General features: G+C 71.7%; 93 protein-coding genes and 2 tRNA genes. 46 read left to right on the plus strand and 49 right to left on the minus strand.

The window, feature by feature from the left end; translation table 11 throughout:
- Both ACE3UN_RS15605 and rpoH read left to right on the plus strand, forming a co-directional pair.
- Positions 1-1,158: class II fumarate hydratase (locus ACE3UN_RS15605; RefSeq protein ID WP_374675899.1), on the plus strand; the 1,158-nt coding region annotated here is incomplete at its 5' end.
- A 130-nt stretch (positions 1,159-1,288) separates the two neighbouring features.
- Positions 1,289-2,215, plus strand: coding sequence for an RNA polymerase sigma factor RpoH (rpoH, locus tag ACE3UN_RS15610; protein WP_374675900.1), 927 nt, complete (start codon positions 1,289-1,291; stop codon positions 2,213-2,215).
- A gap of 28 nt (positions 2,216-2,243) precedes the next feature.
- Here rpoH and ACE3UN_RS15615 read toward each other — a convergent pair whose 3' ends face one another.
- Genes ACE3UN_RS15615 through ACE3UN_RS15635 form a run of 5 tightly spaced genes read right to left on the minus strand, consistent with a single transcriptional unit; the run spans position 2,244 to position 6,424 of the window.
- Entirely contained in the window at positions 2,244-2,873 is a 630-nt protein-coding gene (locus ACE3UN_RS15615) for an SCO family protein (protein ID WP_374675901.1), read from the minus strand.
- A gap of 26 nt (positions 2,874-2,899) precedes the next feature.
- Positions 2,900-3,817 carry a heme o synthase gene (gene cyoE / locus ACE3UN_RS15620; protein WP_374675902.1) on the minus strand — a complete coding sequence of 306 codons (918 nt, stop codon included), beginning with the start codon at positions 3,815-3,817 and terminating at the stop codon, positions 2,900-2,902.
- A complete protein-coding gene (locus ACE3UN_RS15625) occupies positions 3,814-4,962 on the minus strand; it encodes a heme A synthase (RefSeq protein ID WP_374675903.1) in 1,149 nt (382 codons plus the stop codon). The genes cyoE and ACE3UN_RS15625 overlap by 4 nt, the downstream gene beginning before the upstream one ends.
- A 6-nt stretch (positions 4,963-4,968) precedes the next feature.
- The gene (locus ACE3UN_RS15630) at positions 4,969-5,691 is read right to left on the minus strand and encodes an SCO family protein (protein ID WP_374675904.1); all 723 of its coding nucleotides are present in this window, start codon (positions 5,689-5,691) and stop codon (positions 4,969-4,971) included.
- Positions 5,630-6,424: an SURF1 family protein gene (locus tag ACE3UN_RS15635; RefSeq protein ID WP_374675905.1), complete on the minus strand. Its 795-nt coding sequence runs from the start codon at positions 6,422-6,424 to the stop codon at positions 5,630-5,632. The genes ACE3UN_RS15630 and ACE3UN_RS15635 overlap by 62 nt, the downstream gene beginning before the upstream one ends.
- A gap of 24 nt (positions 6,425-6,448) precedes the next feature.
- Between ACE3UN_RS15635 and ACE3UN_RS15640 the strand changes: the two genes are divergently transcribed.
- A complete protein-coding gene (locus ACE3UN_RS15640; protein WP_374675906.1) occupies positions 6,449-6,688 on the plus strand; it encodes a twin transmembrane helix small protein in 240 nt (79 codons plus the stop codon).
- Between the two features lie 91 nt (positions 6,689-6,779).
- On the opposite strand, the gene ACE3UN_RS15645 is transcribed toward ACE3UN_RS15640, so the two are convergent.
- The 7 genes from ACE3UN_RS15645 to ACE3UN_RS15675 all read right to left on the minus strand — a co-directional run bounded on the left by ACE3UN_RS15645 (position 6,780) and on the right by ACE3UN_RS15675 (position 12,637).
- Positions 6,780-7,664, minus strand: coding sequence for a cytochrome c oxidase subunit 3 (locus ACE3UN_RS15645; RefSeq protein ID WP_374675907.1), 885 nt, complete (start codon positions 7,662-7,664; stop codon positions 6,780-6,782).
- Between the two features lie 51 nt (positions 7,665-7,715).
- A complete protein-coding gene (locus ACE3UN_RS15650; protein ID WP_374675908.1) occupies positions 7,716-7,979 on the minus strand; it encodes a DUF2970 domain-containing protein in 264 nt (87 codons plus the stop codon).
- On the minus strand, positions 7,976-8,551 hold the full coding sequence (locus ACE3UN_RS15655) for a cytochrome c oxidase assembly protein (protein ID WP_374675909.1): 576 nt from the start codon (positions 8,549-8,551) through the stop codon (positions 7,976-7,978). The genes ACE3UN_RS15650 and ACE3UN_RS15655 overlap by 4 nt, the downstream gene beginning before the upstream one ends.
- A 23-nt stretch (positions 8,552-8,574) precedes the next feature.
- A complete protein-coding gene (locus ACE3UN_RS15660) occupies positions 8,575-8,694 on the minus strand; it encodes a cytochrome oxidase small assembly protein (protein WP_374675910.1) in 120 nt (39 codons plus the stop codon).
- 29 nt (positions 8,695-8,723) lie between these two features.
- Positions 8,724-10,355: a cytochrome c oxidase subunit I gene (ctaD, locus tag ACE3UN_RS15665; protein WP_374675911.1), complete on the minus strand. Its 1,632-nt coding sequence runs from the start codon at positions 10,353-10,355 to the stop codon at positions 8,724-8,726.
- Between the two features lie 43 nt (positions 10,356-10,398).
- Entirely contained in the window at positions 10,399-11,571 is a 1,173-nt protein-coding gene (gene coxB / locus ACE3UN_RS15670; RefSeq protein ID WP_374675912.1) for a cytochrome c oxidase subunit II, read from the minus strand.
- Positions 11,572-11,686: 115 nt separating this feature from the next.
- The gene (locus tag ACE3UN_RS15675; RefSeq protein WP_374675913.1) at positions 11,687-12,637 is read right to left on the minus strand and encodes a biotin synthase; all 951 of its coding nucleotides are present in this window, start codon (positions 12,635-12,637) and stop codon (positions 11,687-11,689) included.
- Positions 12,638-12,879: 242 nt separating this feature from the next.
- Here ACE3UN_RS15675 and ACE3UN_RS15680 point away from each other — a divergent pair, with 242 nt between their 5' ends.
- Positions 12,880-13,428: a ComF family protein gene (locus tag ACE3UN_RS15680; RefSeq protein WP_374675914.1), complete on the plus strand. Its 549-nt coding sequence runs from the start codon at positions 12,880-12,882 to the stop codon at positions 13,426-13,428.
- A 31-nt stretch (positions 13,429-13,459) separates the two neighbouring features.
- Positions 13,460-13,924: a tRNA (cytidine(34)-2'-O)-methyltransferase gene (locus ACE3UN_RS15685; protein WP_374675915.1), complete on the plus strand. Its 465-nt coding sequence runs from the start codon at positions 13,460-13,462 to the stop codon at positions 13,922-13,924.
- Positions 13,925-13,974: 50 nt separating this feature from the next.
- Here ACE3UN_RS15685 and ACE3UN_RS15690 read toward each other — a convergent pair whose 3' ends face one another.
- The 4 genes from ACE3UN_RS15690 to ACE3UN_RS15705 form a co-directional block, all read right to left on the minus strand.
- Entirely contained in the window at positions 13,975-14,955 is a 981-nt protein-coding gene (locus tag ACE3UN_RS15690) for an NAD(P)H-dependent glycerol-3-phosphate dehydrogenase (protein ID WP_374675916.1), read from the minus strand.
- 22 nt (positions 14,956-14,977) lie between these two features.
- A complete protein-coding gene (secB, locus tag ACE3UN_RS15695; RefSeq protein ID WP_374675917.1) occupies positions 14,978-15,442 on the minus strand; it encodes a protein-export chaperone SecB in 465 nt (154 codons plus the stop codon).
- Positions 15,443-15,572: 130 nt separating this feature from the next.
- A complete protein-coding gene (gene grxC, locus ACE3UN_RS15700; RefSeq protein WP_374675918.1) occupies positions 15,573-15,830 on the minus strand; it encodes a glutaredoxin 3 in 258 nt (85 codons plus the stop codon).
- 93 nt (positions 15,831-15,923) lie between these two features.
- Entirely contained in the window at positions 15,924-16,343 is a 420-nt protein-coding gene (locus ACE3UN_RS15705; RefSeq protein WP_374675987.1) for a rhodanese-like domain-containing protein, read from the minus strand.
- Positions 16,344-16,458: 115 nt separating this feature from the next.
- Here ACE3UN_RS15705 and gpmA point away from each other — a divergent pair, with 115 nt between their 5' ends.
- Positions 16,459-17,202, plus strand: coding sequence for a 2,3-diphosphoglycerate-dependent phosphoglycerate mutase (gene gpmA / locus ACE3UN_RS15710; protein WP_374675919.1), 744 nt, complete (start codon positions 16,459-16,461; stop codon positions 17,200-17,202).
- 6 nt (positions 17,203-17,208) lie between these two features.
- Here the strand turns inward: gpmA and ACE3UN_RS15715 are convergent, their stop codons facing one another.
- Genes ACE3UN_RS15715 through ACE3UN_RS15740 form a run of 6 tightly spaced genes read right to left on the minus strand, consistent with a single transcriptional unit; the run spans position 17,209 to position 21,754 of the window.
- On the minus strand, positions 17,209-17,958 hold the full coding sequence (locus ACE3UN_RS15715) for a lysophospholipid acyltransferase family protein (protein ID WP_374675920.1): 750 nt from the start codon (positions 17,956-17,958) through the stop codon (positions 17,209-17,211).
- On the minus strand, positions 17,958-19,286 hold the full coding sequence (locus tag ACE3UN_RS15720) for a dihydroorotase (RefSeq protein WP_374675921.1): 1,329 nt from the start codon (positions 19,284-19,286) through the stop codon (positions 17,958-17,960). The genes ACE3UN_RS15715 and ACE3UN_RS15720 overlap by 1 nt, the downstream gene beginning before the upstream one ends.
- 8 nt (positions 19,287-19,294) lie before the next feature.
- Entirely contained in the window at positions 19,295-20,257 is a 963-nt protein-coding gene (locus tag ACE3UN_RS15725; protein ID WP_374675922.1) for an aspartate carbamoyltransferase catalytic subunit, read from the minus strand.
- 5 nt (positions 20,258-20,262) lie between these two features.
- Positions 20,263-20,760 (minus strand): bifunctional pyr operon transcriptional regulator/uracil phosphoribosyltransferase PyrR, encoded by a 498-nt coding sequence (gene pyrR, locus ACE3UN_RS15730; protein WP_374675923.1) that lies wholly within the window; start codon positions 20,758-20,760, stop codon positions 20,263-20,265.
- Positions 20,757-21,167: a Holliday junction resolvase RuvX gene (ruvX, locus tag ACE3UN_RS15735; RefSeq protein ID WP_374675924.1), complete on the minus strand. Its 411-nt coding sequence runs from the start codon at positions 21,165-21,167 to the stop codon at positions 20,757-20,759. The genes pyrR and ruvX overlap by 4 nt, the downstream gene beginning before the upstream one ends.
- Positions 21,164-21,754: a YqgE/AlgH family protein gene (locus ACE3UN_RS15740; RefSeq protein ID WP_374675925.1), complete on the minus strand. Its 591-nt coding sequence runs from the start codon at positions 21,752-21,754 to the stop codon at positions 21,164-21,166. The genes ruvX and ACE3UN_RS15740 overlap by 4 nt, the downstream gene beginning before the upstream one ends.
- A gap of 109 nt (positions 21,755-21,863) precedes the next feature.
- Here ACE3UN_RS15740 and ACE3UN_RS15745 point away from each other — a divergent pair, with 109 nt between their 5' ends.
- Positions 21,864-23,378, plus strand: a complete 1,515-nt coding sequence (locus ACE3UN_RS15745) for a deoxyribodipyrimidine photo-lyase (protein WP_374675926.1) — start codon at positions 21,864-21,866, stop codon at positions 23,376-23,378.
- A gap of 38 nt (positions 23,379-23,416) precedes the next feature.
- On the opposite strand, the gene ACE3UN_RS15750 is transcribed toward ACE3UN_RS15745, so the two are convergent.
- The 8 genes from ACE3UN_RS15750 to ACE3UN_RS15785 all read right to left on the minus strand — a co-directional run bounded on the left by ACE3UN_RS15750 (position 23,417) and on the right by ACE3UN_RS15785 (position 36,018).
- Complete coding sequence (locus tag ACE3UN_RS15750) at positions 23,417-24,379, minus strand: alpha/beta hydrolase (RefSeq protein ID WP_374675927.1); 963 nt, start codon at positions 24,377-24,379, stop codon at positions 23,417-23,419.
- Between the two features lie 33 nt (positions 24,380-24,412).
- Positions 24,413-25,450, minus strand: coding sequence for a GGDEF domain-containing protein (locus ACE3UN_RS15755; RefSeq protein ID WP_374675928.1), 1,038 nt, complete (start codon positions 25,448-25,450; stop codon positions 24,413-24,415).
- A gap of 24 nt (positions 25,451-25,474) precedes the next feature.
- Positions 25,475-31,828: an Hpt domain-containing protein gene (locus ACE3UN_RS15760; protein WP_374675929.1), complete on the minus strand. Its 6,354-nt coding sequence runs from the start codon at positions 31,826-31,828 to the stop codon at positions 25,475-25,477.
- Positions 31,829-31,893: 65 nt separating this feature from the next.
- Entirely contained in the window at positions 31,894-34,131 is a 2,238-nt protein-coding gene (locus ACE3UN_RS15765) for a methyl-accepting chemotaxis protein (RefSeq protein WP_374675988.1), read from the minus strand.
- A gap of 299 nt (positions 34,132-34,430) precedes the next feature.
- Complete coding sequence (locus ACE3UN_RS15770; RefSeq protein ID WP_374675930.1) at positions 34,431-34,958, minus strand: chemotaxis protein CheW; 528 nt, start codon at positions 34,956-34,958, stop codon at positions 34,431-34,433.
- Positions 34,958-35,323: a response regulator transcription factor gene (locus tag ACE3UN_RS15775; protein ID WP_374675931.1), complete on the minus strand. Its 366-nt coding sequence runs from the start codon at positions 35,321-35,323 to the stop codon at positions 34,958-34,960. Before ACE3UN_RS15775 ends, ACE3UN_RS15770 begins: the two co-directional genes overlap by 1 nt.
- Positions 35,324-35,384: 61 nt before the next feature.
- Positions 35,385-35,792 (minus strand): PleD family two-component system response regulator, encoded by a 408-nt coding sequence (locus ACE3UN_RS15780; RefSeq protein WP_374675932.1) that lies wholly within the window; start codon positions 35,790-35,792, stop codon positions 35,385-35,387.
- Between the two features lie 73 nt (positions 35,793-35,865).
- On the minus strand, positions 35,866-36,018 hold the full coding sequence (locus ACE3UN_RS15785; RefSeq protein ID WP_374675989.1) for a rubredoxin: 153 nt from the start codon (positions 36,016-36,018) through the stop codon (positions 35,866-35,868).
- A 187-nt stretch (positions 36,019-36,205) separates the two neighbouring features.
- On the opposite strand from ACE3UN_RS15785, the gene ACE3UN_RS15790 reads away from it, so the two are divergent.
- From ACE3UN_RS15790 to ACE3UN_RS15870, 17 genes are all read left to right on the plus strand, one after another.
- Positions 36,206-37,201 (plus strand): hydroxymethylpyrimidine/phosphomethylpyrimidine kinase, encoded by a 996-nt coding sequence (locus ACE3UN_RS15790; RefSeq protein ID WP_374675933.1) that lies wholly within the window; start codon positions 36,206-36,208, stop codon positions 37,199-37,201.
- A complete protein-coding gene (hemL, locus tag ACE3UN_RS15795; protein WP_374675934.1) occupies positions 37,128-38,513 on the plus strand; it encodes a glutamate-1-semialdehyde 2,1-aminomutase in 1,386 nt (461 codons plus the stop codon). Before ACE3UN_RS15790 ends, hemL begins: the two co-directional genes overlap by 74 nt.
- 74 nt (positions 38,514-38,587) lie before the next feature.
- Complete coding sequence (gene mpl, locus ACE3UN_RS15800; protein ID WP_374675935.1) at positions 38,588-39,940, plus strand: UDP-N-acetylmuramate:L-alanyl-gamma-D-glutamyl-meso-diaminopimelate ligase; 1,353 nt, start codon at positions 38,588-38,590, stop codon at positions 39,938-39,940.
- The gene (locus tag ACE3UN_RS15805) at positions 39,937-40,521 is read left to right on the plus strand and encodes a YqiA/YcfP family alpha/beta fold hydrolase (protein WP_374675936.1); all 585 of its coding nucleotides are present in this window, start codon (positions 39,937-39,939) and stop codon (positions 40,519-40,521) included. Before mpl ends, ACE3UN_RS15805 begins: the two co-directional genes overlap by 4 nt.
- Complete coding sequence (fabG, locus tag ACE3UN_RS15810; protein WP_374675937.1) at positions 40,518-41,276, plus strand: 3-oxoacyl-ACP reductase FabG; 759 nt, start codon at positions 40,518-40,520, stop codon at positions 41,274-41,276. Before ACE3UN_RS15805 ends, fabG begins: the two co-directional genes overlap by 4 nt.
- Before the next feature lie 2 nt (positions 41,277-41,278).
- Positions 41,279-42,397: a PLP-dependent cysteine synthase family protein gene (locus ACE3UN_RS15815; RefSeq protein ID WP_374675938.1), complete on the plus strand. Its 1,119-nt coding sequence runs from the start codon at positions 41,279-41,281 to the stop codon at positions 42,395-42,397.
- Positions 42,397-44,442, plus strand: a complete 2,046-nt coding sequence (locus ACE3UN_RS15820) for a ribonuclease catalytic domain-containing protein (protein ID WP_374675990.1) — start codon at positions 42,397-42,399, stop codon at positions 44,440-44,442. Before ACE3UN_RS15815 ends, ACE3UN_RS15820 begins: the two co-directional genes overlap by 1 nt.
- 9 nt (positions 44,443-44,451) lie before the next feature.
- Positions 44,452-45,345: an energy transducer TonB gene (locus tag ACE3UN_RS15825; protein ID WP_374675939.1), complete on the plus strand. Its 894-nt coding sequence runs from the start codon at positions 44,452-44,454 to the stop codon at positions 45,343-45,345.
- Positions 45,332-46,228 carry a shikimate dehydrogenase gene (gene aroE, locus ACE3UN_RS15830; RefSeq protein WP_374675940.1) on the plus strand — a complete coding sequence of 299 codons (897 nt, stop codon included), beginning with the start codon at positions 45,332-45,334 and terminating at the stop codon, positions 46,226-46,228. The genes ACE3UN_RS15825 and aroE overlap by 14 nt, the downstream gene beginning before the upstream one ends.
- Positions 46,225-47,016, plus strand: coding sequence for a transglycosylase domain-containing protein (locus ACE3UN_RS15835; RefSeq protein ID WP_374675941.1), 792 nt, complete (start codon positions 46,225-46,227; stop codon positions 47,014-47,016). Before aroE ends, ACE3UN_RS15835 begins: the two co-directional genes overlap by 4 nt.
- An 11-nt stretch (positions 47,017-47,027) precedes the next feature.
- Positions 47,028-47,627 carry a hypothetical protein gene (locus ACE3UN_RS15840; protein WP_374675942.1) on the plus strand — a complete coding sequence of 200 codons (600 nt, stop codon included), beginning with the start codon at positions 47,028-47,030 and terminating at the stop codon, positions 47,625-47,627.
- A complete protein-coding gene (locus ACE3UN_RS15845; RefSeq protein ID WP_374675943.1) occupies positions 47,624-48,178 on the plus strand; it encodes a TlpA disulfide reductase family protein in 555 nt (184 codons plus the stop codon). The genes ACE3UN_RS15840 and ACE3UN_RS15845 overlap by 4 nt, the downstream gene beginning before the upstream one ends.
- 271 nt (positions 48,179-48,449) lie before the next feature.
- A complete protein-coding gene (gene accB, locus ACE3UN_RS15850; RefSeq protein WP_374675944.1) occupies positions 48,450-48,914 on the plus strand; it encodes an acetyl-CoA carboxylase biotin carboxyl carrier protein in 465 nt (154 codons plus the stop codon).
- A 151-nt stretch (positions 48,915-49,065) separates the two neighbouring features.
- The gene (gene accC, locus ACE3UN_RS15855; RefSeq protein ID WP_374675945.1) at positions 49,066-50,415 is read left to right on the plus strand and encodes an acetyl-CoA carboxylase biotin carboxylase subunit; all 1,350 of its coding nucleotides are present in this window, start codon (positions 49,066-49,068) and stop codon (positions 50,413-50,415) included.
- Between the two features lie 20 nt (positions 50,416-50,435).
- A complete protein-coding gene (gene prmA / locus ACE3UN_RS15860) occupies positions 50,436-51,338 on the plus strand; it encodes a 50S ribosomal protein L11 methyltransferase (protein WP_374675946.1) in 903 nt (300 codons plus the stop codon).
- Between the two features lie 50 nt (positions 51,339-51,388).
- Positions 51,389-52,744 carry a zinc-ribbon and DUF3426 domain-containing protein gene (locus ACE3UN_RS15865; protein WP_374675947.1) on the plus strand — a complete coding sequence of 452 codons (1,356 nt, stop codon included), beginning with the start codon at positions 51,389-51,391 and terminating at the stop codon, positions 52,742-52,744.
- Positions 52,745-52,794: 50 nt separating this feature from the next.
- Positions 52,795-53,703 (plus strand): carbohydrate kinase family protein, encoded by a 909-nt coding sequence (locus ACE3UN_RS15870; protein WP_374675948.1) that lies wholly within the window; start codon positions 52,795-52,797, stop codon positions 53,701-53,703.
- On the opposite strand, the gene ACE3UN_RS15875 is transcribed toward ACE3UN_RS15870, so the two are convergent.
- The 9 genes from ACE3UN_RS15875 to ACE3UN_RS15915 all read right to left on the minus strand — a co-directional run bounded on the left by ACE3UN_RS15875 (position 53,700) and on the right by ACE3UN_RS15915 (position 64,537).
- Positions 53,700-53,960 carry a DUF167 domain-containing protein gene (locus ACE3UN_RS15875; protein WP_374675949.1) on the minus strand — a complete coding sequence of 87 codons (261 nt, stop codon included), beginning with the start codon at positions 53,958-53,960 and terminating at the stop codon, positions 53,700-53,702. The genes ACE3UN_RS15870 and ACE3UN_RS15875 overlap by 4 nt on opposite strands.
- A 169-nt stretch (positions 53,961-54,129) precedes the next feature.
- The gene (locus ACE3UN_RS15880; protein WP_374675950.1) at positions 54,130-54,678 is read right to left on the minus strand and encodes a hypothetical protein; all 549 of its coding nucleotides are present in this window, start codon (positions 54,676-54,678) and stop codon (positions 54,130-54,132) included.
- Between the two features lie 237 nt (positions 54,679-54,915).
- On the minus strand, positions 54,916-56,145 hold the full coding sequence (locus tag ACE3UN_RS15885) for a ribonucleotide-diphosphate reductase subunit beta (RefSeq protein ID WP_374675951.1): 1,230 nt from the start codon (positions 56,143-56,145) through the stop codon (positions 54,916-54,918).
- A 179-nt stretch (positions 56,146-56,324) separates the two neighbouring features.
- Positions 56,325-59,264, minus strand: coding sequence for a ribonucleoside-diphosphate reductase subunit alpha (locus ACE3UN_RS15890; RefSeq protein WP_374675952.1), 2,940 nt, complete (start codon positions 59,262-59,264; stop codon positions 56,325-56,327).
- A gap of 249 nt (positions 59,265-59,513) precedes the next feature.
- Positions 59,514-60,083: a 1,6-anhydro-N-acetylmuramyl-L-alanine amidase AmpD gene (gene ampD, locus ACE3UN_RS15895; RefSeq protein WP_374675953.1), complete on the minus strand. Its 570-nt coding sequence runs from the start codon at positions 60,081-60,083 to the stop codon at positions 59,514-59,516.
- Positions 60,080-61,561 carry a sigma-54-dependent transcriptional regulator gene (locus ACE3UN_RS15900; protein WP_374675954.1) on the minus strand — a complete coding sequence of 494 codons (1,482 nt, stop codon included), beginning with the start codon at positions 61,559-61,561 and terminating at the stop codon, positions 60,080-60,082. Before ACE3UN_RS15900 ends, ampD begins: the two co-directional genes overlap by 4 nt.
- A gap of 48 nt (positions 61,562-61,609) precedes the next feature.
- Positions 61,610-63,475, minus strand: coding sequence for a PAS domain-containing sensor histidine kinase (locus ACE3UN_RS15905; protein WP_374675955.1), 1,866 nt, complete (start codon positions 63,473-63,475; stop codon positions 61,610-61,612).
- Between the two features lie 8 nt (positions 63,476-63,483).
- Positions 63,484-63,714, minus strand: coding sequence for a PP0621 family protein (locus ACE3UN_RS15910; RefSeq protein WP_374675956.1), 231 nt, complete (start codon positions 63,712-63,714; stop codon positions 63,484-63,486).
- A gap of 13 nt (positions 63,715-63,727) precedes the next feature.
- On the minus strand, positions 63,728-64,537 hold the full coding sequence (locus tag ACE3UN_RS15915) for an inner membrane protein YpjD (RefSeq protein ID WP_374675957.1): 810 nt from the start codon (positions 64,535-64,537) through the stop codon (positions 63,728-63,730).
- Between the two features lie 73 nt (positions 64,538-64,610).
- Between ACE3UN_RS15915 and ffh the strand changes: the two genes are divergently transcribed.
- Together ffh and ACE3UN_RS15925 are read left to right on the plus strand one after the other, a co-directional pair.
- Positions 64,611-66,011 carry a signal recognition particle protein gene (ffh, locus tag ACE3UN_RS15920; RefSeq protein ID WP_374675958.1) on the plus strand — a complete coding sequence of 467 codons (1,401 nt, stop codon included), beginning with the start codon at positions 64,611-64,613 and terminating at the stop codon, positions 66,009-66,011.
- Between the two features lie 33 nt (positions 66,012-66,044).
- Positions 66,045-66,794, plus strand: a complete 750-nt coding sequence (locus ACE3UN_RS15925; protein WP_374675959.1) for a DUF2726 domain-containing protein — start codon at positions 66,045-66,047, stop codon at positions 66,792-66,794.
- Between the two features lie 15 nt (positions 66,795-66,809).
- Here the strand turns inward: ACE3UN_RS15925 and ftsY are convergent, their stop codons facing one another.
- A complete protein-coding gene (gene ftsY / locus ACE3UN_RS15930) occupies positions 66,810-68,084 on the minus strand; it encodes a signal recognition particle-docking protein FtsY (protein ID WP_374675960.1) in 1,275 nt (424 codons plus the stop codon).
- A 79-nt stretch (positions 68,085-68,163) separates the two neighbouring features.
- On the opposite strand from ftsY, the gene ACE3UN_RS15935 reads away from it, so the two are divergent.
- Positions 68,164-68,240: transfer RNA gene (locus tag ACE3UN_RS15935), tRNA-Met, on the plus strand.
- A 64-nt stretch (positions 68,241-68,304) separates the two neighbouring features.
- On the opposite strand, the gene ACE3UN_RS15940 is transcribed toward ACE3UN_RS15935, so the two are convergent.
- Entirely contained in the window at positions 68,305-69,213 is a 909-nt protein-coding gene (locus ACE3UN_RS15940; protein WP_374675961.1) for a hypothetical protein, read from the minus strand.
- A 101-nt stretch (positions 69,214-69,314) separates the two neighbouring features.
- Entirely contained in the window at positions 69,315-70,061 is a 747-nt protein-coding gene (locus tag ACE3UN_RS15945; protein ID WP_374675962.1) for a siderophore-interacting protein, read from the minus strand.
- Between the two features lie 237 nt (positions 70,062-70,298).
- On the opposite strand from ACE3UN_RS15945, the gene ACE3UN_RS15950 reads away from it, so the two are divergent.
- Together ACE3UN_RS15950 and miaB are read left to right on the plus strand one after the other, a co-directional pair.
- Positions 70,299-70,706, plus strand: a complete 408-nt coding sequence (locus ACE3UN_RS15950; protein ID WP_374675963.1) for a hypothetical protein — start codon at positions 70,299-70,301, stop codon at positions 70,704-70,706.
- 31 nt (positions 70,707-70,737) lie between these two features.
- Positions 70,738-72,087: a tRNA (N6-isopentenyl adenosine(37)-C2)-methylthiotransferase MiaB gene (miaB, locus tag ACE3UN_RS15955; RefSeq protein WP_374675964.1), complete on the plus strand. Its 1,350-nt coding sequence runs from the start codon at positions 70,738-70,740 to the stop codon at positions 72,085-72,087.
- Between the two features lie 19 nt (positions 72,088-72,106).
- Here miaB and ACE3UN_RS15960 read toward each other — a convergent pair whose 3' ends face one another.
- Positions 72,107-72,385 carry a hypothetical protein gene (locus ACE3UN_RS15960; RefSeq protein ID WP_374675965.1) on the minus strand — a complete coding sequence of 93 codons (279 nt, stop codon included), beginning with the start codon at positions 72,383-72,385 and terminating at the stop codon, positions 72,107-72,109.
- Positions 72,386-72,501: 116 nt separating this feature from the next.
- On the opposite strand from ACE3UN_RS15960, the gene hemA reads away from it, so the two are divergent.
- The 6 genes from hemA to ACE3UN_RS15990 all read left to right on the plus strand — a co-directional run bounded on the left by hemA (position 72,502) and on the right by ACE3UN_RS15990 (position 77,588).
- A complete protein-coding gene (gene hemA, locus ACE3UN_RS15965) occupies positions 72,502-73,818 on the plus strand; it encodes a glutamyl-tRNA reductase (protein WP_374675966.1) in 1,317 nt (438 codons plus the stop codon).
- 104 nt (positions 73,819-73,922) lie between these two features.
- Positions 73,923-75,011 (plus strand): peptide chain release factor 1, encoded by a 1,089-nt coding sequence (prfA, locus tag ACE3UN_RS15970; RefSeq protein ID WP_374675967.1) that lies wholly within the window; start codon positions 73,923-73,925, stop codon positions 75,009-75,011.
- Positions 75,008-75,841: a peptide chain release factor N(5)-glutamine methyltransferase gene (gene prmC / locus ACE3UN_RS15975; protein WP_374675968.1), complete on the plus strand. Its 834-nt coding sequence runs from the start codon at positions 75,008-75,010 to the stop codon at positions 75,839-75,841. Before prfA ends, prmC begins: the two co-directional genes overlap by 4 nt.
- Positions 75,842-75,985: 144 nt before the next feature.
- Positions 75,986-76,582, plus strand: a complete 597-nt coding sequence (locus tag ACE3UN_RS15980) for a hypothetical protein (protein WP_374675969.1) — start codon at positions 75,986-75,988, stop codon at positions 76,580-76,582.
- 108 nt (positions 76,583-76,690) lie between these two features.
- Entirely contained in the window at positions 76,691-77,002 is a 312-nt protein-coding gene (grxD, locus tag ACE3UN_RS15985) for a Grx4 family monothiol glutaredoxin (protein ID WP_374675970.1), read from the plus strand.
- A gap of 7 nt (positions 77,003-77,009) precedes the next feature.
- The gene (locus ACE3UN_RS15990; RefSeq protein WP_374675971.1) at positions 77,010-77,588 is read left to right on the plus strand and encodes a UbiX family flavin prenyltransferase; all 579 of its coding nucleotides are present in this window, start codon (positions 77,010-77,012) and stop codon (positions 77,586-77,588) included.
- Between the two features lie 12 nt (positions 77,589-77,600).
- Here the strand turns inward: ACE3UN_RS15990 and ACE3UN_RS15995 are convergent, their stop codons facing one another.
- On the minus strand, positions 77,601-78,257 hold the full coding sequence (locus ACE3UN_RS15995; RefSeq protein ID WP_374675972.1) for a lytic transglycosylase domain-containing protein: 657 nt from the start codon (positions 78,255-78,257) through the stop codon (positions 77,601-77,603).
- Entirely contained in the window at positions 78,254-79,999 is a 1,746-nt protein-coding gene (locus tag ACE3UN_RS16000; RefSeq protein ID WP_374675973.1) for a proline--tRNA ligase, read from the minus strand. The genes ACE3UN_RS15995 and ACE3UN_RS16000 overlap by 4 nt, the downstream gene beginning before the upstream one ends.
- Positions 80,000-80,101: 102 nt before the next feature.
- Here ACE3UN_RS16000 and ACE3UN_RS16005 point away from each other — a divergent pair, with 102 nt between their 5' ends.
- Positions 80,102-80,716, plus strand: coding sequence for an RNA pyrophosphohydrolase (locus ACE3UN_RS16005; RefSeq protein WP_374675974.1), 615 nt, complete (start codon positions 80,102-80,104; stop codon positions 80,714-80,716).
- A gap of 31 nt (positions 80,717-80,747) precedes the next feature.
- Here the strand turns inward: ACE3UN_RS16005 and proB are convergent, their stop codons facing one another.
- From proB to rplU, 4 genes are all read right to left on the minus strand, one after another.
- Positions 80,748-81,875 (minus strand): glutamate 5-kinase, encoded by a 1,128-nt coding sequence (proB, locus tag ACE3UN_RS16010; protein WP_374675975.1) that lies wholly within the window; start codon positions 81,873-81,875, stop codon positions 80,748-80,750.
- Positions 81,872-82,984, minus strand: a complete 1,113-nt coding sequence (gene cgtA / locus ACE3UN_RS16015; protein ID WP_374675976.1) for an Obg family GTPase CgtA — start codon at positions 82,982-82,984, stop codon at positions 81,872-81,874. Before cgtA ends, proB begins: the two co-directional genes overlap by 4 nt.
- 125 nt (positions 82,985-83,109) lie before the next feature.
- Entirely contained in the window at positions 83,110-83,373 is a 264-nt protein-coding gene (gene rpmA, locus ACE3UN_RS16020) for a 50S ribosomal protein L27 (RefSeq protein ID WP_374675977.1), read from the minus strand.
- Positions 83,374-83,403: 30 nt separating this feature from the next.
- Positions 83,404-83,715, minus strand: coding sequence for a 50S ribosomal protein L21 (gene rplU, locus ACE3UN_RS16025; RefSeq protein ID WP_374675978.1), 312 nt, complete (start codon positions 83,713-83,715; stop codon positions 83,404-83,406).
- A 187-nt stretch (positions 83,716-83,902) separates the two neighbouring features.
- On the opposite strand from rplU, the gene ispB reads away from it, so the two are divergent.
- The 10 genes from ispB to ACE3UN_RS16075 all read left to right on the plus strand — a co-directional run.
- Positions 83,903-84,892 carry an octaprenyl diphosphate synthase gene (gene ispB / locus ACE3UN_RS16030; protein ID WP_374675979.1) on the plus strand — a complete coding sequence of 330 codons (990 nt, stop codon included), beginning with the start codon at positions 83,903-83,905 and terminating at the stop codon, positions 84,890-84,892.
- A 22-nt stretch (positions 84,893-84,914) separates the two neighbouring features.
- Positions 84,915-84,991 (plus strand) — tRNA-Pro (locus ACE3UN_RS16035).
- A 239-nt stretch (positions 84,992-85,230) separates the two neighbouring features.
- Positions 85,231-86,949, plus strand: coding sequence for a type IV-A pilus assembly ATPase PilB (gene pilB / locus ACE3UN_RS16040; protein WP_374675980.1), 1,719 nt, complete (start codon positions 85,231-85,233; stop codon positions 86,947-86,949).
- Positions 86,950-87,027: 78 nt separating this feature from the next.
- A complete protein-coding gene (locus tag ACE3UN_RS16045; protein ID WP_374675981.1) occupies positions 87,028-88,248 on the plus strand; it encodes a type II secretion system F family protein in 1,221 nt (406 codons plus the stop codon).
- 1 nt (position 88,249) lies between these two features.
- Positions 88,250-89,185, plus strand: a complete 936-nt coding sequence (locus ACE3UN_RS16050) for an A24 family peptidase (RefSeq protein ID WP_374675982.1) — start codon at positions 88,250-88,252, stop codon at positions 89,183-89,185.
- Positions 89,182-89,805, plus strand: coding sequence for a dephospho-CoA kinase (gene coaE / locus ACE3UN_RS16055; protein ID WP_374675983.1), 624 nt, complete (start codon positions 89,182-89,184; stop codon positions 89,803-89,805). Before ACE3UN_RS16050 ends, coaE begins: the two co-directional genes overlap by 4 nt.
- Positions 89,806-89,841: 36 nt before the next feature.
- Positions 89,842-90,597, plus strand: coding sequence for a cell division protein ZapD (zapD, locus tag ACE3UN_RS16060; RefSeq protein WP_374675984.1), 756 nt, complete (start codon positions 89,842-89,844; stop codon positions 90,595-90,597).
- Positions 90,588-90,812 (plus strand): DNA gyrase inhibitor YacG, encoded by a 225-nt coding sequence (locus tag ACE3UN_RS16065; protein ID WP_374675985.1) that lies wholly within the window; start codon positions 90,588-90,590, stop codon positions 90,810-90,812. The genes zapD and ACE3UN_RS16065 overlap by 10 nt, the downstream gene beginning before the upstream one ends.
- 233 nt (positions 90,813-91,045) lie before the next feature.
- Positions 91,046-91,336: a co-chaperone GroES gene (groES, locus tag ACE3UN_RS16070; protein WP_324153026.1), complete on the plus strand. Its 291-nt coding sequence runs from the start codon at positions 91,046-91,048 to the stop codon at positions 91,334-91,336.
- Between the two features lie 50 nt (positions 91,337-91,386).
- Positions 91,387-91,716: TCP-1/cpn60 chaperonin family protein (locus ACE3UN_RS16075; protein ID WP_374675986.1), on the plus strand; the 330-nt coding region annotated here is incomplete at its 3' end.

The raw sequence follows: 91,716 nt of genomic DNA on the forward strand, positions 1-91,716 counted from the left end.
GCCGCCGCCGCGGTGCTGGCGGGCCGGCACCTCGACCAGTTTCCGCTGTCCGTCTGGCAGACCGGCTCGGGCACCCAGACGAACATGAACGTCAACGAGGTGCTGGCCAACCGGGCGTCCGAGCACCTCGGCGGCGGCCGGGGCAGTGACCGGCGCGTGCACCCGAACGACCACGTCAACCGTGGCCAGTCGTCCAACGACATCTTCCCCACCGCCATGCACGTGGCCGCGGCCACGGTGCTGGCGCGCGACCTGTGGCCGGCCCTGCAGGCGCTGCAGGCGACGCTGGAGGCCAAGGCCGCGGAGTTCGCGGGCCTGGTGAAGATCGGCCGCACCCACCTGCAGGACGCCACGCCGGTCACGCTGGGCCAGGAGATCTCCGGCTGGGCGGCGCAGCTGCGGCTGGCGGGCGAGGCCCTCCAGGCCACCGAGCCGGCGCTGCGGGCGCTGGCGGTGGGCGGCACCGCCGTGGGCACGGGCCTGAACACCCACCCGGCGTTCGCCACCCACGTGGCCGAGCGGCTGTCGGCCGACACGGGCCTGGGCTTCACGCCCGCGGCGAACCGCTTCGCGGCCCTGGCCGGCCACGAGCCGCTGGTGGCGGCCCACGGGGCGCTGAAGGCCCTGGCCACGGCCCTGATGAAAATCGCCAACGACGTGCGCTGGCTGGCGTCCGGCCCGCGCAGCGGCCTGGGCGAGATCCGCATTCCCGAGAACGAGCCGGGCAGCTCCATCATGCCCGGCAAGGTGAACCCCACCCAGTGTGAAGCGCTCACCATGCTGTGCGCCCAGGTGATGGGCAACGACGTGGCGCTGGGCATCGGCGCGGCCAGCGGCAACTTCGAGCTGAACGTGTTCAAGCCGCTGATCGCGCAGGCCTTCCTGCAGAGCGTGCGCCTGCTGGCCGACGGCATGGCCAGCTTCGACGCGCACTGCGCCCGCGGCATCGAGCCCGACCGGGCGCGCCTGGACGAGCTGCTGCGGCGCTCACTGATGCTGGTGACGGCCCTGAACCCGCACATCGGCTACGACCGGGCCGCGGCCATCGCCAAGCACGCCCACGCCCACGGCCTGTCGCTGCGGGAGGCGGCGCTGGCGGTGGGTGGGCTCAGTGGCGAGCAGTTCGATGCCTGGGTGCGGCCGGAAGACATGGTTTAGAAGCGCTCACTCACTTCCAGGGCAGCGTGTCAAGGCCCGCCCGGGCGGTTCCGCGAGCGCCTTAGCACTCACCACGTCAGAGTGCTAATATGAACGGAACCCCAGGCCCGCTGCCGGATCACACGCCACGATGAACACTGCCACCTCCGCCACCCAGACCCTGGCCTTGCGCGACCCGTGGGCACTCGTTCCCCCGGTCGGCAACCTGGACGCCTACATCAGCGCGGTCAACCGCATTCCCCTGCTCACGGCGGAGGAAGAAGGCGACTTCGCCCGGCGCCTGCGCGAGCAGGGCGACCTGGAAGCCGCCGGCCGGCTGGTGCTGTCGCACCTGCGGCTGGTGGTGTCGGTCTCGCGCCAGTACCTGGGCTACGGCCTGCCGCACGGCGACCTCATCCAGGAAGGCAACATCGGCCTGATGAAGGCGGTCAAGCGCTTCGATCCGACCCAGGGCGTGCGCCTGGTCAGCTACGCGATGCACTGGATCAAGGCCGAGATCCACGAGTACATCCTGCGCAACTGGCGCCTGGTGAAGGTGGCCACCACCAAGGCGCAGCGCAAGCTGTTCTTCAACCTGCGTTCCATGAAGCAGGGCCTGAAGGGCCATGCCGAGGACGGCGACACCCACCGCGGCACGCTGAGCGCCGCCGAGATCGACGTGGTGGCGCGCGAGCTGAACGTGAAGCCGTCCGAGGTGGTGGAGATGGAAACCCGCCTGGCCGGCGGCGACGTGGCGCTCGAGCCGCAGACCGACGACGGCGAGGAGAGCTTCGCGCCCATCGCCTACCTGGCCGACGAGACGCAGGAACCCACCCGCGTGCTGGAGGCCCGGGGCCGCGACGCGCTGTCCAGCGATGGCGTGTCCCACGCGCTCGACCAGCTCGACGCCCGCAGCCGCCGCATCGTGGAAGAGCGCTGGCTGAAGGTGAACGACGACGGCAGCGGCGGCATGACGCTGCACCAGCTGGCCGCCGAGTACGGCGTGAGCGCCGAACGCATCCGGCAGATCGAGGCGGCCGCGCTCAAGAAGATGCGCAAGTCGCTGGAACCGGCCTGACGGCCGGCCCGCGCCGGCGCCGGCAGGATCAGGCGCCGCCCAGCAGCGCCTTCACGTCGTGCGCCAGGGCCTCGGGCCCGCTGCCGTAGCGCTCGACCAGCCTCACCCGCCCCTGCGGGTCGAAGACGAACGCATTGGCCGTGTGGTCGATGGTGTAGCTGCCTTCGGTCTGCCCCGGCACCTTGGCGTAGAACACCTTGAAGTCGCGGGCAATGGCCTTGGTCTCGTCCAGGCTGCCGCGCAGGGCGACGAAATCCGACCCGAAGTTGGCGACGTAGGCCTTGAGTACCTCGGGGGTGTCGCGCTCCGGGTCCACCGTGACGAACACGCCGACCAGCTTGCTGCCCTCGGCACCCAGCATCTGCTTGGCCGCGGCCACCTCGGCCAGCGTGGTGGGGCAGACGTCCGGGCACTGGGTGTAGCCGAAGAAGACCACCGCCACCTTGCCCTTGAAATCGGCCAGCGTGCGCGGCTGGCCGCTGGCATCCGTCAGGTTGAGTGTCTGCGCATAGGTGGCCCCGGTGATGTCGATGCCCTTGAAGGCCACGGGCTCGGGGCGGCTGCAGCCCACGCCCCCGAGGGCGGCGGCCAGGGCCAGGGCGGCGGCCGCATGCAGCCCGGCACGACGGGACACCGGGAGACGGAAGGGGCGGGGCATGGGGGTCACGGCAGTGGGCCGCCGGCTCAGGCCAGCAGCGGGCTCAGGTAGTGGTCCAGCAGCAGCGCCGCGAACAGCAGCGACAAGTGCCAGATGGAAAAGCGGAAGGTCTGGCGGGCCAGCGCATCGGAGTAGGCGCGCCAGAGCCGGAACGCATAGGCGATGAACATCGCGCCGAGCACCACGGCGCTGGCCAGGTAGATCCATCCGCTCATGCCATACACGAAGGGCAGCAAGGTGCCGGCGAACAGCACCAGGGTGTACAGGAACACGTGCAGCCGCGTGAACTCCGCCCCGTGCGTCACCGGCAGCATGGGCAGGCCGGCGCGCGCGTAGTCCTCCGCGCGGTACAGCGCCAGCGCCCAGAAGTGCGGCGGTGTCCACAGGAAGATGATCAGGCACAGCAGCCAGGCCTCCGGGCCGGCATCGCCCCGCACGGCCGCCCAGCCGAGCACCGGCGGCATGGCGCCCGAGGCACCGCCGATCACGATGTTCTGCGGGGTCAGCGGCTTGAGCACCACCGTGTAGACGATGGCATAGCCCACGAAGGTGGCCAGCGTCAGCGCCATGGTGAGCGGATTGACCCACCACCAGAGGATGGCGCAGCCCGTGCCGCACAGGACGGCCGAGAAGGTGAGCGTGTGCCGGTTCGCCAGCTCGCCCTGGGCGGTGGGCCGCCAGGCGGTGCGCTTCATGCGCCGGTCGATCTGCTGCTCGATCAGGCAGTTGAACGCCGCGGCGGCACTCGCCACCAGCCAGATGCCCGCCGTGCCGGCCACGAGGATGCGCCAGTCGGGCCAGCCGGGCGAGGCGAGCAGCATGCCGATCACCGCGCAGAAGACGATGAGCTGCACGACGCGCGGCTTCGTCAGCGCGTAGTACTGCGACCAGCGGGACGGGGGACGGTGGGCAGTCACGGCAGGGGTGGCGAGCGGCGGGGTCATTGTGGCGCGGGATGGGGCATGCGCACCGGCGAGGGCGCAGGGGAAGCGGTCGAAGTCGTCGGCAGCGTGGCGCGTGCGGCCAGCGCCACGACGCACCACACCAGGCCGGCGGCCCCGGCCGTGTGCAGCAGCGCCGCAGCCAGCGGCCAGTGGAGCACGACGTTGGCCGCCCCGGTGGCCACCTGCAGCGCCAGCAGGCCGGCCAGCACGCCGGCCGGCCGGCCATGGCCCGCGCGCCACACGGCCGTGGCCAGGGCCAGCAGCGCCGCGGCCGCGGCCACCGCCACCAGCCGGTGCGTCCAATGGATGGCCACCAGCGCCTCGGCGGGCAGGAAGCCGCCCTCGCCCGAGCGGCCCAGGTGCCGGAGCAGCGTGAAGCCGTGGCCGAAGTCCATGCCGGCCGGCCACCACTGGCCATTGCAGCTGGGAAAGCCCCGGCAGGCCAGCACGGCGTAGTTCGTGCTGACCCAGCCGCCCAGGGCCACCTGCAGCACCAGCAGCCCCGCGGCCAGGGCCAGCAGCCCGCGCGCTCCGCCGCCCAGGGCCAGGGGCCGCGCGCGGTAGCGCTCCACCTGCACCACGAGCAGGGCCAGCAGGGCCAGGCCGCCCAGCAGGTGCGCCGTGACGATGGCGGGGTACAGCTTGAGCGTGACGGTGTACTTGCCGAACAGGCCCTGCACCAGCACCCACGCCAGGGTGGCCGCCAGCCAGGCCCACGCGAAGGGCAGGTCGCGCCGCACACGCCAGCCCCAGGCAGCCAGCAGCAGGATGAGTGCGCCCACGGTCATCGCCAGGTAGCGGTGGATCATCTCGATCCAGGCCTTGCGGGCGGTGACCGGCCCGGTGGGCTGCGCGGATTCCGCGGCCGCGATCTGCGCCTGCGCGGCAAAGGGGCTGGCCTCGCCGTAGCAGCCTGGCCAGTCCGGACAGCCCAGGCCGGAATCGGTGAGCCGCGTGAAGGCGCCGAAGACCACCAGGTCGAAGGTGAGGAACAGGGTGAGTGCCGTCAGCGCGAGCCGCCGGGCCCGGCTGCCCTCATGCCGGTGGCGCCACCACCACAGGGCCAGCGGCAGCAGCGCCAGCCCCGCCGCCAGCCCCAGCAGGCGCAGCGCGGGCGACAGGTCGACCAGCGGCGTGGTGTCCATGCGGGCTCAATGCTCGCGGCCCGGCCGGTCCCAGAAGGCCGACGCGCGCAGCAGGCGCTCGACGTCGCGGTGGAAGCGCTTGGGCTCCAGCGCGGCGGGGGCACGCATCATCCACTGGCCCATGGGGTCCACCAGGAACAGATGGTCCTCGAGGGCCCGGCCGTCGTCCGCGGCCAGCCAGGCCTGCACCGCCTCGCGCGGCGCGCGCAGCACGGTGGCCGGGGCCTCGCCCGTGGTGAGCGCGGTGGCGATGGGCGCGCGCAGCGGCGCGTCGTCGGTGACGAGCCACACGCGGTCGATGCGCTGGCGTTCACGGCCGGTCATCTCGCGCAGCTGGCGTTGCTCGTACAGGCGCGCCTCGCAGCGGCGGTCGCAGTCGCCCCCGGCCACCACCACCAGCAGCCATTGGCCCTTCAGCGAGGCCGGCGCGACGGCCTGGCCGGCCAGGTCGCGCAGCGCCATGTCCGCCGGCAGGACGCGCGGCGGGTCGATCAGCGTCGCGTAGTTGCTGCGCCCGGCCGGCCGCACCACGTAGTAGGTGAAGTACGAGACGATGACGGGTGCCGCGCAGGCCAGCAGCACCAGCAGCGCAGTGAGCCGGCCGCGCGAACGCGGCGCCGCCGGCAGCACGGGCGTCGGCCCGGTGTGCACCGTGAGCGCCACGGGATCAGCCGCGGGACCGCCCGGCACGCGCGCGGCGCCAGGGTCGAAGGAGTTGGAACCAGACATAGAGTCCTGCCGTGAGGGCCGAGAGGCCGAACCACTGGGCCGCATAACCGTAGTGCTTGTGCACGTCCACCGCCGGAGGGGGCCAGTCGCGCCGCAGCCCGTCGCCCGCATTGCCCGCATGGGGCAGTTCCACCACGGACAGCGGGCGCAGTGCCAGCCCGGTGTCGCGCTGGAACGCCGGGCGGTCGAGATTCTGCCGGATCGCCCCGGCTGCGTCCTCGCCCAGCGAGGTCAACCGGGAGGGCCAGGGGGCGATGCGCGCCTGCACCTGCACCGGCCCCTCCGTGGTGCGGTAGGGCGCGATGCGGCTCCGGTCGGCCATGTCGCGCGGCAGCCAGCCGCGCTGCACGATGACGGCGCTGCCATCGGGCAGCCGCAGGGGAGTGAGCACGAAGAAGCCGGGGCGGCCGTCCATCTGGCGGTTGTCGAGGTACACCGTGTGGGCGGCCGACCACTGGCCGCTCAAGGTGATGCGGCGGTGGTGGACGGCCGCCGCCAGGGCCTCGTCCGTGGGCAGGTCGCCGGCCGCGAGCGCGGGCGCCGACGCCTGCGCATCCCGCCCCGCCTGCAGCGCCTGCTTCTGGGCGGCCCGGTCGAGTTGCCACACGCCCAGCCGCGCCGTGAGCAACGTGAGCGCCACCGCCGCGAGCACCACGACGGCACGCCGGCCGCGGGCCGCGGGGGGCGCGGCCAATGCCGCGGCGCTGGGAGGGGCCGTGGGAGGCAGGGTCATGGACGGGTGGAATAATCGGCCGCGATGAAGTTCATCATCATCCTCGCCCTGTTCGGCATCGTCGCCGCGCTGGCCAGCGCCGGCCTGTTCATGCTGCGCAAGGGCCGCCCCGATGCCGGCGGTGCCGACAGCGACGGCCGCGACCGCCGCATGGCCCGCGCGCTGGCCTGGCGGGTGGGGCTGTCGGTGGGCCTGTTCCTGCTCATCCTGCTGGCCTACGCGGCCGGGTGGATCGAGCCGTCGGGCCTGCCGGTGGGCCGCTGAGCCGCACCGGCCCGCCTCGAAGCAAAGACGCCGCCCGGTCGGGCGGCGCATGCGGTGGCTGGTGGCCGGGCGCCGCCCGGCCCGCCAGGCCTCACATCCAGTAGACGACGATGTACAGGCCGAGCCAGACCACGTCCACGAAGTGCCAGTACCAGGCCGCGCCTTCGAAGCCGAAGTGGCGCTGGGGCGTGAAGTGGCCCTTGGACAGGCGCAGCGTGATGAACAGCAGCATCAGCATGCCCACGAACACGTGGAAGCCGTGGAAGCCGGTGAGCATGAAGAAGGTGGAGCCGTAGATGCCGGAGTTGAGCTTGAGGTTCAGGTCACGGTAGGCATGCATGTACTCGTAGGCCTGGAAGCCCAGGAACACCACGCCCAGCAGCACGGTCAGCCACATCCAGAAGATCGTCTTGCTGCGGTTGCCGGCGATCAGCGCATGGTGGGCGACCGTGAGCGTCACCCCCGAGGTGAGCAGGATGGCCGTGTTGATCGTCGGGATGGGCCAGGGGCCCATGGTGGTGAAAGGCTCCACCGTGCCGGCGGGCGCGGCCGTGGCTCCCGCCACGCTGCTCGGCCACAGCGCCTTGAAGTCCGGCCACAGCAGCTGGTTCTCCAGGCTGCCCAGGGCGGGCACGGAGTGCACGCGGGCCCAGTACAGCGCGCCGAAGAAGGCCGCGAAGAACATCACCTCCGAGAAGATGAACCAGCTCATGCTCCAGCGGTAGGACACGTCGATGCGCTGGGAGTACTGGCCCCCTTCGCTCTCGCGGATGGCGTCGCCGAACCACTGGTAGAGCGTGAAGAGCCAGACCACCAGGCCCAGCAGCAGGGACCATTTGCCCCAGTCGGCGCCGTTGATCCACTGGCCTGCGCCCAGGATGACGAAGAACAGGCCCAGCGCGGCCATGGCCGGATGGCGCGATGGGGCCGGAACGAAGTAGTAGGGCGTCGCCCCGTGGTTGCTCGCTGCGGACATGCGTCTTTACTCCAAAGGAACCGTTGGAACCGTGTCTTGTTGTCTCGATACTCAGGCCGCGGCCACGCCGCTGCCCACCACCCAGCGCACCAGCAGCACCAACGCCAGCACGAACAGCGCCGCCCCCACCACCCCGGCCACGATGACGTGCACGGGGTTCAGCTGGCTCACGTCCTGCTCGTACCCCCGCCCCTTGCGGATGCCGAGGAACGACCAGGCCACCGCGCGCAGCGTGCCCAGGAAGGAGCCCTTGCGCTGCACCGCCTCGCGCAGGCCGCCGTCATCGGGCGGGGGCGTGCCGGGAGCGCCGCTCACGAGCGCGCTCCGGGCGGCGTCGGCACCTTGCCGCCCACCTCGAAGAAGGTGTACGACAGCGTGATGGTGGTCACGTCCCTGGGCAGCTTCGGGTCGATGTAGAACACCACCGGCCACTGCTTCGCCTCGCCCGGCTGCAGCAGGTACTCGTTGAAGCAGAAGCACTCGAGCTTGTTGAAGTGCGGCGCGGCCTGGTGGGGCGCGTAGCTGGGCACGGCTTGCGCGGCCATCGCATGCGGCTGCCGGTTGCGGAATTCGTACATCACCGTGGCCAGTTCGCCGGGGTGCAACTCCACCGACGCGACCGCGGGCTTGAAATCCCAGGGGCCGCGGGCGTTGGCGTCGAACTCCACCGTGACCCGGCGCGAGGTGTCCACCTGCGTGTTGGCGGGACGCTCGCGCCGGCCGCCCTGTTCCGCGAGGCTGAGCACGTTGATGCCCAGCGCATCGCAGATGTGGCGGTACAGCGGCACGAGCGCATAACCGAAGGCGAACATCGCCGCCGTCACCACCAGCAGCTTGACGACCATCTGCCGGTCGTCGCGCCGCGAGGGGAGCCACTTGCGCACCATGGATGTCGTCGTCGCAGGGCGCCTCAAGGCCCCATCAGCGCGATCTTCGCGATGAAGCCCAGCGCGAACACCAGCGCCACCGAGGCCAGGATCCAGCCCAGGCGGCGGTTGGCCCGCCGTTGTGCGTCGTGCAGCTGTGCCATGGTGGCGCCTTGCCGTGAGCCGTGAGCCGTCAGCCGAGGATGCGGGTCGCGGACGCGTCCAGCTTCGGCGGCGTCTCGAAGGTGTGGAACGGCGCCGGCGACGGCACCTCCCACTCCAGGCCCTCGGCGCCCTCCCAGGGCTTGGCCGGCGCCTTCTCACCCTTGCCGCGCATCATGGGCAGCACGACGAAGAGGAAGAAGTACACCTGCATCAGGCCGAAGCCGAACGCGCCGATCGATGCGAGGGCGTTGAAGTCGGCGAACTGCATGGGGTAGTCGGCATAACGACGCGGCATGCCGGCCAGCCCCAGGAAGTGCATGGGGAAGAACGTGACGTTGAAGAAGATCAGCGAGCCCCAGAAGTGGATCTTGCCGCGCGTCTCGGAGTACATGACGCCCGTCCACTTGGGACCCCAGTAGTAGACGCCGGCGAACAGCGCGAACAGCGAGCCGGCCACCAGCACGTAGTGGAAGTGCGCGACCACGTAGTAGGTGTCCTGCAGCTGCTGGTCCACCGGCGCCATGGACAGGATCAGGCCGGTGAAGCCGCCCATCGAGAACACGAAGATGAAGCCCACCGCCCAGAGCATTGGCGTCTCGAAGGTCATGGAGCCGCGCCACATCGTGGCCACCCAGTTGAAGATCTTCACGCCCGTGGGCACGGCGATCAGCATGGTGGCGTACATGAAGAACAGCTGGCCGGTCACCGGCATGCCGGTCGTGTACATGTGGTGGGCCCACACGATGAACGACAGGATGGCGATGGAGGCCGTGGCGTACACCATGGAGGTGTAGCCGAACAGCCGCTTGCGCGCGAAGGCCGGGATGATGGCGCTCACGATCCCGAACGCGGGCAGGATCATGATGTAGACCTCGGGGTGGCCGAAGAACCAGAAGATGTGCTGGTACATCACCGGGTCGCCACCACCGGCGGGGTTGAAGAAGCTGGTGCCGAAGTGGCGGTCCGTCAGCGTCATCGTGATGGCGCCGGCCAGCACCGGCATCACGGCGATCAGCAGGTAGGCGGTGATCAGCCAGGTCCAGGCGAACAGCGGCATCTTCATGAGCGTCATGCCCGGCGCGCGCATGTTCAGGATGGTCACGATGATGTTGATCGAGCCCATGATCGACGACGCGCCGAGGATGTGCATCGCGAAGATGCCGGCGTCCATCGACGGGCCCATCTGCAGCGTGAGCGGGGCGTACAGCGTCCAGCCGGCCGCAGGGGCGCCACCGGGCATGAAGAAGCTCGCCACCAGCATGAGCGCCGCGGGGATCATCAGCCAGAAGCTGAAGTTGTTCATCCGCGCGAAGGCCATGTCGGACGCGCCGATCTGCAGCGGGATCATCCAGTTCGCGAAGCCCACGAACGCCGGCATGATCGCCCCGAACACCATGATCAGCCCGTGCATGGTGGTGAACGAGTTGAACAGCTCGGGGTTGAAGAACTGCAGGCCCGGCTGGAACAGCTCCAGGCGGATGCCCAGGGCGAGCACGCCGCCGATCATCAGCATGGTGAAGCTGAACAGCAGGTACAGCGTGCCGATGTCCTTGTGGTTGGTGGCGAACACCCAGCGCCGCCAGCCGGTGGGGGCATGGTGGTCGTGGTGGTCGTGGGCGTCGTGCGCGTGGCCGCCGTGGTGGTCGAGAACAGCACTCATGAGGGTTCCTTGATACCTGGATGCGTCAGGAGGTCAGCGGCCTTCAGGGGCGCGCGGCCTGCACTTCGGCGGGCTGCACGACCTGGCCGGTCTTGTTGCCCCAGTGGTTCTTGGTGTAGGTGACGACCGCGGCGATCTCGGTGTCGTTGAGCTGCTTCCAGGGCGGCATGGCACCGTTGGCGGCGCCGTTCAGCACGATCTTGATCTGCGCCAGCTTGTCCTCGGACAGCACCACGGGCGAGCCGTCCAGCGGCTTGATCGGGCCGGCACCCTTGCCGTCGGGGCGGTGGCAGACCGCGCAGTTGGCGGCATAGACCTTCTCACCGCGCGCGATGAGGTCGGCCTGCGCCCACACCTTGCTCGGGTCGTCGGCCTTGGCGGCGATCTTCTTCTGCTCGGCGGCCACCCAGGCGGCGTAGTCGGCCTTGGACAGCACCTTCACATGGATGGGCATGTAGGCGTGTTCCTTGCCGCACAGCTCCGCGCACTGGCCATAGAAGTCGCCGGTCTTCTCGGCACGGAACCAGTTGTCGCGCACGAAGCCCGGGATCGCGTCCTGCTTCACGGCGAAGGCGGGCACCATCCAGGCATGGATGACGTCGGCCGCGGTGGTGATGATGCGCACCTTGGTGTCCACGGGCACCACCAGCGGGTTGTCCACCTTGAGCAGGTAGTCGTCGCCCTGCGGCGTGCCGGCGTTGGACAGCTCGCGATGGCCGAGGTCGAGCGTGGACAGGAACGAGATGCCGGCGCCCTCGCCCTTGAGGTAGTCGTAGCCCCACTTCCACTGGTAGCCGGTGACCTTGATGGTCAGGTCGGCGTTGGTGGTGTCCTTCTGGGCCACCACGGTCTTGGTGGCCGCGAAGCCCATCGCGGTGACGATGAGGAAGGGCACGATCGTCCAGGCGATCTCCACCGCCACGCTCTCGTGGAAGTTGGCGGACTTGGCGCCCACCGACTTGCGGTGCTTCAGGATGGAATAGAACATCACCCCGAACACGGCCACGAAGATGACCAGGCACACGATGAGCAGGCCGTTGTGCAGCGTCTGCACGTCGCTCGCGATGCGGGTGACCGGCGGATGCAGGTCGATCTGGTTGACGGCCGGACCTCCCGGCAGGTCGTTGACGGCCAGGGCCGCCGTCGACGCCAGGCCCGCTGCGAGCGCGACCGCGCCTGCGGCGACGCGCTGGCAGAGCTGTGTTGTCATCTTCATCGTCGTCGTCACTTCCGTTCCAAACCCAGACTTCGTCGGCGAAAGCGTGGCGACCGGCAAGAGCGCCTAGCGCGCCCTCCCAGACCACGCTTTGATCCAGATTAACCGAACGATTCTAGCCGGCCTGCTTTTTGGGACCGGCGTTGCGGAGCATCAATTTCATCTCATCGAGAGCGATTTGTGTCTCCGCCTGAACCCGAGGTCCGGCGTCGGCGGCACGGAAGGCGTGGCCATAGACCAGCTCGATGTCCAGCGTGATCAGCCCGTCGACGGCGCGCTGCCCGAGCGCATGGCACAGCCGGCTGCGCCAGCGCGGCGTGCGCAGCCCGGCGAAGCGCCGAGGCGAGAAGTTGGCGCCGAGTCCGTGCAACTCGGTCACCAGGGCCTCGGGCGATCGGTAGGTCAGGCGCAGTGTCTCCTGGTCCATCACCGGCTCGGCCCAGCCGTGGGCCACCAGCATGTCGCCCAGGTCGTGCATGTCGACGAAGGGCGCGTGCGGCGTCCCCCAGCCGGCCTCGTCGTACACCTCGCGCAGCAGCGACAGGCTGCCCGGGCCGAGGGTGGAGAACATCAGGAAGCCGTCGGGTGCGGTGGCCCGGTGCCAGGCCTGCATCAGCGGCTCCGGGTCGGGGGCGAAGTGCAGGCGCATGTTCGACCACAGCAGGCCGGCGCCCAGGCCGGCGGTGGCGTCCACCGCCACCGCCGCCACCTCCGCCTCGCCAGGACGCCACAGCCGACGCCACCAGGGCGCCGGCGGCGCCGCCTCCGCACCGGGCCCGGCGGGACACACCGCCAGCACACGGGCCGCGGGGTAGGCCTGCGCGAGAGACGGCGCGCTCGCACCGGCGCGGCCCGACCAGTCCAGCACGAGGGCCGGCTCGCGCTTGATCCACGTCAAGCGCTCCGCCATGCGGCGAGCCGCTTCGGCGTGCAGCCACGGCGGCTCGGGCGCCGCGTCCAGCCGCTGGCGGGCCCGGGCCGATGCACGCGCATCCACGCGGGAGGCCGACGCCGAGGCGCCCCCCGCATCGTCGGCCGGCGTGGAAGGCGGGACAGGCGCGTGCATACGGCTCAGTATATTGAGCGCCCATGCCGCCCCGCGCCCTGCCCTGGCCCCGTCCCACTGCCGCGCAGGGGCGGCGCCCGCTGGGGCTGCGCTGGCCGGGCCGGTGTGGCGTCTGCCTCGCGTGGTGCCCGGGCGGGGGTCTCTGTGGCGCCTGCCTGCAGGCGTACGCGCCCGCCGTTCCGCGCTGCACCCTCTGCGCCGCGCGCGTGCCGGCGGGGCTGCGGCACTGCGGCCGATGCATCGTGCAGGCGCCGGTGCAGGGGCATGCCGTGGCGGCGTTCGACTATGCGTTCCCCTGGGACCGTGCCATCGCGGCACTCAAGTTCCGCGACGGCCTGGGCTGGGCCGGGGTGCTGGCCCGCACCCTCACCGACGCGGTGGCCGACGCGGCGCGCGCCGGAAACATCGCCCCGGCGGACCTGGTGACGGCGGTGCCGCTGTCCGACCAGCGGCTGCGCGAGCGGGGCTACAACCAGGCCTGGGAGATCGCCCGCCGCGTTGCCCGGTGGCACGGCCTGCCCGCGCGCCATGACCTGCTGCGGCGTCTGCGTGACTCGCCGCCCCAGGCGTCGCTGGACCGCGCCGCGCGCGCGGCCAACCTGCGCGGGGCGTTCATGCCCGGCGGCCCGGAGGCGCGCACCGCCGTGCGCGGCCGTGTCGTCGCGCTGGTCGACGATGTGCTCACCACTGGCGCCACCGCCGGCGCGGCGGCGCAGGCGCTGCACGAGGCGGGTGCGGTTGCGGTGCACGTCTGGGTGCTCGCCCGCACCCCCGCCCCGGCCGACGCCTGAGGCGGCACACCACGTGCGGGACAATGCCGGCATGTTCCGCATCGTCCTGGTCCACCCGGAGATCCCGCCCAACACCGGCAACGTGATCCGGCTGGCGGCCAACACCGGCTGCGAGCTGCACCTGGTGGAGCCGCTGGGTTTCTCCATGGACGACAAGCTGCTGCGACGGGCGGGCCTCGACTACCACGAGTTCGCCGAGGTGCAGCGGCATGCCGACTGGGATCGATTCATCGCCCAGGTGCAGCCGCCCCGGTGCTTCGCATTCACGACCCGAGCCACGGCACGCCACACGGACGTGGCCTGGCAGCCGGGCGACGCGTTGGTGTTCGGCAGCGAATCGGCGGGCCTGCCCGAGGCACTGCGCAGCCGGTTCGCCCCCGACCACCGCGTGCGCCTGCCCATGCGCGACGGCCAGCGCAGCCTCAACCTGAGCAACGCGGTGGCGGTCGCCGTGTTCGAGGGCTGGCGCCAGCTCGGCTTCGCAGGCGCGGCCTGAGGCACCGCCAGCGACGAGCCCTCGCCGCCGGCCCGGCCGGCCCCGAGGGCTCACGCCTCGGGCCGCGGGTCGCGCTGCAGCAGCTGGCCCACGGCCTCGCGCGGGCCCACGCCGCCGCGCACCACCGCGTGCACGGCTTCAGCCACGGGCATGTCGACCTGCAGCTCGCGCGCGCGCTGCACCACGGTGGCCAGGCTGTAGGCGCCCTCGGCCACATGGCCGAGGTGCGACAGGGCATCGGCCGTGCTGTGGCCGGCCGCCAGCTGCAGGCCCAGCCGCCTGTTGCGAGAGAGATCACCGGTGGCGGTGAGCACCAGGTCGCCCAGGCCGGCCAGGCCCATGAACGTTTCCACCTGCGCGCCCATGCGCACGCCCAGGCGGGTCATCTCGGCCAGGCCGCGGGTGATGAGCGCGGCGCGTGCATTCAGGCCCAGGCCGAGGCCGTCGGAGATGCCGGTGGCGATGGCCAGCACGTTCTTGACCGCACCGCCGATCTCCACGCCCACCGGGTCGGCCGAGGTGTAGATGCGCAGCGCGCCGTGGTGGAAGGCCTCCAGCAGCGCCGTGCTCAGCGCCGCGTCGAAGCTGGCGGCCACCAGCGCCGTGGGCAGCCCGGCGGCCACCTCCTGCGCGAAGCTCGGGCCGGACAGCACGGCCGCCGGCACGCCGGGCAGCACCTGGCCGGCCACCTCATGGCCCAGCAGGCCGGTGCCGGCCTCGAAGCCCTTGCACAGCCAGGCCACGCGGCCCACCGGCGCCAGGCGCTGCAAGGTGCCGCGCAGCCCGGCCATGGGCGTGGCCACGATGGTCAGGCCCTGCGCACCGTGGCGCGCCGCGGCGTCGAAATCCGCCGTGACGGCGAGGCCCTCCGGCCAGGGGGCCTCCGGCAGGTAGCGCACGTTGCGCCGGTCGGCCGCCATCTGCGCCACCTGGCCGGCGTCGCGGGCCCACAGCAGCACGTCGTGCCGCCGGGCCGCGGCGATGGCCAGCGCGGTGCCCCAGGCACCGGCCCCGAGGAACGCGAGCTTCATGCGCGGCGCGGGTGCCCCGGCATCAGTTGAGGGTCTGCTCGCCGCCCTCGGCAGCGGCCTGCGCCTGCTGCTGGGCCTCGAACATGGCCTGGAAGTTCACCTCGGCCAGGAGGATGGGCGGGAAGCCGGCGCGCGTGCAGATGTCGGACACGATGGCCCGCAGGTAGGGGTAGACCATCTGCGGGCAGACCACGCCGAGGATGCCCTGCACCTGGTCGGCCGGCAGGTTGCGGATCTCGAAGATGCCGGCCTGCTTGGCCTCGATCAGGAACAGGGTGCGCTCGCCGACCTTGGTGGTCACGGTCGCCGTCACCGACACCTCGAACAGGCCGTCGGCCACCGACTCGGCCTGCATGCCCAGCTGGATGTCCACCTGCGGCTGCTGCTGTTCGAGCAGGATCTGCGGCGAGTTGGGCTGCTCGAGCGACATGTCCTTCAGGTACATGCGCTGCAGCTGGAACACGGGGGTCTGGTCTTGCTCGGCCATGGGGGGCTTTCTGAAGGAGGAAATCGGTCGACGAGAAACGACACAGCCCGCAACCGTTGGAGGGTGCGGGCTGCGGCGGGCGATTATGGCGCAGCGACGGGGCCCGCCCGGCGCGCGTGAAGCGGGTGCCTCAGGCGCCCAGCAGCGGCATCAGGCCGCCGCGCTGGTCGAGCGCGATGAGGTCGTCGCAGCCACCCACGTGGGTGTCGCCGATGAAGATCTGCGGCACGGTGCGGCGGCCGGTGAGCTCGACCATGCGGCCACGCGCGGCCGGGTCCATGTCGACGCGCACCTCCTCGATCTGGCTCACCCCGCGTTGCGCCAGCAGCTGCTTGGCGCGGATGCAGTAAGGGCAGACCTGGGTCGTGTACATCACCACCTTGTTCATCGCGCGTCGTTCTCCGGTGCAGTTCGAGGTGTGCCTCGCGGGGCAGGGACGGCCATTGTCCGCCCGAGGCCAAGACCCCGTCGCGCGCGCAGGTCAGCCCGCCGCGCCGCCCTCGACGGGCAGGTTCGCCTCGCGCCAGGCGCGCAGACCGCCCGCCAACGGCACGGCCTTCTCGTGGCCCGCCTTGCGCAGCTGGGCGGCCGCACGGGCCGCACGGGCCCCCGAGGCACACACCACCACCACCGGCAGGGCCTTGTTGGTGGGCAGGCCCCTGGCACCGTCCAGCTGTCCCAGCGGGATATGGCGCGCGCCCGGCACATGGCCGGCGGCGTACTCGGCGGCCTCGCACACATCCACCACCACCGCCTTCTCGCGGTTGATCAGGCGCACCGCCTCGGCCGGCGTGACACCCTGGGCGCCGGCGGCCCCGCGGGAGATCACCGGCCACAGCAGCAGGCTGCCCGAGACCAGGGCCATGACGGCGGGAAGCCAGTTGTCGATGAGAAAGCTCAGCACGGCGAGGGGCGCGGTCGAGGCGGTTGCAAAAGGGGCGCGATTATAGAATTCCCGGCTTTGCCCGGCGGCCCCGCCCGCCGCGCCCTTCCACCGCAACCCGCTGCCACGCACCATGTACAAGCTCGTGCTGATCCGCCACGGCGAATCGACCTGGAACCTGGAGAACCGTTTCACCGGCTGGACCGACGTCGAGCTCACCGACACGGGCGTGGCGCAGGCCCGCGCGGCGGGCGCCCTGCTGAAGGCCGAGGGATTCGATTTCGACGTGGCCTACACCTCGGTGCTCAAGCGGGCCATCTGGACGCTGTGGCACTGCCTGGACACCATGGACCGCACCTGGCTGCCGGTGGTGAAGGACTGGCGCCTGAACGAGCGCCACTACGGCGGCCTGCAGGGCCTGAACAAGGCCGACATGGCCAAGCAGTACGGCGACGCGCAGGTGCTGGTCTGGCGCCGCAGCTACGACACGCCGCCGCCCCCGCTGGGCGCCGACGACCCGCGTGGCCAGCGCCAGGACCTGCGCTATGCCAGGCTGGACCCGGCGCAGGTGCCGCTCACCGAGTGCCTGAAGGACACCGTGGCGCGCGTGCTGCCCTGCTGGAACGAGGTGCTCGCACCGGCCATCCGCAGCGGCCAGCGCATCGTCATCGCCGCGCACGGCAACTCCATCCGCGCGCTGGTGAAGTACCTGGACGGCATCAGCGACCAGGACATCGTGGGGCTGAACATCCCGAACGGCATTCCGCTGGTGTACGAGCTGGACGCCGACCTCAAGCCCATCAAGAGCTACTACCTGGGTGACGCGGAGGCCGCGGCAAAGGCCGCCGCCGCGGTGGCCAGCCAGGGCAAGGCCTGACGGGAGTCAGCCGCGGTCGAGCGCCTGCTGCAGCTGCTGCCGCAGGTGCTCGGCCAGCGCCCGGCGGTCCGCATGGGTGCTGCCTTCGGGCGGCAGGAACTGCAGGTCCACCGCCAGCCCCCGCGCGGTGACGACACGCCAGATGCTGGCCACCAGCGTCATCTGCCCGATGTAGGGCGCCGCCGTGCTGAAGCGCAGGCCCGGCTCGTGGTAGCGCAGGGCCACCGGCTGCACGGGCACCTCGGCCGCGATGGCGGCCTGCAGCAGGTTGCCGTGCATGGGCAGCCCCTGCGCGCCCGCGCCCGTGGGGCCCTCGGGTAACACGGCCACCGTCTCGCCGCGCTGCAGCGCGGCCGCCACCTCGTGCACCACCCGCACCGCGTCGCGCTTGCGCTCGCGCTCGATGAACAGCGTGCCCACCGCGCGGATCAGCCAGCCCAGCACCGGCCAGCGCAGCACGTCGGCCTTGGACACGAAGCGCGCATGGCCGCAGGCGGCGTGGATCACCGCGATGTCCAGCCAGGACACGTGGTTGGCCACGATCAGCACGGCCCCGGGCCGCGGCACGCCGTGCACCGTCAGGCGGATGCCGGCCAGGCGCAGCACCTTCGCGCTCCACCACTGCACCCGCGGCGCCCGCTCGCGCGGGGCGAGCCGCTCGAAGCGCAGGGCGACGATCAGCATGCCATGGCCCAGGTGCAGCAGGCCGCGCACCAGGCGCCACAGCCCCCGCAGCGCGCCCACCCCGGCGCGCATCACGCCTGGCTGGGCCGCGCCTGGTAGGCCACCGTGCCCGCCACCACCGTGGCGCGCACCCGGCCCGGCAGGGCCATGCCCGTCGAGCTGAAGTCGAAGGGCGTGTGCCTGCCCTGGCTGACCAGCTCGCCGGGCTGCACGGACCAGGTGGCGTCCGGATCGAACACGCACACGTCGGCCACGCCCCCGTCCACCAGCCGGCCGGCGCTGCCGGCCAGCGAGCCCAGCGCGTCACCCAGCACGGCCACCGGGGCGCTGGTCACGCGGGCGAGCGCGGCGCTGAGCGGCAGGCCCGTTTCCGCGCCCCACTTCAGCGCCAGGCTGAGCAGCAGTTCCAGGCCGGTGGCGCCCGGCTCGGCTTCGCCGAACGGCAGGGTCTTGGCGTCCGCGTCCACCGGCGTGTGGTCGGACACGAGCGCGTCCAGCGTGCCGTCGGCCAGGCCCGCGCGCAGCGCATCGCGGTCGGCCGCCTGGCGCAGCGGCGGGTTCAGGCGCATGGCGCTGTTGAAGTAGCCGATGTCCACGTCGGTGAGATGCAGCGAGTTGATGCTCACGTCCGCCGTCACCTTCAGGCCCTCGGCCTTGGCGCGGCGCACCAGCTCGACGCCGGCCGCGCTGGACAGGCGGCACAGGTGAACCCGGGCCCCGGTGGAGCGCATCAGCTCGAAGATGGTGTGCAGGGCCACCGTCTCGGCGGCCACCGGCACGCCGGACAGGCCCAGGCGCGTGGCCACGGCCCCGCTGGCCGCGACACCCTGGCCCAGCCAGCCGTCCTGCGGCCGCAGCCACACGGTGTAGCCGTAGGTGGCGGCGTACTGCAGCGCGCGCGACAGCACCAGCGTGTCGCGGATGGGCACCTCGGCCTGCGAGAAGCCGACGCAGCCGCTTTCGGTGAGCTCGGCCATCTCGGTGAGCACCTCGCCGCGCAGGCCGCGGGTCAGCGCCCCCAGCGGGAACAGCCGGCACAGGCTCAGCTTGCGCGCGCGGAACTTGAGCATGTCCACCAGGCCCGGCTCGTCCAGCGTGGGGTCGGTGTCGGGCGGGCAGACCAGGCTGGTCACGCCGCCCGCGGCCGCCGCGTTCAGCTCGGACTCCAGCATGCCCTCGTGTTCATGGCCCGGCTCACGCAGGCGCGCGGCCAGGTCCACCAGGCCCGGAGCGACGATGCAGCCGGAGGCGTCGATGGTGCGGGCCGGGTCGAAATCGGCCGGCGCCCGGCCGGTGGCGTAGATGCCGGTGATGCGGCCCGCCGCGATGGTGACGTCCGCCGGCTCGTCACGGCCGGAGGCAGGATCGACGACGCGTCCGTTGGTGATGAGGATCTTCATGGGGGGGCTCAGGCTTCATTTCCGGCGATGATGGACATCACCGCCATGCGCACGGCGATGCCGAAGGTCACCTGCGGCAGGATCACGCTGTGGCGACCGTCCGCCACGGAAGAGTCGATCTCCACCCCGCGGTTGATGGGGCCCGGGTGCATGACGATGGCGTCGGGCTTGGCCAGCGACAGCTTCTCGTCGGTCAGGCCGTAGCTCTTGAAGAACTCGCCCGCGCTGGGCAGCATCGCGCCGCTCATGCGCTCGTTCTGCAGCCGCAGCATGATGATCACGTCGGCACCGCGGATGCCCTCGGCCATGTCGTGGCAGACCCGCACGCCCATCTGGGCCAGGTCGCCGGGCACCAGCGTCTTGGGGCCCACGGCGCGGATGTCCGGCACCCCGAGCGTCGCCAGGGCGTGGATGTCCGAGCGGGCCACACGCGAGTGCACGATGTCGCCCACGATCGCCACCGACAGGTGGGTGAAATCGCGCTTGAAGTGCCGGATGGTGTACATGTCCAGCAGGCCCTGCGTGGGGTGCGCGTGGCGTCCGTCGCCGGCATTGACCACGTGCACGTGGGGCGCGCAGTGCTGGGCGATCAGGTAGGGCGCGCCGGACTCGCTGTGCCGCACCACGAACATGTCGGCATGCATGGCCGACAGGTTGGCGATGGTGTCCAGCAGGCTCTCGCCCTTGGAGGCGCTGGACTTGGCGATGTCCAGGTTGAGCACGTCCGCGGACAGTCGCTTGGCGGCGATCTCGAAGGTGGTGCGCGTGCGCGTGGAGTTCTCGAAGAACAGGTTGAACACGCTCTTGCCGCGCAGCAGCGGCACCTTCTTCACCTCGCGGTCGTTCACCGAGAGGAAGGTGCCGGCGGTGTCCAGGATGTGCGTGAGCACGGCCCGGGGCAGGCCCTCGATGGACAGCAGGTGGATGAGCTCGCCGTGGCGGTTGAGCTGAGGATTGCGACGCGAGAGCATCAGCGTTAGTCCTGGAGGGAGAAGGTGAAGCGGCCGCTGTCCTCGCGGGCCAGCGACAGGCGCTGCGACGCCGGCAGCGTCACACGGGCGGCGGCATAGGCGGCGGCCACCGGCAGCTCCCGGCCGCCGCGGTCCACCAGCACGGCCAGCTGCACGCTGGCGGGCCGGCCGAAATCGAACAGCTCGTTGAGCACCGCGCGGATGGTGCGCCCGGTGTAGAGCACGTCGTCGACCAGCACGATGTGCCGGCCGTCGATGGCGAAGGGCAGGTGCGTGGCGTCGGTCCCGCTGGCCAGGCCGCGCTCGCCGAAGTCGTCGCGGTGCAGGGTGCTGGAGATCACGCCGTGCGTGCCGGGCAGGCCCAGGTCGGCCTGCAGGCGCTCGGCCAGCCACGCGCCGCCGGACCAGATGCCGACCAGGGAGCTCTCGGGCCGGAGCAGCGCGCGCACGCCCTCGCGCAGCTCGGCGTACAGGGCTTCGGCATCGAGCGGCAGGGTGGTCATGGGGAACTCTCGCGGAAGTACTGTTCGAGGATGATGGCCGCCGCCGCGGCGTCGGCATCGCGCGCGCCGGCCGCCAGGGCCTCGGTGGTGGTGTAGCGCTCGTCCACCTCGTGCACCGGCAGGTGGAACCGGCCGTGCAGCTGGCGGGCGAAGCGGCGCGCGCGGTGGGTATTGTCGTGCGGCGCGCCATCGGGGTGGAACGGCACGCCCACCACCAGCGCGTCGGGCTGCCACTCCGCCAGCAGGGCGGCGATGGCAGCGAAGCGCGCCTCGCCCTCGGCGGCCACGGTCTTCAGTGGCCGCGCCTGGCCCAGCAGGCGCGTGCCGGTGGCCACGCCCACGCGGCGAAGCCCGAAATCGAAGGCAAGAAGGGTGTCGGGCGGGAGGCGCGGGGCCGGGCGGCTCACGCGTGCCCCGCCTCTTGGCTGAGCATGCGGGGATCGATGCCCAGCAGCGCCAGCGCCCGGTCGTAGCGCTCGGCCACCGGGGTGTCGAAGATGATCTCCGGCCGCGCGTCCACGGTGAGCCAGCCGTTGCGGCCGATCTCGTCCTCCAGCTGGCCGGCGCCCCAGCCGCTGTAGCCCAGGGTGACCAGCACGCGGCGCGGCCCCTGGCCGTGGGCGATCGCCTCCAGCACGTCCTTGCTGGTGGTCATCTCCAGGCCGCCCGGCACCTGCAGCGTCGAGTTGAAGGCCGGGCTGTCGTTGGCCTGCGGCTCGTGCAGCACGAAGCCGCGCTCGGTCTGGACCGGGCCGCCGAAGTACACCGGCTGGCGCGCGAGGTCGTCCACCGGCGCCTGCAGCTCCACCTTCTCGAACAGGTTGGCCAGGGTGATGTCGGTGGGCTTGTTGATCACCAGGCCCAGCGCACCCTTGTCGCTGTGCTCGCACAGGTACACCACCGCACCGGCGAAGGTCTCGTCCGCCATGCCGGGCATGGCGATGAGGAACTGGTTGGTGAGGTTGATGCCCGGCTCCGCCGGCGTGCTGGCCATGCGGGCGATTCTATTTCAGGGGTGTCTTGACCCTGCTGGCCTGCGCCCGGCTGCCCCCTCGGCGCACGGGGCCTGCAGGCGCCGGCCTTCTCGGCGACACTGCCCGCCGATGCACGCGACGCCCGCCTCCCACGCCCCTGCGCCCCGTCTCGACCATGCCCTGGTGTGGTTCCGCCGCGACCTGCGGGTGGACGACCACGCCGCGCTGTATGCCGCCTGCCGCGGCGCGCACCGCGTGCATGCCGTGTTCGTCCTCGACACCGACATCCTGGCCGCCCTGCCCCGCACCGACCGGCGGGTGGAGTTCCTGCGCGACAGCCTGGTGGACCTGGACGACCAGCTGCATGCGCTGGGCCGCTCGCATGGGGTGGCGGACGTCCGCCTCATCGTGCGCCACGGCAGCGCGCGCGACGAGCTGCCGCGCCTGGCCGCGCAGCTGGGCGTGCAGGCCGTGTATGCCGCCCATGACGACGAGCCCGATGCCCTGGCGCGCGACGCGGCGGTGCGGGGCCGCCTGGCCGACATCGGCTGCCTGCTGCACACCGTCAAGGACCACGTGGTGTTCGAGCGGGACGAGGTGATGACGGCCACCGGCTCGCCCTACAGCGTGTTCACGCCCTACAAGAACGCCTGGCTGCGCAAGGCCAACGAGTTCTACCTGCGCGCCTGGCCGGTGGCCCGCCACGCGGGCAGCCTGGCGCCCTGGCCGGCGGCGGCGGGTGAGCCGGGGGTGCCCGCGCTGGCGCAGATCGGCTTCGAGCCAACCGACCTGCGCCGCCTGCGCCTGCCCACCGGCAGCAGCGGCGCCCATGAGCTGCTCGACGACTTCCTGGACCGCATCGACGACTACGACCGCGCGCGCGAGTTCCCGGCCGTCAAGGGGCCCAGCTACCTCGGGCCGCACCTGCGCTTCGGCACGGTGTCCGTGCGGCGCCTGGCCCGCGAGGCCTGGCAGCGCACCCAGGCGGGCTCGCGCGGCGCCGAGGTGTGGCTGTCCGAGCTGATCTGGCGCGACTTCTACCACCAGATCCTGCACCACCATCCGCGCGTGGTGGGACACGCCTTCCGGCCGGAATACGACGCCCTGCACTGGGAGCACGGCCGGCACGCCGAAGAGCGCTTCGAGGCCTGGTGCGAGGGCCGCACGGGCTACCCGCTGGTGGACGCGGGCATGCGCCAGCTGGTGCAGACCGGCTACATGCACAACCGCCTGCGCATGGTGACGGCGAGCTTCCTGGTCAAGGACCTGGGGCTGGACTGGCGCCGCGGCGAGGCCTGGTTCGCGCGCTGGCTGAACGACTACGACCTGGCGTCCAACAACGGGGGCTGGCAATGGGCCGCGTCCACCGGCTGCGACGCCCAGCCCTACTTCCGCATCTTCAACCCGGTGTCACAGAGCGAGAAGTTCGACCCCGAGGGCCGCTTCATCTTGCGCTATGTGCCGGAGCTGGCTGGCCTGGTCGGCCCGGCCCTGCATGCGCCGTGGAAGGCCCGCCCGCTGGAGCTCGAGGCCGCCGGCCTGCAGCTTGGCCGAGACTACCCGGCGCCCATCGTCGACCACGAGGCGGCCCGCCAGCGCACCCTGGAGCGTTTCGCGGCCGCGCGCGCAGGCAGCGGGCGCTGAGCCGGGCGGCGCCGCCCCGGGGCCGACTGGCTGGCTGGCTAGAGCCAGCCGAGCTTCTTCAGGCCGGCGAGCATGCCAGCGAGCGTGGTGTCGAAGTCCTCGCCTTCGCGGCGCTTGGCATTGAAGAAGCCATGGCCGCGGCCAGGGAAGGCCTGCACCGTCACCTCGCCGGCGCCCAGCTGGCGCGCGCGGTCGCGGAACTCGCCCGCCTGCGCAAAGGGCACCACCTTGTCGGCCGTGCCGTGGAAGATCCACGTCGGCGGCAGGCTCGCGTCCATCAGCAGCGTGGGCGACATGGCGCGGCGCTGCTCCACCGGCACCGGCCTGTCGTAGCGCTCCAGGTTGAGCGGCGCGTTCATGACGAACAGCGCCTGCGGGCGCGGGCTGACGCCGAGGTCGTCCGACGGGTCGTCGAGCGGGCCGACCGGGCTGTTCCGGGGCACCGGCACCGCCGTCATCAGCGCCAGGTGCCCACCGCTGGAGCCACCCCCGGCCGCGATGCGCTGCGGATCGCAGCCGATCTGCGCGGCCCGGGACTTGACGAAGCGCAGCGCCGAGCGCGCGTCCTGCACCGCCGGCACCGGCAGCACTTCCGACTCGCTCATCAGGCGGTACTGGGCGCTGATGCCGATCACCCCGTGCTCGGCCAGCGCGCGGGCGTAGGCCATGAACTGCTTGGGGTCGCCGTTGCGCCAGGCGCCGCCGTGGAAGAACACGACGCAAGGCCGCGGGCCCGGGAAACGGGCCGCCGCGGGGCGGGCCACCTGCAGGCGCAGGCGCTGCGCCCCCACTGTCTTGTACAGCAGGACGTCGGCATGGGCCAGGGCCGGGTCCACCGGCCGGGCCGCCGCGGCGGGCGCGGCCGGAGACGGGGCCGGAGCGGGCGGCGCCGCCGCCGGCGCGGCGGCGGCCACCTGGGCGCTGGCGCCGGCACCGCCCAGCAGGGCGGCCAGCCAGCGCTTCCAGCCTCGGCGGCGCGGGGGGGGAAGGGGCGTGGGCATGGGGCGCATTGTGGGCCCCGGCAGGCGCCGGCCTCAGAACAGGTCGATGTCGCCGGCCTTGTGCTCGTCCTCGAGCCGGCCCTCGCGCACCAGCGCGGCGTGGCAGCGCACCTGGTCGCGCCCGTGGTTCTTGGCCCAGTAGACGGCACGGTCGGCGCGTTCCACGGCGGCGCTGGGTGTGTCACCGTGGCGCACGTCGGTGAAGCCCACGCTGACGGTGATGCGATCGACCTGCGGGAACGCGTAGCCGCGCACGGCCTCGCGGAACCGCTCGAGCGCGGCCTGGGCATCGTCCTCGCCGGTGCAGCGCAGCAGCACCACGAACTCCTCGCCGCCGAAGCGGTAGAGCTGGTCGTAGAAGCGGAAGCAACTGCGCATGATGCGCGACAGCAGCAGGAGCACCTCGTCGCCGATGAGGTGGCCGAACCGGTCGTTGACCTGCTTGAAGTGGTCGATGTCCACCACGCCCAGCCAGAAGCCGGCGGGCCCGCCCTGGCGGCGGTCGTTCGCCTGCGTGCCCAGCGGCAGGGGGACCGCGGCGGCAGAGGCCTTGTAGAAGGTCTCGTCGAAGCTCTTGCGGTTGAGCAGGCCGGTGAGGGTGTCGCGCTCGCTGTAGTCGAGCAGGCCCTGCACGTTGCGGTAGATGCGCAGCACCCCGCCCAGCAGGCGGCGCACCGCCTCGTCCAGCGGCGCGCCGGTGCTGACCTCGACCACGCCCGCCACGCCGGTGTCGGACGGCAGCGGCAACAGCAGGGTGGTCTGGCCGTTGCTGCGGTCCACGGTCTCGATGTCGGTGGCGCTGCGCAGGCAGCGCAGGCGCTCGGGGAACTGCTCGAGCACCGGCAGCGCACGCGGGTCGGCCCAGGAGGAATCCGCCCGCGCGGCCACGTCGTCGGCCCCCAGCGTGGCTCGCGTCAGCCAGCGTTCGTCCCCCGGGTCGCCGACGACACGGTGGACGGCGACGCTGCCGCGCTGCACGAGGTCACGGATGGAGGTGACCAGCGACACGTCGAGCGTGTCGCGGTCACGCAGACCGGTCAGGTCCGCCAGCTGGTCGACGATCTGGGACATGGGATGGGTACCGCCTCGGCCGCCTCAGGCCGGGACGGCCGGGTAGGCGTACGAGCGTACCAGCGCCAGCAGCGCTTCCTCGTCGTAAGGCTTGCCGAGATAGTGGTCCACGCCCAACTCCTGCGCGTGCTCACGGTGCTTCTGCGCGATGCGCGAGGTGATCATGACCACCGGCAGGTCGTGCAGGCGGGCATCGCCGCGCACGTTGCGCACCAGGTCGAAGCCGTCCATGCGGGGCATCTCGATGTCGCTGAGCATGACGGCCGGCCGCTCGTCGGCCAGCTTCTCCAGCGCATCCAGGCCGTCGCGCGCCAGCGTGACGCGGTAGCCCTCACGCTGCAGCAGGCGCTGGGTGACCCGGCGCACGGTGAGCGAGTCGTCCACCACCAGCACCAGGGGCGCCCGGTTCTCCTCGCGCGGCACGGCGGCCTCGGTGACCGGCGCGACCAGGTCCGCGGCCGGCTCGGGCGTGCGTTCGCCCGCCGCCTGGCCCGCCTGCCACTGCAGCAGGCGCTGCCGCGCGTCGGCCCCGTACACCGTGGCCAGCGCCACCGGGTTGTAGATGAGCACGGTCTCGCCGTTGGCCAGCAGCGACATGCCGGCCAGCCCGGGCAGGCGGGCGAGCTGCGGGCCCAGGTTCTTGACCACCACTTCCTGGTTGCCGACGATCTGGCTGACGTGCAGCGCCACGCGCTGGTCCGCACTGCGGGCGATGACGATGCTGGCCGTGCGGCCTTCCGTCGTGCCCCGCACGCCATGCTGCAGCAGGCTGCCCAGCCAGAAGAACGGCAGGTCCTGATCGCCATGCCGCAGCAGGCCGCTGCGGTAGGCGGCTTCGACCTCGTCCACCGGCACCCGGCGCACGGTTTCCACCAGCGTGGCGGGCACGGCCACCTGCAACTCGCCGCAGGCCAGCGCCACCACCTGGGTGACGGCGGTGGTCAGCGGCAGCAGCAGCTGGAAGGCGGTGCCGCGGCCGGTCGCGCTGGCGGTTTCGATGCGGCCGCCGAGCGAGGTGACCTCAGCGCGCACGACGTCCATGCCCACGCCCCGGCCCGCGAGCTCGGTGACCTGGTCGGCGGTCGAGAAGCCCGGCTGGAAGATCAGGCCGGCGAGCTCGGCCTCGGTGGGCCGCGCGTCGGGCGAGAGCACGCCCAGCTGGCGGGCACGGTCCGCGATGCGCGCCAGGTTCAGGCCGGCACCGTCGTCGCGCACGTCGATGCGCACTTCGTTGCCCGCCTGCTGCAGCACGATCTCGATCTGGCCCGCCGCGTCCTTGCCCACCGCCTGGCGCAGGGCCGGCGACTCGATGCCGTGCACCACCGCATTGCGCAGCAGGTGCTCGAAGGCCGGCGCCATGCGGTCGAGCACGCTGCGGTCGAGTTCGATGGCGCCGCCCACGAGGTTCAGGCGCACCTGCTTGCCCGATTCCTTGGCAGCCTGGCGCACCACGCGGTAGAGGCGGTCGGACAGGGTGTCGAACTGCACCATGCGCGCGCGCAGCAGGTCGTCCTGCAGTTCGCGCGTGAGCCGCGCCTGCACGGCCAGCTGGTCCTCGGTGCTCTGCAGCGTCTGCTGGATGCCGCGCTGCACCGTGCCCACGTCGCCCACGGACTCGGCCAGCATGCGGGTGAGCTCCTGCACGCGGGTGAAGCGGTCCATCTCGAGCGGGTCGAAGGCCTGGTGCGCCTGGCGCGCCGCCTCCATCCGGGAGGCCATCTGCGTCTCGGCCTGGAGCTCCAGGTCACGCAACTGCCGACGCAGGCGGTCCAGGTTGTCCGTCAGCTCCTTCAGCGCGCCCTGCAGCTGGGTCATGTCGGTCTCGATGCGGGCGCGGGCAATGCCCACCTCGCCCGCATGCGTGACCAGGCGTTCCAGCAGCGGTGCGCGCACGCGCACGATGGCGCTGCCGGCCTCGGCGGCGGAGGTGCCTGCCAGGGCGGCGGCCTCCGCGGGCACCGGGCGGACGAACCGTGCCCAGTCGATGCCCGTCGGCGCCGCAGGCGTGCCCGCGGCGTCGGCCTGGGCGGGCGCCCCGGCCGACGCCGGCGAGGGCGTCGGCGCTGCGGGTGCCGCGAAGGGCTCCAGCAGCCCTGCCGCCGGCAGCATCGCCGGTGCGTCGACGGCCACCACGGACACCGTGGGCAGGGCCTCGGTCAGCGTGGGCACCGCCGGTGCGGCCACCGCGGCCGGGCCGGCGTCGCGCCCCTCCGTGGCAGCGGGCGCCGCGGTGTCGGCCACCAGGGGGCCGGCCTGCAGGCGTTCGAACTCCTCGGCCAGCGCGTCCACGCCGTTGAACAGCTGCGCCAGCACGGCTGCATCCGCCCCGCCCTGGGCGCGCACGACGCCGATGGCCGTCTCCAGCCGGTGGGCGATCTCGCCCAGGCGCATGGCGCCCGCGAGCCGGGCACTGCCCTTGAGCGTGTGCAGCACCCGCATCGCCGACACCGCAGGCTGCTCCTGGGCAGGATGGGCCTCCCACTCGCGCACGGCCTCGGCCAGCGCGGGCAGCAGCTCCCGCCCTTCGTCCATGAAGATCGCGATCAGCTCTTCGTCGATCGCGTCCTCGGTGTCGAGGTCCTCGCGGATGTCGCCCCAGACGGCATCGCGGGCAGCCGGTGCGGCGGCCAGCGGGCGCTCTTCGGCCGGTGCGGCCGGCTCGTCCAGCGCGGTGAAGCGCACCGCACCCAGCGGCGCCTGCCGGGTGGCGTGGGTCTCTCCGGTGTCCTCGGCTGCCTCGACCGCGGGGGCGTTCACGGCCAGGTCTTCTTCAGCCGGCACCGGAGCGGGCTCGTCCGCCTGCGTCTCGGCGGCCGGCAGCCCGTCGACCATCGGCTCGGGTGTCGGCTGCGAGATCGTCCCAGCGGTCGGCTCGGGTGCCGTCTCCGAGATCGGCTCAGCGGTCGGCTCCGGCATCGACTCCACCGGCTCGGCGGCCAGGGCCGCGTCGGCTGGCAGCTCGCTGCACTCGGGCAGGGGCAGGGGCTCGTCGGCCTGGTCCGGCGACGCCAGCTCGGGCAGGTCGACCGGCTCGGCCACGTCGGCCTCCAGCGGGGCCAGTTCGGACCGGCCGGCGGCCAGGGCCTCCTGGGCCTCGTGCGCCTCGTGGGCGTCCAGCCGCGCCAGCAGCTCGGGGGCCACGGGCTTGAGGAAGCCGGCAGCGAACTGGTGCAGCAGGCGCCGGATCTCTTCGGCCACATCGGCGAACAGCTGCACCTCGGCGGCGTGGGCCATGCCACGGGCGGCCGAGCGCTCGAGCCCGTGTTCCAGGCGCCGGGCCAGGTTCGACAGGTCGCTGTAGCCCACGGCGGCGGAGTTCCCGGCCAGCGAGTGGGCCAGTGCGATGGCGGCCTCGCTCACCGGGCGCGGCAGCTCATGCTGCCACTCGGCGATCTCCACGCCGAGACGGCGGGACTGCTCGTCCGCCTCGTTCAGGAAGATGTTGAACAGCGCGATCTGGATGCGCAGCGGGCCGACCACCTTGTAGCGCTCGGCGTGGTCCGGCTCCGGCTCGGCCGCGTCGGCCGCCGGCTCCGCGGCTGCCATCGGCGCGGTCGTCGGCGCGTCGGCCGCAACCGGCTCCTGGGGCCAGGACAGGTCCAGCTCGAGGTCCACCGTCGCCGGGCCGTCGCCGCGGGACGAGGCCAGGGCGTCGAACAGCGGCACCTCGGCGGTCGAGGCCCATTCCACGGCCGCGGGCGAGGGCGCCGCCGTGGCCGGCGGCAGGCGGAAGGTGGTGGGCTCGTCGGCCGGCAGTTCAAACGCGTCGGCGCCGAGCAGCGGCGCGGGCGCCGGCGGCTCCGGCTCGGGCGCCAGGTCCATGGGCAGCGTCTCGGCGGCCGATGCGACGGCGTCTGCGGCCGGCGCGGCCGGGGCCGGGGCCGGCACCGGCGCGGGGGCTGGCGTCGGGGCCGGGGCCGGGGCCGTGGCCACGGGCTGGCGCAGGCGCAGCGCATGGGCTTCGGCCACGAGTGCGCGGCCGTGGTCGGGCAGTTCGCCACGGCCTTCGGCAAGCGACTCCACCCACTGCGCGAAGCTGTCCAGTGCACGGCCGCTGAAGTCGCGCAGCGCCGTGTCCGCCTCTGCCTGGGCTTCCGCCAGGCGGGTGTTGTAGAGCTGCTCGCAGGCCCAGGCCGCCTCGCCGTAGTCGCGCAGGCCCACCATGCGGGAGCTGCCCTTGAGCGTGTGGAAGGCGCGGCGCACCGTCGTCAGCGCCTCCAGATCCTGGGGATGGTTCTCCAGGTCCTGCAGGGCCGCCCGTGCCGTCTCGACCACCTCGCGCGCCTCTTCGAAGAAGATCTCGCGCATGTCGTCCGGCTCGTCGTCCAACGGCATGGGCCGGCTGCGCGGCGATTCCGGCGGCGGCGTCATTTCCTGGCGGGCCACGAACTCGCCCAGCGAACTGGCGATGCCCGCGCGCGCGGCGTCGCGCTCGGCGTCGTTGGTGGCGCTGGTCAGGGCGTCCCGCGCCTGGGCCGCCTTCTCGGCCAGCTGCGGGGCATCGGCCGCCACGGCGTGGTGGGTGAGGCTGTCCAGCGTGCGGGAGAGGTCGGCGTCGGACAGGCGCTCGTCGGTGGCGGAGTCGGCCAGCGTCTGCACCTGCTCGATGAGCTCGGTCTCGGCCGTGGGCAGCGTCGGCTCGGCAGCGCGGGCATGGCCCATCACGGCGGCGAAGCGCCCGGTGGCCGCATCGAAGCGGAACAGCGACTTCGCCAGCTGCGGCTGCACGCCCAGCATGTCGATCATGAACGACAGCGCGCCGACGTTGTCGACCAGCTGCAAGGCCATTTCGCTGGCGTCGGCCGGGGCGGCCATGACCGCCTCGATGTCCTCGCGCATGCGCTGCACGGCGTGCGAGGCCTGGTCCAGGCCCAGCACCGACAGCACGCCGCGCATGGACGCCAGCGCGCCGGGCACCGCGCCCAGCGCCTCGCGGTCGTCCGGATGGCGGCTGAAGCGGTCCAGGCGCTGCTCCACCTCGGCCAGCGAGGCGCGCAGCTCCTGCACGACGCTGCCCATGGTCTGGCGGTCGGACACCTCGCGGTACAGCGCCTCCATCCAGGGCTCGACCGGCGGCTGCTCGCCCCCGGTGTGCACGGTGGACAGCCGGTCGGCCAGGCGCTGCACGCGCTCCTGCATGGCGTCGCCGGCCAGGTCCACGTCGTCGAGGGACGCGTCCACGCACAGCAGCGCCGTGGCCACCTCCATCGCCATCGCCGGCGAGGGCGCGCTGCCGCGCTGCGTGGCCGCCAGCAGGGCCTCGGCCAGGCCGTCGCCCCGGGGATAGAGCTGCCGCACGGACTCGGCGACCAGCGCGCCCTGCTCGGGCACGGCAGCGCCCAGGGCGGCGTCGCCCGCGACCAGCGCGGACCAGCTCTCCTTCAGCGCCGCCACGCGGCGGCGCGCCAGCGGCAGCAGGGCCGGGTCGAAGCGGCCCAGCGGGCTGCGGGTGTAGTCCACGGGCTCGGCATCACCGAGCCGCATGCCGGCGCGCACCTGGGCCAGCCGCGGAGCCACTTCGCCGGCCATGGGGCGTGCCTGGGCGCAGAAGAACCGCAGGTCACGCAGCAGGCGCGCCGGGCCGTCGGTGGCGCCGCGTTCCACCGCGCGCAGCTGCGCCAGCAGCCGGGAGACGAGCCGCTTGGTGTAGAGGTCGGGCTTGAGCGCGCCCACCGCCTGCCCCTCGAAGAAGGCAGAGGCCAGCTGCCACAGCGCCGCGGCCCGGCCCTCGGCCGTCTCGGACAGGCCGGCGAACAGGTCGCTCATGCGCTGCAACGAGGCGCTGTCGTGGTGGCGCAGCACCTTGAGCATCGCGCTCTCGATGGCGGCATGCACCTGGGGATCGGGCTCCAGCGGGGCGAAGCCCGAATCCCAGGTGGGCACCGGTTCGGCCTGCTCGGTGGCTTCCCACAGGTCGGCCGGGTGGATGCGCTCGGCCTTGGCGATGGCCAGCACCGCCTGGTACTGCGGGAACAGCGTGAGGGGCGATTCCGGTTGGCCGGCGAGCGCACGGCGCAGGTAATCCAGCAGGGCGAAGGACGCCTGCTCGACCGCCTGCACGGCGGCCTCGTCGAAGGGCGCGGCGCGGTCGGCCAGGCGGGCCACCGCCTGCTCGCTGGCCGCCAGCACCCGCGCGGCCGCGGGCAGGCCGATCATGTGCAACGCGCCCGCACCCTGGTGGATGAGGGTGCGCGCCTGCAGCACGGCGGTCGGCACGACGGCCTCGCCATCCGGCTCCACGGCGCCGCGCTGCTCGAGCTCGCGCAGGTGGCGGCGCAGCGCCTTGTGCGCCTGGTCGAGGGTGCGGCGCAGCTCGTCCTGCACCCACGCCAGCGCGCTCAGGTCGCCGGCCAGGGGTTGATCACGGTTGGAATCCATGGGCGGTCGCTGATGGAGCGTCGTCTCGTCGACGACAGGGGCGGCGGGCGGCGGGCGGCCGGGCGTCAGGCGATCTTGAACCGTTCAACCGACTGGCGCAGCTCGTCGGCGGTGCGGGACAGCTCGTGCACCATCTGCGCCGTGGAGCGCGTGCCCTCGCCGGTCTGCTCGGTCACCGCGAAGATGTGCTGGATGTTGGCGGCCACCACGTTGGCGGATTCGGCCTCGCGGCGCGCTTCCTGCGAGATGTCCTCGATCAGGCCGGACAGCTCGCGCGTCACGCGGTCGATGTCCACCAGCGCCGAGCCGGCGGCGTCGGACAGCTTCGCCCCCTGCACCACGCCCTGGGTGGACTGCTCCATGGCCGCCACCGCATCCTGGGTGTCGGTCTGAATGGTCTTCACCAGCGCCGCGATCTGGCGCGTCGCGTCGGCGGAGCGTTCGGCCAGCCGCTGCACTTCCTCGGCCACCACCGAGAAGCCGCGACCGGCTTCGCCGGCCGAGGCGGCCTGGATGGCGGCGTTCAGCGCCAGTACGTTCGTCTGCTCGGTAATGTCCGAGATCAGCTCGGTGATTTCGCCGATCTCCTGCGAGGACTCGCCCAGCCGCTTGATGCGCTTGGACGTTTCCTGGATCTGCTCGCGGATGGCGTTCATGCCGCCGATGGAATCCTGCACCGCCTGGCGGCCGTTGGCCGTCACCTGCAGCGACTGGCGCGCCACCTCGGCCGACTGCTGGGCCTGGGCGGACACCTGGTTGATTCGGCTGGCCATCTGCAGCACCGACTCGCCGGTCTCGCGGATCTCGCGCAGCTGCTCGGTGGATGCGGCCAGCAGCTCGGTGGAGGTGGCCTCCACCTGCTGCGTGGTCTGCGTCACCCGGGCCGCCGTGCCCTGCACCTGGGCCACCAGGTTGCGCAGCTCTTCCACGGTGTAGTTCACCGAGTCGGCGATGGCGCCGGTGATGTCCTCGGTCACGGTGGCCTGCTGCGTCAGGTCGCCCTCGGCCACCGTCTGCAGTTCGTTCATCAGCCGCAGAATGGCCGCCTGGTTGGCGTCGTTGACGCGCTTGGCCTCGCGCTCCTGCTCCTCGGCCTGCTGGGCGCGCAGCGCCTGGTTGGCCACGTACAGGCGCAGCAGCCCCGAGCCGCCCAGCGCCGCGGTGATGACGGACAGCGCCATGACCACGATGTGCCAGCCGGCCAGGCCGCCCTGGGACTCGAGGCCCGTCTGCACGGCCTCCAGGCCCTTGCGCAGCGGTTCGGAGTCGCCCACGATGGCCGCCTGCGCCTCACGGGCGGAGACCAGGCCCTGCAGGTTGCCCAGGATGGCGCTGGCCTGCGTGCGGGTCTGCTCGTACTGGGTGATCAGCTGTTCGAGGCTCTCGCGCGTCTGCGGGTCCTTCGTGCCCGGCAGGCGCAGCTCGGGGTTGCCCTTGAGCAGGCCGTCGGCGATCTCGCGGAAGGAGTTGAGGTCCTTGCCGAGCAGGAACACCGCCTCGGGGCTCACGCCCTCGAGCGTCAGGAACTCGTTGGCGCTCTTGCCGATGCGCTGCGTCAGCATCACCAGCTGGCCCACCGCGGACAGCTCGGACGCCGAGGCGCCGGCCTGCAGCTTCAGCGAGTTCACCGTCTCGGCGATCTCCAGCAGGTCCGACGACTGGCGGTTGATCAGGCGCAGCGCCTGGCCGACCTGGGTCAGCGTCTTCTGCTGGTCCAGCACGGTCTTGCCGTTCTTCTCGGCGCGTTCCAGCAGCGGCAGCAGCGGGGCCAGCGATTCCTGCACCTCGGCCGGTGCACGATCGACCTGGTCATTGCCCTCGGCCAGGCCGCGCAGGTTGCGGGCGAGCACCTCGCCGCTTTCCTTCAGCTCGGGGAAGGCCACGGGGCTGCCGATCAGGGCCTGCGACACCGACTTGGCGAGGCGCTGCGACTGCATCAGCGCCTGGCCGGTGGCGGCCAGCTGGCCGGCCTGCTTGTCCGCCGCATTCAGCGCCAGGGCGCCGATGAGCACGAACAGCGTGGCGCCGCCGCCCACCATGCCGAACAGCAGGCGCTGCTGCTGCGCGGCGCTGCGCTTGCCGATGAGCGGCAGGGAGGCGGGCACCGCCGCAGCCGCCTCGGCCGCAGGCGCCGACGCCGGCTCCGCCGGGGCCGCGGGCGCGCTGGGGGCAGCCACCGCTGCAGCGGCAATGCCGGCCGGCGCCACCGCCGCCAGGGCTTCGCCCAGCGCGGCCTGGTGGGTGTCGGCACTGAACACGTCCACCGGCGGGTCCTGCGGCGGCAGCGTGGAGGGACCGGACATCGGCGGCGTGTAGCCGGCCGACACGGCGGCGGCCAGCGGCATCTCGTCGAGCGGGATGGACATGCTGTCGAAGGCGTCGGCCACCGGCGTGCTGGCCTGGTTGGCCAGCCGCTCGTCGATCTCGCTCAACAGCAGATCGACCTCGCGGTCACCGGACGACGGGGTCACGGCCAGGCCGGCGCCCTGCAAGTCGGCGCCCTCGCCGGCGGAGCTCTTCGGGGAATCGTTCAGATTCATCATGTCCTCTCACAGGCCGCACGGCCAGGCGCGGCGACGGCTCTCAGGCAAAGGGATGGCGGTCACGCCGCCACGTCCAGAAACAGGGGGTCGAGCGCCAGCGCGGCCAGGTCGAGCGCCTGCCACTCGCGGCCGGTGGCATCGCGCCAGCGGTCGCCGGCGAAGCCGGGCCGGGGCGCGGCATCGCCGGGCAGCGGCTCGAGCTGCTCGGCATCACGCAGGCCGGCAAGGCGGTCGACGAGCAGGGCCGCGTTCACGCGCAGCGACGGATTCAGCATGACCAGCTGCGCGCCCTGCCGCGGCGCCGCCACGGGAACGGGCGGACGCAGGTGCAGGAAGGCCGCCAGGTCGACGACCGTGTGCAGCTGGCCGCGCAGGTTGGCCACCCCGGCCATCCAGGGCTTGGCGTGCGGCACCGCAGCCACCTGGCGGGCCGGATGGATCTCGCCTGCCTGGGCCAGCGGCAGCAGCAGGCCGATGCCTGCGCACTCCACGGCCAGCCAGCCCGCCGCCCGCGGGCGTTCGCGCGCCGCCTGCAGCCGGTTGGCCAGCCGCAGCTGAAGCTCGCGCAGGGCGTCCTTGTTCGACATCAGCCCAGGGCCTTGATCTTGGCCAGCAGTTCGTTCGCGTCCACCGGCTTGACGACGTAGTCACGCGCACCCTGGCGCATGCCCCAGACCTTGTCGGTCTCCTGGTTCTTGCTGGTGCACATGATGACCGGCACGCCGGTGAAGCGCGGGTCGCGCGTGATGGCGCGGGTCAGCTGGAAGCCGTTGGTGCCGGGCATGACCACGTCCATCAGGATCAGGTCGGGCTTGGCCTCGGACAGGCGCCGCATGGCCTCCTCGCCGTTCTCGGCGGTGCGCACCGAGTAGCCCTGCTTCGACAGCATGTCGGACAGCAGGTGGAGTTCGGTCTTGGAGTCGTCGACGAGCAGGATGTTCTGGATCGGCATGGAAAGCTCCGGCATCACCGGCAGGCGGGTGCGAAGGCGGGCATCGGGCGGCGTCGGGCCATCAGGCGGCGACGGAACGGAAGTGCGCCACCACGCGCAGGAGTTGGTCCTTGGTGAAGGGCTTGGTGAGGTAGTCGTCGGAGCCGACCATCCGGCCGCGCGCCTTGTCGAACACGCCGTCCTTGGAGGACAGCATCACCACCGGGACCTGCGCGAAGCGCGGGTTGCGCTTGATGATGGCGCAGGTCTGGTAGCCGTCCAGCCGCGGCATCAGGATGTCGCAGAAGATGATGTCCGGCTCGTGGTCGTTGACCTTGGCCAGGGCGTCGAAGCCGTCCTCGGCAAGCACCACCTCATAGCCGCCCTGGCGGAGAAAGATCTCCGCGCTGCGGCGAATCGTGTTGCTGTCGTCGATCACCAGAACCCTGGTCGTCGACGCCGGGTGTTCCGTCAGTGTGTCGGCCACCATGCGCCCCCAAACGATGCGTGTTGTGCATGCCCGTTGACAGGCATGCCGTGAAGGACAGCGAAGACGACCCGCGTCAGAGCTGGACCATCTCGAAGTCTTCCTTGCGGGCTCCGCACTCCGGGCAGGTCCAGTTCATCGGCACGTCGTCCCAACGGGTGCCCGGCGCGATACCGTGTTCGGCGTCCCCGGTGGCCTCGTCGTAAATCCATCCGCAGATGAGGCACATCCAGGTCCTGTAATCGCTCACGTTATCTATGCCAGGTCACTACAATCGCGATGGATTGTAGCCACGGCCTCTCGGCAAAAGCCAAAGGTTAATCGGCACATACGCCACAAAGCTCAGACATCCCTGAACTTCCCGCTCCAAGTGCGCGCAATATGCCGCGAAATTCTCCGGCGGGCGGTTTCCACACATGACCAGCACACCTCCACACGACCCGGGCAGCGACGCTGCGACACCGGAGCAGGACGCGGCCGCACCGGCCTGCGTCATGAGCTTCAATGCCAGCGACCCCAGTGGCGCCGGCGGCCTGTCGGCCGACATCGCCACCATCGCCGCGATGGGCGCGCATGCGCTGCCGGTGATCACCAGCATCCTCATGCGCGACACCGCCGAGATCTTCGACCAGCACCTCATCGAAGGTGACGCGATCGTCGAGCAGGCCCGGTACGTATTGGAGGACGTGACCCTGGCCGGTTTCAAGGTCGGATTCCTCGGCTCCGCCGAAAACGTGTCCGCGGTGGCGGAGATCCTCTCCGACTACGCCGAAGTGCCGCTGGTGTCCTACCTGCCGTCGCTGGGCTGGCTCGAGGAAGACGACGCGCAGAGCTACCTCGACGCCTTCCGCGAGCTCATCCTGCCGGCCACCGAGGTGCTGGTGGGCAACCACAAGACGCTCACCGACTTCCTGCTGCCCGACTGGGACTCCGACCGGCCGGCGTCCCCGCGCGAGCTCGCCGTGGCCGCGGCCGAGCACGGCACGCGCTTCGTGCTGGTCACCGGCGTGATGCTGCCGCCCAAGGGCAGCACCGGCCAGTTCATCGACAACGTCCTGGCGTCGGCGCAAGGCGCCCTCACCGGCGAGAAGTTCGAGCTGTTCGACGTCGGCTTCGTCGGCGCGGGAGACACCCTGTCGGCCGCGCTGGCCGCGCTGCTGGCGGTGCAGGCCGAGCTGCAGGCGGCCGTGGGCGAGGCGCTGCAGTTCCTCGACCAGAGCCTGGACGCGGGGTTCCGCCCCGGCATGGGCAACATCGTCCCCGACCGCTTCTTCTGGGCCCTGCCGCCCGAGGACGAGGCCGCCGCCGGCACCGACGGCACCCCTTCTTCTTCCCCTGATGTCGACGAGGACGACGGCCCGGCCGCGTCCGAGCCGCCCACTGCCCCCGGAGGCTCGCGCCGTGTCCATTGATCGCCTGAATCCCCTGACCGGCTCCACCAACGCCGAGCTGTTCGAGCGCGCCCAGCGCAGCATCCCGGGCGGCGTGAACTCGCCCGTGCGGGCCTTCCGCGCCGTGGGGGGCACGCCGCGCTTCATCGCGCGCGCCGAGGGCGCCCACATGTGGGACGCCGAGGGCCACCGCTACATCGACTACATCGGCTCCTGGGGCCCCATGATCCTGGGCCACGGCCACCCCGCCGTGCTCGACGCCGTGCTGCGCGCCGCGCGCGAGGGCTTCAGCTTCGGCGCGCCCACCGAGCGCGAGATCGAGCTGGCCGAGGAGATCATCCGGCACGTGCCCAGCATCGAGCAGGTGCGCCTGGTCAGCTCCGGCACCGAGGCCGCGATGAGCGCCATCCGCCTCGCGCGCGGCGCCACCGGCCGCTCGCGCATCGTCAAGTTCGAGGGCTGCTACCACGGCCATGCCGATGCGCTGCTGGTCAAGGCCGGCTCGGGCCTGGCCACCTTCGGCCACCCCACCAGCGCCGGCGTGCCGGCCGAGGTGGTGCAGCACACCATGGTGCTGCGCTACAACGACATCGAGCAGATCGAGCAGGCGTTCGCCGCCCAGGGCAGCGAGATCGCCTGCGTGATGATCGAGCCGATCGCCGGCAACATGAACTTCGTCCGCGCGGCGGTGCCCTTCGTGAAGCGCCTGCGCGAGCTGTGCGACCAGCACGGCGCGCTGCTGGTGTTCGACGAGGTGATGACCGGCTTCCGCGTGGCGCTGGGCAGCGCCCAGAGCGTCTATGCACGCGCCCTGCCGGGCTTCCGCCCCGACATCAGCGTGTTCGGCAAGGTCATCGGCGGCGGCATGCCGCTGGCGGCCTTCGGCACCACGCGCAAGATCATGCAGCAGCTGGCGCCGCTGGGCCCCGTGTACCAGGCCGGCACCCTGTCGGGCAACCCGGTCGCCACCGCCTGCGGCCTGGCCACCTTGCGCGAGATCGCCAAGCCGGGCTTCCACGACCGGCTGGGCGCCACCACGCGCACGCTGGTGCAGGGCCTGCAGCGTGCTGCGGACGAGGCAGGCGTGCCCTTCTGCAGCGACAGCGAAGGCGGCATGTTCGGCTTCTTCTTCGGCCCGCGCCTGCCGCAGAACTACGACGAGGTCATGGCCACCGACAAGGAGCGCTTCAACCGCTTCTTCCATGCCATGCTGGACCGCGGCGTGTACCTGGCGCCGGCCCTGTACGAAGCGGGCTTCGTGAGCGCGGCGCACACCGAGGCCGACATCGAGGCCACGCTGGCCGCTGCGCGCGACGCCCTGCGCGCCAGCTGAGTCCTGTCGGGGCCGCCCGGGCCCCCGCCGCGGCGTGTTCCACCCGCCGCGGCCCCATCCTCGCGCCTGTTGTCATGCACATCCACATCCTCGGCATCTGCGGCACCTTCATGGGCGGCGTGGCGGCGCTGGCACGCGAAGCCGGCCACCGCGTCACCGGCTGCGACGCCAACGTCTACCCGCCCATGAGCGACCAGCTGCGCGCGCTGGGCATCGACCTGATCGAAGGCTTCGGCGCCGACCAGCTGGCCCTGCGCCCGGACGTCTTCGTCGTCGGCAACGTGGTCGCGCGCGGCAACCCGCTGATGGAGGCCATCCTGGATGCCGGCGCGGCCTACACCAGCGGCCCGCAGTGGCTCAGCGAGCAGGTGCTGCAGGGCCGTCACGTGCTGGCGGTGGCTGGCACGCACGGCAAGACCACCACCACCGCCATGCTGACGTGGGTGCTGGAGCAGGCCGGGCAGGCGCCCGGCTTCCTGGTGGGCGGCGTGCCGGGCAACTTCGCCGTCTCGGCCCGCCTGGGCCGCGCCGGCGGTCCCTTCGTGATCGAGGCCGACGAGTACGACACGGCCTTCTTCGACAAGCGCAGCAAGTTCGTCCACTACCGGCCCCGCACGGCCATCCTGAACAACCTCGAGTTCGACCACGCGGACATCTTCGCCGACCTGGCGGCCATCGAGACGCAGTTCCACCACCTGGTGCGCACCGTGCCCGCGCAAGGGCGGCTGGTCGTCAACGCGCGCGAGGAGTCGCTGCAGCGCGTGCTGGCGCGCGGCTGCTGGAGCGGCGTGGAGCGCTTCGGCGCCCGCAAGGAGGAGCCCGGTGCCTGGCGGGCGCGCGGCGAGCCGCAGGCGTTCGACGTGCTGCGCGGGGCCATGAAGGTGGCGCGCGTGGAGTGGCCGATGCTGGGCGAGCACAACCAGCTCAATGCACTGGCCGCGCTGGCCGCAGCCGACCACGTGGGCGTGGCCGCCGAGCAGGCCGCGGCAGCGCTGGGCAGCTTCCAGGGCGTGCGCCGCCGGCTGGAGCTGCGCGGCGAGGCCGGTGGGGTGAAGGTCTACGACGACTTCGCCCACCATCCGACGGCCATCCGCACCACCGTGAACGGCCTGCGCCGCAAGGTCGGGGCGGAGCGCATCCTGGCCGTCTTCGAGCCGCGCTCCAACACCATGAAGCTGGGGACCATGAAGGCCCAGCTGCCGTGGTCGCTGGAGGAGGCCGACCTCGCCTTCTGCCATGCCGGCGGACTGGGGTGGGACGCGCGCGAGGCGCTGGCCCCCATGGGCGCACAAGCCCAGGTGGCCGACACCATCGATGCCCTGGTGGCCCAGGTGGTGCGTGCGGCGCGGCCGGGCGACCACGTGCTGTGCATGAGCAACGGCGGGTTCGGCGGCATCCACGCCAGGCTGCTGTCGGCACTGGCATGACGACCCACCTGCTGTACCTGCATGGGTTCCGTTCCTCGCCGCGGTCCGCCAAGGCGCAGACCGTGGCGCGCTGGCTGGCCGCGCACCGGCCGGACGTGCGGTTCTGGTGCCCGCAGCTGCCGCCGTCACCGCGCCAGGCGATGGACGAGGTCATGGCCGGCATCGCGGCCTGGCCGGTGGACGGCATGGCGGTGGTGGGCAGCTCGCTGGGCGGCTTCTATGCCACCGTGGTGGCCGAGCGCACCGGCTGCCGCGCGGTGGTGCTCAACCCGGCGGTGGACCCCGCGCGCGACCTCGCGCGCCACATCGGCGAGCAGACCGCCTGGCACGACCCGCAGGAGCGCTTCTTCTTCCGGCCGGAGTTCGTGGACGAGCTGCGCGCGATGGCGCCGGCCGCGCTCACGCGGCCCGAGCGCTACGCCGCCGTCATCGCCCAGGGCGACGAGCTGCTCGACTGGCGCGAGATGCACGCCCGCTACGCTGGCGCGCAGCTGCGGCTGCTGCAAGGCAGTGACCACGGCCTGAGCGACTTCGACGACCACCTTCCCTTTGTCCTGCACTTCCTGAACCTGATCCCATGAGTTCCCACGCCTCCCCCCGCCTGGCCGGCAAGGTCTGCCTCGTCACCGGCGCCGCCCAGGGCATCGGCCTGGCCACCGCCGAGAAGTTCGCCCGTGAAGGCGCCATCGTCGTGGTGTGCGACCTGAAGCGCGACGCGGTGGACGCCGCCGTGGCCCGCTGTCGCGAGGCCGGCGGTGCCGCCGAGGGCGAGGTGGCCAACGTGGCGGACCGGGCCCAGGTGGACGCGATGGTGGCCGCGGTGATGGCGCGCCATGGCCGCATCGACGTGCTGGTGAACAACGCCGGCATCACGCGCGACGCCCGCCTGCAGAAGATGACCCTGGAGCAGTTCGACCAGGTGATCGACGTGAACCTGCGCGGCGTGTTCCATTGCGCGCAGGCCGTGGTGGACACCATGGTGGCGCAGGGCTCGGGCGTGATCCTCAACGCCTCGTCGGTGGTGGGCCTGTACGGCAACTTCGGCCAGACCAACTACGCCGCCGCCAAGTTCGGCGTGATCGGCTTCACCAAGACCTGGAGCCGCGAACTCGGCCCCAAGGGCGTGCGGGTGAATGCGGTGGCCCCGGGCTTCATCGAGACGCCCATCCTCGACACCATCCCCGACAAGGTGCTGGACCACATGCGCGAGCAGGTCCCGCTGCGCCGCCTGGGCACGCCGGAGGAGATCGCCAACGTGTACGCCTTCCTGGCCAGCGACGAGGCCAGCTACGTCAACGGCGCCGTGCTGGAGGTCTCCGGCGGCATGACGGTCTGAGCATGGACCGCCACTGGGTCGCCAGCGCGCTGCAGCGCATCGAGGCCGACGCCCGGCGCTCGGCCGACACGCACCTCATCCCGCTGCCCTTGCCCGAGTGGCCCGGCATCGACCTGTACCTGAAGGACGAGTCCACCCACCCCTCCGGCAGCCTCAAGCACCGGCTGGCGCGCTCGCTGTTCCTGTACGGCCTGTGCAACGGGCAGATCGGCCCCGGCACCACCATCGTCGAGGCGTCCTCCGGCTCCACGGCCATCTCCGAGGCCTACTTCGCGCGGCTGCTGGGCCTGCCCTTCGTGGCCGTGGTGCCGCGCGGCACGGCCGCTGCCAAGCTGGCGCAGATCGCCTTCTTCGGCGGCCGCTGCGTCGAGGTGGCGCCATCGGAGGTGTACGCCGAGGCCGAACGCCTGGCGCGCGGGTGCACCGCCCCGGGCGGCGGCCACTACATGGACCAGTTCACCTACGCCGAGCGGGCCACCGACTGGCGGGGCAACAACAACATCGCCGACAGCATCTTCGAGCAGATGCGCCATGAGGCTCACCCGCTGCCGCGCTGGATCGTCGTCGGGGCGGGCACCGGCGGCACCTCGGCCACCATCGGCCGCTACCTGCGCTATCGGCGCGAGGCCCTGGCCACCACGCGGCTGGCGGTGGTCGATCCGGAGCATTCGGTCTTCTTCGACGCCTACGCCGGCGGCGACGGCAGCCTGCGCAGCGGCGCGCGCGGCCGCATCGAGGGCATCGGCCGGCCGCGCGTCGAGCCGTCCTTCGTGCCGGAGGTGGTGGACCGCATGCTGCGCGTGCCGGACCGCCAGAGCTTTGCCGCGGCCCTGGCGCTGTCGGTGCGGCTCGGCCGGCGCGTCGGCCCGTCGTCGGGCACCAACCTCGCGGGTGCCCTCTGCCTGGCGGCCGAGATGGCCGCGCGCGGCGAATCCGGCAGCATCGTCACGCTGATCTGCGATGCCGGCGATCGCTACGCCGACACGCTGTTCGACCCCGCCTGGCAGGCGGCCGAGGGCCTGGACGAGGCCAGCGTGGCCGGCGTGTGGGCGGCCGCCGCGCTCGACTCGGCCACACGGCCCGCACGCAGCGCGGCCGCGATGGGACAATCCGCCGCGTGATGTATGCCCTGTTCGATGACGCCGGGAAGTTCCACGCCGGCCGCGTGATGTCCGAAGCCGACAGCTCCCTGCAGGTGGAGCTGGAGTCGGGCAAGCGCGTCAAGGTGAAGGCAGCCAATGTCCTGCTGCGCTTCGACAAGCCGCAGCCCGCGGCGCTGCTGGCCGCCGCGCAGGCGCTCTCCGCGGAGATCGACCTCGACCTCGCGTGGGAGTTCGCCCCGGAGGGCGACTTCGGCTTCGGCGAGCTGGCGCGCGAGTACTTCAGTGCCCAGGCCACGGTCGAGCAGCAGGCGGCCACGCTCGTGCGGCTGTTCGAGGCGCCGCACTACTTCCGCCGCGCCGGCAAGGGCCAGTTCAAGAAGGCCCCGCAGGAGGTCGTGCAGGCCGCCCTGCTGGCCATCGAGCGCAAGAAGCAGCAGGCCGCGCAGATCGAGGCCTGGGCCACCGAGCTCGCCTCGGGACAGTGCCCCGCGCCGGTGCAGGAGCAGCTCTACCGCATCCTGTTCCGCCCGGACAAGAACGCGCCGGAGTACAAGGCCGTGGTCGAGGCGGCGCGGCGCAGCCAGCGCGCGCCGCTCGATCTGCTGCAGGACGCCGGAGCCATCACCAGCCCCTACCAGTTCCACTGGCGGCGCTTCCTGTTCGAGCACTTCCCGAAGGGCCACGGCTTCCCCGCGCTGGATGCGCCCGCCGTGCGCGACGAGCTGCCGCTGGCCGAGGGCGTGCGCGCCTTCTCCATCGACGATTCGCAGACCACCGAGATCGACGACGCGCTGTCGGTGCAGGGGCTGGGCTCGGGCACCGTCACCTTCGGCGTGCACATCGCCGCGCCCGGCCTGGCCATCACACCGGACTCCGCGCTGGACAAGGTGGCACGCGACCGGCTGTCCACCGTCTACATGCCGGGCTGGAAGATCACCATGCTGCCCGACGCCGTGGTCCAGGCCTACACGCTGGTGGAGGGGCGCGACTGCCCGGCCGTCAGCCTGTACGTGGAGATCGACGAGGCCACGCTGGAGGTGCGCACCGCCCAGACACGGCTGGAACGCGTGCCCATCGTGGCCAACCTGCGGCACGACAGGCTCGACGCCGTGGTGACCGAGGCCAGCCTGGACGGCCAGGCCCCGGCGGAGTACCCCTTCGCGCCCGAGTTGGCCTTCTGCTTCCGCCTGGCCCGATCGCTCAAGGCCGCGCGCGAGGTGCTGCGCGGCAAGCCGGAGAACTTCACCCGGCCCGACTACAGCTTCAAGCTGGACGGCGCGGGCGAGCAGGAGCCGCAGGGCGACGAGACCGTGCGCATCACCGAGCGCCGTCGCGGCGCGCCGCTGGACCTCATCGTCTCCGAGGCCATGATCCTCGCCAACAGCCGCTGGGGTGGCTGGCTGGCCGAGCTGGGTGTGCCCGGCATCTACCGCAGCCAGGCCAGCCTGGCGCCCGGCGTGAAGGTGCGCATGGGCGTCAAGCCGGCCCCGCATGCGGGCATGGGCGTGGCGCAGTACACCTGGGCGACCTCGCCGCTGCGCCGGTACGTGGACCTGGTCAACCAGTGGCAGATCATCGCCTGCGCGCGCCATGGGCGCACTGCCGCGCTGGCCGCGCCGTTCAAGCCCAAGGACGCCACGCTGTTCTCGGTGATCTCCGCCTTCGACGGCGCGTACAGCGCCTACAACGGTTTCCAGTCCGCGATCGAGCGCTACTGGACGCTGCGCCACATCCAGCAGCAGGGTCTGACCGAACTCGATGCCACCGTCATGAAGGACGGCCTGGTGCGCGCCGACACCCTGCCGCTGGTGTTCCGTGCGCTGGGCACCGAGCCGCTGCCGCGGGGCACCCATGTGCGCACGCGCGTCACCGGCATGGACCTGCTCACGCTCGACCTGCACGCCAGCCTGGTGGCGCGGCTGGACGACGCCGCGCCTGACACCCCGGAGGCCGCCGAGGACGAGGACGCCGAGGCGGCCCCGGCGGGCGGCCTGGCCCTGGCCATCGACCTGGCCGACGCCGAGGGCGAGCCGGCGCCGGCCGGCACGCCACCCGCCGCCTGACGATCCACCATGCCCGCGCCTGCCTCACTCGCCACCCTGCGCCAGTCGGCCGCGCGGCTGGACACGCTGCAATGGGCCCTCGTGGTGTCCGTGGTGGTGCACGCGGTGCTGCTGTCCGTGCGCTTCGTGAATCCCGACGCCTTCAACCGCGTGTTCGAGGACACGCCGCTGGAGGTGGTGCTGGTCAATGCGCGCTCCAACGAGGCGCCGCTGAAGGCCCAGGCCATCGCGCAGGCCAGCCTCGCCGGCGGAGGCGAGGCCGAGAAGGGCCGGGCCACCACGCCGCTGCCGCCCTCGGCCGTGACGGTGGCCGGTGACGGCGACAACGACGCCCAGCGTGCCATCCAGCAGATGCAGGACGTGCAGCAGCAGCTGCTGGCGCAGATCCGCCGCGAGATCGCGCTGCTGCCGCCCCCGGACCCGGCGCGCCCGGTGGCGTCGCCGGAAGAGGCGCAGCGAGAGGAACGCCGCCGCCAGCTGCTGCGCATGCTGGCCGAGATCGAGAAGCGCATCAACGAGGAGAACGCGCGGCCCAAGAAGCGCTACATCAGCCCGGCCACGCGCGAAGAGGTCTACGCCATCTACTACGACGGACTGCGCCGCCGCATCGAGGAGCGTGGCACGCGCGATTTCCCCGAGTACCGCGGCCGCAAGCTGTACGGCGAGCTGACCATGAACATCACCATCGACGGCCGCGGGCGCGTGGTCGAGGCCGAGGTCGTCCGCAGCTCGGGCCAGCCCCAGCTGGACCGCCGGGCCGTCGCGATCGTGCACGCCGCCTCGCCCTTCGGCGCGTTCACCGACGCCATGCGGCGCCAGGCCGACCAGATCGTGGTCACCTCCCGTTTCCGCTTCACCCGCACGGACGGCCTGGAGACCACCCTGAGCAATGCCGCGCCCTGACACCGCCCCGCCCGACCGCTACGCCGTCATCGGCCAGCCGGTGTCGCACAGCAGGTCGCCGGCCATCCACGCGGCCTTCGCCGCGGCCACCGGGCAGCGCCTGCAGTACGAGGCCCTGCCGGCCCCGCTGGACGGCTTCGAGGCCACCCTGCGCGCCTTCGCCGCCGCGGGCGGCCGCGGCTGCAACGTCACCGTGCCGTTCAAGTTCGAGGCCTTCGCCCTGTGCCAGGCGCGGGCGAGCGAGCGCGCGCGGCTGGCGCAGGCGGCCAACACCCTGGGGCTGGACCCGGAGGGCTGGTGGTGCGACAACACCGACGGTCTGGGCCTGGTGGTGGACATCGAGCAGCATGCCGGCCGGCCCCTGGCCGGGCAGCGCGTGCTGCTGGTGGGCGCCGGCGGGGCCGGTGCGGGGGTGCTGGGGCCACTGATCGCTGCCCGGCCAGCGGCGCTGGTGGTGGCCAACCGCACCGCGGACCGGGCCGAATCGCTGTGCGAGCGGCACGCGCCCCTCGCACAGCGGCACGACGTGGCCCTGCGGGCGGCGCCGCTCGAGGCGCCGGGCACCGGCTTCGACATCGTCATCAACGCCAGCGCGAGCAGCCTGGCCGGGGCCGCCTCGCCGGTGCCGGCGCAGGTGCTGCGCCCGGGTGCCCTGGCGGTGGACTTGATGTACGGGCCAGCGGCCGCCGGGTTCCTGTCCTGGGCGCGCGCCCATGGCGCCGAGGACCGCGACGGCCTCGGGATGCTGGTGGAGCAGGCGGCCGAGGCATTCGCCCTGTGGCGCGGCGTGCGGCCCGATACCGGCCCCGTGCTGGCGGCCCTGCGCGCCCAGGTGGACGGCCCGGCGGGCAGCCCGGCCGGCAGCCCGGGGACCCGGCCATGACGTCGACCTGGCGGCAGCTGGGCCGCCTGGCCGGCCTGCTGTTGCTCAGCGCGGTGGCGCTGCAGCTGTACTTCCTGGCGCGCGTGGCGCTGATGACGGTGGTGGACCCACAGTCGACCAGCTTCCAGCGCAGCGAGGCGTGGCGACTGCTCGTGGAGCAGCAGCGCGTCAGCTGGCGCCAGGAGTGGGTGCCCGACCAGCGCATCTCCGCCCACCTCAAGCGCGCCGTCATCGCCAGCGAGGACGCCGGCTTTGCGGACCACAGCGGCGTGGAGTGGGACGCCATCGAGGCGGCGTGGGAGAAGAACCAGAAGGCCGAGGCGCAGGCCGAGCGGCGCAACGCGCAGATCGAGCAGCGCGAGGCCCGCCGGGCGCAGGCGGGCAAGCCCGTGGCACGGGCCGCGCCGCGTGCCGCGCCCAAGGTGGTGGGCGGCTCCACCATCACGCAGCAGCTGGCCAAGAACCTGTTCCTCTCGGGCGAGCGCACGGCCGCCCGCAAGGCGCAGGAGTTCGTCATCACCTTCATGCTCGAGGCGGTGCTGGGCAAGCGCCGCATCCTCGAGATCTACCTCAACAGCGTGGAATGGGGCGAGGGGGTGTTCGGCGCCCAGGCCGCCGCCCGCCACTACTTCCGCACGGATGCAGCGCAACTCGGCGCCCTGCCCGCCGCTCGGCTGGCGGTGATGCTGCCCGCGCCCAAGCGCTTCGAGAAAAACCCCGGCTCCGCCTACGTCAGCGGCCGGGCTGGCACCATCGTGGCCCGCATGGGTGGCGTGGAGCTGCCCTGACCCGCCCCGCCATGCCGCCGCCCGACGAACTGACCGCTGAACTGTGTGCCCGCGCCGCGCGATGGGTGGTGGACGAAGGCATGGACTACCCCGGCGCCAAGCGCCGTGCCCAACGCGAGCTGGGGCAGCAGGCAGCACGCATGGAGCTGCCCTCCAACGAGGCGGTGGAAGACGCGGTGCGCGAGCACATCGCGCTGTTCCACGCCGACACGCAGCCCGGCGAGCTGCGCGCACTGCGCGAGCTCGCCCTGCACTGGATGGCCCGGCTGGCCGAGTTCCGCCCGCACCTGGGCGGCGCCGCGTGGCGAGGCACGGCCACCCGGTTGTCCGACCTGCGCATCGACCTGTACTGCGACGACCCCAAGGCCACCGAGATCGAATTCCTGAACCAGGGCATCGACTTCGACAGCCACGATGCGCCCGGGGACGCCCAGGTGGTGCTGACCGTGCACGCGCCCTGCCGAGCGCTGGGCGAGACGGTGGGCGTTCACTTCCTGATCCACGACCACGACGCCCTGCGTGGCGCGCTCAAGCCGGACACCCGCGGCCGCAGCTGGCGCGGCGATGCCGCCGCCCTGCGGCGCCTGCTGGCCCAGGACGACACCCCATGACCGAGCCTCTGGCCCCTCCCCCCCGATCCCCCGGCCGCCGAGGCGTCGTGCTCGGCGCAGGCGCGCTCGCCCTCGCGGCGGGCGTGGGCTGGCAGCTGTGGAGGCACCGCCTGGCGCCCACCGCCAACGAGGACCTGGCGGCGTTCCTGGCCCTGGAGCTGCCCACGCCCAGCGGTGCCCGGCTGCCCTTGCGCTCCCTGGCCGGCCGCCCGCTGGTCATCAACTTCTGGGCCACCTGGTGCCCGCCATGCGTGAAGGAGATGCCCGAGCTCGACCGGTTCGCGCGGGACTTCGCCAGCCGCGGCTGGCAGGTGCTGGGCGTGGCCATCGACAAGCCGCAGGCCGTCAGCCGCTTCCTCACGCAGACGCCCGTGGGCTTTCCCATCGTCCTTCTCGAGGGCACCGAGGGCCTGACCTGGATCCGCCGCCTGGGCAACCCCGGCGGCGGCCTGCCTTTCAGCCTGCAACTTGCGGCGAACGGTTCACTTCAGCAGACAAAGCTGGGTCCGACCACGCTCGACGAGCTGCGCGGATGGACGCAGCCTGCCTGACAGCGGCCGCCGATCGGGCCCCGCACGCCCCTTGATGGCGCGTGCGCGGTTTATTTGCGGAGGTGCTGATCTCAACTGCGCGTAAAAGGCGTAAAGTTCGCCGCTTCCAAAGAACGGCCAGTCTCTCAGTGTCTGGCCCGCCCTGACCCCATCCGCACGGAACGGCCCGCGGCGATAGGCGCACGAAGTGCCCCGGATCGGCGCGGATGTCGACGCGACAGGCCCGGATCACGCCAACCGCCCGCCCGTGCCCAGCCCCGAGGAGAACCGCATGGACCTGCGCAAGCTCAAGACCCTGATCGACCTCGTGTCGGACTCGAACATCACGGAACTCGAGATCACCGAGGACGACGGCAAGGTGCGCATCGTCAAGTCGGCGCCGGTGGCGGCGCCCGTCGCCGCGCCCATGGCCGCGCCGGCGCCCATGGTGGTGCCGGTGGCCGCGCCGCCTGCCGCCGCGGCCGCGCCGGCGGCCGAGCCCGCGGCGCCCGCCGCGCCGGCCGGCCACGTGGTCAAGTCGCCCATGGTGGGCACCTTCTACCGCTCGTCCAGCCCCGGCTCGAAGCCCTTCGCCGAGGTCGGCACCGTGGTCAAGGAAGGGGACCCGATCTGCATCATCGAGGCGATGAAGATCATGAACGAGATCGAGGCCGACAAGGCCGGCACCGTCACCCAAGTGCTGGTCGAGAACGGCCAGGCCGTCGAGTTCGGCCAGCCGCTGTTCGTGATCGAGTAAGCCGGGCTTCCCATGTTCAAGAAGATCCTGATCGCCAACCGAGGCGTTCGCGCACCGCGCGGGGGAACGCTCATCTGCGTTGGCGCAGGTGAGCGGTCACCACATTGCGCGTCGGGCGCAGCCCGACAACGCGATTGAGCCGAGGCATTCCATGTTCAAGAAGATTCTGATCGCCAACCGAGGCGAAATCGCGCTGCGCATCCAGCGTGCCTGCCGCGAGATGGGCATCAAGTCGGTCGTGGTGTACTCCGAAGCCGACCGCGACGCCAAGTACGTGCGGCTGGCCGAGGAGGCGGTGTGCATCGGCCCGGCGCCCTCCGGCCAGAGCTACCTCAACATGCCGGCCATCATCTCGACCGCGGAGGTGACCGACGCGGAGGCCATTCACCCCGGCTACGGTTTCCTCTCCGAGAACGCGGACTTCGCCGAACGGGTGGAGCAGAGCGGCTTCACGTTCATCGGCCCCACGCCCGAGTCCATCCGGATCATGGGCGACAAGGTGGCGGCCAAGCAGGCCATGATCAAGTCCGGCGTGCCCTGCGTGCCCGGCTCGGAAGGCGCCCTGCCCGAGGACCCCAAGGAGATCATCCGCATCGCCCGCGCGGTGGGCTACCCGGTCATCATCAAGGCCGCAGGTGGCGGCGGCGGGCGCGGCATGCGCGTGGTGCACACGGAAGCCGCGCTCATCCATGCGGTGCAGACCACGCGCGCCGAGGCCGGTGCGGCCTTCGGCAACCCGGCCGTCTACATGGAGAAGTTCCTGGAGAACCCGCGCCACGTGGAGATCCAGGTGCTGGCCGACCAGCACAAGAACGCCGTGTGGCTGGGCGAGCGCGACTGCTCCATGCAGCGCCGCCACCAGAAGATCATCGAGGAGGCCCCGGCCCCCGGCATCCCGCGCCGCGTCATCGAGCGCGTGGGCGAGCGCTGCGCCGCAGCCTGCAAGAAGATCGGCTACCGCGGCGCCGGCACCTTCGAGTTCCTCTACGAGAACGGCGAGTTCTACTTCATCGAGATGAACACCCGGGTGCAGGTGGAGCACCCCGTCACCGAGATGGTGACCGGCATCGACATCGTGCAGATGCAGATCCGCGTGGCCGCCGGCGAGAAGCTGCCGTTCACCCAGCGCCAGATCGAGATGCGCGGCCACGCCATCGAGTGCCGCGTGAACGCCGAGGACCCGTACAAGTTCACGCCGTCGCCGGGCCGCATCACCCTGTGGCACGCGCCGGGAGGCCCCGGCGTGCGCGTGGACTCGCACGCCTACACCAACTACTACGTGCCGCCCAACTACGACTCGATGATCGGCAAGGTGATCGTGCATGGCGACACCCGCGAGCAGGCGCTGGCGCGCATGCGCACGGCCCTGCTCGAGACGGTGGTCGAGGGCATCCAGACCAACATCCCGCTGCACCGCGAGCTGATGGTCGATGCCAACTTCGTCGCCGGCGGCACCAGCATCCACTACCTCGAAGGCTGGCTGGCGGAACACCGCCGCTGATGCCCCGGGAGCGCGCTGTCATGGCCCTGTACGAGCTCGTGCTGCTGGCGCCCCAGGCGCTGGTGGAGCCGGTGTCCGACGCGCTCATGGACGAGCTCGGGGCGGTGTCCGTGTCGGTGGAGGATGCGGACGCCGACACCGACGCCGAACGTGCGCTGTTCGGCGAGCCCGGCATGCCGCCCCCCCAGGCCGGCTGGGACCGCTCCACCGTGAAGGCGCTGTTCGCCGACGAGGCCGGCGCCACCGAGGCGGGCACGCTGCTGCTGGCGCAGGACTGGGCGCAGGGCCTGGCCGTGCAGTCGATGCAGGCCGTGCCGGACCAGGACTGGGTGCGGCTGACGCAGGCCCAGTTCGCCCCCGTGCCCGTCACCGAGCGCTTCTGGATCGTGCCCACCTGGCACGAGCCGCCCGAGGCCGCCGAGCGGGTGATCCGGCTGGACCCGGGACTGGCCTTCGGCACCGGCACCCACCCCACCACCCGCATGTGCCTGCGCTGGATCGCGGCCCATGCGGCGCAGCTGCAGGCCGCGCGCGTGCTGGACTACGGCTGCGGCTCCGGCATCCTGGCCATCGGCGCCGCCCTGCACGGCGCCACCGAAGTCGACGGCGTGGACATCGACCCGGCCGCCGTGGAGGCCACCCGGGCCAATGCCGCCGCCAACGGGGTGCGCCTGACCGCCGGGCTGGCCGACACTGCCCAGGGCACCTATGCCGTGGTGCTGGCCAACATCCTGGCCACGCCGCTGAAGCTGCTCGCGCCCCTGCTGTGCAGCCACGTGGCGCCGGGCGGGCACCTGGTGCTCGCCGGCATCCTGGAACGCCAGGCCGAGGAACTGCGCGCCGCCTACGCGCCCTGGTGCGCCATCGACGTGCTGGACAGCGAGGACGGCTGGATCCTCATGGGCGGCCGGCTCGCCGCCTGAGGGGCGGTGGGGGTCGCTGGCGGCCCCCGCCGCATGGCAACATCGCGCCAATGAGCCTGGCCACCCGCTGCCCCGCCTGCCACACGGTGTTCCGGGTGGTGCAGGACCAGCTCCGCGTGTCCGAGGGCTGGGTGCGGTGCGGCCAGTGCCAGGAGGTCTTCAACGCCCTGGAGAGCCTGTTCGACCTGGACACGGCCCCTGCGCCCGTCCCCGCGCCTGCCCCGGTTTCCCCCCCTTCGCCTCCTTCCCCTCCGCCCCCTGCGGCGGCCGAGCCGTCCGCGGTGGCGTCGCTCCCCCACGCGGCCCCACCGCCCGGCCCTCCCGAGATGCCGCCTGCCGGCGGGCACGCCGCCCCTCGCGCCGACGAGTCGGCCCCGGCGGTGCCCTGGACCGAGGACGACGACGCGCTGGCCGAGGCGCTGGCGCGCGAACTGGCCGCCTCGCCGGCCGACAACTGGGCGCCCGCCCCGCCGGCAGCCGCGCTGCGCGCGACCGACCCCGCGCCGTCCCCGGAGTGGCCGCAGGCCACCGACCCGGCGACCGACGCCGCCGCCATCGCGGCCGCTGACTTCGCCGCCCCGGCGGTGCCGCGGCCGGCAGCGCCGCTGGGCACCTCCCCCATGGCCAGCGAGCCGCCACCCCGCGCGGTGCTGGTGCGCCAGAGCGCCGACGCGGACGCCCCCGCCGGCGAGCCGGATGCGGCCGAGCCGACCCCGTCGCGCTTCATGGGCCCCATGCCGTCCTGGGCCGGGGACACGAGCGCCCTGCGGCGCGGCCGTGGCACGCGCCGCAGCCGCGGCAGCGACGCCTCGCCGCCGCCCGGCCCGGAGGACGACGCGCCCCAGGCGCCGCCGCCCCCACCGAAACGGCGCCGTGCCCGCGGGGCCAGCAGCACGCCGGCCTTCGTGCGTCAGGCCGAGCGCGACGCCGCCTGGCAGCGCCCCGCCGTGCGCGCCGGCCTGGGTGCGATGGCGCTGCTGCTGTCGGTGTCGCTTGCCGGCCAGGCCGCCTACCGCCACCGCGACACCCTGGCCGCCCGCGAGCCTGCGTGGGCGCCGGTGCTGGCGGCGGGATGCCAATGGCTGGGCTGCGAGCTGCGTGCCCCGCTGGCGCTGGATCCGCTGCGCCTGGAGGCCAGCGACCTGGTGCGCACCGAGCGCGACCAGGTGCTGCGACTCACCGCCGACCTGCACAACACGGCGGGCCATGCGGTGCGGCGGCCCGCCCTCGATGTGAGCTTCACCGATGCCTCCGGACGCCTGCTGGCGCGACGCGTCTTCCCGCCGGGCGAACTGGGCGCGACGCAGGAAGCCCTGGATGCCGGCGGCACCTGGCGCATCGACGCCCTGCTGGCCGTGGGCCCCCTGCCCATCGCCGGCTACACCGTCGAAGTCTTCTACCCCTGAACCCGCACGCACGCCGCCGGGGCGGCCCGTGCCCACTTGCACTTCACACCATGGCCTGTCTCGTCAGCGGCTCCCTCGCCTTCGACACCATCACCAACTTCCCGGGGCGCTTCGCGGACCAGATCCTCCCGGAGCAGGTGCACATCCTCAACGTGTCCTTCCTCGTGCCCACGCTGCGGCGCGAGTACGGCGGCTGCGCCGGCAACATCGCCTACACGCTGGCCGCGCTGGGCGGCGAGCCGGTGGTGCTGGCGGCCCTGGGCAACGACGGCGATGCCTACCTCGACCGGCTGCAGGCGCTGGGCGTGGACACCCGCCAGGTGCTGCAGGTGCAGGACACCTACACCGCGCAGGCGATGATCATCACCGACGCGGACAACAACCAGATCACCGCCTTCCACCCGGGCGCCATGCAGGAGGCACACCGCATCGGCCTGCCTGAGCGGGACGACATCCGGCTGGCGATCGTGGGACCCGACGGGCGCGACGCCATGCTGCGCCGCGCGTCCGACCTCGCCGCCGCGGGCATCCCCTTCGTGTTCGACCCGGGCCAGGGCCTGCCCATGTTCGACGGCGACACGCTGCGCGCGTTCATCGCGCAGGCCACGTGGGTCGCGGTGAACGACTACGAGGCCCGCATGCTGTGCGAGCGCACGGGGCTCACGCTGGACGAGCTCTCGCGTTCACACCTGCAGGGGGTGGTCGTCACGCTGGGGGCCGAGGGCTGCGAGGTGTGGGTGCAGGGCGAGCGCGTCCATGTGCCCGGCACGGCGGCCGAGGAGGTGGTGGACCCCACCGGCTGCGGCGACGCCTTCCGCGGCGCCCTGCTCTACGGGCTGGAGCGCGGCTGGCCGCTGGTGGACTGCGTGGTGCTCGGCAACCGTGTCGGCGCGCTGAAGATCGCCTGCCGCGGCGGGCAGAACCATCTCGTCGATCCCGCCGCGCTCGGCATCGCCTAGGCCGGCTGCCGCTGCAGCCAGGCCTGCACCTGCGCGGCAGGCACCGCGATCTCCACCTGCTTGTGACGCGAGGCGGCGCCCCGTCGCAGCTGCACGGCGCGCCGGGGCAGGCCGAGCTCTCCGGCCAGCCATTCCACCAGGGCCGCGTTGGCCTTGCCCTCCAGCGGCGGCGCGGCCAGGCGCACGCGCAGCGCCCCGTCGTGCCACCCGCTGCACTGCGTGCGCCGCGCATTGGGCTGCACGCTCAGCGTGAGCATGCAGCGCTCAGCACCCTCGGCGCGCAGGCCGGGCGACAGTGTGGAGGCGAGCGCCCCCGCAGAACCTGACACGGTGGCCATGCAGCCTGCTTCCGGCATGAAAAAGCCCGGCCGAGGCCGGGCGTTGCATGCACGCCGTGCCGGTCGCCCGGCACGCGCGTGATCAGCCTCAGGGCTTGTTGCCCGTCGGGAAGGGCCAGGCCGCGGCCGGGCTCAGCGCCGTCTTGGCAGCCGGTGCAGGGGCCGCCGCAGGGGCGGCCGCAGGCGCAGGCTTGGCAGCGGCCTTCTTGGCCGCCGGCTTCTTCGCAGCCGGCTTCTTGGCGGCCGGGGCCTTCTTGGCCGGAGCGGCCTTCTTGGCGGCGCTGGCCTTCTTGGCGGTCGGGGCGGCGCGCTTGGACACCGGCTTCGGCGACGCCGCGACCTTCTTGGCCGGCGCCTTCTTGGCCGGAGCGGCCTTCTTCGCGGGCGCCGCCTTCTTGGCCGGTGCCGCCTTCTTGGCCGGAGCGGCCTTCTTGGCCGGGGCGGCCTTCTTCGCGGGCGCCGCCTTCTTGGCCGGTGCCGCCTTCTTGGCCGGGGCAGCCTTCTTGGCCGGGGCGGCCTTCTTCGCGGGCGCCGCCTTCTTGGCCGGTGCCGCCTTCTTCGCCGGGGCGGCCTTCTTCGCCGCCGCCTTCTTCGCCGGGGCCGCCTTCTTGGCCGGGGCCTTCTTCGCAGTTGCCATATCAATCTCCTTGATCAAGTTGCGAAAAGCACCGCGCGCTCGAGATATCACGCGGTGATCCGTCGCCTCCGGCCGCTCCTGCGCGGGTCTGTCGACCGCTTCAGGCTGCCGTCGTCACGACGAACGGGGTCTGCGGATCACCGCCCTGCTTCTGACTCGTCAGGGCTGATGACCCGCGCTTGATCCAACGCGACCGGGCACTGCGGGCGCCGGCGCCATGTGGCGCCCAGGCAAACCTCAGTCCCAGCTCAGCGCGCCACCGGATTGGTACTCGATGACGCGCGTTTCGAAAAAGTTGCGCTCCTTCTTCAGGTCGATCATTTCGCTCATCCAGGGGAACGGGTTGTCCTCGTTCGGGAAGAGCGCCTCCAGGCCGATCTGCGTGGCACGCCGGTTCGCGATGTAGCGCAGGTAGCCCTTGAACATCGAGGCATTCAGGCCCAGCACGCCGCGCGGCATGGTGTCCTCGGCGTAGCGGTATTCCAGGTCGACGGCCTTGAGGAACAGGGCCTTGATCTCGGCCTTGAACTCGGGCGTCCACAGGTGCGGGTTCTCTAGCTTGATCTGGTTGATCAGGTCGATGCCGAAATTGCAGTGCATCGACTCGTCGCGCAGGATGTACTGGTACTGCTCGGCGGCACCGGTCATCTTGTTCTGCCGCCCCAGCGCGAGGATCTGCGTGAAGCCGACGTAGAAGAACAGCCCCTCCATGAGGCAGGCGAAGACGATCAGGCTCTTGAGCAGGGTCTGGTCGGCCTCGGGCGTGCCGGTCTTGAAGGCCGGGTCCATGATCGCGTCGATGAACGGGATCAGGAACTCGTCCTTGTCACGGATGGACTGGACCTCGTGGTAGGCGTTGAAGATCTCGCCTTCGTCGAGCCCCAGCGACTCGACGATGTACTGGTAGGCGTGGGTGTGGATCGCCTCTTCGAACGCCTGGCGCAGCAGGAACTGCCGGCACTCGGGCGCAGTGATGTGGCGGTAGGTGCCCAGCGTGATGTTGTTGGCCGCGAGCGAATCGGCGGTGACGAAGAAGCCGAGGTTGCGCTTGATGATGCGGCGCTCGTCCTCGCTCAGGCCGTTCGGGTCCTTCCACGTGGCGATGTCGCGAGACATGTTGATCTCTTGCGGCATCCAGTGGTTGGCACAGGTGGCGAGGTACTTCTCCCAGGCCCACTTGTACTTGAACGGCACCAGCTGATTCACATCGGTCTGGCCGTTGATGATGCGCTTGTCCGCCACGTTGACGCGGCGCGTGTCGCGCGGCACCACCGACGAGGCGGCATGCGCGGAGGACGGTGCAGCGGGAGCGGAAACAGCGGAGGCGGAACGCAGGGGTGACGAGGTCACCGCCGAGGCCAGGGCCGGCTGGATGCGGAGCTCGGTGGGCGCATCGCCAAGAGGCTCGGGCGTGTGGCGTGTCGCAGGAGTCGGCGGGTTACGAAGGTCGTCTTCCCAGACCAGCATGAGCGTGTTTCCTATGGGTCGCGATTATGGGAGTGTTGTGTTCAAACACCAAGCACTTCTTGACATCGACGCGGCGTCGTTGTTGCGGCCTGGCATCGAGTGCACAGCACCTCGGCACACGGACTGCACGCACGGCGCGTGCAGGCCTGTCGTGCAGTCAGTGGCAGGTCAGTGGCAGGTCATTGGCAGGCTTCGCAGGTGGGGTCGTCCACACCGCAGAACTTGATGTCCGTGGCGGGCTGCGCGGAGAGCATCGCCTGCGCCTGCGCGGCCACTGCATCGAGTGCCGACATCGACGCGCCGGTGACGCCGCCACCGAAGCCGCCGCCCGTGGGCACCGCGTTGAGCTGGCCCGCCGAGATGGTGGACTTCTCCGCGTGCGTGGCACCCATGGTGCGCAGGTAGTAGGTGGTCTTCAGGCCGCGCACCCAGGCGAGCTTGTAGGTCTCGTCCAGCTTCTTGCCCGACGCACCCGCGATGTAGATGTTGAGCGACTGCGCCTGGTCGATCCACTTCTGGCGGCGCGACGCGGCCTCCACCAGCCAGGTGGCATCCACCTCGAAGGCCGTGGCGTACAGCGCCTTCAGTTCCTCGGGCACGCGGTCGATGCGGCGCAGCGAGCCGTCGTAGTGCTTCAGGTCCATCACCATCACGCTGTCCCACAGGCCCAGCTTCTTCAGGTCACGCACCAGGTACTCGTTGACGACCGTGAACTCGCCGGACAGGTTGGACTTGACCGAGAGGTTGCCGAAGCACGGCTCGATGGACGCGTCCACGCCGATGATGTTGGAGATGGTCGCCGTGGGAGCGATGGCCACGCAGTTGCTGTTGCGCATGCCGTGCGCGGCGATGCGCTGGCGCAGTGCGGCCCAGTCCATGCTCGTGCTGCGATCCACCTCCACGTAGCCGCCGCGGTGCTCGGCCAGCAGGTCCAGCGAGTCGATGGGCAGGATGCCGCGGTCCCACAGCGAGCCACGGTAGCTCGAGTAGCGGCCACGCTCCTCGGCCAGCTCGGTGGACGCCCAGTAGGCGTAGTAGCACAGCGACTCCATCGAGCGGTCGGCGAACTCCACGGCCTCGGCGCTGGCGTAGGGCAGGCGCAGCTGGTACAGCGCATCCTGGAAGCCCATGACACCCAGGCCGACGGGGCGATGGCGCAGGTTGCTGTCGCGCGCCTTCTTCACCGCGTAGTAGTTGATGTCGATGACGTTGTCCAGCATGCGCATGGCGGTGGACACGGTGCGCTTGAGCTTGGCCTGGTCGATCACCTTGCGGCCATCGGCGCCGTCCGCCAGGTGCTGCGCGAGGTTCACCGACCCCAGGTTGCACACGGCGATCTCGTCGGGACCGGTGTTCAGCGTGATCTCGGTGCACAGGTTGCTGGAGTGCACCACGCCCACGTGCTGCTGCGGGCTGCGCACATTGCATGCGTCCTTGAAGGTGATCCACGGGTGGCCCGTCTCGAACAGCATCGAGAGCATCTTGCGCCACAGGTCCTTGGCGGGCATGCGCTTGAACAGCTTGATCTCGCCGCGGTCGGCCTTCTGCTCGTAGGCCACGTAGGCACGCTCGAACTCCGCCCCGGTCTTGTCGTGCAGGTCGGGGCAGTTGGACGGGCTGAACAGCGTCCAGTCGCCGCCTTCCATCACGCGCTTCATGAACAGGTCGGGGATCCAGTTGGCGGTGTTCATGTCGTGGGTGCGCCGGCGGTCATCCCCCGTGTTCTTGCGCAGCTCGAGGAACTCCTCGATGTCCAGGTGCCAGCTCTCGAGGTACGCGCACACCGCGCCCTTGCGCTTGCCGCCCTGGTTCACGGCCACCGCCGTGTCGTTCACCACCTTCAGGAACGGCACCACGCCCTGGCTCTTGCCGTTGGTGCCCTTGATGTACGAGCCCAGCGCGCGCACGTTGGTCCAGTCGTTGCCCAGGCCGCCCGCGAACTTGCTCAGCAGCGCGTTCTCCTTGAGCGCCTCGTAGATGCCCTCGAGGTCGTCGGACACCGTGGTCAGGTAGCACGACGACAGCTGGGAGCGGCGGGTGCCGGCATTGAACAGCGTGGGCGTGGACGACATGAAGTCGAAGCTCGACAGCACGTCGTAGAACTCGATGGCACGCGCCTCGCGGTCGATCTCGTTGAGCGCCAGGCCCATGGCCACGCGCATGAAGAACGCCTGCGGCATCTCGATGCGGCGCTCGTCCACGTGCAGGAAGTAGCGGTCGTACAGCGTCTGCAGGCCGAGATAGTCGAACTGCAGGTCGCGCTCGGCCTTGAGCGCGGCGCCCAGCCTGGCCAGGTCGTACTGCATCAGGCGGTCGTCCAGCAGCTCGGCGTCCACGCCCTTGCGGATGTAGCGCGGGAAGTACTCGGCGTAGCGGTCCTGCATCTCGGCCTGGGTGGTCTCCTGGCCGAGGATCTCCTTGCGGATGGTGTGCAGCAGCAGGCGCGCGGTGGCGCGGGTGTAGGCCGGGTCCTGCTCGATCAGGGTGCGGGCGGCCAGGATGGCGGCCTTGTACACCTCGTCGATGGGCACGCCGTCGTAGAGATTGCGGCGCGTCTCCGCGAGGATGGGCTCGGCCTTGACGTCGGCGCCCAGGCCGGCACAGGCCGACTCGATGAGCGACTGCAGGCGCGCCTCGTCCAGCGGCACGCGCACGCCGCCGTCCACCACGCACAGCGTCGCGGGGGTCACGGCCGGTGCGCTGGTGGCCTGGCGCGCGCGCTCCTGGGCGCGGCGCTCGCGGTACAGCACGTAGGCGCGCGCCACCTCATGGTGGCCGCTGCGCATCAGGCCCAGCTCCACCTGGTCCTGCACGTCCTCGATGTGGAAGGTGCCGCCGCCCGGGCGCGAGCGCAGCAGGGCGCGCACCACCGTCTCGGTGAGCGTGTCCACCGTCTCGCGCACGCTGGCCGACGCCGCGCCCTGGGTGCCATGCACCGCGAGGAAGGCCTTCATCAGCGCCACGGCGATCTTGTTCGGCTCGAAGGACACCACCGCGCCGTTGCGGCGGATGATCTGGTAGCCCTGCCAGGCGCTGGCGGCCAGGCCGTCGGGGAAATGGCTGGCGGACGGGCGCGCCGCGGGGGCGGCGTCGGAAATGCTCGGAGCAACGGCTTGCATGGGTTCCCCTCTTTCTGTTCGGTGTGGCGTCGGTGTTCGTGGCCCCCTGCGCCCGGCAGCCCGGGCGCAACGGCGCGGGGCAAAGCAGTGGCCGCACCTGCGTCAGGAGGGCAGGCGGATGGCGGCATCGGGGCTTGGGAAGGACACACTATATCTGGGGCCCGTGGCACCCACAAGCGCTACCTATAGCGTCCTTCGCCCGTGCGTTTCCCTCTTGACGAAGGCCGCCGAATGGTGTCGGGACGGGCGCTACAGGGGCGCGAAGCGCCCCGCGCGCCAGCCCAGGCGTTGCCGCAGGTGCAACCAGTCGAACCCCGGCCCGGGGTCGGCCTTGCGCCCGGGCGCCACATGCTCGTGGCCAGCCACGTCGAAGGCGCCGTGTCGCCGCTGCAGGGCGCGCAGCAGCCCGGCCAGCCGGTCGTACTGCGCCGGCTCGAAGCGCTCGCCTTCCAGTCCCTCCAGCTCGATGCCGATGGAGTAGTCGTTGCAGTTGTCCCGCCCCTTCCAGCGCGACGCGCCCGCATGCCAGGCGCGGTCGTCGCAGGAGACGAACTGCAGCAGCGCGCCGTCGCGCCGCAGGAAGAAGTGCGACGACACCTGCAGGCCCTTCAGGCCCGCGTAGTACGGGTGGGCGTCCGGATCCAGCCGGTTGGTGAACAGGCGCTCCACGCCGTCGCCGCCGTACTGGCCGGGCGGCAGGCTGATGGAATGCAGCAGCACCAGCGTCACCTCGGCCTGCGGCGGCCGAGGGCCGTGGTTGGGCGATGGCACCCGCCGCGCGGCGTGCCACCAGCCGCCCTGCCAGGCCGGGCGGCTCATCCGGCCGCCAGGTCGACGCCGTTGTCGCCGCCTTCGGTGATGCCCAGGCGGGCCATGCGGTACCGCATCTGGCGCAGGGACAGGCCCAGGCGCGCGCCCGCCGCGGTGCGGTTGAAGCCGTGTTCCTGCAGCGCCCGCACGAGGATGGCGCGCTCGATCTCGTCCAGGTGGCGCGCCAGGTCGGGCGGCAACGGCTCCGCGCCCGGCGGTGGCGCCGGGGCGGTCGCCGGCAGCGCACCGGGCGATTCGGTGGCACCGCCGGCCGTCGCCGCGTCGTGGCTGGCGTCCTCCAGCAGCGCCTCGGGCAGCCCGAGGTCGGCGACGTCGATCACGTCGCCGGGCGACAGCGCCACGGCGCGATGCAGCAGGTTCTCCAGCTCCCGCACATTGCCCGGAAAGGCATAGCGCGCCAGGCGGGCCTCGGCGGCCGCCGTCAGCCGCGGCGCCGGGGTGACGCCCGCATCGCGGGCGATGCGTTCCAGCAGCGCGGCTGCGATCTGCGGCACATCGCCCCGCCGCTCGCGCAGCGGTGGCATGGTGATGCGGATGACGTTGAGGCGGTAGAAGAGATCCTGGCGGAAGCGCCCGGCCGCCACCTCGGCCTCCAGGTCCTTGTGGGTGGCGCTGACGATGCGCACGTTCAGCGGCACCTCGGCCACCGCACCCACCGGCCGCACGGCGCGCTCCTGGATGACACGCAGCAGCTTGCTCTGCATCGCCAGCGGCAGGTCGCCGATTTCGTCCAGGAACAGCGTGCCCCCGTGGGCGGCCTGGAAGAAGCCCGCCCGGTCCTCCGCCGCGCCGGTGAAGGCGCCCTTGCGGTAGCCGAAGAACTCGGACTCCAGCAGGTTCTCGGGGATGGCGCCGCAGTTCACCGCCACGAAGGGCTGGCCGGCGCGCACGCTGACCTCGTGGATGGCGCGCGCGACCAGCTCCTTGCCGGTGCCGGACTCGCCGTGGACGAGCACCGGCGCCATGCTGCGCGCGACCTTCTCCACCAGCTCGCGCACCTGGCCCATGGCGTCCGACCCGCCGACCAGGCGTTGCAGCGGCGCGGGCGTGTCCAGCACGGCCGGGCGGGCGGTGGCCGTCGTGACCGGCACCCTCCCGAGCGCGCCGGCCACCACGGCCCGGAACTGCTTGAGGTCCACCGGCTTGGTGAGGTAGTCGAACGCGCCCGCCTTCAGCGCCTCGACCGCGTTCTCCGCCGAGCCGAAGGCGGTGATCACGATCACCTTTTCCGGCCGACGGGCCCGCTCCAGGCGGTGCAGCAGGTCCAGGCCCGAGCCATCGGGCAGGCGCATGTCGGTGATCACGAGGCGGAACACGCGTTGCTGCAGGCGCGCCCAGGCCTCGCCGACGCTGGCGGCGGTCTCCACCTCGTGGCCCTCGCGCAGCAGGGTCAGTTCGTACAGCGTCAGCAGGTCGGGCTCGTCGTCGACGACGAGCACCCCGCCGGCCGGATAGGCATCACTCATGGACCGTGTCCGTCCTCGTTCATGCGGCAGCGGGCCGGATCCGCACCGCTACAGGTGCAGCCGGCCTTCACCGGCCACCGCGTCGCGCCGCATCACCACCTGGAACAGGTTGGCATGGCGGTCGCCTTCGCGGCGCAGGTAGTCGATGCTGGCGCCATGGCGGCCGCACAGCTCGCGGCAAATATAGAGCCCCAGCCCGGTCCCCCGGCTGCGCGTGGAGTGGAAGGGCTCGAACAGGTGGGCCTCGACGTCGGACGGGATGGGGTCGCCATCGCTGGCCACGACCAGGCGCACGAAGGGCCCGTCCAGGGCCTCCAGCAGCACGACCACCGCGCCGGGCCGGTCGGTGCAGTGCCGCAGCGCGTTCTCCAGCAGGTTCACCAGCACCCGTCGCAGGTGGTCGGGGTCGAAGACGGCGCCCAGCGGCTCCTTGGGCAAGGACACGCGCAGCCGGCTGTCGCTGCCGAGCGCGAGCCCCACGGTGCGCGCCCATTCCGCACAGATGGCCGCCACCTCGGCCGTGGCATCCAGCGTGCGCGACGGCGTCATGCTGCCGGGCGCGGCCTCCATGACGTCGTTCACGATGCGCCGCAGCCGCTCGACGTTGTCGGCCACGATGCGCACCAGGCGCTGCTGGTCCGGCCGCAGCGCGTCCTCCTGCAGCAGCGCATTGGCCTGCGACACCGCGGCCAGCGGGTTGCGGATCTCGTGCGCGATGCCGGCCGAGATGCGGCCCATGGCCGCCAGCCGCTCCTCGCGCTGCCGGGCCAGCACGGCACGCAGCTCCTCCATGAAGAGCACGGCCAGCACCTCCTCGCCCCCCGTCCCGGCACCGCCTTCGTGCAGCGGGCCGAGGCGGGCACCGCGCGTGAACCGCGCGCGCACGCGCACCGACCGCGGCGTCTCGCCGGTGTAGGCCAGCGTGACGTCCAGCCCGGAGGCCGGCCACTGGCCGCTGTCGTAGGCCGTGGTGACCGCATCGAGCAGCTGGCCCCAGCCCGGCTGGCTGCCCAGGGCGAAGGGCGCCGGCGGACACGCGCCCGTGTCGGACAGCAGGGCGCGCGCGGCCGGGTTGGCGGCGCGCACCCGGCCACGCCGGTCCACGACCAGCACGCCGTCGCTCATCTCGTCGATCACCAGCCGGTTCAGTTCGGCCTGCTGGCGCGCGAGCTCCAGGCTGCCCCGGGCGGTGCGCTCCTCGCGCGCCAGACGGGCCGACATCTGCCCGGCCACCAGCACGGCGGCGAACAGGCCGATGCCCGCCAGGCCCGCCTGCGACAGCGGGCCGGCGAACGCACCGGCCTCCATGCCGCGCCAGACGGCCGAGCCGAGCAGCAGCAGGCTGGCGGCGGCCGCGGTGGCCAGCGCGGTGCCACGGCGCGACAGCACGCCGGCCATGAGCACGGGCAGCACCAGCAGGGCGGCATGGTTGAGCGTGGCCTGCGGCGCCAGCCAGTGCATGGCCCCGAAGGAGGCCATGTCGACCCCGACCGTGGACCACCACCGCCAGCGCGCCGCGCCCACGGTGCGCGGGCCGGGCCGGCGCGGCGCGACCACGCGCAGCGTGACGGCCTGCAGCGCATAGGCTGCGCACAGGGCCAGCACCATGCTGAAGCCGCGGCCGCCTACCCATTCCACGCCCAGCTGGGCCAGCAGCAGCGCCACGCCCAAGGCGGCCCGCGCGGTGAGGTAGGTGCGCTCGATCCGGCGCGGGGCGCTGTCGTTGGCGGCCACCAGGCGGCGTGCCTGTCGAGACAGGAAGTTCGTGTCCTCGGGAACGCCGCTGGACGCCTCCCAGGCCGGGTCCAGCGTGGACACGTCGTCCAGCACCGAGCTCTCGCCGAAGCCCAACGCGCCGAACCAGGAGGCCCGGCCGGTCGAGGGCGGGCGGGTGGCATGCGGCCGCGGGGCCATGGCCGGTGTCAGCGCGCCGGGCCGAGGCGACGATGCTCGGCGCAGCAGTAGTGCCGGCCACCCTCGCCTTCGACCGACTCGGCCGCCGGCAGGTGCGTGCCGCACTGGGCGCAGGCCACCATGGACTGCGGGCCGGCGGGCTCGGCGCGCCGCTCGGCCACCGGCCTCGGCCGGCCCTTGCCGAACCACCACAGCGCGACGATCACGACCAGGGCGATCAGCAGCAGGAGCTTGGCCATGTGCGCCCGCGCCTCAGCCCGGCTGGCGGTGCAGCACCACCTCGTACACGAAGCGGGTGCCCACATAGGCCAGCAGCAGCAGCAGCGTGCCCACGTACAGCCAGCGGGTGGCCTGCCGGCCGCGCCAGCCGCGCCACAGGCGGCCGGCGATCAGCGCCGCGAAGGTGCCCCAGCCCAGCAGCGACAGCACGGCCTTGCGGTCCCAGCTCCAGCCGCCTTCCGACTGCATGCCGAGCAGCAGGGCGAGCGTGAGCACCACGAAGCCGGCCTCGACGAAACGGAAGGTCAGTCGCTCCAGCTTGAGCAGTGGCAGCCCTGCGCCGATGGTGCCCGAACCGATGCCCGGGCCGCGCTGGCGCAGCCGTGCATCGGCGGTGTCCAGCAGCACCGCATGCAGCACCGCCGCACCGAACAGGCCGTAGGACGTGAGGCCCAGCACCCAGTGCAGCGGCGCCCAGCGCGAATGCGCCACGGCGCGCACCTCGCCCGGGAAGGACCAGGCCAGGGCGATGGCCAGCAGGCCGGCCAGGGCCAGCGCACGCCGCGGGCCCGACAGCGGCAGGAAACGGCTTTCCAGGCCGTGCACGGCCAGGACGATCCACACGGTGAACGACAGCACGGGCGCGAAGCCCAGGCGCAAGCCCTGGCCTTCCACGCCCCAGGCGCCCACGCCGGTGAGCAGCACCAGCGCGTGCAGCACCCACGCGGTGAACAGCGCCTGGATGGGCCAGCGCCGCTCGGGCGCGGCGGGCCACAGCGCCGCCCCATAGGCCAGCATGGCCGCCGCGGCCACGGGCGCCACGGGGTCAGCGGATAAACTCATGCCGACAGTGTACCGGCGCGCCGCCGGGCCATTCCGCCCCACTTCTGGCCCGCCTCCCGGCCGCGCATACCCCATGGCATCCACCCTCACCGACCGCCTGTCGCGCCTGGTCAAGACCATGCGCGGCCAGGCCCGCATCACCGAATCCAACGTGCAGGACATGCTGCGCGAGGTGCGCATGGCCCTGCTCGAGGCCGACGTGGCGCTGCCCGTCGTGCGCGACTTCATCGCCCGGGTGAAGGACAAGGCGCTGGGCCAGGAGGTGGTCGGCTCGCTGAACCCCGGCCAGGTGCTGGTGTCCATCGTGCACAAGGAACTCGCCGCCACCATGGGCGAGGGCGTGGCCGACATCAACCTGGCCACCCAGCCACCGGCGGTCATCCTGATGGCCGGCCTGCAGGGCGCGGGCAAGACGACGACCACGGCCAAGCTGGCCAAGCACCTGATCGAGAAACGCCGCAAGAAGGTGCTCACCGTGTCCGCCGACGTGTACCGGCCGGCCGCCATCGAGCAGCTCAAGACGGTGACCCGGCAGGCGGGCGCCGAGTGGTTCGCGTCGTCGCCGGACCAGCAGCCGCGCGACATCGCGCTGGCCGCGCTGGACTACGCGCGCAAGCACTACGTCGACGTGCTGCTGGTGGACACCGCCGGCCGCCTGGCCATCGACGAGGCGCTGATGGCGGAGATCCGCGACCTGCACGCGGCCATCCACCCCGTGGAGACGCTGTTCGTGGTGGACGCCATGCAGGGCCAGGACGCGATCAACACGGCGCGCGCCTTCAAGGAGGCGCTGCCCCTGACGGGCATCGTGCTCACCAAGCTCGATGGCGATTCGCGCGGCGGCGCGGCGATGTCCGTGCGGCAGATCACCGGCGCGCCGATCAAGTTCGCCGGCGTGTCCGAGAAGATCGACGGGCTGGAGGTCTTCGACGCCGAGCGCCACGCGGGCCGGGTGCTGGGCATGGGCGACATCGTGGCCCTGGTCGAGGAGGTGCAGAAGGGTGTCGACCTGGAGGCCGCCAAGAAGCTGGCCGACAAGGTGAAGTCGGGCGACGGCTTCGACCTGAACGACTTCCTCGCCCAGATCAGCCAGATGAAGAAGATGGGCGGCCTGGGCTCGCTCATGGACAAGCTGCCCACCCAACTGGCCGCCAAGGCCGGCCAGGCCGACATGGACCGCGCCGAGCGCGACATGCGCCGCATGGAAGGCGTGCTGAACGCCATGACGGCCAAGGAGCGGCGCCAGCCCGCCCTGCTGCTGGAAGGCAAGAGCAAGGCCAGCCGCAAGCGACGCATCGCGGCCGGCGCGGGCGTGCAGATCCAGGAGGTCAACCGGCTGCTCAACCAGTTCGAGCAGATGCAGGGCATGATGAAGAAGATGAAGGGCGGCGGCCTCATGAAGATGATGAAACGCATGGGCGGCATGAAGGGCATGGGCGGCCTCGGCGGCATGGGCGGCCCCGGCGGCCTCTGACACGCCTCCCGCCTTCACCCTGGACCCGTCACCATGAACGCATTGCCGTGGATCCTGCTGGGGCTGACCGTGGGGGTGGGTGCGCCTGCCCTGTGGTGGTGGCTGAGGCAGCGTGATGCCCAGGCCGCGGTCGCCTCCCGCGCCCGTGTGGCCGATGCCCGCGACACGGTGGCCGACTGGCCCCCGACGGCCACGCGGCTGCTGACCGCCCCCGAACGGCAGGCCCACCAGCTGCTCTCGGCCGCCCTGCCCGACCAGCTCGTGTTCGCCCAGGTGCCGCTGGCCCGCTTCCTGCGCGTGCCCACCCGCTATTCCTATGGCGACTGGCTCGCCCGCGTCGGCCAGCTCAGCGTCGACCTGCTCGTCTGCGACCGCAGCACGGCCGTGCTCGCGGCGGTGGAAATCCGTCCGGCGGAGACCAGCACGCGCAGCCTGGCGCGCCACAAGCGCATGGCCCGCGTGCTGGAGGCCGCCGGTGTGCGGGTCGTGGTGTGGCAGGAAGGGGCCATGCCGTCGGCCACCCAGGCCATCCGCGACGAGCTGCTGCCGCCCGAGCTGGCCCGCCTGCCCGTGGCGGCCCCGGCGCCGAGGCCGCCGGCCCCGGCACCGCTGGCGCCGGCCAGCCCGCTCACGCGCATTCCGGTGGGCCATGTGCAGGCGCCCGGCGAGGCGTCGGTGCCGCTGCCCGACCCGCCGCCCACCACGTGGTTCAGCGAGATCGACGCACCGCCCGCACCGTCTGCACCGTCTGCACCACCGCGTCCGCCCGCGGCGGGCCGCTGAGGCGCCCGGCGCGCCTCAGGCCACGCCCAGCAGCGCGCGGGCGAATTCCCGCGCCTCGAAGGTCTGCAGGTCCTCGAGCTTCTCGCCCACGCCGATGAAGTACACGGGGATGGGCCGCTCGCGGGCGATGGCCGCCAGCACGCCGCCCTTGGCCGTGCCGTCCAGCTTGGTCACGATCAGGCCGGTCAGCTGCAGCGCATCGTCGAAGGCCTTCACCTGCCCCAGGGCGTTCTGGCCGGTGTTGCCGTCCACCACCAGCAGCACCTCGTGCGGGGCCGTGGACTCCGCCTTGGTGATGGTGCGGCGAATCTTCTTCAGCTCTTCCATCAGGTGAAGCTGCGTGGGCAGGCGGCCCGCCGTGTCCGCGATCACCACGTCCACCCCACGCGCCTTGCCGGCCACCACCGCGTCGTAGGTCACGGCGGCCGGGTCACCGCCTTCCTGGCTGACGATCTGCACCCGGTTGCGGTCGGCCCACACCGCGAGCTGTTCGCGCGCCGCGGCGCGGAAGGTGTCGGCCGCCGCCAGCAGCACCTGCTGTTCCGCGTCCGCCAGGTGCCGGGTGAGCTTGCCGATGCTGGTGGTCTTGCCGGCGCCGTTCACGCCGACGACCATCATCACGGTGGGCTCGTGCCGCCCCACCTGCAGCGGACGCTGCAGCGGAGCAAGCAGGTCGGCGATCGCGTCCACCAGCAGCGCGCGCACCTGCTCGGGGCGGTCGGCCTTGTGTTCCTTCACGCGGCGCTTCAGGTCGGCCAGCAGGTGCTCGGTGGCCTTGACGCCGGCGTCTGCCATCAGCAGCGCCGATTCCAGCTCCTCGTAGAGGGTGTCGTCGATGCGGGTGCCGGTGAACACCTGGGCGATGCTCGACCCGGTGCGGGCCAGCCCCTGCTTGAGGCGACCGAACCAGCTGCCGCGCTCTGCCGGCTTGTCCACGGGCCGATCCATGGCGGCCACCACCGGGTGGTGGGCTGCCGCCGCGGGCGACGGGGCCGGCGAGCTCGCCGGGGTGGGGGCCGGCGGGCTCGACGGGCTGGGGGCCGGCGCGGGCGGCACCACCGGAATGGGCACCGGCGCCGCCGCCGGCGCGGGAGCCTGCACCCGCGCCGGTGCAGGCACGGGGGCAGGCACCGGCACCGGCACCGGCACGGGCTCGGCCGTGGGGGCGGGTGCCGGGTCAACGGGGGCCGCCGGCGGGGCCACGGTCGGCTCGGCGACCAGGTCACGCAGGTCACGCAGATCCGGGGCGGCGGGGGGCGGCGGAGACTTTTTCTTGAAGAAGCTGAACATCGTGTCGGGCGCCTGCCAACAGGTGGCACGGGGGGCTTGCAGTGTAGGCCCTGGATCGCTATATAATGGAAGGCTACGTGGCGCTTTAGCTCAGTCGGTTAGAGCGACGGAATCATAATCCGCAGGTCCGGGGTTCGAATCCCTGAAGCGCCACCAAGAATCTCTGAGAAACGTTCCAAAGGCCTCGCCCACCGGCGAGGCCTTTGTCTTTTCAGGGCGCTCACTGCAGCGGTGGCGGGTCGGCGGGCGCAGGCTGCGCCGGGGCCAGGCCGTAGCCCGCCGCCAGGGCGGCTTCCCAGGCATCGCCGAGCAGGCGGTAGCCCTGGCGGCTGGGGTGGATCTCGTTGTGCCAGTGGGCGGTGGCGCCGGTGTCCTGCGTGTCGGCCGGCCACAGACGCCCGTGGGTGTCCACCACGTGCAGCGAGCCATCGGACACGGCGGCGGCCATGTCCTTCAGCAAGGTGCCCAGGCGGCCCAGCAGCACCGCCGCCACGGCCCGCCATTCGGTCACGGGCACGCCAAAGCGCGCCAGGCTGGGCGCGAGCCAGGGGCCCTGCCCGGCGCCAGCCGGCGCCCAGCGCGGCGTCGCCAGGTCGTAGGTGTGCAACCACAGCGGCACGCCGCGGTTGGTGGGCAGGCGGTCGCGCTGGTGCAGCAGTTCGTCCACCACCGCCCGCAGGTGCGTGGCGAAAGTCGCCCATCCTTCCTCGCTCAGGTAGCGCGCCGGGCCGTCGCTCAGCGGGCCCCATTCGTCGGCGCGCCGCAGCAGTCGCCGGCTGCGCGGCGCCGACGGCGGGGCGCCCGTGGCCTCGATGAGGTCGTTGCCCCCTCCCGACACCAGCACGCCGGCCCACGGCCGCCGCTTCGCGCCATTGAGCAGCCGCAGGAACGCCTGCTGCCGCGTCGTGTCGGTCATGCGCCGCAGCTGCAGCCCGGGGGAGGCGCAGTTCACCGCGCAGGACATCACCGGCAAGGTGATCTTCTCGAACAGGTTGCTGGTGAGCCAGGGGGGAAAGGCGCCCACCGAGAACCAGGAGTCCCCCTGGGCGAGGAACTGCAGCGCGAAGGTGTCGAGCGGCGCGGCACCGTCGTCCACCTCCTGCGCGGAGAACAGCTTCATGTCGTGCATGGGCCACCTCGTGTGAGCGCGGCACGCGCGCCGCGTGGCCCCATTGCATGCCGGTGCGGCGGTGGTGTCCAGCCCCCGGGCTCAGCACAGGCCAGGGGTGCTCAGCCGGGCGCGGGCTGCGCCTGCGGGTCGGCGTCCGCACTGGCGCCGTGCTTCCAGTACGCCGCCGCGCGGATGGCGCGCTTGTCATGGCCCTTGTCGTCCACGAGGATGCGCCGCAACGCCGCCATCAGCCCGCCCTCGCCGGCGGCCCACACGTAGCCCTCGCCGGGCGGCAGGGCGAAGCCACCCGCCACGTCGAGCACGGCGGCGGCGTCGGCCAGCCACTGCACCTGGGCCTGGCATGCCACCGCCGGCAGCCGGCGATCGGCCGGATCGGCCACCTGCAGCCACACATGCACCTGGGCGTCGGCGGGCAGCTCCTCCAGGCGGCGGGAGATGGCGGGCAGGGCCGTCTCGTCGCCCACCATCAGGTGCCAGGCGTAGTCGGTGGGAATGAGGAAGGAACCGCGCGGGCCGGCCACGCGCAGCGTCTGGCCGGGGGCTGCCTGCGCCGCCCACGCCGCGGCGGGCCCGTCGCCATGCAGGACGAACTCCAGCGTCAGCTCGCCCGCTTCGGGATCGAAGCGGCGCGGCGTGTAGTCGCGGCGGGCGGGCTCGCCGCCGGGCGTGTCGACGAACACCTTCAGGTGGTCGTCGAAGGAGGGGCTGTGGAAGTCCCCCAGCGACTCGCCGCCCAGCACGACCGCCACGAAGTGGGGGCTGGGCCGCTCCACGCGGCGCACGACGAGGTCGCGGAACTTGAGGTCGTGGCGCACGCGCTGCACGCGGCCGAGGATGCTGCTCATGGGGCACGGCGCCTGCGCGCCGCGGCAAACGATGAAGCGGCCATGATGCGTGACGCCTGCCTCGCCCCGCAAGCCGGCGTGCGCAAGGCCCGGACGCGCGCCCGGTCGTCCGGTGGCCCGCCACCTACAATCCGGGCCTTGTCGCCCGGTGGCCCGGCCCCGCCCGCCACCGACTCCCTCCACAGCCCCTGGGTCTACACCATGCACCGCTGTGCCGCGGCTCAGCCCGCCCCGCGCATGCCCCGCCGCCACTTTCTCGCTGCCGGCCTGGCCACTGCCGCCACGCTGGCCATCTGGGCGGTGGCGCCTGGCGCCATCGCGCAGCCGCTGGTGCGGCGCTTCCCGCGCCACGCCCTGCGCGGCGAGCTGGTCTTCGGCGCCTTCCCCGAGGTGCTGCTGAACGGCCAGCCGGCCCGCCTGGCGCCCGGCGCGCGGGTGCACGACGCCGCCAACCGCATCGCCATGCCCGGCGCGGTCGCGGGCGGTCGTTTCCTGGTGCACTACACGGTCAACAGCATGGGCCTGCTCCAGGACGTCTGGATCCTGCGGCCCGACGAGGCCGCGCGCCAGCCCTGGCCGCGCACGCCGACCGAGGCCGCCACCTGGTTCTTCGACGAACTGGCCCAGGTGTGGATCAAGCCCTGACCCGCGGGCGGGGCACCGAAAGCACACCACCATGACGACCGCGACCAAGAAGGTCTACATCCGCACCTTCGGGTGCCAGATGAACGAGTACGACTCGGACAAGATGGCCGACGTGCTGCGCGCCGCCGAGGGCTACGAGCCCACGGACGACGTGGAGCAGGCCGACCTGGTGCTCTACAACACCTGCAGCGTGCGCGAGAAGGCCGCGGAGAAGGTCTTTTCCGACCTCGGTCGCATCAAGCACCTGAAGAAGAAGGGCGTGCTGATCGGCGTGGGCGGCTGCGTCGCCAGCCAGGAGGGTGCCGCCATCATCGAGCGGGCGCCCTACGTGGACCTGGTCTTCGGCCCGCAGACGCTGCACCGCCTGCCGCAGATGATCGAGCAGCGCCAGGCCCAGCGCCGGCCGCAGGTGGACATCAGCTTCCCCGAGATCGAGAAGTTCGACCACCTGCCGCCTGCGCGGGTGGAGGGCGCCTCCGCCTTCGTGTCCATCATGGAAGGCTGCTCCAAGTACTGCACCTACTGCGTGGTGCCCTACACCCGTGGCGAGGAGGTGTCCCGCCCCTTCGACGACGTGCTCACCGAGGTGGCCGGCCTGGCCGACCAGGGCGTCAAGGAGATCACGCTGCTGGGCCAGAACGTGAACGCCTACCGCGGCGCCATGGGCGACACGGCGGAGATCGCGGATTTCGCCCTGCTGCTGGAGTACGTGGCCGAGATCCCCGGCATCGAGCGCATCCGCTACACCACCAGCCACCCGAACGAGTTCACCCAGCGCCTGGTCGACGCCTACGGGCGCATCCCCCAGCTGGTGAGCCACCTGCACCTGCCGGTGCAGCACGGCTCCGACCGCATCCTGATGGCGATGAAACGCGGCTACACCGTGCTCGAGTACAAGAGCACGATCCGCAAGCTGCGCGCGGTGCGCCCGGGCATCAGCCTGAGCTCCGACTTCATCGTGGGCTTCCCTGGCGAAACCGAGGACGACCACGCGCGGACCATGAAGCTCATCGACGACATCGGCTTCGATGCGTCCTTCAGTTTCATCTACAGCCCGCGGCCGGGCACGCCCGCCGCGGCGCTGGCCGACGACACGCCGCACGAGGCCAAGCTGGCGCGGCTGCAGGCCTTGCAGGCCAAGCTCGAGGACAACGTGCGCCGCTACAGCGCCGCCCTGGTGGGCACGCGCCAGCGCATCCTGGTGGAAGGCCCGTCGCGCAAGAACGCCGCCGAGCTGATGGGCCGGACCGAGTGCAACCGCATCGTCAACTTCGCCGGCAGCCCCCGACTGGTGGGGCAGATGGTGGACGTGACCGTGACCGAGGCGTTGCCGCACTCGCTGCGCGGAGAAGTGGTGACGCGGGACACGGCGCCCGCCTGAGGTCCGCCCCGCCGCCTGCTCAGGCGATGCGGCGCGGGCCGTGCCACCACAGCACGCCGGCCGTGGCGGCCACCAGCAGGCCGTAGGTGGCCATCTTGCCGTCGCGGCCGAAGACCACCAGCCCGACCGCCAGCGCCAGCGCCCCGGCGCCCGTCGCCCACCGCGCCAGCCGCCAGTAGGGCACCGCCTTCAGCGCCCTCCACCAGGCCAGCTTGGCCAGGCCAGCCGCGAGCAGGCCCACCCCCACGGCGGGCGCGAAGAAGTTCAGCAGGTGCCACAACGCGTCGAGCGGGCCCATGGTGCCAGGGAACAAGGGGAAGACGGGGCCCGCGGCTTGATGCACCTCAAGGGCACGGTGCGGCCGCTTCGGCCCCACCCCCGCGGACAAGGGGGTCGAATTTTATAATCGCCGCCATGAGTGTCATTGCGCTCGGGCTCAACCACCACACCGCGCCGCTGGACCTGCGCGGCCGGTTCGCCTTTCCGCCCGATCAGCTGCCCCCGGCGCTGCGCGCGCTGCAGGGCCAGTGGCACCGCAGCACGCCCGAAGCGGCCATCCTGTCCACCTGCAACCGCACCGAGCTGTACGTCGCCGGCATGCCGGGGGCGGGCCGCGAGCTGGTGCGACCGGCCATCGACTGGCTGGCCGGCCAGGGCGGCGTCGACGGCAGCACCCTGATGCAGCACACCTATGTGCTGGAAGGCCGCGAGGCCGCGCGGCACGCCTTCCGCGTGGCCTCCGGCCTGGATTCCATGGTGCTGGGCGAGCCGCAGATCCTCGGCCAGATGAAGGAGGCCGTGCGCGGCGCCGATGCGGCCGGCACGCTGGGCACCACCTTGCACCAGCTGTTCCAGCGCTCGTTCTCGGTGGCCAAGGAAGTGCGCAGCTCCACCGAGATCGGCGCGCATTCCATCAGCATGGCCGCGGCGGCGGTGCGCCTGGCCTCGCAGATCTTCGAGGACCTGCGCGAGACGCGGGTGCTGTTCGTCGGCGCCGGCGAGATGATCGAACTGGTCGCCACCCACTTTGCCGCCCGCGAGCCGCGCCAGATGGCGGTGGCCAACCGCACGCTGGAGCGTGGCGAGAAGCTGGCGGCCCGCTTTGGCGCCCAGGCGCTGCGCCTGGCCGACCTGCCGGCGCGGCTGCACGAGTTCGACGCGGTGATCTCGTGCACGGCCAGCACCCTGCCCATCATCGGCCTGGGCGCCGTGGAGCGGGCCCTCAAGGCCCGCCGCCGCCGCCCGATGTTCATGGTGGACCTCGCCGTGCCACGCGACATCGAACCCGAGGTCTCCCGCCTGTCCGACGTCTACCTCTACACCGTGGACGACCTCACCGAGGTGGTGCAGACGGCCGGCGAGAAGCGCCAGGCCGCCGTCGCCCAGGCCGAGGCCATCATCGACGCCGGGGTGCAGAACTTCGCCCACTGGCTGGACCAGCGCGCGAGCGTGCCGCTCATCCAGGCCCTGAACCAGCAGGCCGACGAGTGGCGGGCCGCCGAGCTGGCGCGCGCGCGCAAGCTGCTGGCCCGCGGGGACGATGTGGACGCCGTGCTGGACGCGCTGTCGCGTGCGCTCACCCAGAAGATGATGCACGGCGCCCTGGCCGAGCTGCGCGCCGCGGAAGGCGAATCGCGGCAGGCGACGGCCGAATGGGTCTCGCGACTGTTCCTGCGCCAGGCCACCCGCAGCCCGGTGGCGGACGCCCCGTCCGCCGGCGACAAGCTCTAGCGACGCTGGCCCGTGTCCGTGCCGCGCGCCTGACGCGGCCCGAGGCCGTCCGCCCCCCGCCGGCGGTGTGCCTGCCCTGCCCCGTCGCCCATCCCGCCGCGCCCATGAAAGACTCGCTTCGCCAGCAGCTCCACCGCCTCGCCATGCGCCTGGACGAGCTGGACGCCAACCTGGCCGACCCGCAGGTGACCGCCGACATGGCGCGCTACCGCAGCCTGGCGCGCGAGCAGGCCGAGGCAGCCCAGGTGGTGGGGCTGCTGCGCCGCTTCGAACAGCGTGAGCGCGACCTGGCCACCGCCCAGGAGATGCTGGACGACCCGGACATGGCCGAGATGGCGCGGGAGGAGCTCGCCGGGGCGCAGGAGGAACTGGCGCAGCTGCATGCGGCCCTGCAGACCGCCCTGCTGCCACGCGACCCCGACGACCACCGGGCGGCGTTCATCGAGATCCGCGCGGGGACCGGCGGCGAGGAGTCGGCCCTGTTCGCGGCCGACCTCGCCCGCATGTACCTGCGCTACGCCGAGCGCCAGGGCTGGCGCACCGAGGTGATGAGCGACAGCCCCTCCGACCTGGGCGGCCACAAGGAGCTGGTCCTGCGCGTGGACGGCGATGGCGTCTACGGCCGCATGAAATTCGAGTCGGGCGGCCACCGCGTGCAGCGGGTCCCGGCCACGGAGTCGCAGGGGCGCATCCACACCAGCGCCTGCACGGTGGCCGTGATGCCGGAACCGGACGCCGCCGAGGAAGTCACGCTGGACCCGTCCGAGCTGCGCATCGACACCTACCGCAGCAGCGGCGCCGGGGGGCAGCACATCAACAAGACCGACAGCGCCGTGCGCATCACCCACCTGCCCACCGGCATCGTGGCGGAGTGCCAGGACGACCGCTCGCAGCACCGCAACAAGGCCAAGGCGATGGCCGTGCTGCAGGCGCGCCTGCGCGACCGCGAGCGCAGCGCCCGCGAGGCGCAGGAGGCCGCCACGCGCAAGGCGCTGGTGGGCTCGGGTGACCGCTCGGACCGCATCCGCACCTACAACTTCCCCCAGGGCCGGTTGACCGACCACCGGATCAACCTCACGCTGTACAAGCTGGGGCAGATCATGGAGGGCGACCTGGACGACGTGGTGGCTGCCCTGCAGGCCCACCGGGCGCAGCAGCAACTGGCCGCGCTGGAAAGCGGGCAGCCGACATGAGCGCCACCGTGGGCCATGCGCTGGCCGCGGCCATCGGCCAGGGCCTGGACCGACTGGATGCCCAGCTGCTGCTGGGGCATGTGCTGGCACGGCCGCGGGCCTGGCTGATCGCACACGACGGCGACCCGCTGCCCGCCGCCTCGGCCGAGGCCTTCGCCCGCCTGTGCGCCCGACGGTCCGCCGGGGAGCCGCTGGCCTACTTGGTGGGCGAACGGGAGTTCCACGGGCTGACGTTGCAGGTGACGCCGGCGGTGCTGGTGCCTCGACCGGATACCGAGACCTTGGTGGATTGGGCGCTGGCGCTGCTGGCTGGCGACCTGGCCGACCGCAGCGCGCCCGCCGTCGTGGACCTCGGCACGGGCAGCGGGGCGATCGCGCTGGCCGTGGCCCACCGTCATCCCGCGGCGCGGGTGGAGGCCGTCGATGCCAGCGCCCCGGCGCTCGCCGTGGCGCGGGCCAACGGCCAGCGCCTGGGGCTGCCGGTGACCTGGCACCACGGCTCCTGGTTCGAGCCGCTGGCGGGCCGCCGCGTGGACCTGGTGCTCAGCAACCCGCCCTACATCGCCGGGGACGACCCCCATCTGGACGCCCTTCGCCACGAGCCGGCCATGGCCCTCACCCCGGGCGGCGACGGCCTGGACAGCCTGCGCTGGCTGGCCGCGCACGCGCCGGCGCACCTGGCTCCCGGCGGCTGGCTGCTGCTGGAGCACGGCTGGGACCAGGCGGACACCGTGGCGACGCTGCTGCACGACGCCGGGTTCGGCGAGGTCCAACACCGGCAGGACCTGGCCGGCCACCGCCGGTGCACGGGCGGTCGCTGGAGCGGCTGACGTCGGACGCGGTATCAGATCGTCCCTTCTTTCTGTAAGAGCCCGCAACACCATTGGGGGGGCGGTGCCATTTCACGCGCGCCGTGGAGGGGCCGGCAGTAGCATGCTTCAACGGCTTTGAACACGAGCCGTCGGGAGCCTGCCATGCGCCGCCAACTTGCTTTGTGGATCCCCCTGTGCACCGTCTGCCTGGCCGTGCCGCTGCAGGCGCGCGCCCATGGGGTCTCGGGCGACGGGCTCAAGGCGGCCGCCGACGCCAGCGAGACCTGGGCCCCCTGGCAGGCGCGGTGGGCATTCAGCGCCCCCGCGCCGCTGGCCACTTCGTGGTCCTCGGCCACGCTGGCCAGCAGCCCCGCGCTGCTGGCGGGCGACCGCTACCTCGGCTGGGGGCGCCTGGGGTCCAGCGGTGGCCTGCGCGCCACCGGCGCGTTGCTGGTCGGCGCCTCGGCCCTCTCGCTGGCCTCACCGGCCGGTGCGACCCCCGGCGAGATGCTGTGGCGCCCCACGGCGGGCGCCACCGACGCCGAAGGTGGCGCCATGCCCTACCTGGGCATGGGCTACAGCGCCTGGTGGGCGCGCACGGGTCTGGGCGTGTCGGCCGATCTCGGCGTGGCAGCCACCCGGCCGAATGAGGCAGTCCGTTTCGGCCGCGTGATGTCCGGCAGCGAGGGCCTGGACGACATGTTCCGGGCGATGCAGCTCTCGCCGGTGCTCCAGGTCAACCTTTCGTACGCGTTCTGAGGCTGGCCGCAGGGCCAAGGCCACGGCGCGGGCCGAAGGCCCCGCCTTTGGTCTATAAAGCCGACTTCGGGCCATGAGGCCCGCGAACGCATTTCTCGAAAGCATTCCATGAGCGACGTCCAGCAGCGCATCGACCAGATCGTCAAGGGCCACAAGGTGGTCCTCTTCATGAAGGGCACGGCGCAGTTCCCCATGTGCGGCTTCTCCGGCCGCGCCGTCCAGGTGCTCAAGGCCTGCGGCGTGAACGACCTCGCCACCGTCAACGTGCTCGACGACGAGGCCATTCGCCAGGGCATCAAGGAATACGCCAACTGGCCGACGATTCCGCAGCTCTACGTCAACGGCGAGTTCGTCGGCGGCTCGGACATCATGATGGAGATGTACCAGTCGGGCGAACTGCAGCAGATGTTGACCGCCTGAACCGGCCGTGCCCGGCTCCAGCGCACCTGCGCGCATCGTCGTCGGCGTCACCGGCGCGTCGGGTGCCGTCTATGCGGTGCGCCTGCTCGAGCGCTTGCGCGCGCTCGGTGCGTACACGCACCTCGTGGCCACGCCGGCCGGGGTGCTCAATGTGCACCATGAGCTGGGCCTCGATCGCCACCAACTGGAGGCCCTGGCCTCCGAGAGCCATGCCGCCGGCGACGTGGGCGCCTGCATCGCCAGCGGCAGCCACCGCGTGGACGCGATGGTGGTGGCGCCCTGCACCATGAAGTCCCTGGCGGCCATCGCGCACGGCTTCGGCGACAACCTGCTCACGCGCGCGGCCGACGTCACCCTGAAGGAGCGCCGGCGGCTGGTGCTGATGGTGCGGGAGACCCCGTTCAACCTGGCCCACCTGCGCAACATGACGGCCGTCACCGAGATGGGCGCCGTCGTCTTTCCGCCGCTGCCGGCGTTCTACCACCGCCCCCAGTCGGTGGACGCCCTGGTGGACGACACGGTGGAGCGGGTGATCGAACTGCTCGGTGTGGCCGATGCCGCGCCGCGCCGCTGGGCCGGCCTGTAGGCCCGAGGGGGCTCAGGTCTGCCCCGGCATCAGCCACTGGCGCCGTGCGCCCATCACGGCATTGGGGTACTCGGCACGGCCGCGGCTGCCGTTGTAGCGGCCCAGCGCCATGAACAGGTCCCCACGCTCGCGCTCCAGGTAGTGGCGCAGGATGACGCAGCCGAATCGCAGGTTCGTCTGCATGTGGAACAGGCGCGATGCGTCGCCGTCGCCGATCACCCGGGCCCAGAAAGGCATCACCTGCATGTAGCCGCGCGCGCCGGCCACGCTGATCGCGTATTTGCGAAAGCCGCTTTCCACCTGGACCAGCCCCAGCACGAGCGCGGGCTCCAGGCTGGCCCGCTTGCTTTCGTACCAGAGCGTCTCCAGGAACTCGATGCGCGTCTGCCGCTCTGACTTTCGCTTCTTGAGCCGGTCGCTCATCTCGCCCAGCCAACGCAGGTAGGCGATGCGGTCCTCGATCCTGTCGAAGCGCGGCTGGGGCGGGGCGCTGTTGGCGATCGACGCCGACAGGGCGGTGCGCACCGCGTCGGCCAGCGGCTCCTCGGCCTGCCGGCCGGCCAGGGCCAGGCCCGGCCACCCCGCGAGCGGCCCGGCCGCCACGCCGGCGGCCGCCGCGCGCAGCCACGCGCGGCGGTGCGGGCAGGCGGGCGCGGGCGCGGCGCTCACTGGCCGAGACGCGCCCGCACGTCGGCCACCACGCCGGCCACCGCCACCTTGGCGGCCTCGGCCTCGCGCCGCCCCTGTACCTCCAGGGCGCCTTCCTTCAGCGCCCGGTCGGACAGCACCACCCGCACCGGCACACCGATCAGCTCCCAGTCGGCGAACATCGCGCCCGGCCGCTCGCCCCGGTCGTCCAGGAGGACGTCCACGCCCGCCGCGAGCAGCTCGGCGTACAGCGCATCGGCGGCCGTCTTCACGTCCGCCGAGCGGTCGTAGCCGATGGGGCACAGCACGCAGGCAAAGGGCGCGATGGCCGGCGGCCAGATGATGCCGCGGCCGTCGTGGTTCTGCTCGATGGCCGCGCCCAGGATGCGCGTGACGCCGATGCCGTAGCAGCCCATCTGGAAGGGCTGCGGCTTGCCGGTCTCGTCCAGGAAGTTCGCCCCCATCGCCAGGGAATACTTGGTCCCGAGGTAGAAGACGTGGCCCACCTCGATGCCGCGCTGGATGGCCAGCGTGCCCTTGCCGTCGGGCGAGGGATCACCCGCCACCACGTTGCGGATGTCGGCCACCAGGTCCGGCTCGGGCAGGTCGCGGCCCCAGTTGGCACCGGTGTAGTGGTAATCGACCTCGTTGGCCCCGCAGACGAAGTCGGCCATGTGGGCCACCGTGCGGTCGGCCACCACCTTCACCGGCTTCTTCATGCCGATGGGGCCCAGGTAGCCCGGCTTGCAGCCGAAGTGCTCCTCGATCTCGGCCACGGTGGCGAAGCGCCAGCCCACCTTCAGCCCGGGCAGCTTGCCGGTCTTCACCTCGTTGAGGTCGTGGTCGCCGCGCACGAGCAGCAGCCACACCGTCGTCTTCACGATGTCGCCGGCCTCGTTCTTCTCGTCGGTGGCCAGCACCAGCGATTTCACCGTCTGCTGCAGCGGCAGGCCCAGCAGCGTGGCCACATCGGCGCAGGTGCTCTTGCCCGGCGTGGGCGTCTTGGCGAGCGGCTGCGAGGCCGCGCCGCGCCCGGCCAGCAAGGGCAGCGCCTCGGCCAGCTCGATGTTGGCGGCGTAGTCGCTGGTGGGGCAGTAGACCAGTGCATCCTCGCCGGTCTCGGCGATCACCTGGAACTCGTGCGAGGCGTCGCCGCCGATGCTGCCGGTGTCGGCCGCCACGGCGCGGTACTGCAAGCCGAAGCGGTCGAAGATGCGCTTGTAGGCATCGAACATCACCTGGTAGCTCTTGAGCGCCCCGGCCTGGTCCCGGTCGAAGGAGTAGGCGTCCTTCATGGTGAACTCACGGCCGCGCATCACGCCGAAGCGCGGGCGGCGCTCGTCGCGGAACTTGGTCTGGATGTGATAGAAGTTCTTCGGCAGCTGCTTGTAGCTGCGCAGCTCCTGGCGCGCGATGTCGGTGACGACCTCCTCGCTGGTGGGCTGGATCACGAAATCACGCTCGTGCCGGTCCTTCACCCGCAGCAGCTCGGGGCCGTAGGCCTGGAAGCGGCCCGACTCCTGCCACAGCTCGGCCGGCTGCACCACCGGCATCAGCAGTTCCACGGCGCCGGCCCGGTTCATCTCCTCGCGGATGATGCCCTCCACCTTGCGGATGACCCGCAGGCCCATGGGCATGTAGTTGTAGATGCCGGCCCCGAGCCGCTTGATCATGCCGGCACGCATCATCAGCTGGTGGCTGACCACCTCGGCGTCGGCGGGCGCTTCCTTGAGCGTGGAGATGAAGAACTGGCTGGCTTTCATGGGTGATGAGGGCGCCCGGCGCACGCTCAGTGAAAGCGAGGGCCTGCGCCGCCCATGCTGCCGGTGCTATATTGATTTCAGTTCAGAAATTGGGGTTTGATTATGCTCGACCGTGAAGGCTACAGGCCGAACGTCGGCATCATCCTGCTCAACTCCCGCAACCAGGTCTTCTGGGGCAAGCGCCTGCGCACCCACTCCTGGCAGTTCCCGCAAGGGGGCATCAAATACGGTGAATCGCCTGAGCAGGCGATGTTTCGCGAGTTGCACGAGGAAGTGGGGCTGCTGCCCGAGCACGTGCAGATCCTCGCCCGCACGCGCGACTGGCTGCGCTACGAGGTGCCCGACCACTTCATCCGCAAGGATGCGCGCGGCCACTACAAGGGCCAGAAGCAGATCTGGTTCCTGCTCAAGCTCATGGGCCGCGACAGCGACATGAACCTGCGCGCCACCGACCACCCGGAGTTCGACGCCTGGCGATGGAACGACTACTGGGTGCCGCTGGACGTCGTGATCGAGTTCAAGCGCGGTGTCTACCAGCTGGCACTGACCGAACTCGCCCGCTTCCTGCCCAAGGGCCACCACCACAACCGCTACCTGCGCAGCGGCATGCGGCCTCACGGACGCGAGGGGGAGCGGCGACGCCCCGGTGAGCCCGGCAACGGCACGCCCGCGCTGCCGCCCGGCGCCATGCCCGGCGATCCGCCCGACGCAGTCTGAGCCGCGCCGCCGATCGCGCCGATCGGCCGGCTCAGCTCAGCACCAGGTTGTCGCGGTGGATGAGCTCCGGCTCGCTCTCGTAGCCCAGCAGCCCGCCGATCTGTGACGAGGGCTTGCGGGCGATGAGGCGGGCCTCTGCACTGGAGTAGTTCGCCAGGCCGCGCGCCACCTCGGCGCCGGCCAGGCTGCGCACGGCGATCACGTCGCCGCGGTGGAAATCGCCTTCCACGTCGACCACGCCGATGGGCAGCAGGCTCTTGCCTTCGTCGCGCAGCTTGATCACCGCGCCGTCGTCCACCCGCACCGCACCGCGCAGCTGGAGGTGGTCCGCCATCCATTGCTTGCGCGCGGCCACCTTGGGCATGCGCGCCAGCAACGCGGTGCCGATGCGCTCGCCAGCGGCCAGCCGCAGCAGCACGTCCGGCTCGCGGCCCCAGGCGATCACGGTGCTCGCGCCGCTGCGAGCGGCACGCTTGGCGGCGAGGATCTTGGTGATCATGCCGCCACGCCCGATCGACGTGCCAGCCCCCCCGGCCATGGCTTCGAGCGCCGGGTCCCCGGCCTGCGCCACGTCCACGAACACCGCGGCCGGGTCCCGTCGCGGGTCCGCCGAGTACAGGCCGCGCTGGTCGGTGAGGATCACCAGCGCATCGGCTTCCACGAGGTTGGCCACCAGGGCGCCCAGCGTGTCGTTGTCGCCGAACTTGATCTCGTCGTTGACGACCGTGTCGTTCTCGTTGATGACCGGGATGACCTTCAGCCCCAGCAGCGTGAGCAGCGTGGAGCGCGCGTTCAGGTAACGCTCGCGGTCAGCGAGGTCGGCATGGGTCAGCAGCACCTGCGCGCTGCCCACGCCGTGCTCCGAGAGCTTGCGCTCGTACATCTGTGCCAGGCCCATCTGGCCCACCGCGGCCGCGGCCTGCAGCTCGGGCAGCTCCTTCGGTCGCGTCGTCCAGCCCAGGCGCTTCATGCCCTCCGCAATCGCCCCGGACGACACCATCACCACCTCGCGCCCCTGCGCCGCCAGCGCCGCCAGCTGGCGGCACCAGTGGCCGATGGCCTCGGCGTCCACGCCCCGGCCCTCGTTCGTGACCAGGCTGGAGCCCACCTTCACCACGATGCGGCGTGCCGCCGCGAGAGGCCCCGGCCCGGTGGTCATCGACCGTCCTCCTCGTCGGGGGCGGGCCGGCTGAAGCGGGGGTCGGGCGTGTCCTCGTCGCGGTCGAAGCGCGGATCGGGCTCGGGCGCCGGCGGGCGGCTCTCGCGGGCCACGTGGTCCCAGATGGCGTGGATCAGCGGCTCCAGGCCCTCGCGCGCCAGCGCGGAGATCTGGAACACCGGGCCCTTCCACTTGTAGCGCTTGACGAAGTCCTTGACCCGCTTCTCGCGCTCTTCGGCCGGCACCATGTCCAGCTTGTTCAGCACCAGCCAGCGCGGCTTGTCGTACAGGGTCTCGTCGTACTTGCGCAGTTCCTGCACGATGGCCTTGGCCTGCTGCACCGGGTCGACACCGTCGTCGAAGGGCGCCAGGTCCACCACGTGCAGCAGCAGCCGCGTGCGCTGCAGGTGGCGCAGGAACTGGTGCCCCAGGCCGGCGCCCTCCGAGGCGCCCTCGATCAGCCCGGGGATGTCGGCCACGACGAAGCTCTTCTCCGGCCCCACACGCACCACGCCCAGGTTGGGATGGAGGGTGGTGAAGGGGTAGTCGGCGATCTTGGGCCGCGCATTGGACACGGCGGTGATGAGCGTCGACTTGCCGGCGTTGGGCATGCCCAGCAGGCCCACGTCGGCCAGCACACGCAACTCCAGACGCACCTTGAACGCCTCGCCGGGCCATCCGGGCGTCTTCTGGCGCGGCGCGCGGTTCGTGCTGCTCTTGAAATGGAGGTTGCCGAAGCCGCCGTCACCGCCCTTGGCGATGAGCACCGGCACGTCCGGCTCGATCAGTTCGGCCAGCACGCGGCCGGTGTCGACGTCCGTGATGATGGTGCCCACCGGCATGCGCAGCGTGATGTCGGGGCCGGCGGCGCCGAAGCAATCGGAGCCGCGGCCCGCCTCGCCGTTCTTCGCTTCATGGCGGCGGGCGTAGCGGTAGTCGATCAGCGTGTTGAGGTTGCGGTCGGCCACCGCCCACACGCTGCCGCCCCGGCCGCCGTCTCCGCCGTCCGGCCCGCCGAACGGAATGAACTTCTCCCGCCGGAAGCTCGCGCAGCCGGCCCCGCCGTGGCCGGCGGCGATGTCGATGGTGGCCTCGTCTACGAACTTCATGGTGCAGGAATGGTAGCCGCGGGGCAGCGCCGCCAGGGCGGCCCACAAACGGCAAAGCCCCGGCAGGCCGGGGCTTCGGTCATCGGGCGCGGCCGGTGAGGGCCGCGCGACGGATGCTGGAGCCCTTACTGGGCCAGCGGGGTGACGCTCACCGTGTGGCGGTTCTGGGCGCCCTTGACCTGGAAGGTCACGGTGCCGTCGACCAGCGCGAACAGCGAGTGGTCACGGCCCATGCCGACATTGGTGCCGGCGTGGAACTTGGTGCCGCGCTGGCGGACGATGATCGAGCCGGCCGGGATGACCTGGCCGCCGAACACCTTCACGCCGAGCATCTTCGGCTGGGAGTCACGGCCGTTCCGGGTGGAACCGCCGCCCTTTTTCTGTGCCATGGTGGTGCAACTCCTGCGCTAGCGGCCGAATCAGCCGTTGACCGCGCTGATTTCCAGCTCGGTGTAGTTCTGGCGGTGGCCGCCGTGCTTCTGGTAGTGCTTGCGGCGACGCATCTTGAAGATGCGCACCTTGTCGTGGCGGCCGTGCGAGACGACCTTTGCCTGGACCGTGGCGCCGCTCACCAGGGGGGCCCCGACCTTCAGCTCCGCGCCGTTGCCGACGGCGAGCACCTGGTCGATGACGATCTCCTGGCCAACGTCCGCAGCAATCTGTTCTACCTTGATCTTTTCGCCAGCAGCAACCTTGTATTGCTTGCCACCGGTTTTTATGACCGCGTACATGTGTGCCTCTCGAATGACTCGAGTTGGGATAGCTCCGCCCGGCCCATTCCGGACGAAGCCGAAGATTCTAGCAGATTCCGCCCAGGAGCATGGGGGTCTCCCATCGACGGCGGCCGTGACCGGGTGCACGGCCACGCGCTTCCTATAATCGTCCGCTTTGCCCAGCCTCGCCCTGACGCCTCCTGCCATGCCCACCCTGGATTCGCCGACGACGGCTTCGCCCGTGCAGGATCTCATGGCCGACGGCATGTCGCGGGTCGACGCGGTGATCCGCGACCGCCTGTCGTCCGAAGTGGCGCTCATCGAGCAGATCTCGCACTACATCATCGGTGCGGGTGGCAAGCGCATCCGCCCGCGGCTCGTCCTGCTGTTCGCCCAGGCGCTGGGACACGAAGGACCGGAGCCCTACGAGCTGGCGGCGATCGTGGAGTTCATCCATACGGCCACGCTGCTGCATGACGACGTGGTGGACGAGTCCTCGCTGCGCCGCGGTCGCGCGACTGCCAACGCCATGTTCGGCAATGCCGCCAGCGTGCTGGTCGGCGACTTCCTCTATTCGCGCGCCTTCCAGATGATGGTGTCGCTCGACCGCATGCGCGTGCTGGAGGTGCTGGCCGACGCGACCAACGTCATCGCGGAGGGCGAGGTGCTGCAGCTGATGAACATGCACGACCCGGACATCACCGTGCCGGCGTACCTCCAGGTCATCCGCTACAAGACCGCCAAGCTGTTCGAGGCCAGCGCCCGCCTGGGCGCCGTGATCGCCGGCGCCTCGTCGGAGGTGGAGTCGGCATGCGCCGACTACGGCCGAGCGCTGGGCACGGCGTTCCAGCTCGTGGACGACCTGCTCGATTACGAGGGCGACACGCAGGCGCTGGGCAAGAACGTGGGCGACGACCTGCGCGAGGGCAAGCCCACCCTGCCGCTGCTGGTGGCGATGGAGCGCGGCACCCCGCAGGACCGCGAGCTCATCCGCCACGCCATCGAGCACGGCGAGGTGGAGCGCCTGCCCGACATCATCGGCATCGTGCGCCGCACGGGCGCGCTGGAAGCCACGCGGGAGGCCGCACGCACGGAGGCCAACGTGGCACGCGAGCGACTTTTTGCGTTGCCGCCGTCGGCGGCCCGAGAAGCTCTGCTAGAATTATGTGCTCGGTCGGTTGAGCGCTCCGCATAGCGCAGCCCAACAACAAGACCATCGGGGTGTAGCTTAGCCTGGTAGAGCGCTACGTTCGGGACGTAGAGGCCGGAGGTTCGAATCCTCTCACCCCGACCAGATCCTGGCCACGTGCCACCGAAGAAGCCGCCCTCGAGGCGGCTTTTTTCATCGCCACGATGCGCCGAACCGTGAAAACCTTGTCTCACGGTGGACACGAAGCGTGACGAGGTGTTCACTCCACCGGATCGCCACCCCCCACCGCGTTTACATTTGACTCGGCCATCGGCGATGATCGCCGATCGGGGTCCATCCGTGCTGCGCCAGCCGGGGCTCCGCCTCCAACCGATGCCTTCTTCGTGGATACGCTGACCGAAGCCCCCTCTTCCGCCCTGTCCGGCGTGGCCCGCGTGCTGGTGCACGGGGGCAAGCTGAAGGTGCAGCGTGCGGAGGAACTGGCCGCCGCCGCCCGGGAGAAGCGCACCAGCTTCGTCGCCGCGCTGATGGAAGCCGGCGACCTGACGCCTTCGGCGCTGGCCCACAGCCTGGCCACGGCGCTGGCCGTGCCGCTGCTTGACCTGGACGCCGTGGATGCGCAGCGCCTGCCGCGCAGCATCCTGGACGCCAAGCTCATCGGCCAGTACCGGGTGCTGCCGCTGTCCAAGCGGGGCAGCCGCCTGTTCCTGGCCTGCGCCGACCCGACCGACCAGGAAGCCACCGAGCGCATCAAGTTCGCCACGCAGCTGGCACCCGAGTGGGTGCTGGTCGAGCATGACAAGCTCAGCCGCCTCATCGACGCCCAGGCGGCCCCCGCCGCCCAAGCGCTGGAGGCAATCTCGGGCGGCGAGTTCGACTTCGAGGTGGCCGAGGACGATACCGGCCAGTCCGCCCCGGCCGAAGTGGTCAGCGAGGTGGAAGACGCGCCGGTGGTGCGCTTCCTCCAGAAGATGCTGATCGACGCGATCAACATGCGCGCGTCCGACCTGCACTTCGAGCCCTACGAGTTCAACTACCGCGTGCGCTTCCGCGTCGACGGCGAGCTGCGCGAGATCACCCAGCCGCCCATCGCCATCAAGGACAAGCTGGCGTCGCGCATCAAGGTGATCTCGCGGCTGGACATCTCCGAGAAGCGCGTTCCGCAGGACGGGCGCATGAAGCTGCGCTTCGGCAACCGCTCGGTGGACTTCCGGGTCAGCACCCTGCCCACGCTGTTCGGCGAGAAGATCGTGATCCGTATCCTCGATTCCTCCAGCGCCAAGCTGGGCATCGAGGCGCTGGGCTACGAGCCCATGGAGAAGGATCGGCTGATGGCCGCCATCCACCGGCCGTACGGCATGGTGCTGGTCACCGGTCCCACGGGCTCGGGCAAGACGGTGTCGCTCTACACCTGCCTGAACATCCTGAATCAACCCGGCGTGAACATCTCCACCGTGGAGGATCCAGCGGAAATCAACCTGCCGGGCATCAACCAGGTCAACGTCAACGACAAGGCCGGTCTTACTTTCGCGTCGGCGCTCAAGGCCTTCCTGCGCCAGGATCCCGACGTGATCATGGTGGGCGAGATCCGCGACCTCGAAACGGCCGACATCGCCATCAAGGCGGCACAGACCGGGCACCTGGTGATGAGCACCCTGCACACCAACGATGCACCGTCCACCCTCACGCGGCTGCTCAACATGGGCGTCGCGCCGTTCAACATCGCGTCCAGCGTGCTGCTGATCACCGCGCAGCGCCTGGTGCGCCGCCTCTGCGACAACTGCAAGCAGCCGGCCGACTACCCCCGGCCCGCGCTGCTCAAGGCGGGCTACGCCGAATCCGACCTCGACGGCAGCTGGACGCCGTTCCGGGCCGTGGGCTGCGGCAGCTGCAACAACGGCTACAAAGGCCGCGTCGGTATCTACCAGGTGATGCCGGTCACGGAGGCGATCCAGCGCATCATCCTCGCCCTCGGCTCCGCGATCGACATCGCGACGCAGGCCCAGAAGGAGGGCGTGCGCGACCTGCGCCAATCCGGCCTGCTCAAGGTGCGGCTGGGCGTGACCTCGCTCGAGGAAGTGATCGCCGCGACCAACGAATAAGCGGGGATGCGTCGGCCCGCCAGGGCTGCATGCATCGCCACACACGATACCGATCTTCAGGCACCGACCGGAGGCGCCATGGCAACTGCAGCAGCCGCAAAAGACGTCAAAGAGTTCATCTTCGAATGGGAGGGCAAGGACCGCAACGGCAAGGTCGTCCGTGGCGAAGTCCGCTCCGGCGGCGAAGCCGCCGTCAGTGCCAGCCTGCGCCGCCAGGGCGTCATGGTCACCAAGATCAAGAAGCGGCGTTCCGGTGGCGGCAAGGCCATCAAGGCGAAGGACATCGCCGTCTTCACGCGCCAGCTCGCCACCATGATGAAGGCCGGGGTGCCGCTGCTGCAGGCCTTCGACATCGTCGGCCGGGGCAGCCCGAATCCGCGGCTGACGCGACTGCTGATGGACATCCGCTCCGACGTGGAGACCGGCACCAACCTCTCGTCCGCCTTCCGCCGCCATCCACAGTACTTCGACGCGCTGTACTGCAATCTCGTGGAAGCCGGCGAGGCCGGCGGCATCCTGGAGGAACTGCTCACGCGCCTGGCGCACTACCAGGAGAAGACGCTCGCCATCAAGCAAAAGGTCAAGTCCGCGATGATCTACCCCATCTCGGTGATGGTGGTGGCCTTCGTGGTGGTCACGGTGATCATGATCTTCGTGATCCCCTCGTTCAAGGACGTTTTCAAGTCCTTCGGCGCCGAGCTGCCCACCCCGACGCTCGTGGTCATGGCCATGAGCGAGGTCTTCGTGTCTTACTGGTGGCTGATCTTCGGCGTCATCTTCGGCGGCGGCTACACCTTCTTGCAGACCTGGAAGCGCTCCGAGAAGGTGCAGTTCGCGATGGACCGCTTCCTGCTGCGCCTGCCCGTCTTCGGCGAGCTCATCCGCAAGTCCATCATCGCGCGCTGGACCCGCACCCTGTCCACCATGTTTGCGGCCGGCGTGCCGCTGGTGGAGGCGCTGGACTCGGTGGGCGGCACCGCTGGCAACTCCGTCTACGCGCTGGCCACCCAGCAGATCCAGCGCGACGTGGCCACCGGCACGGCACTCACCACGTCGATGACGCAGACAGGCGTGTTCCCCAACATGGTCCTGCAGATGGCGGCCATCGGCGAGGAGTCCGGCGCCCTGGACGACATGCTCTCGCGCGCCGCCGACTTCTACGAGGAAGAGGTGGACGAGATGGTCAAGGGGCTGTCCACCCTGCTCGAGCCCATCATCATCGTTTTCCTGGGCGGCCTGATCGGCGGCATCGTGGTGTCCATGTACCTGCCGATCTTCAAGCTCGGCCAGGTGGTCTGACGTGCTGGGCGGGCAGGCGGCGGCCACATGGTGGCTCTCGGTTCCCGTGCTGGCCCTGCTGGGGCTGGCCATCGGCAGCTTCCTGAACGTGGTGGTGCACCGGCTGCCGCGCATGATGGAGCGCGACTGGTGGGCCGACGTGGCCCATGCGCTGGGCGACGGTGACTCCTTCCGCCGCACCTTCGACGCGGACGCCCCGCGCGCCCTGGGCGCCAGCGCCGCCGACCTGAACCAGCGTCTCGAGGGCCTCGCGCCATACGGGCTGGCCCGGCCGCGCTCGGCCTGCCCGGCCTGCGGACACGCCATCCGCTGGTTCGAGAACATCCCCGTCGTCAGCTGGGTGGCGCTGCGCGGCCGCTGCTCGGCCTGCCGCACCCCCATCTCGCCGCGCTATCCCCTGCTGGAACTGCTCACCGCCGCCCTGTTCGCCGCGGCGGGCTGGCGTTTCGGCGCGCAGCCGGTCGCCCTGTTGTGGTGTGCAGTGCTGGCGGTGCTGGTGGCCCTGGCGGCCATCGACTGGGACACCACCCTGCTGCCCGACTCACTGACGCTGCCGCTGCTCTGGGCCGGCCTGGTGGCTTCGGCCCTCGGCTGGACGGGCCTGCCGCTCATCGATGCCTTGTGGGGCGTGCTGGCGGGCTACCTGTCGCTGTGGTCGGTGTACTGGCTGTTCAAGAAGGCCACCGGCAAGGAAGGCATGGGCTTCGGCGACTTCAAGCTGCTCGCCGCGCTCGGCGCCTGGCTCGGCTGGCAGGCCATCCTGCCCATCGTGCTGATGGCCTCGGTCATCGGCGCGGCGGTGGGCATCGCCATGAAGGTGTCGGGCAGCCTGCGTGAGGGCCGGTACGTGCCCTTCGGGCCCTTCCTGGCCGGCGGTGGGGTGGTGGTGGTGCTGGCAGGCACGGAGCGCGTGCTGGGGTGGATCGGCCAGCGATGACGGCCTGCGGGCCACTGCGGGCCGGCCTGACCGGTGGCATCGGCAGCGGCAAGAGCACGGTGGCCGCGGCCCTCGCGCGCCGGGGCGCGCTGGTGGTGGACACCGACGCCATTGCACGCGAGCTCACCGCCCCTGGCGGCGCGGCGCTGCCGGCCATCGCGCAGGCCTTCGGCAGCGAGATGATCGATGCGTCCGGCGCGCTCGACCGCGCGCGCATGCGCCAGCAGGTCTTCGCGCAGCCCTCGACCCGGCGCCAACTGGAAGCCATCCTGCATCCGATGATCGGCGAGGAGACGCGCCTGCGCGCTGCGCGCGCCGCCCCCGGCCAGCCGATCGTCTTCGACGTGCCGCTGCTGGTGGAATCGGCCCACTGGCGCCAGCGGGTGGACCGCGTGCTCGTGGTCGATTGCGACGAGGAAGAGCAGGTGGTGCGGGTGATCCGCCGCTCCGGCTGGACGGAGGCCGAGGTGCGGCGCGTGATCGCGCAGCAGGCCACGCGGGTGCAGCGCCGGCAGGTGGCCGACGCCGTCATCGTGAACGGCGCCGGCACGGCACTGGCCGCGCTGGACGACGCCGCACGGCGCCTGTGGTCGCTGTGGTGGCCCGGCGCGGGCGTGTGAAACAATCCACACGCACCCGCCCGAGGACACACCGCTTTGGTTCTATACGAATACCCCTTCAACGAAGGCATTCGCACGATGCTGCGGCTGGAGCACCTGTTTGCCCGGCTGCACACCCTGCTGCCGCGCGACACCGCGGTGGACCATCACTTCGCGCTCGTCACGCTGTTCGAGATCATGGACGTCGCGTCGCGCGCCGACCTGAAGTCGGACCTGCTCAAGGAGCTCGAGCGCCACAAGGCCCAGTTGCAGGGCTTTCGCGGCAACCCGAGCGTGTCCGAGCGCGCGCTGGACGAGATCATCGGGCGCATCGACCTGGCACATGACCGGCTGAACCACCTCGCCGGCAAGGCGGGCCACAGCCTGACGGCCAACGAGTGGCTCATGGGCGTTCGCAGCCGCATCAGCATCCCTGGCGGCACGTGCTCGTTCGACCTGCCGGGCTACTACGCCTGGCAGCAGCTCGCGCCGGAGCAGCGGCGACAGGACCTGGTGCGCTGGGTCGACACGCTGGTGCCGCTGGCCGACGCCCTGCTGCTGCTGCTGAACCTGCTGCGCGACGCAGGCGTGCCGCACCGGGTGGTCGCCCATGGCGGCCAGTACCAGCAGAGCCTGCCTGCCGGACGCACCTACCAGCTGCTGCGCGTGCGCATCGACGACTCGACCGGGCTGGTGCCCGAGATCACCGGCCACCGCCTCATGGTGTCGGTGCGTCTCATGCGGCCCGACGCCGAGGGCCGGCTCAAGCCGGACCACGCGGACACCGCCTTCGACCTCGCCTTGTGCGCCTGACCCGCATGCCCACCCAGGCCGACACCCCACCGGACCCCGTGCCGCCGCCCGCCCGCCAGGTCGCCTGCCCGACCTGCCGGCAGCCGGCCCTCTACGCGCCGGGCAACCCGTTCCGCCCCTTCTGCAGCGCCCGCTGCCAGGGACAGGACTTCGGCGCGTGGGCGACCGAGACCTACCGCGTCGACGCCCCGCCCCCGGTCGACGACCCGGCCTAGCGGGCCTCCCGCCCGGGTGGGCGACACCTTGCCGGCATGTCGGACAGGGCCTTGAAAGTGCGCCCCTCGCTCCTATAATGCGTGTTAGCACTCGACGGGCAGGAGTGCTAACAGCCTGCCCCGGGTGGCCCCGATGCGGCGCGACGCGTTCTGCGCGCGCCCTGGTGAATGAGCACCCACTTTTTTGGAACGCTCTTCTCTTCACTGATTGCCAACGCCTCTAAGGAGATGCAATGAAGCTTCGTCCGTTGCACGATCGCGTGATCGTCAAGCGCCTGGAAAACGAAACCAAGACGGCCTCGGGCATCGTCATCCCCGACAACGCCGCCGAGAAGCCCGACCAGGGTGAAGTTCTGGCCGTGGGCCCGGGCAAGCGCAACGACAAGGGCGACTTCGTGGCCCTGAACGTCAAGGTCGGCGACCGCGTGCTGTTCGGCAAGTACTCGGGCCAGACCGTCAAGGTCGACGGCGAAGAGCTGCTGGTCATGAAGGAAGACGACCTGTTCGCGGTCGTCGAGAAGTGAGCCACCGGCTTACCCAAGCATCCAACGCACACTGAATCCGGAGAACACACATGGCAGCAAAAGACGTCGTTTTCGGCGCTGACGCCCGTCACCGCATGGTCGAGGGCGTGAACATCCTGGCCAACGCGGTCAAGGTCACGCTGGGCCCCAAGGGCCGCAACGTCGTGCTCGAGCGCTCGTTCGGCGCCCCCACCGTCACCAAGGACGGTGTGTCGGTCGCCAAGGAGATCGAGCTCAAGGACAAGCTCCAGAACATGGGCGCCCAAATGGTCAAGGAAGTCGCTTCCAAGACCAGCGACAACGCCGGTGACGGCACCACCACCGCCACCGTGCTGGCCCAGGCCATCGTGCGCGAAGGCATGAAGTACGTGGCCGCCGGC

Origin of the sequence: Ideonella sp. (assembly GCF_041918995.1) — a bacterium.
In the GTDB taxonomy this organism is placed as follows: domain Bacteria; phylum Pseudomonadota; class Gammaproteobacteria; order Burkholderiales; family Burkholderiaceae_C; genus Ideonella.

Excerpts from the sequence above, each read along its gene's own strand:
- miaB (WP_374675964.1), top strand. The coding sequence starts at position 70,738 with ATGACGACCGCGACCAAGAAGGTCTACATCCGCACCTTCGGGTGCCAG.
- prfA (WP_374675967.1), top strand. The coding sequence starts at position 73,923 with ATGAAAGACTCGCTTCGCCAGCAGCTCCACCGCCTCGCCATGCGCCTG.
- ACE3UN_RS15820 (WP_374675990.1), top strand. The coding sequence starts at position 42,397 with ATGTATGCCCTGTTCGATGACGCCGGGAAGTTCCACGCCGGCCGCGTG.
- ACE3UN_RS15910 (WP_374675956.1), bottom strand. The coding sequence starts at position 63,714 with ATGGCCAAGCTCCTGCTGCTGATCGCCCTGGTCGTGATCGTCGCGCTG.
- cgtA (WP_374675976.1), bottom strand. The coding sequence starts at position 82,984 with ATGAAGTTCGTAGACGAGGCCACCATCGACATCGCCGCCGGCCACGGC.
- accB (WP_374675944.1), top strand. The coding sequence starts at position 48,450 with ATGGACCTGCGCAAGCTCAAGACCCTGATCGACCTCGTGTCGGACTCG.
- ftsY (WP_374675960.1), bottom strand. The coding sequence starts at position 68,084 with ATGTTCAGCTTCTTCAAGAAAAAGTCTCCGCCGCCCCCCGCCGCCCCG.
- ACE3UN_RS15720 (WP_374675921.1), bottom strand. The coding sequence starts at position 19,286 with ATGAAGATCCTCATCACCAACGGACGCGTCGTCGATCCTGCCTCCGGC.
- ACE3UN_RS15900 (WP_374675954.1), bottom strand. The coding sequence starts at position 61,561 with ATGAGTGATGCCTATCCGGCCGGCGGGGTGCTCGTCGTCGACGACGAG.
- ACE3UN_RS15740 (WP_374675925.1), bottom strand. The coding sequence starts at position 21,754 with ATGGCCAGCACGCCGGCGGAGCCGGGCATCAACCTCACCAACCAGTTC.
- ACE3UN_RS15945 (WP_374675962.1), bottom strand. The coding sequence starts at position 70,061 with ATGAGCAGCATCCTCGGCCGCGTGCAGCGCGTGCGCCACGACCTCAAG.
- hemA (WP_374675966.1), top strand. The coding sequence starts at position 72,502 with ATGAGTGTCATTGCGCTCGGGCTCAACCACCACACCGCGCCGCTGGAC.
- ACE3UN_RS15835 (WP_374675941.1), top strand. The coding sequence starts at position 46,225 with ATGACGTCGACCTGGCGGCAGCTGGGCCGCCTGGCCGGCCTGCTGTTG.
- rplU (WP_374675978.1), bottom strand. The coding sequence starts at position 83,715 with ATGTACGCGGTCATAAAAACCGGTGGCAAGCAATACAAGGTTGCTGCT.
- grxD (WP_374675970.1), top strand. The coding sequence starts at position 76,691 with ATGAGCGACGTCCAGCAGCGCATCGACCAGATCGTCAAGGGCCACAAG.
- ampD (WP_374675953.1), bottom strand. The coding sequence starts at position 60,083 with ATGAGCCGCCCGGCCTGGCAGGGCGGCTGGTGGCACGCCGCGCGGCGG.
- ACE3UN_RS15755 (WP_374675928.1), bottom strand. The coding sequence starts at position 25,450 with ATGTCCCAGATCGTCGACCAGCTGGCGGACCTGACCGGTCTGCGTGAC.
- ACE3UN_RS15960 (WP_374675965.1), bottom strand. The coding sequence starts at position 72,385 with ATGGGCCCGCTCGACGCGTTGTGGCACCTGCTGAACTTCTTCGCGCCC.
- prmC (WP_374675968.1), top strand. The coding sequence starts at position 75,008 with ATGAGCGCCACCGTGGGCCATGCGCTGGCCGCGGCCATCGGCCAGGGC.
- ACE3UN_RS15840 (WP_374675942.1), top strand. The coding sequence starts at position 47,028 with ATGCCGCCGCCCGACGAACTGACCGCTGAACTGTGTGCCCGCGCCGCG.
- ctaD (WP_374675911.1), bottom strand. The coding sequence starts at position 10,355 with ATGAGTGCTGTTCTCGACCACCACGGCGGCCACGCGCACGACGCCCAC.
- ACE3UN_RS15765 (WP_374675988.1), bottom strand. The coding sequence starts at position 34,131 with ATGTCCGGTCCCTCCACGCTGCCGCCGCAGGACCCGCCGGTGGACGTG.
- ACE3UN_RS15625 (WP_374675903.1), bottom strand. The coding sequence starts at position 4,962 with ATGGACACCACGCCGCTGGTCGACCTGTCGCCCGCGCTGCGCCTGCTG.
- ACE3UN_RS15880 (WP_374675950.1), bottom strand. The coding sequence starts at position 54,678 with ATGGCAACTGCGAAGAAGGCCCCGGCCAAGAAGGCGGCCCCGGCGAAG.
- ACE3UN_RS15885 (WP_374675951.1), bottom strand. The coding sequence starts at position 56,145 with ATGCTGGTCTGGGAAGACGACCTTCGTAACCCGCCGACTCCTGCGACA.
- ACE3UN_RS15925 (WP_374675959.1), top strand. The coding sequence starts at position 66,045 with ATGAACGCATTGCCGTGGATCCTGCTGGGGCTGACCGTGGGGGTGGGT.
- secB (WP_374675917.1), bottom strand. The coding sequence starts at position 15,442 with ATGGCCGAGCAAGACCAGACCCCCGTGTTCCAGCTGCAGCGCATGTAC.
- ACE3UN_RS15950 (WP_374675963.1), top strand. The coding sequence starts at position 70,299 with ATGCCCCGCCGCCACTTTCTCGCTGCCGGCCTGGCCACTGCCGCCACG.
- ACE3UN_RS15785 (WP_374675989.1), bottom strand. The coding sequence starts at position 36,018 with ATGTGCCTCATCTGCGGATGGATTTACGACGAGGCCACCGGGGACGCC.
- ACE3UN_RS15750 (WP_374675927.1), bottom strand. The coding sequence starts at position 24,379 with ATGCCCACGCCCCTTCCCCCCCCGCGCCGCCGAGGCTGGAAGCGCTGG.
- ACE3UN_RS16005 (WP_374675974.1), top strand. The coding sequence starts at position 80,102 with ATGCTCGACCGTGAAGGCTACAGGCCGAACGTCGGCATCATCCTGCTC.
- ACE3UN_RS15645 (WP_374675907.1), bottom strand. The coding sequence starts at position 7,664 with ATGTCCGCAGCGAGCAACCACGGGGCGACGCCCTACTACTTCGTTCCG.
- ACE3UN_RS15760 (WP_374675929.1), bottom strand. The coding sequence starts at position 31,828 with ATGGATTCCAACCGTGATCAACCCCTGGCCGGCGACCTGAGCGCGCTG.
- ACE3UN_RS15870 (WP_374675948.1), top strand. The coding sequence starts at position 52,795 with ATGGCCTGTCTCGTCAGCGGCTCCCTCGCCTTCGACACCATCACCAAC.
- groES (WP_324153026.1), top strand. The coding sequence starts at position 91,046 with ATGAAGCTTCGTCCGTTGCACGATCGCGTGATCGTCAAGCGCCTGGAA.
- ACE3UN_RS15635 (WP_374675905.1), bottom strand. The coding sequence starts at position 6,424 with ATGACCCTGCCTCCCACGGCCCCTCCCAGCGCCGCGGCATTGGCCGCG.
- ACE3UN_RS15630 (WP_374675904.1), bottom strand. The coding sequence starts at position 5,691 with ATGTCTGGTTCCAACTCCTTCGACCCTGGCGCCGCGCGCGTGCCGGGC.
- mpl (WP_374675935.1), top strand. The coding sequence starts at position 38,588 with ATGCACATCCACATCCTCGGCATCTGCGGCACCTTCATGGGCGGCGTG.
- ACE3UN_RS15865 (WP_374675947.1), top strand. The coding sequence starts at position 51,389 with ATGAGCCTGGCCACCCGCTGCCCCGCCTGCCACACGGTGTTCCGGGTG.
- pyrR (WP_374675923.1), bottom strand. The coding sequence starts at position 20,760 with ATGACCACCCTGCCGCTCGATGCCGAAGCCCTGTACGCCGAGCTGCGC.
- gpmA (WP_374675919.1), top strand. The coding sequence starts at position 16,459 with ATGTACAAGCTCGTGCTGATCCGCCACGGCGAATCGACCTGGAACCTG.
- prmA (WP_374675946.1), top strand. The coding sequence starts at position 50,436 with ATGGCCCTGTACGAGCTCGTGCTGCTGGCGCCCCAGGCGCTGGTGGAG.
- rpoH (WP_374675900.1), top strand. The coding sequence starts at position 1,289 with ATGAACACTGCCACCTCCGCCACCCAGACCCTGGCCTTGCGCGACCCG.
- ACE3UN_RS15725 (WP_374675922.1), bottom strand. The coding sequence starts at position 20,257 with ATGCTCTCGCGTCGCAATCCTCAGCTCAACCGCCACGGCGAGCTCATC.
- rpmA (WP_374675977.1), bottom strand. The coding sequence starts at position 83,373 with ATGGCACAGAAAAAGGGCGGCGGTTCCACCCGGAACGGCCGTGACTCC.
- accC (WP_374675945.1), top strand. The coding sequence starts at position 49,066 with ATGTTCAAGAAGATTCTGATCGCCAACCGAGGCGAAATCGCGCTGCGC.
- ACE3UN_RS15815 (WP_374675938.1), top strand. The coding sequence starts at position 41,279 with ATGGACCGCCACTGGGTCGCCAGCGCGCTGCAGCGCATCGAGGCCGAC.
- ispB (WP_374675979.1), top strand. The coding sequence starts at position 83,903 with ATGCCCACCCTGGATTCGCCGACGACGGCTTCGCCCGTGCAGGATCTC.
- ACE3UN_RS16045 (WP_374675981.1), top strand. The coding sequence starts at position 87,028 with ATGGCAACTGCAGCAGCCGCAAAAGACGTCAAAGAGTTCATCTTCGAA.
- ACE3UN_RS15640 (WP_374675906.1), top strand. The coding sequence starts at position 6,449 with ATGAAGTTCATCATCATCCTCGCCCTGTTCGGCATCGTCGCCGCGCTG.
- ACE3UN_RS15775 (WP_374675931.1), bottom strand. The coding sequence starts at position 35,323 with ATGCCGATCCAGAACATCCTGCTCGTCGACGACTCCAAGACCGAACTC.
- ACE3UN_RS15915 (WP_374675957.1), bottom strand. The coding sequence starts at position 64,537 with ATGAGTTTATCCGCTGACCCCGTGGCGCCCGTGGCCGCGGCGGCCATG.
- ACE3UN_RS15690 (WP_374675916.1), bottom strand. The coding sequence starts at position 14,955 with ATGAAGCTCGCGTTCCTCGGGGCCGGTGCCTGGGGCACCGCGCTGGCC.
- coaE (WP_374675983.1), top strand. The coding sequence starts at position 89,182 with ATGACGGCCTGCGGGCCACTGCGGGCCGGCCTGACCGGTGGCATCGGC.
- ffh (WP_374675958.1), top strand. The coding sequence starts at position 64,611 with ATGGCATCCACCCTCACCGACCGCCTGTCGCGCCTGGTCAAGACCATG.
- ACE3UN_RS15660 (WP_374675910.1), bottom strand. The coding sequence starts at position 8,694 with ATGGCACAGCTGCACGACGCACAACGGCGGGCCAACCGCCGCCTGGGC.
- ACE3UN_RS15655 (WP_374675909.1), bottom strand. The coding sequence starts at position 8,551 with ATGGTGCGCAAGTGGCTCCCCTCGCGGCGCGACGACCGGCAGATGGTC.
- ACE3UN_RS15770 (WP_374675930.1), bottom strand. The coding sequence starts at position 34,958 with ATGTCGAACAAGGACGCCCTGCGCGAGCTTCAGCTGCGGCTGGCCAAC.
- ACE3UN_RS15615 (WP_374675901.1), bottom strand. The coding sequence starts at position 2,873 with ATGCCCCGCCCCTTCCGTCTCCCGGTGTCCCGTCGTGCCGGGCTGCAT.
- ACE3UN_RS15890 (WP_374675952.1), bottom strand. The coding sequence starts at position 59,264 with ATGCAAGCCGTTGCTCCGAGCATTTCCGACGCCGCCCCCGCGGCGCGC.
- ACE3UN_RS15675 (WP_374675913.1), bottom strand. The coding sequence starts at position 12,637 with ATGCACGCGCCTGTCCCGCCTTCCACGCCGGCCGACGATGCGGGGGGC.
- ACE3UN_RS15845 (WP_374675943.1), top strand. The coding sequence starts at position 47,624 with ATGACCGAGCCTCTGGCCCCTCCCCCCCGATCCCCCGGCCGCCGAGGC.
- ACE3UN_RS15780 (WP_374675932.1), bottom strand. The coding sequence starts at position 35,792 with ATGGTGGCCGACACACTGACGGAACACCCGGCGTCGACGACCAGGGTT.
- hemL (WP_374675934.1), top strand. The coding sequence starts at position 37,128 with ATGTCGACGAGGACGACGGCCCGGCCGCGTCCGAGCCGCCCACTGCCC.
- ACE3UN_RS15940 (WP_374675961.1), bottom strand. The coding sequence starts at position 69,213 with ATGCACGACATGAAGCTGTTCTCCGCGCAGGAGGTGGACGACGGTGCC.
- fabG (WP_374675937.1), top strand. The coding sequence starts at position 40,518 with ATGAGTTCCCACGCCTCCCCCCGCCTGGCCGGCAAGGTCTGCCTCGTC.
- grxC (WP_374675918.1), bottom strand. The coding sequence starts at position 15,830 with ATGAACAAGGTGGTGATGTACACGACCCAGGTCTGCCCTTACTGCATC.
- ACE3UN_RS15715 (WP_374675920.1), bottom strand. The coding sequence starts at position 17,958 with ATGCGCGCCGGGGTGGGCGCGCTGCGGGGGCTGTGGCGCCTGGTGCGC.
- proB (WP_374675975.1), bottom strand. The coding sequence starts at position 81,875 with ATGACCACCGGGCCGGGGCCTCTCGCGGCGGCACGCCGCATCGTGGTG.
- ACE3UN_RS15745 (WP_374675926.1), top strand. The coding sequence starts at position 21,864 with ATGCACGCGACGCCCGCCTCCCACGCCCCTGCGCCCCGTCTCGACCAT.
- ACE3UN_RS15685 (WP_374675915.1), top strand. The coding sequence starts at position 13,460 with ATGTTCCGCATCGTCCTGGTCCACCCGGAGATCCCGCCCAACACCGGC.
- aroE (WP_374675940.1), top strand. The coding sequence starts at position 45,332 with ATGCCGCGCCCTGACACCGCCCCGCCCGACCGCTACGCCGTCATCGGC.
- cyoE (WP_374675902.1), bottom strand. The coding sequence starts at position 3,817 with ATGACCCCGCCGCTCGCCACCCCTGCCGTGACTGCCCACCGTCCCCCG.
- ACE3UN_RS15790 (WP_374675933.1), top strand. The coding sequence starts at position 36,206 with ATGACCAGCACACCTCCACACGACCCGGGCAGCGACGCTGCGACACCG.
- ACE3UN_RS15905 (WP_374675955.1), bottom strand. The coding sequence starts at position 63,475 with ATGGCCCCGCGGCCGCATGCCACCCGCCCGCCCTCGACCGGCCGGGCC.
- ACE3UN_RS15805 (WP_374675936.1), top strand. The coding sequence starts at position 39,937 with ATGACGACCCACCTGCTGTACCTGCATGGGTTCCGTTCCTCGCCGCGG.
- coxB (WP_374675912.1), bottom strand. The coding sequence starts at position 11,571 with ATGAAGATGACAACACAGCTCTGCCAGCGCGTCGCCGCAGGCGCGGTC.
- ACE3UN_RS16000 (WP_374675973.1), bottom strand. The coding sequence starts at position 79,999 with ATGAAAGCCAGCCAGTTCTTCATCTCCACGCTCAAGGAAGCGCCCGCC.
- ACE3UN_RS15980 (WP_374675969.1), top strand. The coding sequence starts at position 75,986 with ATGCGCCGCCAACTTGCTTTGTGGATCCCCCTGTGCACCGTCTGCCTG.
- ACE3UN_RS15875 (WP_374675949.1), bottom strand. The coding sequence starts at position 53,960 with ATGCTCACGCTGAGCGTGCAGCCCAATGCGCGGCGCACGCAGTGCAGC.
- ACE3UN_RS15825 (WP_374675939.1), top strand. The coding sequence starts at position 44,452 with ATGCCCGCGCCTGCCTCACTCGCCACCCTGCGCCAGTCGGCCGCGCGG.